At 42.6% G+C, this 97,662-nt stretch carries 79 protein-coding genes and 10 pseudogenes; 57 read left to right on the top strand and 32 right to left on the bottom strand.

Annotated elements, in window-relative coordinates:
- Window positions 1–200 precede the first annotated feature (200 nt).
- From BK127_RS30770 to BK127_RS44555, 3 genes are all read right to left on the bottom strand, one after another.
- Window positions 201–830: a transposase gene (locus BK127_RS30770; protein WP_256711521.1), complete on the bottom strand. Its 630-nt coding sequence runs from the start codon at window positions 828–830 to the stop codon at window positions 201–203.
- Window positions 758–937, bottom strand: a complete 180-nt coding sequence (locus BK127_RS45825) for a helix-turn-helix domain-containing protein (RefSeq protein WP_076235927.1) — start codon at window positions 935–937, stop codon at window positions 758–760. Before BK127_RS45825 ends, BK127_RS30770 begins: the two co-directional genes overlap by 73 nt.
- Before the next feature lie 194 nt (window positions 938–1,131).
- On the bottom strand, window positions 1,132–1,335 hold the full coding sequence (locus tag BK127_RS44555) for a hypothetical protein (protein WP_076235926.1): 204 nt from the start codon (window positions 1,333–1,335) through the stop codon (window positions 1,132–1,134).
- A 373-nt stretch (window positions 1,336–1,708) separates the two neighbouring features.
- On the opposite strand from BK127_RS44555, the gene BK127_RS30755 reads away from it, so the two are divergent.
- From BK127_RS30755 to BK127_RS30720, 8 genes are all read left to right on the top strand, one after another.
- Window positions 1,709–2,008 carry a P-loop NTPase family protein gene (locus BK127_RS30755; RefSeq protein WP_076235925.1) on the top strand — a complete coding sequence of 100 codons (300 nt, stop codon included), beginning with the start codon at window positions 1,709–1,711 and terminating at the stop codon, window positions 2,006–2,008.
- A 925-nt stretch (window positions 2,009–2,933) separates the two neighbouring features.
- Entirely contained in the window at window positions 2,934–4,778 is a 1,845-nt protein-coding gene (locus BK127_RS30750) for a sensor histidine kinase (RefSeq protein ID WP_179097664.1), read from the top strand.
- Entirely contained in the window at window positions 4,753–6,324 is a 1,572-nt protein-coding gene (locus tag BK127_RS30745) for a response regulator (RefSeq protein WP_076235923.1), read from the top strand. Before BK127_RS30750 ends, BK127_RS30745 begins: the two co-directional genes overlap by 26 nt.
- 224 nt (window positions 6,325–6,548) lie before the next feature.
- Complete coding sequence (locus BK127_RS30740) at window positions 6,549–7,514, top strand: ABC transporter permease (protein ID WP_076235922.1); 966 nt, start codon at window positions 6,549–6,551, stop codon at window positions 7,512–7,514.
- 15 nt (window positions 7,515–7,529) lie between these two features.
- The gene (locus tag BK127_RS30735) at window positions 7,530–8,399 is read left to right on the top strand and encodes a carbohydrate ABC transporter permease (RefSeq protein ID WP_076235921.1); all 870 of its coding nucleotides are present in this window, start codon (window positions 7,530–7,532) and stop codon (window positions 8,397–8,399) included.
- A gap of 42 nt (window positions 8,400–8,441) precedes the next feature.
- Complete coding sequence (locus BK127_RS30730) at window positions 8,442–10,106, top strand: extracellular solute-binding protein (RefSeq protein WP_076235920.1); 1,665 nt, start codon at window positions 8,442–8,444, stop codon at window positions 10,104–10,106.
- A gap of 63 nt (window positions 10,107–10,169) precedes the next feature.
- Window positions 10,170–12,710: a hypothetical protein gene (locus tag BK127_RS30725; protein ID WP_076235919.1), complete on the top strand. Its 2,541-nt coding sequence runs from the start codon at window positions 10,170–10,172 to the stop codon at window positions 12,708–12,710.
- 254 nt (window positions 12,711–12,964) lie between these two features.
- Window positions 12,965–13,453: an NUDIX domain-containing protein gene (locus tag BK127_RS30720; protein ID WP_076235918.1), complete on the top strand. Its 489-nt coding sequence runs from the start codon at window positions 12,965–12,967 to the stop codon at window positions 13,451–13,453.
- 66 nt (window positions 13,454–13,519) lie between these two features.
- Here the strand turns inward: BK127_RS30720 and BK127_RS30715 are convergent, their stop codons facing one another.
- Window positions 13,520–14,449, bottom strand: a complete 930-nt coding sequence (locus BK127_RS30715) for a helix-turn-helix transcriptional regulator (protein ID WP_076235917.1) — start codon at window positions 14,447–14,449, stop codon at window positions 13,520–13,522.
- Window positions 14,450–14,548: 99 nt separating this feature from the next.
- Between BK127_RS30715 and BK127_RS30710 the strand changes: the two genes are divergently transcribed.
- From BK127_RS30710 to BK127_RS45820, 4 genes and pseudogenes are all read left to right on the top strand, one after another.
- Entirely contained in the window at window positions 14,549–15,013 is a 465-nt protein-coding gene (locus BK127_RS30710) for a VOC family protein (RefSeq protein ID WP_076235916.1), read from the top strand.
- Window positions 15,014–15,063: 50 nt separating this feature from the next.
- Window positions 15,064–16,095: pseudogene (locus tag BK127_RS30705) on the top strand (MFS transporter); the annotation flags it as partial.
- Between the two features lie 57 nt (window positions 16,096–16,152).
- Window positions 16,153–16,407 (top strand): annotated as a pseudogene (locus BK127_RS45075) (DDE-type integrase/transposase/recombinase); the annotation flags it as partial.
- A 258-nt stretch (window positions 16,408–16,665) separates the two neighbouring features.
- Window positions 16,666–16,797: a hypothetical protein gene (locus BK127_RS45820; RefSeq protein ID WP_144026616.1), complete on the top strand. Its 132-nt coding sequence runs from the start codon at window positions 16,666–16,668 to the stop codon at window positions 16,795–16,797.
- A 228-nt stretch (window positions 16,798–17,025) separates the two neighbouring features.
- Here the strand turns inward: BK127_RS45820 and BK127_RS30690 are convergent, their stop codons facing one another.
- Complete coding sequence (locus tag BK127_RS30690) at window positions 17,026–17,496, bottom strand: MarR family winged helix-turn-helix transcriptional regulator (protein WP_076235935.1); 471 nt, start codon at window positions 17,494–17,496, stop codon at window positions 17,026–17,028.
- A gap of 143 nt (window positions 17,497–17,639) precedes the next feature.
- Here BK127_RS30690 and BK127_RS30685 point away from each other — a divergent pair, with 143 nt between their 5' ends.
- The 5 genes from BK127_RS30685 (at window position 17,640) to BK127_RS30665 (ending at window position 23,056) form a co-directional block, all read left to right on the top strand.
- Window positions 17,640–18,218, top strand: coding sequence for an SDR family NAD(P)-dependent oxidoreductase (locus BK127_RS30685; protein WP_076235914.1), 579 nt, complete (start codon window positions 17,640–17,642; stop codon window positions 18,216–18,218).
- Window positions 18,219–18,311: 93 nt separating this feature from the next.
- Complete coding sequence (locus tag BK127_RS30680) at window positions 18,312–19,283, top strand: aldo/keto reductase (protein WP_076235913.1); 972 nt, start codon at window positions 18,312–18,314, stop codon at window positions 19,281–19,283.
- A 90-nt stretch (window positions 19,284–19,373) separates the two neighbouring features.
- A protein-coding gene (locus BK127_RS30675) for an IS6 family transposase (RefSeq protein ID WP_256711522.1) occupies window positions 19,374–20,053 on the top strand; the annotation gives its coding sequence in 2 pieces (ribosomal slippage) (window positions 19,374–19,632 and window positions 19,632–20,053; 681 coding nt in all).
- Window positions 20,054–20,231: 178 nt separating this feature from the next.
- Entirely contained in the window at window positions 20,232–21,848 is a 1,617-nt protein-coding gene (locus BK127_RS30670) for a spore germination protein (protein WP_076235912.1), read from the top strand.
- Window positions 21,845–23,056 (top strand): Ger(x)C family spore germination protein, encoded by a 1,212-nt coding sequence (locus BK127_RS30665; protein WP_076235911.1) that lies wholly within the window; start codon window positions 21,845–21,847, stop codon window positions 23,054–23,056. The genes BK127_RS30670 and BK127_RS30665 overlap by 4 nt, the downstream gene beginning before the upstream one ends.
- A 229-nt stretch (window positions 23,057–23,285) precedes the next feature.
- Here BK127_RS30665 and BK127_RS30660 read toward each other — a convergent pair whose 3' ends face one another.
- The gene (locus tag BK127_RS30660; protein WP_076235910.1) at window positions 23,286–24,380 is read right to left on the bottom strand and encodes a GerAB/ArcD/ProY family transporter; all 1,095 of its coding nucleotides are present in this window, start codon (window positions 24,378–24,380) and stop codon (window positions 23,286–23,288) included.
- Window positions 24,381–24,699: 319 nt separating this feature from the next.
- On the opposite strand from BK127_RS30660, the gene BK127_RS30655 reads away from it, so the two are divergent.
- The 8 genes from BK127_RS30655 to BK127_RS30620 all read left to right on the top strand — a co-directional run bounded on the left by BK127_RS30655 (window position 24,700) and on the right by BK127_RS30620 (window position 33,314).
- The gene (locus tag BK127_RS30655) at window positions 24,700–26,481 is read left to right on the top strand and encodes a sensor histidine kinase (protein ID WP_076235909.1); all 1,782 of its coding nucleotides are present in this window, start codon (window positions 24,700–24,702) and stop codon (window positions 26,479–26,481) included.
- Window positions 26,459–27,649, top strand: coding sequence for a response regulator transcription factor (locus BK127_RS30650; protein ID WP_076235908.1), 1,191 nt, complete (start codon window positions 26,459–26,461; stop codon window positions 27,647–27,649). The genes BK127_RS30655 and BK127_RS30650 overlap by 23 nt, the downstream gene beginning before the upstream one ends.
- A gap of 163 nt (window positions 27,650–27,812) precedes the next feature.
- The gene (locus BK127_RS30645; protein WP_076235907.1) at window positions 27,813–29,171 is read left to right on the top strand and encodes an ABC transporter substrate-binding protein; all 1,359 of its coding nucleotides are present in this window, start codon (window positions 27,813–27,815) and stop codon (window positions 29,169–29,171) included.
- A 71-nt stretch (window positions 29,172–29,242) separates the two neighbouring features.
- The gene (locus BK127_RS30640) at window positions 29,243–30,067 is read left to right on the top strand and encodes a carbohydrate ABC transporter permease (RefSeq protein ID WP_179097663.1); all 825 of its coding nucleotides are present in this window, start codon (window positions 29,243–29,245) and stop codon (window positions 30,065–30,067) included.
- Window positions 30,068–30,087: 20 nt separating this feature from the next.
- Window positions 30,088–30,906 (top strand): carbohydrate ABC transporter permease, encoded by an 819-nt coding sequence (locus BK127_RS30635; RefSeq protein WP_076235905.1) that lies wholly within the window; start codon window positions 30,088–30,090, stop codon window positions 30,904–30,906.
- Between the two features lie 47 nt (window positions 30,907–30,953).
- Window positions 30,954–31,718 carry an HpcH/HpaI aldolase family protein gene (locus BK127_RS30630; protein ID WP_076235904.1) on the top strand — a complete coding sequence of 255 codons (765 nt, stop codon included), beginning with the start codon at window positions 30,954–30,956 and terminating at the stop codon, window positions 31,716–31,718.
- A 40-nt stretch (window positions 31,719–31,758) separates the two neighbouring features.
- The gene (locus BK127_RS30625; RefSeq protein WP_179097662.1) at window positions 31,759–31,929 is read left to right on the top strand and encodes a hypothetical protein; all 171 of its coding nucleotides are present in this window, start codon (window positions 31,759–31,761) and stop codon (window positions 31,927–31,929) included.
- Window positions 31,926–33,314 carry an amidase gene (locus tag BK127_RS30620; protein WP_076235902.1) on the top strand — a complete coding sequence of 463 codons (1,389 nt, stop codon included), beginning with the start codon at window positions 31,926–31,928 and terminating at the stop codon, window positions 33,312–33,314. Before BK127_RS30625 ends, BK127_RS30620 begins: the two co-directional genes overlap by 4 nt.
- A gap of 95 nt (window positions 33,315–33,409) precedes the next feature.
- On the opposite strand, the gene garR is transcribed toward BK127_RS30620, so the two are convergent.
- Both garR and BK127_RS30610 read right to left on the bottom strand, forming a co-directional pair.
- A complete protein-coding gene (garR, locus tag BK127_RS30615; RefSeq protein WP_076235901.1) occupies window positions 33,410–34,294 on the bottom strand; it encodes a 2-hydroxy-3-oxopropionate reductase in 885 nt (294 codons plus the stop codon).
- A gap of 49 nt (window positions 34,295–34,343) precedes the next feature.
- Window positions 34,344–35,237 carry a dihydrodipicolinate synthase family protein gene (locus BK127_RS30610; protein ID WP_076235900.1) on the bottom strand — a complete coding sequence of 298 codons (894 nt, stop codon included), beginning with the start codon at window positions 35,235–35,237 and terminating at the stop codon, window positions 34,344–34,346.
- 262 nt (window positions 35,238–35,499) lie between these two features.
- Here BK127_RS30610 and BK127_RS30605 point away from each other — a divergent pair, with 262 nt between their 5' ends.
- From BK127_RS30605 to BK127_RS30555, 11 genes are all read left to right on the top strand, one after another.
- Window positions 35,500–36,447 carry an AraC family transcriptional regulator gene (locus BK127_RS30605; protein ID WP_076235899.1) on the top strand — a complete coding sequence of 316 codons (948 nt, stop codon included), beginning with the start codon at window positions 35,500–35,502 and terminating at the stop codon, window positions 36,445–36,447.
- 860 nt (window positions 36,448–37,307) lie between these two features.
- On the top strand, window positions 37,308–37,469 hold the full coding sequence (locus BK127_RS45815) for a glycosyltransferase (protein ID WP_179097661.1): 162 nt from the start codon (window positions 37,308–37,310) through the stop codon (window positions 37,467–37,469).
- Window positions 37,470–37,951: 482 nt separating this feature from the next.
- On the top strand, window positions 37,952–39,427 hold the full coding sequence (locus BK127_RS43170; RefSeq protein WP_256711520.1) for a sugar ABC transporter ATP-binding protein: 1,476 nt from the start codon (window positions 37,952–37,954) through the stop codon (window positions 39,425–39,427).
- 30 nt (window positions 39,428–39,457) lie between these two features.
- On the top strand, window positions 39,458–40,378 hold the full coding sequence (locus BK127_RS43165; protein ID WP_144026613.1) for an ABC transporter permease: 921 nt from the start codon (window positions 39,458–39,460) through the stop codon (window positions 40,376–40,378).
- A gap of 57 nt (window positions 40,379–40,435) precedes the next feature.
- Window positions 40,436–41,395: a substrate-binding domain-containing protein gene (locus BK127_RS30585; protein ID WP_076235896.1), complete on the top strand. Its 960-nt coding sequence runs from the start codon at window positions 40,436–40,438 to the stop codon at window positions 41,393–41,395.
- Window positions 41,396–41,700: 305 nt separating this feature from the next.
- Window positions 41,701–43,488, top strand: a complete 1,788-nt coding sequence (locus tag BK127_RS30580) for a sensor histidine kinase (protein ID WP_076235895.1) — start codon at window positions 41,701–41,703, stop codon at window positions 43,486–43,488.
- Window positions 43,489–43,499: 11 nt separating this feature from the next.
- On the top strand, window positions 43,500–45,125 hold the full coding sequence (locus tag BK127_RS30575) for a response regulator (protein WP_076235894.1): 1,626 nt from the start codon (window positions 43,500–43,502) through the stop codon (window positions 45,123–45,125).
- Window positions 45,126–45,212: 87 nt separating this feature from the next.
- On the top strand, window positions 45,213–45,917 hold the full coding sequence (locus BK127_RS30570; protein ID WP_076235893.1) for a FadR/GntR family transcriptional regulator: 705 nt from the start codon (window positions 45,213–45,215) through the stop codon (window positions 45,915–45,917).
- A 108-nt stretch (window positions 45,918–46,025) separates the two neighbouring features.
- The gene (locus BK127_RS30565; RefSeq protein ID WP_076235892.1) at window positions 46,026–47,726 is read left to right on the top strand and encodes an IlvD/Edd family dehydratase; all 1,701 of its coding nucleotides are present in this window, start codon (window positions 46,026–46,028) and stop codon (window positions 47,724–47,726) included.
- A 186-nt stretch (window positions 47,727–47,912) separates the two neighbouring features.
- On the top strand, window positions 47,913–49,319 hold the full coding sequence (locus tag BK127_RS30560; protein ID WP_256711519.1) for an amidase: 1,407 nt from the start codon (window positions 47,913–47,915) through the stop codon (window positions 49,317–49,319).
- Window positions 49,312–50,250, top strand: coding sequence for a cyclase family protein (locus BK127_RS30555; protein WP_076235890.1), 939 nt, complete (start codon window positions 49,312–49,314; stop codon window positions 50,248–50,250). The genes BK127_RS30560 and BK127_RS30555 overlap by 8 nt, the downstream gene beginning before the upstream one ends.
- 19 nt (window positions 50,251–50,269) lie before the next feature.
- On the opposite strand, the gene BK127_RS44025 is transcribed toward BK127_RS30555, so the two are convergent.
- The 3 genes and pseudogenes from BK127_RS44025 to BK127_RS30545 form a co-directional block, all read right to left on the bottom strand.
- Window positions 50,270–50,446 (bottom strand): hypothetical protein, encoded by a 177-nt coding sequence (locus BK127_RS44025; RefSeq protein ID WP_179097660.1) that lies wholly within the window; start codon window positions 50,444–50,446, stop codon window positions 50,270–50,272.
- A gap of 294 nt (window positions 50,447–50,740) precedes the next feature.
- On the bottom strand, window positions 50,741–51,088 hold the full coding sequence (locus tag BK127_RS45810) for a DUF4158 domain-containing protein (RefSeq protein ID WP_083689723.1): 348 nt from the start codon (window positions 51,086–51,088) through the stop codon (window positions 50,741–50,743).
- Between the two features lie 350 nt (window positions 51,089–51,438).
- Window positions 51,439–52,113: pseudogene (locus BK127_RS30545) on the bottom strand (transposase); the annotation flags it as partial.
- 62 nt (window positions 52,114–52,175) lie between these two features.
- On the opposite strand from BK127_RS30545, the pseudogene BK127_RS45805 reads away from it, so the two are divergent.
- The 7 genes and pseudogenes from BK127_RS45805 to BK127_RS30510 all read left to right on the top strand — a co-directional run.
- Window positions 52,176–52,316 (top strand): annotated as a pseudogene (locus BK127_RS45805) (spore germination protein); the annotation flags it as partial.
- A 525-nt stretch (window positions 52,317–52,841) separates the two neighbouring features.
- On the top strand, window positions 52,842–54,470 hold the full coding sequence (locus tag BK127_RS30535; protein ID WP_076235888.1) for an extracellular solute-binding protein: 1,629 nt from the start codon (window positions 52,842–52,844) through the stop codon (window positions 54,468–54,470).
- Between the two features lie 48 nt (window positions 54,471–54,518).
- Complete coding sequence (locus tag BK127_RS30530; protein ID WP_372237386.1) at window positions 54,519–55,457, top strand: ABC transporter permease; 939 nt, start codon at window positions 54,519–54,521, stop codon at window positions 55,455–55,457.
- Between the two features lie 14 nt (window positions 55,458–55,471).
- Window positions 55,472–56,353 (top strand): carbohydrate ABC transporter permease, encoded by an 882-nt coding sequence (locus BK127_RS30525; protein ID WP_076235887.1) that lies wholly within the window; start codon window positions 55,472–55,474, stop codon window positions 56,351–56,353.
- 156 nt (window positions 56,354–56,509) lie between these two features.
- Window positions 56,510–58,828: a helix-turn-helix domain-containing protein gene (locus BK127_RS30520; protein WP_083689722.1), complete on the top strand. Its 2,319-nt coding sequence runs from the start codon at window positions 56,510–56,512 to the stop codon at window positions 58,826–58,828.
- A 648-nt stretch (window positions 58,829–59,476) separates the two neighbouring features.
- On the top strand, window positions 59,477–60,709 hold the full coding sequence (locus tag BK127_RS30515) for an MFS transporter (RefSeq protein ID WP_179097659.1): 1,233 nt from the start codon (window positions 59,477–59,479) through the stop codon (window positions 60,707–60,709).
- Between the two features lie 163 nt (window positions 60,710–60,872).
- Window positions 60,873–61,100, top strand: a pseudogene (locus BK127_RS30510) (transposase); the annotation flags it as partial.
- A 20-nt stretch (window positions 61,101–61,120) separates the two neighbouring features.
- Here BK127_RS30510 and BK127_RS44020 read toward each other — a convergent pair.
- Both BK127_RS44020 and BK127_RS30505 read right to left on the bottom strand, forming a co-directional pair.
- Window positions 61,121–61,342, bottom strand: a complete 222-nt coding sequence (locus tag BK127_RS44020) for a hypothetical protein (protein WP_179097658.1) — start codon at window positions 61,340–61,342, stop codon at window positions 61,121–61,123.
- 199 nt (window positions 61,343–61,541) lie between these two features.
- Window positions 61,542–62,435, bottom strand: a complete 894-nt coding sequence (locus BK127_RS30505) for a LysR family transcriptional regulator (RefSeq protein WP_076235884.1) — start codon at window positions 62,433–62,435, stop codon at window positions 61,542–61,544.
- 128 nt (window positions 62,436–62,563) lie between these two features.
- Here BK127_RS30505 and BK127_RS30500 point away from each other — a divergent pair, with 128 nt between their 5' ends.
- Together BK127_RS30500 and BK127_RS30495 are read left to right on the top strand one after the other, a co-directional pair.
- Window positions 62,564–63,043: a RidA family protein gene (locus BK127_RS30500; RefSeq protein ID WP_076235883.1), complete on the top strand. Its 480-nt coding sequence runs from the start codon at window positions 62,564–62,566 to the stop codon at window positions 63,041–63,043.
- Window positions 63,040–64,014 carry an aminopeptidase gene (locus BK127_RS30495; RefSeq protein ID WP_076235882.1) on the top strand — a complete coding sequence of 325 codons (975 nt, stop codon included), beginning with the start codon at window positions 63,040–63,042 and terminating at the stop codon, window positions 64,012–64,014. The genes BK127_RS30500 and BK127_RS30495 overlap by 4 nt, the downstream gene beginning before the upstream one ends.
- 407 nt (window positions 64,015–64,421) lie before the next feature.
- Here BK127_RS30495 and BK127_RS30490 read toward each other — a convergent pair.
- A pseudogene (locus tag BK127_RS30490) lies at window positions 64,422–64,766 on the bottom strand (IS6 family transposase); the annotation flags it as partial.
- 410 nt (window positions 64,767–65,176) lie between these two features.
- Between BK127_RS30490 and BK127_RS44015 the strand changes: the two are divergent.
- From BK127_RS44015 to BK127_RS45800, 3 genes and pseudogenes are all read left to right on the top strand, one after another.
- Window positions 65,177–65,347 carry a hypothetical protein gene (locus BK127_RS44015; RefSeq protein WP_179097657.1) on the top strand — a complete coding sequence of 57 codons (171 nt, stop codon included), beginning with the start codon at window positions 65,177–65,179 and terminating at the stop codon, window positions 65,345–65,347.
- A gap of 661 nt (window positions 65,348–66,008) precedes the next feature.
- A pseudogene (locus tag BK127_RS42655) lies at window positions 66,009–66,200 on the top strand (DDE-type integrase/transposase/recombinase); the annotation flags it as partial.
- A 188-nt stretch (window positions 66,201–66,388) separates the two neighbouring features.
- The gene (locus BK127_RS45800; RefSeq protein ID WP_083689729.1) at window positions 66,389–66,619 is read left to right on the top strand and encodes a helix-turn-helix domain-containing protein; all 231 of its coding nucleotides are present in this window, start codon (window positions 66,389–66,391) and stop codon (window positions 66,617–66,619) included.
- 184 nt (window positions 66,620–66,803) lie between these two features.
- Here the strand turns inward: BK127_RS45800 and BK127_RS30470 are convergent, their stop codons facing one another.
- From BK127_RS30470 to BK127_RS44010, 8 genes and pseudogenes are all read right to left on the bottom strand, one after another.
- A complete protein-coding gene (locus BK127_RS30470) occupies window positions 66,804–67,685 on the bottom strand; it encodes a carbohydrate ABC transporter permease (protein ID WP_076235879.1) in 882 nt (293 codons plus the stop codon).
- Window positions 67,686–67,697: 12 nt separating this feature from the next.
- A complete protein-coding gene (locus BK127_RS30465) occupies window positions 67,698–68,639 on the bottom strand; it encodes an ABC transporter permease (RefSeq protein WP_076235931.1) in 942 nt (313 codons plus the stop codon).
- Between the two features lie 72 nt (window positions 68,640–68,711).
- Window positions 68,712–70,394: an extracellular solute-binding protein gene (locus tag BK127_RS30460; RefSeq protein ID WP_076235878.1), complete on the bottom strand. Its 1,683-nt coding sequence runs from the start codon at window positions 70,392–70,394 to the stop codon at window positions 68,712–68,714.
- A gap of 238 nt (window positions 70,395–70,632) precedes the next feature.
- A pseudogene (locus tag BK127_RS45065) lies at window positions 70,633–70,986 on the bottom strand (Ig-like domain-containing protein); the annotation flags it as partial.
- A gap of 18 nt (window positions 70,987–71,004) precedes the next feature.
- Window positions 71,005–73,062, bottom strand: coding sequence for a carbohydrate-binding protein (locus BK127_RS45060; protein WP_256711524.1), 2,058 nt, complete (start codon window positions 73,060–73,062; stop codon window positions 71,005–71,007).
- A gap of 291 nt (window positions 73,063–73,353) precedes the next feature.
- Window positions 73,354–74,190 (bottom strand): annotated as a pseudogene (locus BK127_RS45055) (glycoside hydrolase family 43 protein); the annotation flags it as partial.
- A gap of 140 nt (window positions 74,191–74,330) precedes the next feature.
- Entirely contained in the window at window positions 74,331–77,495 is a 3,165-nt protein-coding gene (locus BK127_RS30445; protein WP_076235875.1) for a carbohydrate-binding protein, read from the bottom strand.
- Window positions 77,496–77,645: 150 nt separating this feature from the next.
- Window positions 77,646–77,837, bottom strand: a complete 192-nt coding sequence (locus BK127_RS44010; RefSeq protein ID WP_179097656.1) for a hypothetical protein — start codon at window positions 77,835–77,837, stop codon at window positions 77,646–77,648.
- Between the two features lie 208 nt (window positions 77,838–78,045).
- Between BK127_RS44010 and BK127_RS30440 the strand changes: the two genes are divergently transcribed.
- Both BK127_RS30440 and BK127_RS30435 read left to right on the top strand, forming a co-directional pair.
- On the top strand, window positions 78,046–80,337 hold the full coding sequence (locus tag BK127_RS30440; protein WP_076235874.1) for a helix-turn-helix domain-containing protein: 2,292 nt from the start codon (window positions 78,046–78,048) through the stop codon (window positions 80,335–80,337).
- A gap of 335 nt (window positions 80,338–80,672) precedes the next feature.
- On the top strand, window positions 80,673–80,864 hold the full coding sequence (locus tag BK127_RS30435; RefSeq protein ID WP_076235873.1) for a hypothetical protein: 192 nt from the start codon (window positions 80,673–80,675) through the stop codon (window positions 80,862–80,864).
- On the opposite strand, the gene BK127_RS30430 is transcribed toward BK127_RS30435, so the two are convergent.
- A complete protein-coding gene (locus tag BK127_RS30430; RefSeq protein WP_076235872.1) occupies window positions 80,832–83,150 on the bottom strand; it encodes a helix-turn-helix domain-containing protein in 2,319 nt (772 codons plus the stop codon). The genes BK127_RS30435 and BK127_RS30430 overlap by 33 nt on opposite strands.
- 293 nt (window positions 83,151–83,443) lie before the next feature.
- Between BK127_RS30430 and BK127_RS30425 the strand changes: the two genes are divergently transcribed.
- The 4 genes from BK127_RS30425 to BK127_RS30410 are packed head-to-tail and all read left to right on the top strand — an operon-like array spanning window position 83,444 to window position 87,878.
- Window positions 83,444–84,379 carry an ABC transporter permease gene (locus BK127_RS30425; RefSeq protein WP_305954336.1) on the top strand — a complete coding sequence of 312 codons (936 nt, stop codon included), beginning with the start codon at window positions 83,444–83,446 and terminating at the stop codon, window positions 84,377–84,379.
- Window positions 84,380–84,430: 51 nt separating this feature from the next.
- The gene (locus BK127_RS30420; RefSeq protein WP_076235871.1) at window positions 84,431–85,303 is read left to right on the top strand and encodes a carbohydrate ABC transporter permease; all 873 of its coding nucleotides are present in this window, start codon (window positions 84,431–84,433) and stop codon (window positions 85,301–85,303) included.
- Window positions 85,304–85,361: 58 nt separating this feature from the next.
- The gene (locus BK127_RS30415) at window positions 85,362–86,894 is read left to right on the top strand and encodes an extracellular solute-binding protein (RefSeq protein ID WP_083689719.1); all 1,533 of its coding nucleotides are present in this window, start codon (window positions 85,362–85,364) and stop codon (window positions 86,892–86,894) included.
- A 33-nt stretch (window positions 86,895–86,927) separates the two neighbouring features.
- On the top strand, window positions 86,928–87,878 hold the full coding sequence (locus BK127_RS30410) for an MTP-1 family protein (protein ID WP_076235870.1): 951 nt from the start codon (window positions 86,928–86,930) through the stop codon (window positions 87,876–87,878).
- Window positions 87,879–88,132: 254 nt separating this feature from the next.
- Here BK127_RS30410 and BK127_RS44005 read toward each other — a convergent pair whose 3' ends face one another.
- Genes BK127_RS44005 through BK127_RS45585 form a run of 3 tightly spaced genes read right to left on the bottom strand, consistent with a single transcriptional unit; the run spans window position 88,133 to window position 88,596 of the window.
- The gene (locus BK127_RS44005; RefSeq protein ID WP_179097655.1) at window positions 88,133–88,270 is read right to left on the bottom strand and encodes a hypothetical protein; all 138 of its coding nucleotides are present in this window, start codon (window positions 88,268–88,270) and stop codon (window positions 88,133–88,135) included.
- 31 nt (window positions 88,271–88,301) lie between these two features.
- On the bottom strand, window positions 88,302–88,436 hold the full coding sequence (locus tag BK127_RS45590) for a hypothetical protein (RefSeq protein WP_179097666.1): 135 nt from the start codon (window positions 88,434–88,436) through the stop codon (window positions 88,302–88,304).
- A gap of 31 nt (window positions 88,437–88,467) precedes the next feature.
- Complete coding sequence (locus tag BK127_RS45585; protein WP_305954335.1) at window positions 88,468–88,596, bottom strand: hypothetical protein; 129 nt, start codon at window positions 88,594–88,596, stop codon at window positions 88,468–88,470.
- A 183-nt stretch (window positions 88,597–88,779) separates the two neighbouring features.
- Between BK127_RS45585 and BK127_RS30400 the strand changes: the two genes are divergently transcribed.
- Together BK127_RS30400 and BK127_RS30395 are read left to right on the top strand one after the other, a co-directional pair.
- Window positions 88,780–89,109: an ArsR/SmtB family transcription factor gene (locus BK127_RS30400; protein ID WP_076235869.1), complete on the top strand. Its 330-nt coding sequence runs from the start codon at window positions 88,780–88,782 to the stop codon at window positions 89,107–89,109.
- Window positions 89,110–89,234: 125 nt separating this feature from the next.
- Window positions 89,235–89,699: a phage tail protein gene (locus BK127_RS30395; RefSeq protein ID WP_076235868.1), complete on the top strand. Its 465-nt coding sequence runs from the start codon at window positions 89,235–89,237 to the stop codon at window positions 89,697–89,699.
- 68 nt (window positions 89,700–89,767) lie between these two features.
- Here the strand turns inward: BK127_RS30395 and BK127_RS43995 are convergent, their stop codons facing one another.
- Entirely contained in the window at window positions 89,768–89,920 is a 153-nt protein-coding gene (locus BK127_RS43995; protein WP_179097654.1) for a hypothetical protein, read from the bottom strand.
- Between the two features lie 274 nt (window positions 89,921–90,194).
- Between BK127_RS43995 and BK127_RS45795 the strand changes: the two are divergent.
- Window positions 90,195–90,389: pseudogene (locus BK127_RS45795) on the top strand (IS4 family transposase); the annotation flags it as partial.
- Between the two features lie 81 nt (window positions 90,390–90,470).
- On the opposite strand, the gene BK127_RS30385 reads toward BK127_RS45795, so the two are convergent.
- The 5 genes from BK127_RS30385 to BK127_RS45045 all read right to left on the bottom strand — a co-directional run bounded on the left by BK127_RS30385 (window position 90,471) and on the right by BK127_RS45045 (window position 97,077).
- On the bottom strand, window positions 90,471–92,099 hold the full coding sequence (locus BK127_RS30385) for a type 2 periplasmic-binding domain-containing protein (RefSeq protein WP_076235928.1): 1,629 nt from the start codon (window positions 92,097–92,099) through the stop codon (window positions 90,471–90,473).
- Window positions 92,100–92,142: 43 nt separating this feature from the next.
- Complete coding sequence (locus BK127_RS30380; protein WP_076235867.1) at window positions 92,143–93,018, bottom strand: carbohydrate ABC transporter permease; 876 nt, start codon at window positions 93,016–93,018, stop codon at window positions 92,143–92,145.
- 15 nt (window positions 93,019–93,033) lie between these two features.
- Entirely contained in the window at window positions 93,034–93,966 is a 933-nt protein-coding gene (locus tag BK127_RS30375; protein ID WP_076235866.1) for an ABC transporter permease, read from the bottom strand.
- A gap of 243 nt (window positions 93,967–94,209) precedes the next feature.
- Entirely contained in the window at window positions 94,210–96,621 is a 2,412-nt protein-coding gene (locus BK127_RS30370; RefSeq protein ID WP_076235865.1) for a helix-turn-helix domain-containing protein, read from the bottom strand.
- Window positions 96,622–96,744: 123 nt separating this feature from the next.
- Complete coding sequence (locus BK127_RS45045; protein WP_256711518.1) at window positions 96,745–97,077, bottom strand: Ger(x)C family spore germination C-terminal domain-containing protein; 333 nt, start codon at window positions 97,075–97,077, stop codon at window positions 96,745–96,747.
- Window positions 97,078–97,662: the final 585 nt, after the last annotated feature.

The raw sequence follows: 97,662 nt of genomic DNA, 5'->3' as shown, positions 1-97,662 counted from the left end.
GTTCATTAGCATTAATGCAAACACAATTTTTGTTGCCAGGAAGTCTATCTGGAGGACTGAACCTTGGTTGACAATTGATTAAGCTCCCATGAAAATTAAATCTCTGTTACTGTAAAAAGACAATAGTAAAGAAGACGCCGCGCACTCATTTTTTAAAAAGGGTGCTGCGCCCGAAATGAGAAGATAGGCATTTTGAATAATTAGGAGACTTCAGTTATGGTCACAGAATAACCTAAGTTTTCTAGTCGCCGAACTGCGTACTTTACAATAGATTGTTGCTTCTGTTTGTCAAAATAATCTTCGCCCAGATCCACATACATTTCTTCACGTGTTAATAGATAGTAGGCTATTCTCAACATAGCATGGGCCACATTTATGGCAGCTCGTTTTTTGCCTTTTCGTGCAGCTGTACGTCTATACATGGCACCTAGGTAGTTTTTTGACGCTGCAACAGAATGGGCGGCTTCTACTAAGGCAGATTTCAGATATTTGTTTCCGTTTTTGGCTTTGGCTGACTTCCGTTTTCCAGCACTTTCGTTATGTCCAGGTACGAGTCCAGCCCATGAGCATAAATGCGCAGCACTAGGGAACTGTTTCTTAATATCCGTCCCAATTTCCGCTAAGATTTGTTCCGCCATTCGAGTGGCTATCCCAGGGATTGAATCTAAACGGTCGACTTCGTCATGAAAGGGAACGACACTCGTAGCGACTTCCTGATCGAGTAGGATGATCTGTTCACTTAAAAAATCAATGTGCGTTAAAATGGTTGTTTCCTTGGGTGTTTTGTGACTATTTTGCGTTGTGGCCTTAATATATCTAGCTTTTTGCACAGGTGGTATACTTTCTTTTTATTGATTTTAAGCTTATATTCTCGCCTAAGGATGACGGTTAATTTGCAGTACCCGTAGTTGTAGCCATCGCCTGATATAAGCTCCATCAGCCACTCCTGAATCTGTTCATCTGCTATTCTTTTACCGTTTTGTTGATAGGAATATCCGGGTATGGGGCGTCCCTCACTCACTGCTTTATTCGCTACTCTACCGTTCTTATAGTAGTAATAACTGGACCTTGGAATCTTCACCAATCTTAGTACAAGCGTTATGGCGTATCCCTGGTTGATGTAGCATTCGGCTACTTCAACTTTGTCAGCAAATGAGGGTTTTTCTTTTTTATTAAGTCACGTAGTATAGCGATCTCTAGCGCTTGTTCACCAAGTAGTTTCTTGAGTTGGTCTTTTTCTTTTACGAGCACCTTGGATTCTAGGGCTGTACCCGCATCCAGTGAAGTATTTCCAAATTTACCTGCTTCAACTTCTTTTGTCCAACGATGAAGCATATTAGCAGCGATCTCATGTCATACCTGTTGTTGAGTTTACGAACGAAAGCGTGGAATCTAATCCCTCTCACGAGTCATATAAAACTGATTTGGTAAAAGAGCTACAATCTATATGTGGGTCTATGGTTCGCCTGCTTAAGGTTGTTGGTTTGGATTCAACTCCCTCGACGTTTGGGTTATAGGCTTAGGCATTACGAACTACTCCGACTAAGAGTCGAGCTACTTTCCACATAACTTCATGATAGAACAAAAAACGGATATTTATTTCTGAGAAAAGAATAAGAAAATTATATAAAGTAACAAGTATAATTATTCCAATATTTGGTGATAACGAAAGCGTAATATAATGTTATCAATGGGGGAGTTAATTAATATGTTTACAGATCTCAAACAAAGTTTCGAAAAATTAATTAATCATTCGCCAGCTAATTTTATGTTTGTTGATGGTTCTACGGGTATTGGAAAAACAACTTTTGCAAGGGAACTAATAAGAGAATCTAAATATTTGAACACTGACGAAACTTCAATAATATTAACTCAAGCTCCTTATATTGATAATGAAAGGGAGTTTATTCTATCATTATTGAGAGAGGAAATGGTATTTTACAGAAATATGCCTAAAGCTGATCTGAAAACATTCCTATTAAAAAGTTATCAAATTGTAGGTGTCTAGTTATTGATGATTCACAAAACCTTTTAATTTCTTATAGGTTATTATTGAATCATTTCTTGTTTATGTCATGGCTTGTGAATGAGACTAATATCAAAGTTTTGTACTTAGGTACAGTTCCATTTGAAGGCAAACTTGAAGAATACGATACAATTCGCAGAAGAAGCGTTGTATACAATTTAAAGGCGTCTTAGGAGCATTATTGTTCAAAAAGCACGAGCCAAACTGGCAACGTGTTTTTTTGTGCAAGTAACGATCATCTTGCGACAGTTCATCTTACAATAAACATGTGAAACGACATATCATTGTACAGAAAGCGCCAAAAGCATATTACAAAAACATAAAAAATAGTGCATTAAAAACGACAAATCAAGTTACAGTTATCAGGTAGTTCCAAAAGGGATCGATGGATCTCAGCTTTCATTAAAGACGAGCATTGTGGTAGATGAGCTCACGGCTCCTTTTCATGTAGGAACAAAAACGGGGACAATTACTTATACCTACCAAATTGAGGGGATGGAAAACATCCAAGAGAATCCCGTTAACTTGGTCTCGTCGCAAGAGATGGAAAAGGCAGGGTGGTTCCGCCTGATGTTACGTTCTTTATGGGAAGGATTTCATAATATTTTTTGAGAACAAAATCGACTTGTGTCATTGATTTCGAAGGAAGGAGTGCCTGAAGGCACTCTTTTTGCGTTCAAGCACATATGTGCAAGCACTTAAAGTTATTTGACGTAAAGAGATGGTGTTGGATAAAATAGAGTTCCCTTCATTAATTTTGCATTTCCATGTAATAGATTATAGTATTTCAAATTTCAAGTGGAAGGATCAGATCCATACCTTGTTCAATAATCGCTTTTTTTCCAAAAAAAGTTTTTCCCATCGGCTAGTGTTGAATTTATCGGTTATTATTATGCTGACCTTTTGTTTGAGTGGGTATGTGTCTTATAAGATTCATCTTAAGCTGTTTACCTCAGAGCTCAGTAAGCAGTTTTATAAAGCAAACGAGCAGGCGGCGGCACGGCTTGATTTGCAGATTCGGGATATTTATCGCCTGTCTAACTACATCGTGTTCCATCCTTACGTACAGGAAGTTTTGCAGCGATCAGCTTTATCGAAGGTCCGGGAGACGTACACACAATTATCAGATCAGGATGAATTAAATCGGTTGTTGAATCAGGTGAAGAACGATGAGCCTAAGCTGTATTCGATGTATTTGTTCGATTTGCAGGATAACGGATTTTATTTCAGTGGCCCCTCCGCTGTGCTTTTGCCACTTGATAAAGAGGTATACAATTCGGTCAAACTCAAGCTGCAGAGCACGTCCGGGGATTTGGTCTGGTTCCCCATGCAATTACCAAGCTTGGTTGAAACTTCTGGTTACCGAAATATGATATTGGCGGCGCGTTATATGAAATCCAAAGATTTGGAGATTTACGGGGTTATGGTCATGTTGTTCGATCAGTCGCTATTTTCCGAAGATTTGCAAGGCTTAATTAACACCGAGAACGCCAATGTGTTTCTTTACGATAAGCAGGACCGCCTTGTTTATACCGATATTGCCAAGCCGCTGGATCTACTCCCATTATCCGCCTTGGATGCGGAAACGGTGGTTGAGGATCAAGGAGAATCCTATCTCTATGCCAAAAGCCGATCCAATCAAGTTGACTTCAAACTGGTCAGCCGCGTCTCCTTAAGTGATATTCGAGCTAAGAGCGAAATTATTTTTCAGATTGCCATTTACTTGGGTTTACTTAGTATGCTGCTGTCTGCGATTTTGGTTACGGTTGCAGGCCAAAGGCTGTTGAAGCCGCTTAAGCAGTTGATTCTGGGGATGAGGCGCGTTAAAGAGGGTGACTTTACGACGCAAATCGAGATTAAGACTGAGGATGAGCTTGCTTACATGGGCCAAGTATTTAACGGGATGGCAACGAATATTAACGCATTGATCAAAGAGGTTTACGAGCGTGAGCTTAGTGAACGGGAAGCTGAGCTAACAGCGCTTCAAGCGCAATTAAACCCGCATTTTCTGTACAACACACTGGATACGATCTATTGGAAATTGTATTTGCGGGATGACCGGGAAACAGCAGGGCTTGTAGTGTCACTGTCTGAGATGCTGCGTTATGCGCTGGAACCAGCAAGGACACAAACTACGCTAGGTGAAGAAATCCATCAGGTGCGTAACTACCTGGCCATACAGTCAGCGCGTTTCAGTGAGGATCTGGAGACAATCATCCAAATTGATAAAGAGGTGGAAACATGCCAGATCGCTCGCCTGCTGCTGCAACCCTTGGTAGAAAATGTTTTTATCCATGCTTTTGCAGACAAGCTGAATGGACGTGTGTTACTAATTAAAGCTTATAGGCGAACGGCAAATGCTTCAAGTTCGGACAGGGAAAATTTGGGAACTGATATTATGCAGCAAGCTGTGGTGCACAATCCCGATATGCTCGTTATTGAAATCATTGATAACGGATGCGGGATAGATGAGGGGCAGCTTGCCGTGATACGGGAAGCAATCGAGGTAGATTCCAAACCGGACACACAGGACCATCAGCGAGAGGATCGCCTTCAGAAGCGAAATCGTGTAGGGGTGCGCAGTGTACTGCGGCGGATCGACTTGATCTATGGTAGCCCGTATCGTGCGGAAATTCGTTCGATTATTGGTCAGGGTACTACGGTAACCTTGCTGCTGCCTTGCGATAGGCTTCAACCAACAGAGACGGCTAGAGGAGGAGAACGAGATGAAGGGAACGTTGCTGATCGTTGACGATGAGCCACTGATTCGTAAAGGTTTGCGCAAGCTGGTCGAGAGTAACGCATTACATTGGGAGATTGTCGGTGAAGCGAGTAATGGGCAGGAAGCGATCGTTAAGCTTGGCGACCATGCGCCCGATCTGGTGCTGACCGACATTCGAATGCCTGGATTGGACGGTATTCAACTGGCTGAATATATTCACCGTAATAGACCGAATACAGCAGTCATTATATTGACCGGGCACAGAGATTTTGAATATGCACAAGCTGCACTTCGGTTTGGGGTGAAAGATTTCCTGCTGAAGCCTTGTCCAGAAAAGGAAGTATGCCGTATCCTGACTGAGGTGTATGAGCAGCTTTACGCACGGTTGCGAGCAAGGGATATGCAAAACGAGGAAAGGCGCCGCATGGAGGAGAATGTACTTCGTTCACAAATGCTGCAGCTTCCTGTCCCGCCAATGGACGCGGAGCGACTAACAGAGGCATATAACGGGATGGATGCTTGGTGTGTGTGCGTCATTTCATATTTTCCCAAATCAAAAGCGTATCGACCCGAGGACTTGAAGCTTCTGCAGTTTTCGATTATGAATATTATGCAGGAATTGTTCGAGCAATCCGGGCTGCAGGGACGTATCGTATCCGTGCAAGTAAACCAGTTCGTGCTGCTATTGAACCCGTCCCAGTCAGCTCATTCCTTCTTCTCCCAGCTGGTTACGATCATAGAAGAGCTGCTGGCGATTCCTTTATTTACTCATTACTCAGGTCGCTTGGAAGGTATGGGAGCCCTGCATCAAATGTACCAGGAGGGCTTAGAGGCTTACGATAAAGCGCATCCTTCGTCTTCGCTGCAGCGTTTCACCTATAAACAGGAGGAAAGGATGAGCACTGCTGCTATAGAGGGCAACCTGGATTTAAACTACAGCAGCATCAAAACCATATTGAATGAAGTGATGTCGTTCATTCTGCTGGGCAAATCAAGCGAGCTGCAGCAGTATGCAGCTTCTCTTGTCCGTGCTTTGCAAGACAAGCCCATTGCCGAAATGAAGTTGGAGGCGCTGACGATTGCCAGCGCCTTTCAGGAAACCGAGCGAAGAGAGCTCGGTGTATCCTTGGCACAGGAAGACTTTGCGGCAAGAGTCAGCGAGTTGCACCCGCTACAGCAACCTGCTGCCATCATGGCTTGGACAGAGAAGCAAGTTGAACGCTTCTTTGCCGAGTGGAGCCGCTGGTTGATGCTTAATAACGATAACCTGATTGGGCGGGCAATCCGTTTCATTGAGCAGCATTATATGGATGAATGCACACTTGCCCAAGCTGCTGAGCATGTACATTTGAGTTTGACGTATTTCAGCAATTTGTTTAAGAAGGATACGGGTGAGAGCTTCACGAATTACGTGACGAAGGTAAGAGTCGACAAAGCCAAGATGCTGCTGCGTAATACGGGTATGAAAATTGCTGAAATCGCCGAAGCGGTCGGTTACGCAGACCCGAATTATTTTGCTGCTGTGTTTAAGCAAACGACGAAGCAATCACCCAGCGAGTTCCGTAAAGGTTTGTAGAAGTAACACTCCCTTGCACAGCATGTTTGACTAAATAACCTCTGTTCAGCTCATAGAACAGGGGTTATTTGCTTTTTACAGGATGATTATAGAGATGATTTGAAAAGATCGAAGATATTCAAAGAAACATCGTAAGTTATTCAAGGTAATACCGGCAGCCTTTTCTTATAATTAGAGCAAGCTTACGTTTTCAGTTAGCCAAAAGAAGGAAGGAACGAGCGTACATGAACCAACAACTAGATCATACAAGTAGGATTCGATCGGATCCAGCCAGGAAGTCGAGCGAAGCTATCAATCGGAGCCGCAGATGGAAGTCCAACCTTCCTTTGCTGCTGATGTTTATACCGGGAATGCTCTATTATGTCATTTTCAAGTATGTGCCGATGGGTGGTTTGATCATTGCTTTTAAGGATTACAATTTTTTTGACGGTGTATTCGGGAGCCCTTGGGTCGGTTGGAAAAATTTCGAAACCTTGTTTAGCCAAACAACAACGGTGCGAATTATTCGCAATACGTTAGTTTTGAGCAGCTTAAGCATATTTATCGGGTTCCCGTTTCCCATCCTGCTGGCAATTTTGCTGAATGAAGTAAGGAAAACCTGGTTTAAACGTGCTGTGCAAACGATTGTCTATTTACCGCATTTTTTTTCTTGGGTCATCATCGGGGGTTTTGTAGTCACCTTGTTTTCCGTAGAATCGGGGACAATTAACCATTGGATTGAAGCACGGTTCGGCAAGCCCTTTCCTTTCCTATATGATGCTACTTCATGGATTACTGTCTATGTGGGATCGGGAATATGGAAAGAGATGGGCTTCAGCGCGATTATTTACTTGGCAGCCTTGACGACGATTGACCCGGCATTGTATGAATCGGCCAGCATCGATGGAGCGAGCAAGTGGAGGCAAATCTGGCATATTACAATACCAGGTATCAGCACGACGATTGTGCTTATGTTCATTCTAGCTATGGGAAGAATTATGGAGGTCGGCTTTGATCATATTTATGTCCTCCAAAATGCTGTGGTGTCCGAAGTAGCTGATGTCATCAGCACCTATATGTACCGGGTAGGACTGCAGGGAGCGCAGTTTAGTGCGACAGCAGCAATGGGATTTTTCGAGTCGTTGATTGGATTGATTCTTGTTCTTGCGGCCAATGCGATTGCACGTAAATTCGGCAGCGGTCTTTGGTAGGGAGGGGGTACAGAGTTGAAAAGCACACGGAGTGAAAAACTGTTTTATAGTTTCAATTATATAGTACTTACGATAGTCGGACTAAGCTGTTTGTTTCCTTTACTGCATATTATCGCACTGTCATTTAGTGATATTCAGGAGATTGCGTCCGGCAGGGTGTCGATTTATCCGATAGGCTGGAATACAGATTCATTCTCTGCGCTGATGAAAGGGACAAGAGTGGTGGAGGCCTTTCAGAATAGTGTAATATTGACACTGGTCGGAGTAACGCTCAGTATGATCGCGACAATTGTTACAGCTTATCCGCTCTCACGGCGTATATTTATAGCTCGTCGGTTTTTCACACTTGCTGCTGTATTTACGATGTTGTTTACTGGGGGTTTGATTCCTACCTACCTCGTAGTGAAATCTCTTGGATTGATAAATTCTTACTGGGCGATTTGGCTGCCAGGGTTATTAAGTACGTACAATATGCTGGTCATGCGGACTTTCTTTGAGAATATTCCCGAGGAGGTAGAAGAGGCTGCAAGGATCGATGGCTGTAGTGAAATGCGCTTGCTTTTACAAATATTTTTGCCGCTTTCCATGCCTGTTATAGCTACGTTAGTATTATTTTATGGAGTTGGATACTGGAACAGCTTCATGAATGTGTTGATTTATATTAACCAGACCGATAAATACAATTTAACGGTACTTGTCCAGCAAATGATTCAGAGCCAATCGCTGCTTCAGGAACTAGTCAGTGAAGGTGAACCCGTCCAAGTTGTGCCGGAATCATTGAAGGCGGCAGGTATTCTAGTTATGGTCATTCCAATGCTGGTCGTCTATCCGTTCCTTCAAAAGTACTTTGTTAAAGGGGTTATGCTGGGTTCCGTGAAAGGCTGATACATAGATCATGAGATAACATTTTGAAAGGGGTTAACAAATATGAAAAAGAAAGAAATGTGGGTTGCTTCGATGGCAGTGGTGTTGGCGAGCGGTACGCTTCTTGCGGCGTGTTCATCGAAGGAGGGGAACGGAACCGGGCAACAAGCGGCTGAGGTGAAGAAGGATATTACAGTTTCTGTTTATGACCGGGGTAACGTGGCGCAAGATGAAGGGACGATAGAAAATAATCGTTGGACCAAATGGATTAATGAGAAAGGACCGGCTAACGTAAAATTCGTAGCCATACCTCGGACAAACTCACAGGAAAAAATCAATGTCTTGTTTGCATCGGGAAGTGCGCCCGATTTGTTGTTCGAATACGCTCCTAATATTAAGAATCCGTTGTATGACCAGAAGCAGCTGATGCCGCTGGATTCGTTGATTGAAAATTCAAGTGTTGATTATAAAAAGCTGTTGCAGGAGAATCCCGTTTTGAAAAAAGCGGGCACCAAGGCAGACGGGAAATTGTACGAATTCGGCCGTCTTAATTGGGTGGAGCCTATTCGTGGATTAATCATCCGGACGGATTGGCTTAAAAAGTTGAATTTGGAGATGCCGAAAACTACGGAGGACTTATATAAAGTTGCAAAAGCGTTTGCAGAACAAGATCCGGATGGGAACGGGAAAAAGGACTCCTATGGAATTGCGCTCAGCTCTAGCTCAGAGGCGACGATCAATCAAATATTCCAAGCTTCTCAGAAGTGGGATGTGAAGGATGGGCAATTGGGAATCAATTGGGAGCAAAGTAAAGATTTAAACGCGTTCAAGAAGAAATTGTATGATGAGGGGATTATCGATAAGGATTTTATTAACGATAAAAACGGCGCTAAAGCAAAGCAGGATTTCATTAACGGGAAAGTAGGAATTTATCCGTTCTTAGGCGTTAACTCAACAGATATGATCCTCAGTATGATCGATCCGTTAAAGAAGAATGTAGCTACAGCGACTGTTGCTTATATGCCTTATCCGAAAAGTCCTTTTGGCCAGTTTATTCCGACTCTTCAAAATCCGATTCAAATGACTGCGGTGGTCAATGCAACAGCAAAGAACCCGGATGCCGTTATGAAGTATGTCGATTTCATTAGCCGTAATGCCACACTGGATACGCTTACCAATGGAAATGAAGGGGAGCATCATAAGGTCGTGGATGGATGCTTAGAGGTCATTGATAAAGACAAAATGAAGAAGCAGGTAAGCGATATAACCGGCGATATGAGAATGCTGGAAAACAGTGGATTACGCTTTGATAAATGCTCTATTCCGATTGTGAAGTATAAGAGCGATCCAAGAAAACAGGAATACCAGGACTTTTATCAATCGCTCCGCGATACCTACTTAACCTTTGATAAACCGTATGCTGAATTGACCCATTCTGAACATATGCCTCAGCCCCCTAAGGAGCTTGCGCTTATTCAAACTAACGCGGACAAAGCGATTTCTGATATCTGGACGAAAGCGCTGGTTAGCGGAGAGAAATATACGATCGATCAAGCACTGAAGGATGCTAAGGATGCCTGGGAGAAAGCGGGAGGCAAACAGGTCGAGGATTGGTATAAAAACTGGTACATCAATGAGAAGGATAAAGCGGTTCTTGCCAAGGATATCATTGAAGTGGCCAAGAAGCAGGATGAACAATACAAGAAGCTATTGAAGGAACTGAAATAAGAATATTGGAAAAGCTTGTCTGGCTGGCACCATATTGAATGTGAAATTATAGGAGGATGCTTAATGGAATGCAGGCCCATTCGTGAGTGGTTATATGCCGGTCCGTTTGATAAAGATGTATCTCACCTGTATGAAGATAATTATATAGTACCTGTGGAGCCCTACCTTCCTATGATCGAGGAAGCTTGCCAAATCATGAATGGATTGGCGCCCGCTGAGGGGGAATCTGTGGTTTTCTTGGAGCAAGAGTCCATGTGGAGCTTCGCCAGAACAGGCCCCTCCGAGAAGAAAACGACTTGGGCGCGGTATGGTACACATGCCCGCCTGCTAGTTACATACGCATATAGCCGACTTATCGTACCGCGATCAGGTATTTACCGCTGTAGACTATGGCTTTATGGAAGCGCAGCGATGATGCTGAACGGTGAAATCATATTCACACATCAAAGCGTTGGAAGGGTGGACGAAGAGTTTATCTTAGATATCCATTTGCAGGAAGGGGATAACGAATGCTTATTGATGCTGGCCAATGTCCACCTCCATTGCACAAATTCGTTCAGCCTCACGATTGAATCCGAGGGGATACAAGCCTATGTACCACTTCTATTGGGGAATGAGGGGCGTACTGAGCTTGAAGAGGATTTAGGGGGCTTTTACTTGGCGAGCCCCGTTATCCAAGGCGAAGATTCAATAACCGTTCAATGGGACCGGCCTGTAGCAAGTAAAGGAACATTCATTTTTACGGTGCATCGTGGAAACAGTGGAGTGTCCAAGGGCGTCATTATCGAGATTGCCACAACGCTGGATGAACACCAACGATCCCTGCGACTGGCCTCATATGATGAGCTTCCCGCTGGTGGGCAATATTTGATCACGGTTGACTACCGTTCTGAGCAATCCATGCAATCCGGGCTAGTGACAGGGATTACCCTTCAAGTCATCTATGTTGATTATTTTGCTGAGTTGTTGCCCTCAGGGAATTATAAAGAGCGTCAGCGTTATTTGCTGGAGCAGACAGGTCAGCTGCAGCTTACCGAGATACTGGAACCTGCCTTGTATGGTATTTATCGGGAGCTGTCCAGGCTTGAATCAGGAATGGATAATGAAGTGGATGTGCAGGCCATACGCAAGACCCTATCGTATATCAACGAAAGGTATGATTGTGCTGACTTTGCCATGCACGGACTTCTTCGCATGTACTATAAGCACCGCACTAATCCCATCTTGCCGGATGAGTTGAAAGAGGAGATGAAAGCCTGTATTCTTGGTTTTAAATATTGGGTGGATGAGCCGGGCAAATCGCTGATGTTCACACGGTCGGAGAATCACGAAATCTTATTTTTCAGTGCCGAATATTTGGCTGGACTGCTGTTTCCAGCAGATAACTTCACAAACAGCAATCAAAATGGCTTGTTTCATGCATTAAAGGGGCGGATAAATGCCGAACGATGGATTAAGGAGAAGGGCATGTACGGATTTACTGAATGGCATTCCAATACTTATTACGAGGAAGATTTGCTGGCCATGCTCAACCTGTTCGATTTCTCCGAAGAAAACAGCCCTATACGGATTTTAGCCAAACAGCTCATAGATTTAATTCTTGCGTTCATTTCTTCCCACAGCTACCAAGGAATTATGGGTACTACGCACGGAAGATGCTACGAACAAAGCATTATATATCCTGAGTTGGAGAGTATGAGGACTATGAATTGGCTGTTATTCGGGCTTCCAAAGATAATGGTCCGAAAGCTTTCGATTGGAGCGGTCACTCTGGCTAGCAGCTGCTATGAGCCTCTTCCCGTATGGGAGCATATTGCCTCAAGCACGGAGCCCTTGCTTACTCGAACTCGGATGGGGCTGTTTCCATCCAGCGGCATGGGAGGGGTCAATACATCGACCTTCCGTACAGAGCACTATATGGTATCCGGCTTAGTGGAGTCCAAGAAAGGCGAGTTCAGTGCTCAGGCACAAGCTGGACAAATTTTACTGGACGGAGGTGTCCCCGTATTCGTCTCATGCTTCGATAACAAATCCAAGACAACGAGGCCTTCTTATTGGGGCGGGCAATACCGGATGCCGAAAACTATTGCCTATCGCAATGTCCTAGCTTACATTTACCGCATTGATTCCGTGGCAGGGTTTACACATTGTTACTTTCCCACTAAACAATTTGACCAAGTGCAGGAGCACCATGGCTGGCTGTTCGGACAAAAGGGCGATGCGTATGTAGCTGTCTATTCGTTGAAGCCTTACCACGAAGTTACTGAGGGAGAATACGGCGGCAGGGAGCTTCTTTGCCTGGACAAGCAGAACATTTGGCTGTTGGAGGCGGGGAGCGTGAAGGAATGGGGAAGCTTTGATTCGTTTACGAAATCAATAAGCGAAGCCCCAATTGAGTTGTTGGGCGAAGATATCCTATATACCTCCCCATCAATTGGCAAGGTAGAGCTCGGTTGGGAACGTATATGCACGGTGAAGGGAAGACCCGTACTCGAAGACGATTACCCGCTGATTGATAATCCTTATGCATTTGGCGAATACGGAAGCGGGATCACTAAATTGAATCTATCGGGCATAAAGAAAACGTTAAACTTTCAGTTCTAAATGAAACAAATCGGTGCCGATCTGAAGGGGATTTCGCTGATAACGTACATTAGTTCTCATTACTTGGTATTTCTCGATATGCCCGATCGCCTACTTATATAAGGCTATCGGGCATTTTGAATGATGTTGAAAAGACTGAAAAGGAAGGAATCAGATATCTTATAGAAAATACCTATAGCTATATATAATATAGATATTATTAGGAATAAGATTTCTGTGGTACCATTCCAATAAATGGTATTGGAGTGATACATATGAGAGTTGCTTGTTCGGCGGGAGGATTAATCGTTAAGGACAACAAAGTGTTGCTTGTGAAGATTACATATGGTGTAAATAAGAATTATTGGATGATACCAGGGGGATTTGTTGAAGAAGGGGAAACATTAGAAGAAGCAGCAATAAGGGAAGTAAAGGAAGAAACTGGGATTGAAGCTCGACCTAAAAGACTTATTGGTGTTAGAACGGGAACTAAAGAGATTCAAAATGGATTAGAGCTAGGTATATATTTCATCTTTGAGATGGAATTGATATCCGGTGTCTTATTTGCTGATGGATCAGAGATTTCAGAAGTTCAGTATAGATCAGTTGATGAAGTACTTAATGATTTGCATGTTGTAAATTTAACTCAGGAAATATTACGTACATACGTAAGCGCATTGCCGAACTCTGGATTAAGCAAATTTGAGAACTCTATCCAAACGAATCATAAATACATCAATTATAATGTTTACACTTTAGCCTAGCGATACGCTAAAAGTTATTGAATAGACTGACAATCAAGGGCGCTGGGCACCGCCAACATTTTGATGTTAATGGGAGCCTTTTGAAGTATACTTCTCCATCATTTTATTTAAATAATCTCGAAAGTCTTCAACATAGGTTTTGGGCTCTACGATTTCCAAATTTGTACCGAAGCTCGCTAAAAATTGAAATCCATTACTGTTTTGCGGAATATGGATTGTTGCTAATAAATAATCAGAGCTATAGTTTTCAATGCTCTTTCGACCGTACCTTTCAATGAATTGATCTTTTATGCCAGGCGAAATCAACACCTTGACTGCGACTAGTTCCGGTTGATAACTTGCTTCCTGTTCTTGTTCCAATAAATCATCTCTTGGGCTAAACGTTTGTTCATTCATATTAAGTTGATCGATCCGAAATAATTTGAACGTTCTATTTCTCATGCGATGTAAACAGAATCCCTTCAGATACCAACTCGTTTCGCTAAAATGAAGCTGATAGGGCTCGACAGTTCTTTTTGTCGCAGTGCCATTTTTATCTATATAATCAAATGAAACTAAGTTTTTCTTTAATATGGCTTCCTGACATGTCTTCAAGGTTTGACGAATCTCAGACCGACCCTCCCAATCGTAAAAAGACAGTTGAATTGAACCTTTCGGAGCCAGTGGGCTAACCATGGCTTCTATTTTTTTGATCGTCATTTCAACTCCTTCGCTAATTAGAATTTGTTCCAATCCGCCGAGCGCAGTCAATATATTCTCTAAGTCGGAGTTGCTTAAAAGACGTTTATCAACCTTGTATTCATCCATAATGCCGTAACCGCCATGAACTCCATTGACCGAATAGATCGGGATGTTTGATAAACTCAAGGTTTCCATATCGCGAAGAATCGTTCTTTTGGAAACGTTAAATAATTGCGCGAATTCTTTGGTGGTCACGACGACATTTTTTTTCAGCAAGATCATGATGATAGAGATAAGTCTCTCAACCTTTTCCATCCGTTTCCCTCTTTTTTTAATTTAGTATGAAACAGTGACATACAGCTGTCACCTATTATATATTATACTACATTTATAAAAAGAAGGAGGTTATGTTTTATGTCAGCTATTGCATATTTAAACTTTGATGGAATTGCAGAACAAGTGATTGAATTTTATTCGGTGGCTTTGAACGCAATTGAAGTAAAAAAAGCGAAATTCGGGGATATCCCGCAAGATCCAAACTATCCAATGCCGGAAAATGAGTTAAATATGATCATGGAGTCTTCCATAGAATTCGCAGGCGGGAAAATCATGATGTCAGACATTTTGCCTTCAATGAAGGCAGTAACAGGTGAGCTGGTGAAAGGGAATAATATTCTGATTAGTCTAGTCATCGATGATAAGCAAAAACTTGAAGAATACTTTAGTCATTTGTCCCTTGGCGGCCATGTCATCATGCCGTTATCCAATACGCCTTGGTCTTCGTGCTTTGGAATGCTAGTTGATAAGTTTGGGATCAGCTGGAAATTTAATAGCGACGCAGATCAGTTTCTTGATAACGTAATAGCCAACAAACAGTAACTCATTCTGAAAAATGGTCTTGCAACTGAAGGCCATTTTTTTATGCACCGATGGAGGCACGATTGATGAAAAATAGCTATTCTTCGCTTATCTTTTTTTTGGCTTTAGGTATATTTGGCATCATAACAACTGAAATGGGCATGATCGGAGTTCTTCCCCAAGTCACTCAAAAGTTTCACATAGCGCCCTCGGAGGCCGGGTACCTTGTGAGTGCATTTGCTTTAATCGTTGCCATTTCTGGCCCATTCCTAACATTACTTGCTTCCGGCATGAATCGAAAAGCGATCTTACTATCCTCTATCCTGATGTTTGCCATCTCTAATTTGGTGTATGCTTATACTACCAGGTTCGAAGTTATGCTGGCTTTCCGGATTGTTCCTGCGTTTTTTCATCCTGTCTTTTTTTCGATTGCGCTTGCGACCGCTGCCAGCCTTGTTCCTCCCGAAAAGATCAGCAAAGCGGTCACCCAGGTTATGGCCGGAGTAACCGTTGGATTCGCTTTTGGCGTGCCGATTACATCCTATCTCTCCACAAAAATTTCGCTGGAAGCTGCTTTCCTGTTTGGAGCTATTGTGAGCGTCATTGCCTTTATAGGCGTACTGGTCAGGCTTCCTTCAATGCCTGTTAAGGAAAGAATGTCTTTCGGCAAGCAGCTCGGCATATTGCGCAAACCTCAATTGTGGTTAACGATCTTGATAGTGGTGATGATCTTTACAGCGATGAGTTCGGTTTATAGCTACTTTGCCGAATATCTCGGAGAAGTCACCCATATGAACGGTACCTGGATCAGCTGGATGTTGATGGTCTTTGGCGTCACCATGATTGCAGGGAACTTCTTGTTTGGGTTCTTACTGAACAAAAGCATGACAAAAACGGTTATCCTGTTTCCTCTCGTATATGCGGTCATTTACTTATTTACTTATTATTGGGGTTCTCATTTTTGGCCGATGACGGTCATCGTGTTTGTGTGGGGAGCTGTACATTCAGGGGGGCTTATTCTAAGTCAAGCCATGTTGATGACTGATGCGAAAGAAGCTCCCGAATTCGGTAACAGCTTATTTGTTTCCTTTTCTAATGTTGGCATTACGGTAGGAACATGGATCGGCGGCTTGTTTATTTCCCAGTTGGGTGCGCATCCGCCGCGCGTGATCACCGTCGATAAAAACCCAGCTTACCCTACCGCAGTCCAGCAATTAAAGGACGAGAAGGTGATGAAACAAGAAACATTACTACGACAACAGATATATCTGAACAATATAATTGAACAAGATCATCGAACAAGATCAGGAATCGAAGTCATGCATATGATAAAGAAAGGGCAGGTCGAATGCAATCATTCGTCTGTCCTTTTTGCAATAGACTTAATCAATAAAATGTTTGGTTTGATTGCATAGTCAAACAACAATATGGCGACTATCTTTAATCTGTTTTAATAGTTGCACCAAAACCACATTTTTGATGTTATCGTAACTCAAGAAGATAATCTCCTGCACAAGCCTCACTCTGCACCCTTAATTCTTGCGGCAAGACTCCTTTACTCTCCCCCTGAGAATTGCATTTACATACTACATAAGGTTGCCATGGATCGCATTATCAAAAGGAGGTTTAGTCTTGGTGTTACAACAAACAAGTGAGATTGACTTGTTTGGAATATTGGAGACCAATCTTCAGACATAAGTGCAGCTAGTGCTGCAGGAATGAGGGGAATTGCGGCACTTTGGGGAGACGGAAAAATTGACCGGTTTGAGCAGGTTTCTCCAAATATGTTGGCATATACTCCGTAGAAAGGCCGTAGAAAGGCCCTTTGCCGGCATGGACTTGGGAGGACCGCGTTCGTCGGGAAAGTCGGTAGAAATAGGCTGCAGCGCGTTTCGGGTCACAGAACGATTGAGGTGCCTATAGGGGCTCTTGCTGGTAGAAAGGAAATGCCCCCTCCGCTATGTTGGCGGAAGGGGCTAGTTCCTTGTCAATTGTAGTATTTTTATACCTTGTGCTTAACATCAAAACAGCGATCAAGGGGACGGGTCTTTACAAGACATTGAGGTATCTTTTTTTGTTCTTTCCGCTAGTTTAGTAATCGACTCGATGTCTTGATCGGTTAATAGATCTAGAAAATGCTTGCGTATTGCCTTTGAGACTATGGGATGGGCACCATCCAAGGCTGACTTTCCGGCGGAAGTAATGATGACTTGCACACCGCGATCTGTGTCTAGTGGTTTCCTCAGAACAAGACCGCGTTTTTCCATCCGCGTTAGATGATGTGATAGTCGGCTCTTATCCCAGTCCATCGATTCAGCTAATTCCTGTTGGCGAAGCTTGCCATTCCCGAATTGGACTAACCGGTCTAATACTCCAAAATCACCCTCGGATAGTCCTGTGTATTCAGACATTTCTTTTACAACGCTACCAAAGATTCGTTTAAAAGAGCCTTTCCACATATTCCATATTTGCATTTCGACTTCGTTTAGTTCGTTCATATCCATAAGAACATAATAACATGGTTGACGTATCAACTGCAAGGTGCTACAATGCATTTAGGTTGACACGTCAACCAAAAGATTGACATATCAATTTTGGGTTGTATTACAAAGATCTCACAGTCGATTCTAGAAAGGGAGTTATTACTATGCAGGAAAACCCCGTCGCCTTGGTCACCGGGGCCAATAAAGGAATCGGTCTTCAAATCGCGAAGGATCTTGCAGCCCACGGCTTTACCGTGCTCATCGGATCGCGCAATCTCGAGAAAGGGGAGACGGCTGCGAAGAGCGTCGAAGCGGATGCCCGTGCCATCCAGCTCGATGTCACGAATCAGGATTCCATCTCCGCCGCTGCAGCGCGTATTCGCAACGAACTCATCCGTCTCGACGTGCTCGTCAACAACGCGGGAATATCGCACGCCGGTCAGCCGGGCAGGCTGCTCGAGGAGGTTGGGAAATCGTGTCGACCAAGCGTCGCTTATCTCGACGAAGTACGTGCGGTGTTCGAAACGCTCTCAATGCGATTATGCTCGCCTTTGCCATTGAACTCATGTCAACAGGCTAAGGTCAATGCGGTATCTCCGGGCTTTACTGCAACAGATCTCAACAACTTCGGGGGAACGGGCACTGTCCAACAAGCTGCTCGTCATCCCGTACGCCTTGCGCACATTGGCGAGGACGGTCCGACGGGAACGTTCTCAAGTGAGAGACTCGAGCTCCCATGGTGAAGTAGTCTCTAGCACTGGATCAACATTGAGATATGTATAGACAACCTGAAGGTGTGGTTACCTTCCAAATATACTTAAGGAGTGTGTTATCAAATGGAATATGTAAAACTTGGACGCAGCGGCTTGGATGTTTCACGGTTAAGCCTCGGAACCATGAGCTTTGGGGTACCTGAACGCGGCAATGCCCCATGGTCATTGAATGAAGAGCAAAGCAGACCGATCATTAAAAAAGCATTAGAATTGGGCATTAATTTCTTCAGTACCGCCAATATGTATTCCGACGGAACAAGCGAAGAAATTCTCGGACGTGCATTAAAGGACTTCGCTCGTCGTGACGAAGTCGTCATTGCCACAAAGGTCTTTGTTCCGATGCGCAAAGGTCCGAATGCTATGGGGCTTTCCCGTAAAACCATCATGACCGAAATGGATAACAGTCTAAGACGACTCGGAACGGACTACGTTGATCTGTACCAGATCCATCGATGGGATCCTAATACGCCGATTGAAGAGACAATGGATACTCTCCACGATTTAGTTAAGGCGGGCAAGGTAAGATACATCGGAGCATCCTCCATGTTGGCATGGCAGTTTGCGAAAGCTCAGCATGTCGCGGAGCGCAATGGTTGGACACGGTTCGTTTCCATGGAAAATAGACTTAACTTGCTTTATCGGGAAGAAGAAAGAGAAATGCTCCCCCTTTGCAAAGATGAGAGAATTGGCGTCACCCCATACCTGCCTTTGGCTGCAGGTCGGTTAACTCGGGATTGGAATGAGCAGACCTCGCGATCCGAGAATGACCAGGTAGCAAAGGGATTATTTGTTAAAACGGAAGAGGCTGATCGTAAAGTTGCGGAAAGAGTTGCGGAAGTTGCCGCTGACCGGGGAATTCCACGTGCACAAATTGCACTTGCATGGTTGCTGCAAAAGGAAGAGGTCACAGCTCCAATTATCGGCTCAACCAAGATTAGTCATCTCGAAGACGCGGTTTCGGCGTTGTCGGTTAAATTGACACCCGAAGAAATTACGAGTTTAGAAGAACTTTATATACCGCATCCATTAGTATAATTGGACACATACACACAACGACTCTTGGGGCGAACACTTCTACGGTGTTCGCCCTCTTATATGGTTGTTCATGAGAGTGGGACATTTACTTTGGAAACGGAATTAGATTTATTTAAGTGGAAGCAGTATGAATCAGAGGTTATCTTGCTAACAGTACGATGGTATTTGAAATATAGCCTAAGTTATTTTGATTTAGTAGAAATCATGGAAGAACGGGGCTTACATATCGCTCATACAACGATCATGCGATGGGTTCATGAGTTTGGACCGGAACTAGACAAGCGAATTCGTCCCTATTTGAAGCCGACTAATGATTCCCTTCGGACGGATGAGACCTACATTAAAGTCAAGGACAATGGAAATATCTTTACAGAGCCGTAGATTCAATTGGGAATACGATTGATTTCATGTTATCTGAAAATCGAGATGCTCCCGCGGCTAAACGATTTTTTAAGAAAGCGTTGACTTCATCTCACAATCAATCGCCACGCGTAATTACTGTCGATAAAAACCCAGCGTACCCTGTCGCAGTCCAGCAATTGAAGGACGAGAAAGTTATGAATCAAGAAACATTACTCCGACAACAGAAATATCTCAACAATATTATTGAACAAGATCATCGATTCGTAAAGAAAATTATAAAACCACTGTTGGGATTCAAGTCTTTCAAAAATGCCGAGAAAACAATAGCGGGAATCGAAGTCATGCACATGATAAGGAAAAGACAGGTTGAATGCAAGCATTGGTCTGTCCTCTCTGCAGTTGAATGAATCCAAAAATTATTTGGTATGATAGCGTAGTCAACCAACAGTAAGGCGGGTATCTTTGATTAGTTTCAATAGTTGCACCAAAACCGTTTCATAGCTGATACTGAATATATTTATTTCCTCTGGATAAAACCTTGCAACTCTAACTATACTATGAAAAACAATTGTTGGAGGTGTGGCCTTGTTTGAAAAACAAAAAAACTTCTTCAAATTATTAAAAATTGCAAAATCACGACAACATTCGACCGCCCAACAATCAAATGTTGAAGATGATCTAAAATATACAATCGATGTAAAACTGGACCATAACCTTTCAGTGCTAAAAGGCTTCTTGAGCAAAGGCGAAGATGTCATATTCAGGGAATTCCGACTTGGCGACAAAAACAAAACAAAAGCATTTATCTGCTGGATAGACGGTTTGGCGGATCAAGAGTATATTAACACAAGTATTATCAAACCTTTGATGAGGAATATACAAATCGTGGAAAAACAGGAAGGGGAGATTCAAACTGCGAATTTGTTGAAGGTAGTGCAAGAGCAAATTATTAGTGCTTCCAGTTTAAAGGAAATCACTTCGATGGATGAGGTTCTCGGTGCTGTATTATCAGGGCAAACCGTTTTATTTATTGACGGATTTTCTACCGTATTGAACATAGCTTCGGTGGGCTTTATTTCCAGAGCTGTAACCGAGCCCGAAACGGAAACGGTCGTTCGCGGTCCCAAGGAAGGGTTTACGGAATCCATTCTCACCAATACATCGTTAATTCGCAGAAAGATCAAGAATCCGAAGCTGGTCTTTAAATCCTATATTCTGGGAAAACAAACCCATACGACGGTTTGTATTAGTTATATTGATGGAATCGCCAATCCAAAAGTTGTGGAAGAAGTAATCAGCAGGCTAAAACGTATTGAAACGGATGCCATTTTAGAATCAGGATACATTGAACAGTATATCGAAGACCATCCTCTCTCGCTATTCTCAACGATTGGAAACAGTGAAAAAGTGGATGCAGTGGCTGGAAAAATGTTGGAAGGAAGAGTGGCTATCCTTTGTGATGGGACTCCATTTGTGTTGACCGTTCCGCGTTTATTTATCGAAAACTTCCAAATCAGCGAAGATTATTATACACGACCCTTTGCCGCTACATTTTTAAGATGGATCAGGATGCTTTCGTTTCCTTTTTCATTAATTACCCCGGCTGCTTATGTGGCGGTAGAAACCTATCATCAAGAAATGCTTCCCACCATTCTCCTGACTTCGATGGCTGCGTCTCGCGAAGGAATCCCTTTTCCGGCTGTTATTGAATCCCTGATGATGGTGATCGTCTTTGAAATCTTAAGGGAATCGGGGGTCAGGCTTCCTCGGGCTGTAGGTCAAGCGGTAAGCATCGTAGGGGCATTAGTGATCGGACAAGCTGCGGTTCAAGCGGGGCTTGTTAGTGCTCCGATGGTAATTGTTGTAGCTCTTACAGGAATTACAAGTTTTATTGTTTCAGCTTTATATGACTTCATTATTATTGCAAGATTGGCCCTTATCATATTAAGTAGCATTTTGGGATTTTATGGGGTCGGTGTTGGTTTAATGTTTATGATTGCGCATCTGTGCTCTTTAAGCTCTTTCGGAACGCCCTTTCTTGCTCCCTTTGCACCATTAATATGGAGTGACCTGAAAGATACCTTTATCAGACTGCCTTTATGGTTAATGAGAACTCGGCCTGCATCCATTGGATCAGGAAATAGAACAAGATACATTGCCCCGGACATGCCTAAACCGGAAAATGAAGGTGAGCAGAAATGAAATGGAAAGTACCTTTTATCGCCATAATGGTTTCACTCCTTGTTTCCGGATGTTGGGATCGCAGAGAATTGGATGACATAGGCATAGTTGTTGCAGTAGGGCTTGATAAAGATTCAAGAACCAATGAATATATGGTTACATTACAAATTGTGCGTACAAGCGTTCTTCAAACTATGGGTGGAGTGAAAAATGAAGATCCTATTGAAATCTTCTCCGTAAAAGATAAAACATTACTTTCAGCTATAAGACTTGCATCAAAACAGTTTGACCGAAAACCGTTCTTCGCCCACAATAATGTGATTGTGATTAGCGAAGAACTAGCCAAAGAAGACATTATCCCGCTAATTGATGTTTTCCGAAGAGGGAGCGAATCACGGGATTTGACGTGGATTTATATAGCTAAGGGGACAACAGCCAAAGAAATATTAGGGGTAAAGACAGGAGTTGAAACGCTTCAAGGGACGTATTTGAATAAGATCATAAGAAATGTACGTCGGATATCCGCCGACGCAAGTGCCGTCAATCAATTGGAGTTGACGAAAAAATTGTTGGTTTCGGGCATCCAGCCAGTTCTAGGTGCAATGGAAATTATCGAAGAGGAAAAACCGCAAGTCGAAATGCAGAAAAAAACGAAAACTTCAAAAGGTGTAAAAATTACAAGTACGGCCGTTTTTAAGAAAAATAAATTAATAGGGTATTTAAACATTAAAGAAACAAGAGGATTGAACTGGGTAACTCAAAATGCGCAAGGAATAATCCAGGTACCTTCCACTCTTCAAAAAGACAAACTGGTTTCGATTGAAATTAAACGTACACACGGTCAGATCATACCCCAAATCATCAACGGCAAAATCCATTTTTTGATTAAAATCAAGCAGAAATCCTCTATGGAAGAGTCTGCAAGCCAAGGTATTGAGTTGAAAAATGATATAGAACGAAAACTCCTTGGTTTCGCAAAGGTCATAGAAAATGAACAAGAAGTGGTTATTGAAGAGGAAATTAAAAAAGCGGTCCGACAAGCACAAAGAATGAAATCGGATATATTTGGGTTCGGTCAGGCTTTGCATAATAAATATCCAAAGGAGTGGAAAAAGGTTGAAAAAGATTGGAATGATAAGATTTTTCCGGAAGTTGAGTTTGAAGTTCATGTGCAAGCCACTATCCGCAGAATAGGACTCATTGACATGCCGATTGTGCCGAAAGAGTAAGGGAATTGAATAACACATATGCATCCGAATCCCTTACTTTTTGCCTGGGAAATAGGTTATAGCGATTAAACAAAGACGATATAGTACAACTAAAGGCAGTATCATAATAAAGAGCTTGCTTCCAAAAAGTATGCAGCATACATAGAGTCCGTAGGAATTTAACGATTCCTTGATAAATACCGGATCAAATAAGATAAACGGATTATAGATATCCATTTTCGACTGTTCCTCACGTTTGATAGTTTTTTTGGTGCCATTTTTTCAACCATAAGATGAGCAAGATCATGGTGGGTAAAGTCCATCCGAAAATAGGGCTCATATTCCTTACAAAGGCAGTAAATCCTACAAAGCGGTGATATTCCATGCTTGGAAAGTAGAATAAACTATAAATAAAATTAAATATTCCGATTCCCCAAATCACCGGGTGTTCATTTTGTATTTTAAAGATCGTACATATCGTACGAACCCCTGCATAAATAAAGATCATCATTTTAAATAAGGTACCCCAAAAAATGATGATGGTTCCAAATAAGTCCAAATGGGTAATGATATTGCCCACATTGATAAGTCGAATTAAACTGACGAGGGGTACTTTCATATTGGCGGCATATTCAGCTCCAAGAACACTGATAATCGAAAAGACGGATAAGGTAATTACCAATCCCGATACTCCTACAGCCCAAAAGGATGCTTTTCGAATGGATTCTTTGGGGTGAACATACTTCCAGTACATCAGCAAGACACAGGATTCTCCGAACGGAAATCCTATAATTGGATGTGCTGCTTTTAGCACGGGAACCGGCCCCTCTCCCATGATGGGAAGCAATTGATTAAAATGCATTTCACCCGATATAAAGATCAGAAGATATGAGGTGAAGAGCATAATTAACATAAAGGGAAGTATAAATTCACACGTCCGACCGAATACATTAAGTCCAAGTATTAAAATATAGGAGGAAACCAAAACAAATGGTACGAATATTACAGACTTCGGTGTATTGGTAAGAAAGGTCAACGTCATAAGATCTCCGAATTCGCTCAAATTAAAGCAGGCAATATGATTCCAATACAACATATACATGATCACTAGAGGTATTCCGAGCCATTTGCCTAATACCTCATTCAGGATTTCGACCCAATTTTTATCAGGGTAATTTTTTTGAATTTCCAACCATATCCACAACATGGCGAGTGCACCAAGCGTACTAATCATCACGGCGATCCAGGCGTCTTGCTTTGCACTGATTCCAAATGCAAATAAGGTAGTCGTGCCGATTTCAAACAGCATGATTATAGAAATAAGTTGTTTAGGGTTAAGTCGCATTCTCAGCATCCTTTTCTAAATAAGGTATGATAATCTAGTTTGTCCATGTTTTTATCAAAGATACTGACTGAAATTATATTCGTCGACCTGTACTCGTGTGCACAAAAGTCCTGTACTTCATCACGATCAATTCGTTTGTATATTTATTAAGCTATCCATGTTTTCCATTTGCGTTGTATAATTGGGTTGTCTAATGCAATTGATTGGAGGATTTAATTTCGATATATTGACTGTCGTTTTTTGTTCTTTTATTTTTGACAGTAAGCGCTTTCGAATATATATTATTTCTTCGATGACGTTATAGGAAGGGTGATTGTTTATGGGTTTTCGCACGATTCAAGGAAAAATTTTCGTCTCCATGTTCTTCTTTCTGATCATTCCCTTTTGTCTAACCTTTTTCTATTTGGATAAACCATTAGAGAAAACGATTGAAAGCAAAATAGGGACCTCGATCCAGGATGCTCTGAACTTGGTCAGTTTAAATATAGATAATACATTGGAACAGATGTTGAATTCTATTACGGCCATTTCGTTGGATCAAAATATACTTTCTATGTTAAAAAAACCGAGCCAATATACCGATTATGAGAAATTTCGTATTTCGAACAATATGATGAAAACTTTGCATAATTCTTACTTGATTAATACAGAAAATTATCTTACTTTCATGGATTTTTCAGGAGGATTGTATACATCGTGGTATGCAATGCCCGGCAAATATGAACAATTGAAAAGTACTTCGTGGTATCCGGACATCCTAAATTCTAAAGATAGGTTCCTATGGATATACCAACCTGACAACTACACATTCACGGATAAACGTCCGCTTATTTCGGTGGCAAAATTAATTAGGGACACCAGTTCTAATGATAATATTGGAATAGTTATGATAAGTATTGTCGAAAGTGACATACGAAAAATTTTGATGCAGCTTGAAGGTGAAGTTTTCTTGATCGACAAGAATGGGATTGTTCTCTCCCACGCGGAACCCTCTTTTTTTCGGAAAGACTTGTCGGGGGAACCCTATATCCAAAAAGTGATCAAAACGGAAAAGGGTCAAATGATCGATGAAATTAACAATAAAAAGATGATCGTTAGCTATAGGACTATTCATAAAACAGATTGGAAGATTGTTCAACTTATCCCCTATGATACGGTATTTAAGGAAATTTTCAATATAAGAAAAGCGAATATTTTTATTGTCGGAGTTATTTTTTTAGTGTTCCTCCTGATTTCGATTTCGATTTCATTTCGAATTTCGAAGCCTTTAAAATTGCTAAAGAAGAAAATGGCCGACATTGATAACCAAGACTCAAGCGATATGATTGATGTCAAGGGAACAGATGAAATCGCCAGTTTGATTCATACCTATAATAAGATGATAATACGGATTAAAGATTTGTTGGATCGATTGAAAATGGAATATAAGCAAAAGGAAGATATGAGGTTTAGGGCGCTGCAATCACAGATTAATCCTCACTTCATTCTTAACACACTTAATAATATAAAATGGATGGCGTATATTAGAAAGGACCACGAAGTAGCGGAGATGTTATCCTGTATGGCAGTCATTTTGGAAGGAAGTATTGGTAGAGATGAGGATATCATTACACTTAAACAGGAAATAGCATACATTCATAATTATGTTATTCTTCAGAAGATCAAGTACAATGAATTGCTTTCCATCATCTACGATATTCCTGAGGATCTGCTTCAGTGTGAAGTAATTAAATTTATTCTGCAGCCTATCGTCGAAAATTCTATCTATCATGGTATAGATCAAATGAAGGGTAAAGGTGTCATTCATATTGCAGCTACCCGGCTGGATCATCAATTGGTTATTCAAATCAAAGATAATGGGCTGGGTATTGATCCGGTTAAGTTAGAAGAAATTAGGTATTCTTTTACATCTAAGCAGGATGTAAGGAAAATAAATAGAGTTGGTATCAGGAATGTTCATGATAGAATTCAATTGCAATACGGTAAAAAATATGGAATTACTATTCATAGTGAGAGGTTTGCGGGTACAATCGTTGAAATTGTGCTTCCAGCAGACGTCCGGAAAGAGGAGAAAGCCTATGTTGAAGATATTGATCGTTGATGATGAAATTTTAGTCAGGATTGGAATCAAGTCGTCGATTGACTGGGACGAACAAGGCTTTCAATATGTCGGGGATGCTGCGGATGGGGAGAAAGCCTTCGAATTGATCAAACGAACCGTGCCGGATATCGTTTTGACTGACATTTTGATGCCCAATATGAATGGTTTGGAGCTTATCGAGAAAATAAAGCAATGCTATCCATTGATTAAAATCATAGTTTTGAGCAGCCACAATGACTATGAATATGTAAGAAATGCAATGAAGCTTGGTGTAGAGGACTATATACTCAAAACCTCTATGAAGCCTTCGGAATTGTTAACTATACTTAAAGAAACAGCGAAGAAGATTGCATTGAGTCGTGAAGGATTGATAAATAAATATGCAGAGCCTGTACAGGATGATTCACGAAAAGCAGCCTTGATAAGACTGTTGTTGGAAGAGCCCCTCAATGATCATCGTTTGAAGCAAGTTGCGGATAGCTTACAATGGAAGAATCGGAACCACCATTATCTTCTATTGCTGAAAATTCATCATTATGATGTTGATAAAATGGATCAAGCAAGTGAATATACTTTCATGAATTTGGCTATCGGGTATATGAATAAATGGATGGATGGACACATTCTTCGATATAAAGAAAATGAGTATATGGTGATTATGTCCTCCGGAGACGAAGATGTCAATAAGACAGAAAATGAATTATTCATATTGGGAGAAGATACGATCGTGGCTGTAAAACGTTTTTTGAACCTTTCGATCAGCATTGGCTTCAGTAATTCCTTTGGCCATTTAAGCGGGATGAAAACCGCCTATGAACAAGCAGAGGGTTCTTTAAGACGAGGATCGTACAGGAATGAAGTGCAGAAGTTAATTGATTATATGCAGATTCATTATAATGAAAATATCTCTCTTAAGAGGGCTGCGGAATATGTGAACATGAGTGAAGGATACTTAAGCTATGTATTTAAGAAGGAGACCAAAAAAAATTTCATAGAATTTATTACCCAAATTAGGATCGACAAGGCTGTTGAATATTTGCGAAATACCGACCTTCCAAGCTATATCATTGCAGAAAAGGTGGGATATGTGAATATCAATTACTTTGGCCGGATTTTTAAAAAAGTAATGGGAATGAACCCTAGTCAATATAGACAACAATTTAAGTGAATTTATGAAAAAAGTGAACATCCCTCTTCTAAAAGTGAACATGGCACGCAATAATCTGAATAAATGACAGAAAGCTATATAAATCGTTCATTTAGTATGTTGCTAGATCTGGGTATAATCACTTTGTAAGCGCTTTACAATAAAAAATAGAAGGGTGTGCACTATGCATAAATCAATGTTAAAAGGTGTAGTTATGCTACTAATTCTGTCCATGTTCGCAATGGGATGTGTAGCGAAAGAAGATTCCAAGAAAACGGATGACGCTTCAATGAATGGAGAAGGCGGCAAGCCGATTACGATTACATTTTGGGCAGGGACCGCTTTCAAAAATGTTGATGGCTACAATAGTCCAAACTTTGGAGATTGGGAAAAAGCAAAAGCTGAAGAATTCAAGAAAATTCATCCTAATGTAACTGTAAATGTCGAAGTCGTTCCGTTTAAAGATATTGAACAAAAAGTAAACGTTGCGGTAGCAGGAAATAATCCACCCGATATTTTACTTGATAACACCCCTCTTCGCATGATAAGACATGCCAAAAACGGCATATTAGAACCTTTGGATGAAATCATAAAAGAGGATAAAGCCGACTGGAAACAATCTTACTTGGATTTGGGTACTTACAATAACAAGTTATATGCCCTAACCCTATTCAGCTGTCCCGGAATGATGTTTGTCAACAAAGCAATCTTTGATAAAAAAAATCTGACGCATTTATTGCCTAAAGACAGAAAGTGGACATGGACGCAATGGAAAGATGCCATGAAGATGGTTGCAGATGACAACACTTATGGGACCGCATTTTTTGCAAAAAGTGAGCAGCAAGACCAATTAATGCAATCTCTTATTATGAGCAGCGGAGCCAAATGGGCAAATGAAGACTTTTCCAAGTATTTATTGAACGGCCCAGAGGGAGTGGAAGCCCTAACGTTCATGTTAAAGCTGGTGGAAGAAGGATTGGTTGCCCCAGGTACTGCAAATATGGAAGCTATCGATACCATCCAATTATTCGAACAAGGAAAATTAGCAACCATGTATCAGCAGATCAATGTATATATGGACATAGCTGCAGACATTAAGAAGGGATCAGCCAATTCCTCCAATGTTGAACCTTATGGAATTATTCCTGTATACAAAGAGGGTGTTACCCCAAAATTAGTGATTAACTCTGAAAATGGACTCGCTCTATTTAAACAGAAGGACCCGGAAAAAAGAAAAGCTGCCCTGGAATTTATTAAATTTTTGGCGAAGCCCGAAAATGTCAGTGCTATAAGTAAAGCTGCAGTATCTGATCCAGCTCGCATCTCATCCAAATACGCAGCGCCGAATAAGGACTATGCTGAACTGATTACCGAGATGAATAAACTGGAAACATTAGATTTGGGTAGAGGTGTAACTTGGTATTCTAAGCTCAGACAAAGTTTCTATCCAGAAATGCAAGCTGCTTTCCTGAAAGCCAAAACACCACAGCAAGCTTTAAATGATTTTGTAAATAGTGCAAATAATTTGGCTTCTAAAAAATAACGATAACTATTTCACTGAGGTGTATATGACTGATGAGATTTCGCGATGGAGCTTGGGGTTATTTTTTCATATTGCCTAACTTATTTTTTCTTGCTTTGTTTTTAATCTATCCTTTGCTTCGTACTTTCTATCTTAGCTTGTTCGAAGCAGATATTTATTTAAAAACCTTTGTAGGATTTAATAATTATATTTCTTTGTTTCATGAAGAGCGGTTTGTAAAATCGTTTGTAAACACGTTCTACTTTGTAATCATCATAGTTCCGATTACGGTCGGCATTTCCTTGATTTTTGCTGCAATGATGCAGGGATTTCATAAACATGCCAAAAGTTTCTTTCGTCTTGTTTTTTATTTGCCGGTTGTGAGTACGCCTGTTGTGCTCTCCTTGGTTTGGGCTTGGATTTATAACCCTAGTTTTGGCATATTTAATTATTTTTTACGGGAATTTGGATTCCAGCCTATCGATGTGTTTTCCAATCAACTTACAGCTATTCTTGCCTTAGCAGCAGTGGTTATTACTTGGATGATCGGTCAACCTATTATTTTGTATTTATCGTCAATGGACGGAATATCAAAAGACCTGTTTGAATCTGCTGAAATGGATGGAGCTAATTCGATTCAAACCTTTATTAAGATCACATTGCCTTTGATTGCTAACACGACTATATTAATCGTGATTACTTCAACGATCAGTGTATTCCAAATATTCACAGTCGTCTATTTGTTGACCAAGGGTGGCCCGTTCCACGGTACAGAATCTCTTGTATATACCATATATCAAACCGCTTTTATAGATTTGGAATTTGGCAAAGCTTCAGCTCAAAGTGTTGTATTATTCTTTATTATTATGCTGATTGCAGTTTTACAGTTTAGAATCTTAAGATCTAAAGGCGAGTAAGAAAAGGAGACTCTTTGCTGATGAAAATTAATGTCATCTCCAGGTATTTATTATTAATTATTGCGGCAATCATTTTTATTTTCCCATTGTATTGGTTGATTACCGGCTCTTTTAAATCACAAGTAGAGATATGGGCAGTGCCCCCGGATTGGTTTCCAAACAAATTCAGCCTTGATAATTATATCCTTCTATTTAAAACAAAGCCGATAGTGACATGGGTATTCAATAGTGTAATTACTTGCCTGGTCACCGTTATATTTGTTTTGATATTTTCTGCGATGGCTGGATATGCGTATGCCAAAAAAAAGTTTCCCGGAAACAAAATATTGTTTGCCTGTGTGATCGTTACGATGATGATGCCGCATCAGGTGACTTTGGTTCCGCTTTACATTTTGTGTCGTGATCTAGGGCTTATCGATAACTATTTAGGGTTGATATTACCTGCCATTGCATATCCATTTGGAGTCTTTTTGATTCGCCAGTTTGCCAAATCGATTCCGGATGAAATTATTGAGGCCGCTACTCTTGATGGAGCCGGCGAATTGAGAACATTTGCGACAATCATCTTACCGCTGCTTTTACCGGCACTTGGAGCCCTGGCCATATTTACATTTATGTATACTTGGAACGACTATTTATGGCAACTTATTATTTTGCAATCCAAAGCCATGTTAACTCTACCACTAGGCATATCTACTGCTGCATATGATGAAAATAGAATTGATTTTGGAATTGCCCTGACCGGGGCATCCATAGCTGCAGTTCCTATGATACTATTCTTTGTTTTGCTTCAAAGAAGCTTCGTTCAGGGGATTACATTGGGTTCTGTCAAGGGATAAATGAAGGCACAAGGTTCGTGACATTGTTAATAGAAGGAGAATATGAAATGCATAAATTAAAAGAAGTGCTAGCTGGCGGTCAAACCGCTTACGGTATTTTTTCCGCTCTGAAGGATCCTGCTGTTATCGAAATTTTGGGTTATGTCGGTTATGACTATGTTGTGATTGATCTTGAACATACCGCATTGGATTTGCAAATGATGGAGCATATGATTCGTGCGGCACAAATTGCCAATATTTCATCCATAGTCCGAACACCGCAGGATGATTACGGAACTATACTCAGAGCAGTAGAGTCAGGAGCTGACGCTGTTATGATTCCTCATCTCGTATCCAAACAGCAGGGAGAAAAAATCGTCGGAATGGCCAAATACCAACCCATAGGACATCGAGGCATTGATGGTTCGACCCGAGTGGCCAGATATGGTGGAGTGCTCATTACAGAACATATGAAACAGGAAAATGAACGGGTATTGGTCATCGGAATGATTGAAGATGTGGAAGCCGTGGAAAACATCGACGAAATTATTACGGTTCAAGGATTGGATCTGTTATTTATAGGTCCTTCCGATTTGGCCGGTTCATTCGGTCTTCCCGGACAAGTAACGCATCCGAAGGTGCGGCAAGCTATTCAAGTTGTGATGGACAAGTCGAACAAAGCGGGGATCAAGGTGGGAATTCCGGCATTTAGACCTAGTGAATTAAAAGAAGTCATCGGCATGGGCGCAAGCTTTGTAACGACGCCTGCGGTGGATGCTTCGCATTTAACCCAATCTCTAAAAGCCCATCTTGAGTCCGTTAAAAATATGTAGGAAGGAAGTGAAAGGTATGGATTTTCGAAACTATGTTACGATGAAGCTTGAAAAGAATGGTATTGATTCCCGTTATTTCAATTTACAATCCCTTTATTTAGAAGCCGAAACCATAAAGATGAAAATTGAATCAGTTAGTTCCAGTGATCATTTGATTGATCCTGACCCTATTTTTTCTCATGTTCAGAAAAGGGGTGGAACGAACCAATGAGCATATCGAATCATTTTTTAGAATGGAGTATAGCTGAGCTAAGCCAAAGTATCAAGGATAGAGCCATTTCTCCTGTGGAAGTAACAGCAGCCAGTCTGGGCTTCATCGCCCAAAAAGATAAAGAGCTTAATTCATTCATTACGGTCTTGGAGGAACAATCGTTAAACGCCGCCAAAAAGGCAGAACAGGAAATTATCAATGGAAATTATAAAGGTCATCTCCATGGCATTCCTATTGGATTAAAGGATTTAATCTATACTAAGGGCATAAAAACAACATTTGGCTCTGAAATTTATCAAGACTTTGTCCCTGATTATGATGCGGAAATTGTGACCCAGCTAGAGAATGCAGGAGCCATTATGATTGGTAAGCTAAATATGCATGGGTTTGCATACGGTACAACAGGGGACCGCTCCTTTTTCGGACCTGTAAAAAATCCGTATGATCCATCCAAAATCACAGGGGGATCAAGCTCAGGTTCGGCCGCTGCCGTAGCAGCCTTTCTATGCTATGGCGCAATTGGTTCAGATACGGGAGGGTCCATCAGAATGCCTGCCTCTTGTTGCGGCATCGTAGGAATGAAACCGACGTTTGGATTGGTAAGCAAATATGGTGCCATACCATTATGTCAGACTCTGGACCATTTGGGCCCCATGACCCGAACCGTCGCTGATAATGCTATAATGTTAAACGTCCTGGCAGGTTATGATAAAAAAGATATATATTCTGTTTATTCTGTGAAGGAAGATTATACTCAAGCGATAGATCAGGGGATTAAAGGTAAAAAGATCGGGATTCCATCTTCTTTTTATTTTGATATTATTCATCCGGAAGTGCAGCGCATATTCGACTTAACGGTGGAAAAACTTAAACAACTTGGAGCCGAAATTGAATATATTGATCTTCCTGGAATGAATGATCTTTTAGCAGCTCAGCAGATACTTTTAGCTTCTGAGGCTTACACGTCGTTAGAAAAACTTTTAAGGGAAGTTCCCGATCGGATTGAAGAAGAAGTAAGAGGACGGGCCATAGTAGGGATGTTCATTCAAGCAAGCGAGTATATAAATATGTTGAAAATTAAACATAAGGCTATCAGCATGCACTACGAGGCACTATCCAAGGTAAATGTGATTATGACCCCTACTTTATGTACGCTGCCAACTGATATTGGACAGAGAGAAATAGATATTAATGGGACGAAGGAACATACTCGTATTCTTGCACGCTTAACAGGCCCAAGCAATACAACCGGTTTTCCCGCAATTTCTGTTTCTGGCGGCATGTCGAAAAGTGGTTTGCCAGTCGGAATACAATTTATAGGCAAACCTTTTGATGAAGGACAATTATACCAATTTGCCTTTGCTCTGGAACAATCCAATCTCTAGGAAACTGTTGATAAGACTTATAAGGAATCGCATATAATGAGGAAAGGACAGGCCGAATGTAATCATTCGTCTGTCCTTTCCTCATTTACATTCTTTTATTTCCTGTTCACTTCAACTTTTGCCATTTTTTCATAGTATCTTATCAAGCTACCATGATCATCTTCACCCATTCCATCTGTCTTCAGAGATTGCATCATTTCCATGACCGCAGTTGTAAGTGGCAGAGGCACTCCTATTTCATGGGACGTTTCCAGTACGTTGCTTAAATCCTTAATATGAAGGTTGATGCGGAATCCAGGATCGAATTTACGATCCATCACCAGTAACGCCTTCGCATCAAGAACGGTACTACCGGCCAAGCCACCACGGATAGCTTGATATACCAATTCCGGTTCAACACCGGCTTTGCTTGCCAGAACTAGGGCTTCAGACATGGCGGCAATATTAATTGCAACAATAATCTGGTTAGCAAGTTTGGTGACATTGCCTGCTCCAATCTTACCCGTGTGCACAACAGAGGCAGCCATCGCCTTCATAATTAGATAACATTTATCAAATATTTCTTTTTTGCCGCCCACCATTACTGATAGGGTCCCCTCAATCGCCTTAGGCTCACCGCCACTTACAGGAGCATCAAGCATTTCTATCCCTTTTTCCGCCAACTTCTCAGCAATTTCTTGACTTACGAGCGGTGCAATAGAACTCATGTCAATGAGTATAGTGCCTTGTTTGGCACCCTCGATCACGCCATCTTTGCCCAAAACTACTTCTTTCACCTGAGGATAATTGGGTAACATGGTAATTATAATATCCACTTGCTCTGCTAGCGACTTAGGACTCGATGCAACCTCAGCCCCGGCAGCAACAAGCTCTTCGGCGCTTTTATTTCTCTCAAGAACGACAAGCTTGTATCCAGCCTGTAATAAATGCTTGCTCATGGGCTTGCCCATGATTCCCAAACCAATAAATCCAATTTTCATCAATTAACAGCCTCCTGATTATCAACCCATCCTTGGGGAATTTGAAAGTTTAATAAAGTACACCCATATCTTTCAGTATGTCCTTGAGTTTATCCAAATGGGTCTCCGAACAAGTGGTATTCGGTTTGATCGAATTTCCTACCTCAAGTCCAATTAGATTCGCGGCATCCTTAGTCGCAACGGGAAAGCTTCCTAGATTAAATGCCATACGAAGCGGAGCGAGTTTAAATTGGGCTTCCAAAGCACCTTGCAGATCGCCTGCCTTAAATTTCTCATAAATCTCCACGACCAAGGCTGGGACAATATTAGCAGTCGAGGCAACGCAACCGACAGCTCCATAAGCTAAGGAGCCAAGAATCATGACATCCCTGCCGGCCATGACTTTAAATCCCTTGTCTCTTGTTCTTCGGATATATTCCGCGGTCAAGGTTAAATCTCCGCTGCTATCTTTAACTCCAACGATATTGGGAATGTCGGTCAGCCGTTCTAATAAGTTTGCTGAGATATTGTTGCCGACACGATCAGGGTTGTTGTAAAGAAGAACCGGCAAAGAGGTCGATTCGGAAATCTTAAGGAAATGCTGGTACAGCTCGTCTTCATTGAGACTAAGGAACATGGGCGGCAGGATAGTGATAGCCTGTGCTTTTAGATTTTCCGCAAGTCTGGCCAATTTGACGCATTCTTTGGTGGTAATGGCTCCAATTCCCATATAGACGGGAACTCGTCCTTTGACCTGATCGATTATAATAGTGACGGCCCGCTGCTGTTCTTCATGATCTAACCCAAAAAACTCCCCATTGCTTCCAAGCGCGAGAACGCCGTGTACCCCTCCTTCAATAACATGCTCAACAACTCGTCGCAAGCCCTGTTCTTCCACGCACTCATTGGCATCGACAGGTGTAATAACCGGGGGAACCACTCCGTGAATAAAACTTGTATCCATATTTTTATCTCCTTTTATGCCCTCTTTTTCCAGCGGATGGCGAACTATTCTTCCGACCGGTAATCCGCCTCCTTCGCAGCTTTATTCGGAAGTACACGCTTTCATCCCTGTGATTCCATTGTACCCAAACGCATGGTGATGGTCTTTATAAATAACCGTCATGTTTTTACAATATTCCGTAGGGTCTTTCTAGGTTATAATGAGGTCAGGTCCTAAGAGAGTGGTTGAAAGGAAAGAAGTTCGCTAAAGAGGTGGGAAGCCAGTGCAACTGACACCGCAGATTTGTCAAAAAAGCAGCATGTATCTTAATCAGCATGTGACAAAGCTACATGCTGATTCCGCTTCATTTTATGTCCACTATTGGGGAGGGAAACCCCAGCATCACGGCAATGTTATGCATTCGCACCCTTTTTTCGAGATTTGTTATGTGGCAGAAGGGGAAGGCCACTATACGAATAAAGGGGTGACTTATTCGCTGCAACGAGGTACCTTGTATTGCTCTAAGCCTGGCGGTATGCATCAACTGCAAAGTGAGACAGGGATGCTGGTGTTGTTTGTTGCTTTTGAAATAATAGAAGCGGATCCGCGCGGTGAAGTCTTTCAACTGTTAGACAAGCTGACGAATTATCATCATTTGTTTATTCCAGATGCCGAACAAACACCACCAGTACTACTCTGGAAATCTCTGGTGCTTCAAGCTGCGGAAAGGTTGATTCCATTTCCGCAATTGATATTCGGTTTATCCCATGCCCTCCTACTCTCGTTGATTTCCTTCTTTTCCCAACATAGCGGAATTATTACAACGTCACCAGAACCGGAAACAGGTTTTATTTCCAGTCCGGTAAAAAACGCAAAAGCTTATATAGTAGCTCATCTTTCCGATAAGCTGACCTTAAAAGAAGTAGGGCAGGCGATTCATTTATCGGAACGACAGCTTTCCAGGCTTCTGTCGGCAGAGCTGGGGCAAAGCTTTCCTTCCTTGGTTCGTTCGGAGCGAATCAAACGGGCGGCCTATCTGCTGGCTTTTACAGATATGACGTTGCTGGATGTGGCGCAGGCGTCCGGATACGAAACGGTGCATTATTTCAGTAAGGTATTCGTTGAAGTTCTAGGAATCACACCTGGCAAATTTCGCAAAAGGGTAGTTGGAAATAAATTGGAAGCAGCGACTATACATCAATATTTATGGCTGACAAACGGAAGGAATTAAGCTGGGCATTTTGCGCTTTAGTTTGTATAACAATTTGTGGAGGATGATTACTGCGGTTTCTACACTTTGTTAGAGCCTGGGAAATACTGACCTTAGTGAGACCGAATGGTTCTGGTGCAAAAAAATTAAGACCCACAATATGTAGTATTCAAATGAAATTTTAAAGCGAAATTTCATACTATATTTGGTATGTAAAAATATTTTTGCAACAGAGCCATATGAAGGGAGTCAATTAACTACGTGAAGAAAGGATTCATTACATCAAGTTATAGACGCTATCTCAATTGCCGATTCTTTAAACCTCTCACCCATGGGCCTCCTGATTGTTGCTGATTAGTCTAGCCATTTTTTATCGGTCCGTGGGTCACTTTCGTATTGTCTTTTTCCAATCCATGAATACTGGCAGACTGTTTGTGTATCCTCTCTCTTGAAAGCCCCCTCATTTTAGTCGAAAAAGGCAATCCACCATATAAATAAAACTCAACGTGTAAATGAAAGTTCTTACCTTTGCTCTCACGCAGATGGAAATTGACCCCCTGTATTAAAACGTGCCTCGAAGTCTTCCCTTGAATCTTTTATGCCCTGTGTTGAAAATAGCCATAAAAGTATAACCTAAAGCTCAAGACATCATATCTAGTGCAATTGCAGTTGGGTTTTTACCCTTATCTGATAAAAAGCGACCGAGGTATAGGTATATTTTTGAATCAAGGGCTTCTTGGTCATAATTTTCAAGTTGTATTTTTATTTTATCTGATACATAACATATCATTAGGTGGGGTTAAATTAACAATGGAGAGAGGTTCCTTTGAATCCATATACTATAGCTTTCCGGAAAAGTAGATGTGTTAATAAGTGTAATTATGCCGCTGTATAATTCAGCTGATTATATAAAGAAAGCTATTGATAGTGTTCTTAAACAATCACTAAAAAACATTGAAGTATTACTTGTTAATGACGGTTCGATGGATTCTAGAGGACGGATCGCCGACGAATACGCAAATGCGGAACCCAGAGTGCAATAAGAGAGATGAAGAAAAAGCTCCTTATTGTAAAAGCGTCTAGATAATACTTATAACGGCTTTAACATGAATACGGTGTATTTTGGTCATAATAAAGCTGATCAGAACTATCCGTGATTTTGTTGTTAGATTATGCTCTCATCGAGGCATGCATATGATTAGGAACGTCAGGCTGAAAATAATTCGTCTGTCCTCTTTGGTGTTGAACCCCCGACCTCAATTGCTCCGCTCCTGCGAGATTCGGTCGGCTCTGTTGCAAAAATATTTTTACATACCAAATATAGTATGAAATTTCGCTTTAAAATTTCATTTGAATACTACATATTGTGGGTCTTAATTTTTAGCACCAGAACCGTTAATATCCGAAATAATTCATAGTATTTCCGAATAAGATCCATGTCTCTATATGATCTTACCCACTATAATCAGAAATATAGTTGATGAAGGGAGATAATCCAATGTTGAATCAGCCCTACATTCTACAAATGAAAAACATCAGTAAAACGTTTTCAGGGGTGAGGGCATTGAACGACGTTTCCTTGAATGTAAAAAAAGGAGAAGTTCATGCGCTTATGGGGGAAAATGGAGCGGGGAAGTCTACGCTGATGAAAATATTGACAGGTATTTATCAACCGGACGATGGAGAAATCGTGTTAAAAGGTCAGAATGTCCGGTTTGCACAGCCGCTCGACGCTATTAATTCCGGCATCAGCATCGTGCATCAGGAACTGAACTCTATCCTTGACATGACCATTGCCGAAAATATATTCATTGGTCGTGAACCCAGCAAGAGGTTAGGCATCGCCAATAAGAAAGAAATGCGAAGCAAGACCATCGAATTGTTCAAAATGGTAGATATGGTGATCAATCCGGATAGAAAACTATATGAGCTTAGTGTTGCGGAAATGCAAATGGTCGAAATCGTAAAAGCGATCTCGTACAATGCGGATATTATTGTCATGGACGAGCCTACTTCGGCAATTACAGATCGGGAAGTCGCGAAATTATTCGAGATTATTCGAAAACTAATTTTGCAAGGTAAGGCGATTATTTATATCTCACACAAAATGGACGAGATTTATACAATCTGTGATACGATCACCGTCCTGCGCGACGGTAGTTATATCGATACGAAGTCGGCCCAACAACTAGACCAGCAGCAATTGATTTCTCTTATGGTCGGGCGTAATTTGGAGGATATGTTTGTCAAGCAACCTTCTCCAATTGGGGAACGGTTTCTTGAAGTAAAAAACTTATCACTGAATGGGAAATTCACAAATATTAATCTACAGGTAAGAAAAGGAGAAATATTAGGAATTGCCGGGCTAATGGGAGCTGGACGAACCGAGCTTGTTGAAGCAATTTTTGGTGTCAGAAAAATCGATAGCGGCGAAATCTACATCCAAAATCAGAAGGTCGTGATTGATTCGCCGCAAAAGGCGATTAAGCATAAATTATCGCTTGTAACGGAGGATAGGAAGCTATTTGGGCTCAATTTGAATTTCACGGTCAAGGAAAATATAACGTTGGTTAACCTAAAACGATATGTCCGTTTAGGGCAAATCATTAAATTTAAGGAAGAGCGTGAAGTTACGGATCGGCAAATGAAATTTTTAAATGTGAATGCCTCCAGTAGAAATACCATGGTTGAAACATTAAGTGGAGGGAATCAGCAAAAAGTGGTGCTAGCGAAGTGGCTGTTGTGTGACCCAGACCTTCTGATTCTGGATGAACCCACAAGAGGCATTGATATCGGAGCAAAATCTGAAATTTATAAAATTATTAACAAGTTGGCCAATGACGGTAAGGCGATTATTATGGTTTCTTCCGAAATGCCAGAGCTCATGGGAATGAGCGACCGTATCATTGTACTCCATGAAGGAACGATCACTGGGCAATTCAATCGAGACGAGTTTAACCAAGAGAGCATTATGATGTGTGCGACGGGAATAAAAAAATAAATAATTTCCGGGGAAAGGGGGAAACAAAAGATGAGTAGATATTTAGCTAAGTATGGGATTTTCATTGCGTTTGGAATTTTGCTGATTGTGTTGTCGCTTAGTTCTGAATCTTTTTTGACGGTAACTAATCTCTTGAATATTCTTCGTCAGTCTTCGATCAGCGGCATTATCGCGATCGGTATGACCTTTGTCATTATACGAGGAGGGATTGATTTATCCGTTGGTTCAATTCTCGCCTTTTCCGCGATTGTCGCTTCAAGCTTTGCACATCCGGACACTTATCCGACGTTTGTGCCTATCGCTCTTGGCTTGCTTGTCGGTTTAGGATTGGGACTTATAAATGGCATTATCATTTCCCGTTGGAAAGTAGCATCTTTTATCGTCACCTTGGGAATGATGACAGCTGCAAGAGGGTTAACATTAGTCTACACAGACGGTCGACCTATTATTAACTTGAGCTCGGAATACAACTTTATCGGCGGCGGCTATATTGCCGGTATCCCACTGCCGGTTCTGGTCTTTGTAGGTGTGATCGCATTAGGATTCTTTGTGCTCCATATTACAAAATTCGGTCGACATGTGTTTGCTTCGGGAGGAAACGAAAAGGCGGCTCAATTGTCTGGTGTCAAAGTAGGCAGAGTTGAGATTGCAGTTTATGCAATTTCAGGTTTGGCGGCAGGACTTGCCGGAATCCTCCTATCATCAAGAGTGATGACTGGATCTCCTGTTCTCGGCACTGGGTATGAATTAGATGCAATCGCCGCTGTCGTTATAGGTGGTACAAGCCTAACGGGCGGTAGGGGGAGAATTATAGGAACGGTTGTTGGGGTATTGATTATCGGAATTATGAACAACGGACTGGATCTTCTGAATGTATCCTCTTACTATCAGCAAATTGTAAAAGGCGCGATCATTGTGTTAGCTGTTCTTTTGGATAAAAAGAATCAATAACTATATAATCGCTTCAAATGGCGTTATATATATAAAAAAACTAAGGGGGAATTCCTAATGAAGAAAATAAAAGCATTAGTTGTTGTAACACTGTTGACGTTCGTTCTTACGGCGTGTGGAGGTAATAACAATGATCCAAACGCTGCTAACAATGGGATAGGAAATGCTAAAAAAACTTTGAAAGTAGGTGTCTCATACTCCAATTTGCAAAATGAATTTTTCATTGCCACACAAAACGCTATTCGCGACAAGGCGAAAGAATTGGGTGTTAAACTGATCGAGACTGACGGGCAAGGTAAAGCAGAAAATCAAATTACGCAAGTCGAGAACTTTATTACACAAAAAGTGGACGCCATTATCGTCAGTCCCTCTGATAAAAATGGAGTGGCTCCTGCCGTTGATCTCGCGGTTAATGCCCATATTCCGATTGTTATTCTCACGAACGATGTATCCAATTCTGATAAAGCTACAGCCTTTGTAGGGGCGGACAATGTAGTAGGGGGCAAGATGGAAGCAGAATTTGTAATAAAAAAATTAGGTGGAAAAGGAAATATTGTAATAATTAATGGTCCCAATGGCAATGCCGCAGCGGTCTACCGAACTGATGGCATAAAACAGGTACTGCCTAACTATCCGGATGTCAAAGTCCTGGCAGAGCAAACGGCAAACTGGGATCGTGCGCAAGCGTTGTCATTGATGGAAAACTGGTTGCAATCCTATCCAAACATCGATGCAGTTATCGCTGAGAATGATGAAATGGCACTAGGTGCGTATAATGCTATAAAGGCAGCAAATAAGCAAGATAAAATCTTTGTGGTCGGAATCGATGCCATCCCGGATGCTTTGAAATCCATAAAAGAAGGACACTTGACGGCTACTATTTTTCAGGATGCACTTAAACAGGGAAATAGAGCTATCGAAATCGCAGTGAAAGCAGCAAATGGTGAGAGCGTTGAGCATACGAACTATATTCCGCTCCAATTCATTACGAAAGAAAACATTGCTGATTTTAAATAGTTTTTTGCAAAATGATAACCCCTCTTAAGTGTAATAACAGCCTGTTTTGGGTGGGGGTACCCGCTGCGGTCGCTCTTGAAACTCGAAAATTGGAATGATAATATGCGGTATTTTCCCGGTTTCAAAGGTTCCCTTCGCTGGACACTCCCACCCCTTCAGCTGATTTCGGAACTGTCGGGGTTCTCGACAATCTGTCAACTAGGACAAAATCCTGGTTGACTTTTTGACATATGTCAACCTTGGTAAATTCCAATCATTCGCTTATAATGAAGCAACTTGATGGTTAGTGGAGGGCGGTTACGACAATGTTATATAAGTTAATGGATAGGATTTTTAACAAGAGAAGTATGCAATATCAATTAATTTTAACCTATGTCTTACTTAATCTGATCCCCCTTATTATTGTCGGATCGTTATCTTACCGGGAAGCGGCTAATTTGATTACTAGTGAAGTAATGGGAAGCAATGATTTGCTCCTGCAAAGTGTTAATCGGAATGTAGATTCCTATTTAAAGGAAATATATTATCAATCCGAAATATTCTCGGCATTTATTTTGAGAAGCCCCCACACTGATTTATCAAATCCAGAAATTCGCGTGAATATGGATACCTATGTCTCGAATCTTCTCGATAAAAGTGATGAGTATATTAGTGTACGCGTTTTTTCTGACGATGGGCGGATGATAAGCCTTTCAACTACAAACGATTATAAACATATGTATGATTCTCAAGAAGAACTCGAATGGCAAAAAAAAATGAAAAACAACGATGGAAATGATTTGATTTTTGACATTCATCCTCTTGAATATAATGGTATTTATAGTTTTACAGCTTCACGGGCTATTTTTGATAAGAAGAGTGGGAAAAGAGTTGGCTATATTAGCTATGATAAATCGCTTTCCTCTTTTTTCTCTTATTTTAGAGTGATCGAGTTTCGCAGCGGTGGCATCATGCAGATTATCTGGAACAATGATACTTATCTTTATCATTCCAATCATGCACTTATAGGAAAAAAGATCGAGGGCAATACCCGCTCCCATCTGGAAACGATTCGTGCGGATTCCTATGTATCCAAATTTAACGGCAAAGAAATGATTGTTTCTTACAATACGCTCATGGAGAGAGGGCTGACTGTTGTTGGCTCCATTCCATTATCCGAATTAACGACAGAATTACAAGGATTGCGTGAAATTACATGGGTAGTATGCGGCCTTTCGCTTCTTCTTGTATTCATACTTTCTTATTATTTTTCGATTTATATGACTAGACCGATCCAGAGATTGAATAATCTTATGTCTAAAGTGGAGCGTGGCGATTTTGGCATCGGTAATGAAAAAATAGGCAACACAACCATGGAAATCCACCAATTAAACCATCGATTTCATTCCATGGTTAACACGATCAATCAGTTAATTAAAACCCAATATGAGACGGAGCTTCGCAAAAAAGATGCCGAGCTTAAGGCGCTTCTTATGCAAATAAATCCACACTTTCTCTACAACACACTAGAAGTCATCAATGGGATTGCTGATAATGAAGGCATAGAGCAAATTTCCGAGATTACCCTATCCTTAAGTAAAATGCTTCGATACAATATCGATATGTCAAAGGATCAAGTAACACTGGCGGAAGAGATGGAGAACTGTCGTAATTACGTGTTAATTCTAAAGAGTAGGTTCGGAAATCAATTAGGCGTGCAATGGGAAATAGATGAACAAACAAACGAATGCATGATGGTGAAAATGGTTATGCAACCTTTGATTGAAAACTCCATCAGGCATGGGGTTGAAAAAAAGTTAGGCAAAGGGCTGATTCACATATCCACAAAAAAACTTGGAGAAAGAGTCGAAATTCGAATTTCTGATAACGGAGTAGGGTTTAGCGTGAAAAAATTAAATGATTTTGAGCAGTACAAACAGATGGCAACCCATTCTTATTTTGATGTTGTTTCTTCAAGTAATCTGGGGCTAAAAAATGTTTACACACGGTTGCGTATTGTGTTTGGCGAGCAACTTATTTTCGATATCGACAGTGAGCATAATAAAGGTACAACGATCATCATTAATTTCCCTTATATTAAAGTAGCAAAGTGAGGAATATAAGCATGGCATCTAGCAGACAAAAATTTAACGTTTTTTTGGTGGAAGACGAAATTGGAGTGAGGCGCAGTTTAATCGGTAAAATAAATTGGGATGGACTGAATTTACAATTGATGGGTCAAGCGCAAAATGCCGAAGAAGCGTATGAAGCCTTCCAAGTTTCTTCGCCTGATATCGTTTTATTAGACATGCGGATGCCAGGAATGGGGGGAATGGTTTTTTTGGAAATTTTAAATAAACAGTTTCCCTCGATCAAGATCATCGTGCTTAGCGGCTATTCGAACTTCGAGTATGCCAAACAAGCTATTGTTTGCGGCGCATCGAATTATTTATTGAAGCCGATCATCAAGGAAGATTTGGCAGAAGCACTAAAGAAAGTTGTTCATGAACTGGAGCAAACCATAAAGGAAAAAGAGTCGAAGATCGAGCAGCAAATCTTACTGAATCAAAGTAAACCATTATTAAAGCGCGCGATGCTTAACAAGCTGCTGCAGGGTGTCCATATGAATACAAACAACATCCTTGATAAAATCGAAATGTTGGGCATCAACCTCAATACTGAGCATTATGTTCTAACGATTTTGAATGTGATCGATTTTGAACATTTGAAATTGTTTTATGGGAAAAATATGGAGCTCATTTATTTTGCTATAGAAAATGTGATGGAGGAATCGATTTCAGATTCGATTCACTTTGTTGGTTTCAAAAGTGAATTTAGGGAGAATGAATATATTTGTCTTCATGGTTTTAATCATAAGCTTCATATTCGTGAAACCTTACAAAATCTATATCGGAATGCAGTCACTAATATTGAGACATTCAATAAAATTAAAGTAAATATATCTATAAGTAGGATCTTTCAGGATATAACGGAAACCCACAAATACTACATGGAAACATCCTATTTATGGAACGATAACAAGGAATTTAATATTAGATTTTATGATGATATTCACTCTGGAGAATCCGAGATGCTCCACATTTGGAATCCCGATAAAAGTCATGTATTGATAGAACGAATAAAGCAAGATGATAAGAAAGGGATTGTTACGGTCATTCAAGAACTTTTTACCGATGCCGAAAAACAATTTGGGGAAGCTACAGCCAAATACAAAGATTTAGTCGCACAAATCTTTCGTGTGATTGAAGAGAACATCACACAGATAAAATTTTCATTAAGGGAGCCCCTAGACTATGACCTTCCTTTATTTCAGGAGTGGGTATCTTCTTTTGACTCGAAAGAAGATTTGAAATATGGCCTTATTCAACTTTTGGATGAAATATCCGTGATGTTCAATACATCCAATCATAAAACTAAACATATTATCCAACAGGCTCGGGAATACATCGATTGCTGTTTTTATGAAAATTTAACGTTGGAAATGATGGCACAAAAATACCATATGAACCGAACATATTTTAGCGATTTGTTCAAGCAGGAAATCGGTTGTTCATTTAAAAAGTATTTGATTCAAACTCGAATTGAAGTGGCTAAGGAATTGCTTGCAAAGAAAGATATGAAGGCAGTTAATGTCGCATTAATTGTCGGTTTTAACGATCCCAACTATTTCTCAAATGTGTTCAAAAAATATACAGGCCGTTCGATTACAGAATTCAAAAATAGTCTTTGATCCAGAAGGAGGGCTTGTGTTAAATATCATACAAGGTTATATTAAAATGTAGAAATTCAACGAATGAGTTGGAGGGAAACTATAGATATGGCTTTTGAACCCTTAAACAAAAAAAGAGCGGCTCACCTTATTTGTGAGAAAATTATTGAAGCAATCGAGAACAATGAGTATAAACCGGGAGATCAATTGCCTTCCGAGAGAGCGTTGTCCCAATCGTTTCAAGTAGCAAGAAATGTAGTGAGAGAAGCAATCGGTATTTTGGAAACAATCGGTTTTGTTGAAGTGATTCAAGGAAAAGGGATGTATTTAAAATCAGTCCATCTCGAGCCGCTTATAGATCAATTTAAAAATCTGATTCATGACAAGAATCATCAATTATACGAAATGTTGGAGCTAAGACGAGGACTTGAGCGGGAAATTGTGATTCTTGCAGTTGAACGAGCGTTGGAAGAAGATTTACAAAACATAGAGTCAGCCTACCAGGCTATGGAATTGAAAATGTTACAAAATGAGGTAGCATTTGAGGAAGACTATTACTTTCATAAAACGATTGCTGTTGCAGCTCACAATGATTTGATTTTAAAAGTATTTAATTTTTTATTCGACCAATATCAAATGGGATTTGAAGCTGCGCGAAAAAAATCGATTCATGATCCTGCCGAAAATAAGTGGGTACTAAACTCACACAAGAAATTATATATGGCGATCAAACAAAGGAATATGACAGAAGCAGTGGAAACATTCGAGAAGCATCTAGAACATGTTTATCAAAAGCTGAATAAGAATGGTTGACAGAAAAAAAATAATAGATTAAATTAATCTTACTGGTCTAACCACTAGACCACATATTCTATGTAAGCTTAGAAAATACTGTTAATATCATTTCAAGGGGGGACGTTGATGAAGACGACATCGTACGGTGATCCGGGTTTTTCTCAATTTGTTCGTAAAGCATTCTCAAGAAATCTCGGTTATAGCTCAGAAGATCTCAGAAAACCAATTATTGGTATTTGTAATACGGAAAGTGAAGTGAATCGTTGTCATGCGCATTTTGGTCCTCTTGTTGAGGCAGTAAAACGCGGCGTTCTTATGGCGGGCGGAATCCCTATGGAGTTCCCTACGATTTCTTTAGGCGAGCTTTATTTAAGTCCAACGTCAATGTTATTTAGAAACTTGGCTGCTATGGACACTGAAGAGATGATCGCTGCTCAGCCGCTTGATGGTGTAGTATTGCTTTGCGGTTGTGATAAAACGACACCAGCACAATTGATGGGAGCGGCAAGTGCGAATATTCCATCCATTATGGTTACCGGTGGTCCGATGTTGAATGGGGAGTATGAAGGACGCACTTTAGGTGCTTGTACGGATTGTCGTTTCTTTTGGCAAGAACATCGCGCGGGCGAAGTAGATGAACATGAATTAGACCAAATTAATCAACGGCTTGCTCCTAGCGATGGACACTGCATGGTCATGGGAAGCGCCAGCACGATGGCTTCATGTGCAGAGGCATTAGGAATGATGTTGCCTGGCGGGGCTGCGATACCGGCAACACATAATTTGCGGAAACAATTGGCGGAGGAATCGGGCAAAAAAATTGTGGAATTGGTGAAGCATAACGTGACGCCATCGCAGATTATGACATACGAAGCGTTTGAGAATGCGATTCGCGTTCTGATGGCCATCGGCGGCTCTACGAATGCGGTAATTCATTTAATCGCTATCGCAGGGCGCCTGGGAATCGATATTCCGCTTCATTTGTACGATAAATTAAGCAAAGAAACACCGTTTCTGGCCAATCTTCGCCCAAGCGGAAAATATCAAATGGAAGACTTTTTTAAGGCAGGCGGAGTTGCTGTAGTGATGAAAGAGTTGGAAAGCTTGTTGCATACCGAGTGTTTGACCGTCACAGGTAAAATGTTGAAAGATAATTTGGCTGTCGTTAAAAAGCAAAGAATTCCCGCTTATGAGGATATTATTCGTACGATTGAGAAACCATTGCATGCGGAAGGCGGAATTGCTGTTCTTTACGGCAATCTTACGCCGAACGGCGCCGTAATCAAACCGAAGGCAGCTACGGAACGTATGTTGACTCATGAAGGACGGGCTGTCGTATTTAATTCCATTGAAGATTTGGAACAAAGAATCGATCAAGAAGATCTGGATATCAACGCCGATGACGTTCTCGTATTGCGAAATGCTGGTCCGATTGGCGGACCTGGAATGCCTGAAGCGGGCATGCTGCCCATACCAAAGAAGCTGCTTGCTCAAGGTGTACGTGACATGGTGCGGATTTCCGATTGTAGAATGAGCGGAACAGCAGGTGGGACAGTTGTCCTGCATATTACGCCTGAAGCTGCGGTAGGTGGACCTCTCTCGCTGGTTCAATCAGGAGATCGGATTCGCTTGGATGTTCCCAATCGCTCACTGGAGTTATTAGTTTCCGATGAAGTGCTTGATAAACGGCGAGAGTCGCTTCAAATCACGATTGAACGTTCGTACCCTCGGGGCTACGGATGGCTATTCCAGCAACATGTGATGCAAGCGGATAAAGGCTGTGACTTCGACTTCTTGCAAGCCAACTTTCAATCGGAGAAAAAATAGCCGTAATTGAATAACTAAAACGGTAGAGTTGGGGCAAATACAGCTAGTCTCTATTGGAGGCTAGCTGTATTTCCGAAATAATTCACTGGATTTCCGAATAAGACCCATGTCTCTATATTTTTTGGCGGGCTATAATCAGAGATAATTAATGAAATTTGCAACCTTATTATGGAGGGGGGTCACAGGGTGTCTAAGGAAATTAGCGGTAATTTTCTGGATTGGGATTTAATCACATTATCTGATGCGATAAGGAACAAACAAATTTCGCCTGTAGAAGTTACTCGTAAAATGCTGGAGCGTATAGCAGCAGAGAACGACCAATTAAACGCCTATATTACCGTGACGGATAACGAAGCGTTGGCTCAAGCCGCTAAAGCGGAAAAAGAAATCAATGCTGGAAATATGAAGGGATACTTGCATGGGATTCCGATTGCATTAAAGGACTTAATTTACACCAAGGATATAACTACTACAATGGGTTCGGAAATTTATAGTGAATACATTCCTGATTACGATGCCGCTGTAGTGGAAAAATTAAAAGAAGCTGGCGCTGTTATTATAGGAAAACTAAATACTCATCAATTTGCTTATGGAGCCACAGGGGACCGTTCTTTTTTTGGACCTGTTAGAAATCCATATGATACTTCGAAAGTTTCCGGCGGATCGAGCAGTGGTTCTGGAGCGGCAGTTGCGGCGTCATTATGTTACGCATCCCTAGGTACTGATACTGGCGGATCCATTCGGATCCCTTCTTCCTTCGGAGGCATTGTCGGAATGAGACCGACATTCGGGCAAGTAAGCACATATGGGGTGTTTCCACTCTGCAAGACATTGGATACGATAGGGCCGATGACAAAGACGGTAAAGGATAATGCTGTTTTATTGTCCTTGTTGGCTGGATTTGATGAAAGAGATCTGCACTCAATCCAAAAAGATCCGGAAGACTTTACACGATACCTGGACAAAGGTGTTGAAGGAACAGTTATCGGTGTCCCTCCCTCCAACTTTTTTGACCATGTAAACGAAGAAATTACGAGGGATGTTCACCAAGCGATTGAAACTTTTAGATCTCTGGGCGCAGAAATAAGAACTGTAGAAATCCCAGACCTAGAACAAACATTAGCAGCGTTTCGGGTGACATTAAAGAGTGAGGCTTATTCAGGTCATGTCGAAAGATTGCAAGAGTATCCAGCGTCACAATGGGATGAAGAAGTGAGAGAGCGTCTCTTAACTGGTTCAACCATTACGGCCCATGAGTATATTCAAGCTCAGCAGGTCAAACAATGGGCTATTCGTGAATACAACAAGATGTTTTCAGAAGTAGATGTTCTTGTCATACCTGCCTTACCTATTTTGCCATTCGATATTAATCAACGCGATATCAAAATAAACGATTCAATGGAACCGGTTAGCTTGCAGCTTAATCGGTTTACAGGATCGATAAGTCTGATTGGCTTTCCAAGTTTGACCGTACCTTGTGGAATGTCTAATGCAGGACTTCCGATCGGACTTCAATTAGTAGGAAAACCATTCGATGAAGCCAATCTTTATCGTTTTGGATCAGCTCTCGTAGGAGGAATGAACAATGTGTGATTACGTACATCCACGTCAATTAAAACCAAGCAAGAGTCCTTGGGGACCGAATGATCAAATCGGGAGATTAAATTTAATTAATGCAGAGTCACGTAATAAAGTGTTTTCATTCATTGATACATCTAGAGAATTCGATTTATCCGTTAATTATTTTGTGGGTATGCCCTCATGGACTGCTGCTGGGGACCCCCCGTTTCAAATTTGGATGACCCATACTCCAAGCGGGAATATCGTCGAAAACCCGATGAATATCGATCGCGAAACGAACGAATTAACTAGTTACTCCGGGGATGCTTTTTCTATGTATACCCATTGTGGCACCCATATTGATACGTTTAACCACTTTGGATACCATGGTGAAATATGGAATGGTTTTAATGAAAAAGAGCATTTGGGAAGCCGTCATTGGACGAAATGCGGTCCGGAAAATTTCCCGCCCATTATTGCTCGAGCTGTAATGATTGACGTCGCGGCTGCAAAGGGCGTAGAAATGTTGCCTGATTCGTATGGAATTGGCAAAGTTGATTTGGAGGAAGCTCTTGCTCGTCAAGGTGTTGAAATTCAAGAGGGCGATATCGTCATGATCAGAACTGGAAGAATGACGGTATGGCCGGATCAAAATAAGTTTGTTAATAACTCTCCTGGAATTAACGTTGAAGGTGCGGAGTTTTTGGCTAGTAAAGGTGTGATGATTATAGGAGCCGACAATATTGCGCTCGAAAATTTACCATCTCCGGAATCGGGCAACTGGCAGCCGGTTCATACGTATCTTTTTTCTGAGGTAGGTATTCCGATTCTCGAACTTTTGTGGCTGGAAGAGCTTTCAAAAGAAAAAGTTTATGAAGTAGGGTTTTTCGGCACCTGTATGCCGCTTGTTGGAGCAACGGGAGCTCCGATCCGGCCTGCAGTTTATCCTTATAAACAAAATTAGGAGGAAATACGTATGAGACTTAGATTCCCTCTGGATGCTCGATGGCCGTCTGAGCCATGTTAAATAAAATACCGTACTTGTTGCTGACTCGTCGTAGATCGTTAAGAATTTCCTTTTCGATCTTTCGTTCGGCGCGAACTCCGATACGGTGAATAATTTGCATAAGCAGATCGACCAGATTGTCCGATATATCCATGCAGCGTATATCGAATCGGATCGGGATGTCGGCGCAGTTCGCGCAGATCCTCAGTAGAAACGCGCTGCCGGTACTTTTTTAAAACCTTATGGGGAATGTCTCGAAATAGTCATTCGGAACCTTCAAATTGTGAATTGTCCGCAATTTGTTAACCTCCTTCAGCACGCTATCCCCCCAGCACGACCAGGATCTGCCTTTAACTCATTAAATGATATTTGCATGCCGCCCTCACTGGCGGCTTCATCTTTGTCAATCTCTAAATACGAAATGCTATCAATCAAGGAGTCCAACGGGCTAAGACGTGGAAGGCAGCTTTTGATATGTCGCTTGGAAGAAGGATTCTTCATATGTGTAAATGGCAGAACGGATCAAACGTTCAATGCGTTCCGGAGTTGGAGGCACAATTTTTAATTCATGGAATCGACGGTAGACACGTTCTTTTAAATGCTCAAATTCATGATCGTGATGCAGAACATGTTGGCACAGCCATTCTGTTGTTTCTTGAGCATCCTCTATCGTATCCTCGCGTAACCCGAAGAACTCCCGGATCTGTGTTAGATGGTACGTGATCGAACGACCGGTCCAATCATACTGAGCATATAATTCCGGCTCAGAGAAGATTTGCTTTGCAATGTACGCGATAACCGCTTTGGAACTTCGTACTTATGAGTTGGAAAACGGGCTTCGTTTTGAAAAAACTTGAGTAGCACAGGGAATCCATTCCTAGTTTCCCCGGTCTTGTTCTCGATCAACCTCATCTCGTTCGGTAGGGTCGTAAAATGTTCGATTAATTCGTCCAGTTCCCAATTTCGCTTTATAGTAGCCCCTCCAAAGTAAAGTTCCTATTACAGTGAGTATCGGAACATTACGATTGGAGTCAGTATATCGAAGCTGTATATTTTAGACAATATGAGTCTCATAAATCCTGATGTTCCTTATACAAAAACGAATTCGGAATTATTTTAAAAGGGATACTGCCAACAAAAGCAATTCTAAGTGTGGTCTTTATAGCCTTGAATTTTACGCATATCCGACTTGTGACCTGTTCTTGCTTCTGGATCCACTACGCTGATAAGACGATCTGTTGCATGTTCATTTCGATCAGCTATTACTTTCTCCAACATAGCTAGTACTGGATTTTCCGCAACATCTGTGTTTAACAATGGCTTAGCAATCTCAACAAGTTCTCTGGGTAGCTCCAACACAAAAGGGAGCTTCACATCACGGGTTTTACCGCGGAGTTCGGTCCAAAGGGTGTCTAATTTTTGTTGGTATTGTTCTGCTTTAGCAGCATCCACCATAAAGAGTTCACGAAGCACTCGTTCATAAGCTTGTCTTACGAGGGAAAGCCATGTAGGAATAGCAACATCGGCAATGACATGGGTAGAATCGATAATTGCACGTTGTAGTTGTTTAGCGATTAGGCCTTGTTCGATGCATTGATCCACCAAACGTTGAAATATTTCTTTATACTTCTCCAAACCAACACAATTCACACGGAAATAACTGATCGTAGAATCATCCGGCAGATCATCATCAATGTTTAGCCCTAAAAACCAACGATAGGCTAAATTGACACGAATATGTTCAATGACTTGAACATCAGAAAGATCGTAAAGATACTCCAATAGACAGATTTTAAACATAAATTCCGGCTCCTCAGCTGGACGACCGCGATCTAACGATTAGCGTTCTGCTAGCATTTCACGAATAAAAGACAAGACTACGGTTTCAGTGGGAATTGATTCCTACCGTTCTTTTACTTGCCATCATGAATGCGCGTGAGGGAATTCCTTTACCTGCATTTTATGAAGGCTCGATCATGGAATTTTTCTTTGAACTTCTTCGGGAAGCCGGAGCGCGATTGCCAATTCAACCTAATCAATTAATGGATACACTCATTCGCGACCCGTATAAAATTTTACTGCGTTCACCGCGCAACAAGCAGATATTCGGATCTAAAAAAATTATCCTGCTTCCATATGGAATACAACAAAGGGTACTGTAATCCCGATGACTTAAAAGCGTATAGAACGACGACATTCAAAGCATTTACGTATCTGTCGCTACAATGTTCAAATAAATGATAGATAAAAGGCATCTTTTTGGCAAGATTATGTTCAATCAATGAACCATCGCTTTCAATCACATCCCCATCTGCCAAAAAGCAGATTGCTAGATTGCCTACTCATTCAAGCATAACGCGTTTACTAAAAAGTATTATTGGCAGTTTTGTATACGGAGAAGCGGTTTTATCGATGGGATTGGCACTTTTGTCGATGGATTGGCACTTTTTTAGATATACCTTTTTGTAAGCGCTATCCTATAATATAGCCACGGGATTCCTTTCATGCGAATCTTGCACAATCCGAAATAATAAGGAGGGTTTTCATTCATGTTAAAAAAAAACAAAAAGCTTGTCTCCGCAATTGGAGCCACGATAGTGATGAGCATGCTATTAATGGCCTGTTCATCAACTATGGTTCCAAAAACTGCCACCGGTATCAGTGAATCCGAAACTTCGGGAGCAGCAGCAACATATCCGATAAAAACGGATAAAACATTGACTTACTGGGCAGAAATCACGCAAAATCTTATCGGCGTCGTTTCCAGTCTCGACGATGTGCCCTTATTTCAGGAATGGCAAAAGCGAACTGGTGTACCATTAAAGTTCAGTTCGCCTACGGCTAACCGGGGTACAGAGTCTTTAAATGTGATGCTGGCCTCCGGAGACTTGCCGGATATGATTGAATACAACTGGTTGACTTTCCCAGGAGGTCCTGAGAAAGCGATTAAGGACGGCTACATTCTTAGGTTGAATGATATTATCGATAAAAATGCACCAAATTTAAAGGCTTATTTGAAAGATCACCCGGACATCGACAAGATGGTCAAAACCGATAACGGCAGCTACTATGCATTCCCATTCATCCGCGGCGACGAATACTTAGCGACCTTCCAAGGACCGATCATCCGAAAAGATTGGCTGGATGAGCTGGGGTTGTCGGTACCGACGACGATTGACGAATGGACCGCCACGCTGCGTGCGTTTAAAGAAAAGAAAGGCGCCACTGCCCCATTATCCGTATTCAGTAAACCGCGTGTGTTGAACGACTTCGTAAACGGAGCGTTTGCAGGTGCCTACGGCGTTAAGCGTGATTTCTATATGGAGAACGGGCAGATCAAATACGGACCCATGGAGAAGGGGTTTAGAGATTTCCTCGCTTTGTTCCGCAGTTGGTACGCAGAGGGATTGCTTGATAAAAATATTGCTACGGCGGACGGCAAAATGCTGGATGCCAACATCGCGAGCGGAGCGACCGGAGCGACCGTGTATAGTGCCGGCGGAGGTATCGGCAAATGGCAGCCAATCCTTGAGGCAAAAGATAAGAATGCGTTACTTGTCGGAGCCCCTTATCCGGTTCTGAAGAAGGGAGAGACTCCGAAATTCGGACAAAAGGACTATCTTGCCCTTATGAGAGGCAGTGTAGGGGTCTCGGCAAACTCCAAAAATGCGGAGCTTGCGGCGAAGCTGCTTGACTACGGCTACAGCGAAGAAGGAAGAATGCTCTTCAATTTCGGCATTGAAGGCGTCAGCTATACGATGCAAAACGGCTATCCGAAATATACGGATTTGATCATGAAAAACCCGAAGATGGCTCCAGCCCAGGTCATGTCGCAGTACAACCGTGCAACCTACTATGGACCGTTTATTCATGACAAAAGATATTTGGAACAGTATTATGAATTACCTACGCAGCTTGAAGCAAAAGCCAAATGGGAGAATACGGACGAGAGGAAATACCAACTGCCGGCGGTTACGCCAACGCCGGAGGAAAGCGCCGAGTTCGCAAAAATTATGGCGGACATCGATACCCTCGTGGACGAAATGACATTAAAAATTATTTTGGGTGCAGAGCCGCTGGACAGCTTCGAAAAATACATCGATAAAATGAAATCACTGAAAATCGGTCGAGTGCTGGAAATCCAAAAAATGGCCTTGGAACGCTACAACAAACGCTAAACCGTGCAAGAGGAGGACATCCCATCCTCCTCTTGCCAACAAAATCAAATGACGCCAACAAAGAAAGGACAGAGAGCTAACTTTATGGAAAATCTCGCCAAAGACTTTGCGCGCAATAAATATTTATACTTGATGATGGTTCCCGTGATTGTTTATTATGCTATTTTTCATTACGCACCCATGTATGGAGCCATCATTGCCTTTAAGGACTACACACCTATGAAAGGAATCACGGGCAGTGAATGGGTCGGGCTTTCCCATTTTAAGGACTTTTTCAGCAGCTATTACTTTTGGCGTATTTTGAAAAATACAGTCGTAATCAGCTTGTATACGTTGTGCTTTGAATTTCCTGCACCTATCATTTTGGCGATCCTCATTAATGAAGTCCGGCACCATATATTTAAGCGCTTCGTACAATCGGTGACGTACATGCCTTATTTCATATCGCTCATCGTCATCTGTGGGATGATCAACGATTTTACCAACAGCGACGGGATTATAAATAAGCTGTTCATGTATTTCGGCTATGACGGCCAGGCGATGCTGCAAAAGCCGGAGATGTTCCGTTCAATCTATGTAATTTCTGAAATTTGGCAAAAAATCGGTTGGGAGTCCATCATCTATATTGCCGCACTTACAGGGATCGATCAAGAGCAGTACGAAGCAGCCCATATGGATGGAGCCAGCCGTTGGAAGCAGATTCTCCACATCACCCTGCCCGGTATTATGCCCACCATCGCTATTATGTTTATTTTGCGGATGGGAAACATGCTGAATGTCGGTTTTGAAAAAATCCTTCTTCTCTATAACCCGGTCACTTACGATACCGCCGATGTTATTTCCTCCTTCGTTTATCGAAAGGGTCTTCTGGAGTTCGGCTGGAGCTATAGTACAGCTGTAGGTCTTTTCAATTCGGTCATTAACTTGATTCTGTTATTTTCCGCAAATTATATCAGCCGCAAAGTCAACAAAAGTAGCTTATGGTGAAGGGGATATCGAAAATGAAGAAATACACAAGTGTTTCCGACAAGTTGTTTGACGCGGGGACCCACACGTTTCTGCTTCTCTTAGTGATGGTCACGCTGTATCCGCTGCTGTATGTGGCGTTCGCTTCCTTCAGCGATCCGAACCAGCTGATCAGCCATAAAGGGCTTTTGTTTAAATCGCTCGGCTTCAGTATCCAAGCATACAAGAACGTGTTAGCCAATCCGGCTATTTTGACGGGCTATCGCAACACTCTTTTTATCCTAGCGTTTGGTGTGACTATGAATGTCTTGATGACCTCGTTGGGCGCTTACGTGCTGTCTCGGAGCAACGTGATGTGGAACAAAGCGTTTATTTTGATCATAGTGTTCACGATGTTTTTCCAAGGCGGCCTCATTCCTTTTTATCTGGTTGTCAAAAACGTCGGTCTGATTGATTCGTTGTGGGCTACCATCTTTCCGTTTGCCATCAGTACGTTTAATTTAATCATTATGCGGACCGCCTTTATGGGGGTGCCGGAGAGCCTCGAAGAATCAGCCAAAATAGATGGAGCTAATCACTTCACTATTTTGTTCAAGATCATCCTCCCTCTTTCTATGCCGGTGATCGCGGTTATGATTCTGTACTATGCTGTCGATAAATGGAACGGGTGGTTTTATTCTTCGTTATTTCTCAAGGATCACAACCTATTTCCCCTGCAGCTCATACTACGCGAAATTCTGATAGCGAATTCGACGGATAGCATGGCCGCAGGAGCCGCTGCAGCCGACCAGTACCAAATTGGGGAAACGATCAAGTACGCAACCATTATGGTCGCTGCGGTACCGATTCTGTGCGTCTATCCGTTGGTTCAAAAATATTTCGTAAAGGGCGTTATGGTCGGTGCATTAAAGGGATAAAATCAGTGACAACAGGGATCTGTAATTCCGAATTATAATTATACTTCTCCTTAAAGAAAATATAAAATAGATATCAGATAGGAGGCGATTTTACTGATCAAGCGCATCATATCGATCAACCGTCGCAGCATTGTATTGACATGGTTTTTTTCTTACATGGCCATTCTTCTTCTGCCTGTCATGATCAGTATCTTCGTGTATATCAACTCCAAAACGACGCTGGAGAGTGAAATTCATAAAGCGAACAACTCTTTATTGAAGCAGGTCCGCGAGATCATGGATAACTACTTTCAATCAATGGAGCGCTTAAATTTTGAGATGACCTGGAATTTACAGGTGCAGGAACTTCTGTACTCGAACAAATACACTTCTTTTCCTAACGACTATACGTATGATCTTTATCGGGTGAGCGAGAACTTTAATCTATATAATAGTACGTACTTATTTGTTGATCTTTTCTACATGTACATGGCGGATACGAATACGGTGGTTCTGCCAGGTTTCATACGAAGCGCATCCTATACCTATCAGACACAGCATTCCAATCCATTCTTTTCTTACGAGCAATGGAGGTCTATCGTGAGACATAAGGATTTTAAAGGCTTTCTGCCTATGATGAGAATTGATGTAAATGGCAAGATTATCAAAACTGCTGCCTACATCAGCACCTTCCGCTCGGATAAAGATGCGCCGTTGGCAACTAATGTCATCATGATCGATCAATCCCGGATTTTAGGAGCGATTCAGAACGTAGAGCTATTCAATAAAGGCCGCGTCCTAATTGTAAACCGGGACAACGAGGTACTGATTTCCAATTCCGCGGAGGGCCTTCCCTCCGACTTCCCTTATGAGCAATTGGCGAGCGGCTCCAACTTCTTTTACTACAAGAAGGGCGGAGAAAGGTATGAGGTTCAATCGATCCAGTCGGACCGTTCCGGTCTTAAGTATGTCTCTATGATTCCCAGCAGCTTGTATTGGCAAAAAGCGGAACATGTGCGGCGCCTTACTTATGTAAGCATTCTGATCAGCTTGTTGGGTGGCGGTTTACTGACCTACATCTTTTTACAAAAAAATTACACTCCCGTTCGGCGCTTGGTTCAAGCCTTTTCCGGAAAAGCGAATATGAGTTACGGCGGGGAACATAACGAATTTCATTTTATTGAACAAGCGATCGGCAGTACGCTGAATGAAATGAAACAAATGATGGATCAAATGAAAAGTCAGCATCAGATTCTGCGCTCGAACTTTATCGTCCGCCTCCTGAAAGGACGGGTTGATGGCCGGCTTCCAGTCGACGAATCCATGACCACCTTTAATATCACGCTGCTGTCGGACAATTTTGCCGTCATGTTGCTTTATGTGGAAGCAAGCGCTCCTTTCCACGACCGTATTGAAGGAATCGATGAAAGCGAGAAGCTGAAGCTGCTGCAGTTTATTGTCGGCAATGTGGTGGAAGAGCTTGCCGATCAGCACCATCACGGCTATGTGACGGAGGTGGATCAGGCACTGGTCTGTCTGACTAATTTCAGCCATAAGGACGCGGAAGAGCTTAAGGAGGATCTGTTGCGGATAGCAAGGGAAGCTCAAACGTTCTTAAACACACACTACCATATTCATCTGACGCTCTCCTTGAGTTCGATTCATAGCGGAATCAACGGAATCTCCAAAGCGTATGTGGAAGCGCTCGATGCCATGGAATATAAGCTGGTCATGGGCAGCAAAGAAATTTTGTCATATGCGGAACTTCATAAGGCCGACCTGGAGGATGCTGAAAATGCTTATTATTTCCCGCTTCAGGTGGAACAGCAACTGATTAATTATGTAAAAGCAGGCGATTTTGTCAGGTCCCGTGAGACACTTGACGAGATTATTCGCCGAAACCTGAATCGCACGCCCATCTCGGTCGCCGTCGCCCGTTGTCTGATGTTGGATTTGGTCAGCACGATGCTGAAAACTATAAGTGAAATCGGAGCTGGGCAGGAGAACTTTTTATTCCAAAATCCGAAGCAAATCGAGCGGCTTACATCCTGCGAAACGATTCAGGATATGCAGCAGCAGCTGACAGAGTTGCTCATGAACGTATGTGAGTATACATCTGCCAAAAGCCAACAAAGCATTCAGCAGTCGCGACAGCAATCGTTGAAAAAGCTAATGGATCGTGTTACCGCTTTTATTAATGAGAATTTTCATGACCCTAGATTGAATATTTCGATGATCGGTAATCACTTCGATATGAAACCCGCTTATTTATCCAAACTTTTTAAGGATCATACGGGAGAAGGGCTGCTCAATTTCATCAACAAAGCGCGGGTGGAGCGGGCCAAGCATTTGATTGCCGACCGTACCAAAAGCTTGGCGGATGTATCCCGTTGTGCAGGTTTCAATGAACTGAATACATTCATCCGAATATTTAGGAAATACGAAGGCATCACACCTGGAAGGTACAAGGAAATGATGGAGGAGAAATCTGAATGAAATTAAAAAAGACAGTACCTTTCCCTAATGGACAGGATATTTCACCTATGGAGCAATTATCTTAGAACCGGTTCTGTGGAGGGGTTCACTATGCAGAAAAATATAGTTGATCCATATGAAATCGAATATCGATTCCGGACCTTGAGCTAGGTTGCTCGCAAATTAGCAAATTATCCTCGGGACATCTCTTTTTACGCCGGAGCGCAAAGATGATGTTTTTAAAATGTTGGTCACGTATGTAGAGCATGGCGGCAACACGTTGAACGGCGAAAGTTTACAGTCTAGGCAATAGTCGAGCAAGTTTTGGCCATGTGGATGAACGAAAGACGAGCCCGAAGACATATGATCGTCATTAATAAGGGGCAGGACTTGCCCACTTAATGGAACATTCCAAGATTATGATATTTCTTACTTTATGATTACCAATATTGGATTTAAAATCCAACTGCAAGAGAATTTTTCTTGCTATGAGTTATTTAGAAAATACTATGCTCAGACTAAGAATGCAAAGTGTGTCATTTTTACTGGACAACTACAAGATTAAAAATTTACGAGATTGCATCAAAACTCGGTTATCAAACCACTCATCATTTTATTAGGAAGCCGGTAAGCTATCGGAGGTGTAGTCACTAATCCTTTAAAAAGGGCGTGAGCTGTATTTTGCTTCAATCAACGGATTCCATACTAAGGCAGCCGTCTTTCGCGAAATTTTGGTCCTCGGGAATTTTATCCTCATCATCCTTCCAGATGCTCTCGGTTGCGATCGGATGGCAGATGTACGACTTAACTCATGACGCTTTCAGTCTAGGTCTCGTAGGCCTAGCGCAGTTTACCCCAATGGTGCTGCTTACTTTAGTTGTCGGTCATGTCGCGGACCGCTTTGACCGCCGAAGAATTGTGTTCTTGTGTCAAATCCTTGAAGGCGTAGTCGCTGCACTTCTGCTATTAGGAAATATTGCGGGCTGGCTTGGCCGTGAACAAATTTTGCTGGCCGCAGCTATTCTCGGCGCTTGCCGTGCCTTCGAAGGCCCATCGTATTCTGCGCTGTTACCACAGTTGGTGCCTAAGGCAATCCTTCAGCAAGCCATATCATGGAGCACCTCTGCCGGGCAAACAGCCCAAATCATAGGTCCTTCTCTTGGTGGTTTGCTCTTCTCACTAGGAGTCGGCTTCGTATATAGTACAGCAACCATAGCGCTGCTAGTCGCTGCAATACTCACTTTTTTGATCCGTATGGAGCAAAGCATTCGAAGGTTGGAACCCGTATCCTTGCGCTCCCTCTTCTCAGGCATGGTATTCGTCTATCGCAATAAAGTGATTTTGGGGACCATATCGCTTGATCTCTTCGCTGTCCTCCTTGGCGGTGCGACAGCGCTTTTACCGATATTTGCTCAGGATATTCTGCATACAGGTCCGTGGGGATTGGGACTGATGCGGACGGCCCCGGCGGTTGGTGCACTATTAATGTCGATTATTTTCGCCTATTTTCCGCTTAAAAAAGCCTTTGGACCTACGCTGTTCGGGGCACTCGCTGTTTTTGGAATCACTACTATGATATTTGCCCTTTCAACAAACCTGTTTGTCTCGTTGTTTGCCTTGTTTCTCGTCGGAGCTTCAGACGTGGTCAGCGTCGTGATTAGGACTACACTTGTACAGTTGCAAACTCCAGATGATATGCGGGGCCGAGTAAACGCTGTGAACTCGCTTTTTATCGGGACTTCCAATCAACTAGGGGAGTTCGAGTCGGGCATGCTGGCCGGGTTTGTTGGAGCTGTTCCCGCCGCCTTCATCGGAGGCCTTGGAACCGTAGCAGTTGCTGGCCTGTGGATGTATCTATTCCCATCGCTCAGACGGTTGCGGTCTCTATCGGAAAGTAAATAAATCAGGATACCCATAAAACAGGGTATCCTGATAGTCTGTTGATAAAGGTCAACAGGCTTTTTTAAGTAAAATAGCTTTAACAAATCACCGCGTTAATATAGCTAATAAATCTGGGTGGTGATCTTATGTTACGCTCCGAAAAAGATGTTCAAAAGCATATGAATTGGCTGGTATCGAAGAACTTGTCCCAAAAGACCACCTGCTAAGAATCATCCAAAAATATAATGACTTTTCTTTCATACTTGAAAAAGTGAAGCCTTTTTACAGCGAGGATAACGGCCGACCCTCCACTGACCCCATTCGTCTCTTTAAAATGATGCTGATTGGCTATCTATTTGGCATTCGTTCTGAACGTCAGCTTGAGAAAGAAGTTCGTGTAAATATAGCTCACTGATTAACCAGATGGCTCTCTCACACCGACTTATTCACGATCCCGCCTCCATGTTCAGTTCTCTCCTTCTCTTCATCATGACCAATCTTCGCTCCCAGTGAAGGAAACGTAAGTCCAAACCCAAGAAAGGGAAAGAACGTTCCAACAAGCGAGAGAAGGTGGACTACCGTCTCGAATCCGATCGGCATCGTTCTACCATGATGTGGTACATCCGCATCTATGCCACGATGATAGGCCAGCACATGGACGCTTGGTATGTGCATCTAACAAATGATTGGAAAACGGTGAGGACAAAGATAGAGCAATTCATAGTTGCCTAAAAAAATGAGGTGTTTCTATATTTGGTTCGGTCTGCACATTTTTGAATATGGTTTTCAATACCATGTTTTCCAGCTCGTATTCCCCTCATTTCTTCCACTAACCCCATTCAACTTGGAGAGGCTATTGTGAATAATTGGCATACTTCATTATGAAATTATAATAAACTTCAACACATGGAATCCTAGGGTGAATTTTTGAAGTAGCCAGATAAATGTTTCTATATGCCTTTGGATGATTAATGGGAATTTTCTTTATTGAGAAATTTTCTAAGACATCCAAATCAGGAACGATGGCAATACAATTGTTATGATTACTGGAAACCAGCCCAGCCATCGTGATTTCCTCCGCCATCGTACAAAAGTAAGTAGGATTTTGGGAACAGCTCGAAAAGAGTCGATCAATAAAACTTTGAATTTCGCCTGCTGTTTCAGTGTAGCTTATCATCGGATAGGGTAGTAATTGTTCCAAAGATAATGAAGCATGATTTGCGAGTGGATGATTTTCAGACGTGATGCAAACTAACTTTTGTTTTAAAATCGGAGTGAATTCTATATTGGGTTCATTAGTCATGTAGGTACATAAGCCAAGATCTACCGAACCGTCTTTAATTTTCATGATACTCGTCACGGTATTGCATTGATGGAAATTAATTGTAATATTTTTGTGTTCAGTTTGAAAGTTTTTAATGAGTGTGGGTACAAAATGATAGCCGAGAACAAATAAGAAGCTAAAGTCAATGATGCCGGAATCCTTTTTACTGAATTGATTCAGTAAGCTATAACCCAGTTCAATTTCTTGGAATCCTTTCGAAACATTGGAATTTAATAGTCTTCCATATTTCGTTAATCGAACGTTACGTCCGTCTTTTTCAAACAACGGAACCCCAAGATCTTTTTGCAGCAATGCCATGGCACGGCTTAAACTTGGCTGCGTAATACAAAGAAACTGAGCTGCTTGCGTATAATTCTGAAATTCCGCCATTACCTTAAAATAATAGAGACTATTTAGGTTCATGATCGTCTGCCTCCTTCTCGTTATTGTATCAATAAACATAGCTTCAAGCTATAGATTCTTGCATAAATAAGTATTGGTGGTTATGGGATGATTCGGAGTATGATAAAAACAGAAGGAGGGGTGTGAATATGAGCTACGAAGAAAGTTTGGAAAAATCAGGGTATAAGCTTCCGACTCTAGTCAATAAGCGTATATTTGAAGCGGGAGTTAAAACTGGCAATTTGATTTTTGTATCTGGAAATGCTGCTAAGGTAGATGGCATCTTGAAGTATAAGGGAATTGTAGGCGATACCATTACTATGGATCAAGCGCAAGATGCCGCCAAAATCGCTTTCGTCAATTGTTTAGCAACCGTACGAAACATGATGGGAAGTCTTGATTGCATTAAGAAAATTGTAAATATAAAAGGTTATGTAGCCAGCACATCAGATTTTATTGAACAGCCGGAAGTGATGAATGAAGTCTCTGCCTTAGCAAATGAAGTGTTTGGCGAAGCGGGAAAACACAGCAGGATTGCAGTCGGGGCTGCTTCTTTGCCAGGCGGAACACCAGTAGAAGTTGAGATTGTAGTAGAAGTATTATCAATAGAGAGGGGAAAGGATTTATGAAAGAAATGCCAAAAGATATGCCACTAGGGATTAAACAATTATTTACGAGTATTACACATTTAAAGGAAGGAGAAAAGGTACTAATCATCACGGATGATAATAAAAGGGAAATTGGTGAATTCGTTTACAAATATGCAAAAGAGCTTTTTGATACTACGATGATCGTTATGTCACCAAGAGAAGGCCACGGCGCAGAACCGCCAGAAACGGTGAAAGCCGCATTAAATCAATGCGATGTAGCCTTTGGTGCGACTACGATGTCCATGTTCCATTCAAAAGCACGTTTGGAAACAAGTAAAAATGGAAGATTACGCTGGGTTGGACTTCAAGACTATGCTCTCCATATGTTTGAGAAAGGCGGTTTAACAGCAGATTTTGACGAAGTGAAACAAGTCATCGATCGAGTTTCTAAATATTATCAAGGGAAAAGGTTTACACTTACCACTCCCGGAGGAACGAATATGGTTTGCAGTATAGAAGGTCGTGAACCTGTTTTCGATTATGGAACTTCCACAGTGCCTGGTTCCGCTTCATTTCCACCAAATTCTGAAGTAGCGCTTGGACCAGTTGAAGGGACTGCGAACGGTGTAATAGTATTTGACGGAAGCATTCCTCATCCTTTATTGAACTTAATTGAGGAACCGATTACATGTACTGTGAAGAATGGTTATATTACGGAAATTACAGGGGGACGTGAGGCAGACATTTTACGGAAAATGCTGGCTGACTTCAACGATCCAACGGTGTATAATATTGCAGAACTTGGTCTTGGGTTAAATAAGGAGAACTTTCTATGCGGCCATATGGCACCGGATGAAGGGTCCTTTGGAAATATCCACATTGGTATAGGAAAAAATTTAACTTTTGGCGGTCATGTAGATTCACCATTGCATATGGATTTGGTTATGAAAACGGTAACAGTAGTAATTGACGACTGCACTATCATGAAAGACGGGGACTTGCTTGTATAAATCTCTATTCCTTAAGTCGTCACCGGTGGAAAGGGAGCATAAAACGATTACGCTCCCTACCTCTATATTGAACTACTCTCCTTTGCAATCAAGCTGTTAAACCTGTACGGAATTTGATTAGAGGTAAGCGTAAAATACTACCCACCTGTTATCCCAATTTTGCCTATGAGATAATCTTCCTCAGAATGAAGCGAGGAGGATTTTTTTATGTCACAGTCAGAAGTTAGACAAGAATGGGAAATTCGCATAGCCGTATATCGGGCTAGCGAGCAGAGCGCAGCGGAATGGTGTGCCGCTCACGGAACGGGCTAATCCACGAGTATGAGGCTAACACTACTTTTGAAATTAATCGATACATCTTACTTTTACCGATGCAGGCAAGCACATTTCGATTATGGTGCAAGAATGTTTAAATACTTGGTCTGTCTAATCAAGGTTTCTTTTGTTAACGCATTTTCATTGATTAATTCTTGTATGGCTGGTGGATATGCCGGGTTTTTATCCAAAGTGATCACACGTGGGTTTTGATGATGTGGAGAGGACAAAGCCTTTGTAAAGAAGCGCTTAGCAGCTGGCATATCACGGTTTTCAGATATCATGAAATCAATCGTTTTTCCCATCGAATCAACTGCCCGATATAAATACTTCCATTGTCCTTTGACTTTGATATAGGTTTCGTCAGTGCGCCATGAATCGTTTGAGGGTTTCAAATAGGTACGGATTCGTTTGTCTATTTCGGGTCCAAACTCATAGAATCTCATGGTTACATCATATTTGCGGCTCTTGAAGGTAGTTGTGGTCTGGATAAATCAATCATGATTTCAGAGAAATTGTTAGATGAATGGTCTTACGACCAACTTGATGGTAAGAAGCAACAGTGGGCAGGCGGTTGGTCGTGAGTAAATAGTACTGTGACAATTATGATTAAGGCTGCATGTGAAAGTGGGTTGAGAAGGTGAGTGGGGAGTAGGGGATATTGCGTTTATCTATCTCCATATAATGATAATAGTAGAGATTTTTTCATCTCTAACTTGAATTCAAGGAGACTGACGAAATTAAAATCGAACATCATGCTATCCTGTCCATCGTGACTACCGAGACCACTCTTAGAAGAGAGAAGCTTCAACGGCTCTACCAAACTATCGGTTGGGAGGATTATATCATGGCAGTCCATGGGCTGAAGAAGCATTATCTAGTCGATGCTAATATAATCGAAAGTGGTGATAAGCCAGAGCAAGATAGGATTGGACTCTTCGATGTTAAGCCAACTGCTTTGAGCTGGATAGCTTTAAGGCAAGTAGAGAATCAGTCAGGGTTTTCTTATTTATCTTAATACCGTTAATTTTCTAACTTTAAATTGGAATCTATCTTTCAAATAATATTCTCCATTAATTAATACACAGTCATACGTTTGCCTCTGAATGATACCACTAATGTCTATGATCTCATTCTCGTGATAAATGGCAACAGGTAAGGCAAGGAACTTAGCGTTGTCAAAGTCGAAAGGGGATTTGAATTGTTGATGAATATGAAACATACTGCTCAACTACTTTCCAGGTTATTCTGGAATTCAAAATTGATTTTGCACAGGTTAAGATTTCGTAAATGATACTAAATATCCATTGATGCCTTCCTTCTATTATCATATAATAATCATATGGAGGGGAACGTATGAGCGTATTTCAGATAAATAAAGAGAATCACTTACAACTGGTATATAAGATAATGTAGTTATTGCTAGAGATGGAGATAAACTAATCGTTGTACATAGTAAGCGTAGTATAAAGCCCCAACTCCCATTTGAAATTACTCAGCAGGTGTATGAACACTGGAGGAAAAGAGACAGTAGAATGGATTTTACAGATACACCATATAATCAATTGTTTGCATCTAATGTAATAGCACAAACAGAATTAGAATGTGTGGTCGATTTTAATAAGATTGAGTTTATTGAAAATGAATGAAGAAACATTACTCCGACAACAGAAATATCTAAACAAGAGCATCGATTTATAAAGAAAGTCATTAAACCCATGCTTGGATTCAAATCATTCAGTACTGCAGAGAAAACAATTGCCGGAATCGAAGTCATGCATATGATAAAGAAAGGACAGATCGATTGCTATCATTCGTCTGTCCTTTCTACAGTTAAATTTATCAATAAATTGTTTGGTTTGACAGCATAACAAAACCAAAATCGCGAATATCTTTGATCAGTTGCAATTGTTGCACCAAAACCCGAAATAGTTCAGCGAAGTCTTTTTTTACTCAAACAAGAGGGTTTTGGTCACGCTATGTTGTTCGCATACCTTGAGAATACAACTGCAATTCAGTATTGGAAAAAGAATGGGTGGGTAGCTTTGCCTAACGTCCTATATCATTACAAGCACTTATAAAGAGGGCTTATTATATTGCAGCAAACTATACCCGAAAGTTAACCCTAAATGAGCTGGCCGACAGTATACATATCAGCCCCTCCCATCTAGGGCATATTTTCAAGGAAACAACAGGAGAAACTCCCTTTGAGTTTATTATCAAATATCGGATCGCCCGCGCAAAAGAATTTCTGGAAATCGGCTGCTCCATAACGATACTGCAAGATTAGTTGGTTTTGGCGACATGTTTTATTTCAGTAAGTACTTTAAGAAAATAGAGGAGATCTCCCCGACTAAATATACGGGGTTGTAGTGGAGTCATCGTCCTTCACACAGGTGCCCGGCAGCAAAAGCCCTTCCCACGACAAACGCGAAAAGGGCTTTTGCTGTTCGGGTTCGCTATAATTGTCAAGTTTAACCTTTGAGCGCTCCGACCATTACTCCCTTCACAAAATACTTCTGCAAGAATGGATATGCTGCCAAGATAGGAAGTGTAGCAACCATAATTGTTGCATATTTTATCGTTTCTCCAATTGCTGCTCTGTCCTGAGCTACTGTTCCGGACATCATTTCATCCGTACTGTTGGAAATCAGGATTTCTCTCAGCGCCAGCTGCAACGGCCATAATTCTCTATTTCTTAAGTAAATCATGGCGCCAAACCACGCATTCCAGTGGCCTACCCCATAATACAGCACCATAACGGCAATGGTTGGCAAAGCCAGTGGCAAAATGATTTTAAATAGTATGATGAAATCATGTGCACCATCTATATGGGCAGATTCTACCAAACTGTCCGGAATTCCCTGGAACGCTGTTCTCATGATAATCAGATTCCAGGTTCCGATTGCTCCGGGAATGATCAAAGCCCATAATGAATCCATTAAACCGAGATTCTTGACTAACAAGAAATTGGGAATCAGCCCGCCACCGAAAAACATGGTGAACACAATCATGATGGTAATCGGCTTTCTCCAGAAGAAATCTTTCCTGGAGAGAACAAAAGCTCCCATGGATGTCATAATAATATTGTAGGCCGTACCCACTACTACAATAAAGAGCGTATTCATATACCCGGAATAAATGATTGGGTTTTTTAACACAGCTTTATAAGCCGCTAGGCTCAAATTTAATGGCTTTAGGAGTAAGCCGCTATGGGCTGTAAGCTCATCTGCACTGCTCAAAGATGCAAAAATAACATAAACAAACGGATAGGCCGTTATCACAGCCAGTGCTGCTAATATAATAATATTCACCGAATCGAAAATGTAATCCCCAACTGTCTTTTTGACAACCATACCTTCCACTCCTTACCAAAGACTGGTTTCATTAACCTTCCGGCTAACATAGTTTGCTGTTACGATTAAAATCAGATTCACTATAGAGTTAAATAGTCCCACTGCTGCACTGAAGCTGTAATTTGCCTCCACCAATCCACGCCGGTACACAAAGGATGAAATGATATCCGCTGTTTCATAAGTGCTAGGATTATAAAGCAATATGACTTTTTCATATCCTTCACTCATCATATGGCCAATATTCATAATTAATAGGATCACAATTGTGGGAGCAATTCCCGGTAGAGTGATATGAACAAACTGTTTCCACCTTCCGGCTCCGTCGATGGTTACCGCCTCATATAGCTCTGTGTCAATAGCGGTCAGGGCAGCGAGATAGATAATCGACCCCCAACCTACGCCCTGCCAGATACCTGTACCTACATAAAGTGTCCTAAACCATCCTGCTTCCACAAGGAAGATGGTTCGGGAGCCTCCAAAATAAGCAATAATATCATTAATCAGGCCATTTTTTGCGAAAAAATCGATAATCATGCCACAGATAACCACCGTTGAAACAAAGTGTGGTAAATAGGTAACGGTTTGAATCGTCTTTTTAAAATATTTACTTTTGATTTCATTAAGCAATAACGCCAGAATAATGGGTGCCGGAAAAGCAAAGATAAGCTGATAGAAATTGATTAATAAGGTATTTCGGATGACTCTCCATGCGGAGATACTGTTAAAGAAATCATGAAAATGTTTTAGTCCTACCCAAGTACTGTCCCAGATTCCTTTTACGGGGCTAAATTGTTTAAACGCGATGATGACCCCATACATTGGAACGTAGTGAAACAAGATATACCAGGCTACTACGGGCAGGGCCATCAATATCAACCATTTATTTTTTTTATAATCTTTTTTTATTGCCTGAATGAGGCTTGGCTTTTTGTATATCAAATGTTGCGGCTGCATCTTTACTCCTGGCACTATTGGAACCTCCCTGTATTGTGAAATGGGGGAATTTCTTCCCCCATTTCAATCATGCTATTTATCAAAGATGTCGCTGATATTAAACGATTGCGGATTTAATGCCTGCGGGAATTTTTTAGTGAACCGATCATAGGCACCCTGTCTAACTTTGTTGATATCCTCAATACCCAGCTTTTTGATTTGCTCCACATATTTATCCCAAGTAGCATCCACATCCTCTTTTCCCATAAGCCACTTCAGGAACATTTCATCCTTATACGTGTTAATTTCATTTTGTTGGGTAGTGGTTTGAGAAACTTCATCCGGTGTCAATGTTCCTCTATAGCTCTTATTAGCTTTAGTAACCTGCTTTGCATATTTTGTCCAGGTTTTTAGTGACTCTTGTTGCTGGGGTAACGCCATGTACTGCTCAAAATACCTTCGATCCTGTACAAAGGGTCCGTCTTTAAAGGCGCGGGCGTAAAACTGTCCCATGGTTGCGATAGGCTGTCCGTTGGGATTATTCGTAACCAGCTCCGTATATTTGGGATATCCGTTTTCCATCTTATAGCTCACGCCCTCTATACCGAAGTTATAGAGCATGGAGCCTTCCTTCGTATAGCCATAATTCAGGAATGCGAGCGCTTCCTTCAGATTCTTCTTAGCTGCGCTGGTAACGTTCCAGGCGCCACCGCCAGTGGTAGGTCCATCCTTCGCCATAAAGGGATTGGAGTCGCCCTTGTTAAGGACGAGATACGGCATGGCGACCAAGTCAAATTTGGAGCCCTTGTTCTTCATCAGCGGCAAGTATTTGCCAAGACCTGAACCGGTGTTTCCCACGGTTGCGCCGGCTTGATTTCCGGTAATTTTGGCATCGATGGTTTTGGAATTATTCGTAGCCAATTCGGGGTCTAAGATACCCTCCTTATACCATTTCACCATGGTCTTGGCATATTCTTTAAACCTTGGGTCAATAGCTCCGTATACGACCTTACCATTCTCAATGAAGTGATCCTGGTTAATCCCCCATGCTCCGGTAAAGTAGATTCCTTTAATATTTCCGACATTTCCGGTAAAAGGTACCGTTGCACCCTTCTTTTCTTTGAAGGCTTTCAATACCGTATACAATTCGTCAATAGTTTCCGGCACTTGTAGTCCCAGATCGTCCAACCAGTCCTTACGCAAATAGCCTCCAAAGTAAGTGTATACACTCTCGTGACCTTTGAGGAAAGGGAAGTAAAACTGCTTTCCATCCTCTGTTTCTACATCCATTAATAAATCAGGATAGGCTTCATAGATTTTGGCAAGATCCGGTGCATACTTGGGGATTTCTTTCTTTATGTCAACCAGTATTCCATCTTCAAAGGCTTTTACACTTCCTCCCGGATAGTCTCCAAAGGTGCCCACAATAAAATCGGGTATGTCGCCGGACGCAAGCATAAGATTAAACTGCTCCTTCGCCGAGCCTTCTGTAGGATGAATATACTCAAGCGTAACATTCAGTCTCTTCTGCAGCTCTTTATTCAGTTCTGACTCGGCATAATTCTTCATAACAGCAAGAGCAGTGCTCGGCAGGGGCTCCCAGACGCGGAATTTTACCGGTTTCTCAAAAGGTAATTTTATTGCGGTATCCGTCGGAGTCGAATTAGTTGGTTCAGCCCCTTTTTCCTCTCCACATCCTGTCATCACCGCAGATGACAAAAGTGCTATCAAGAAGGAACCGGTAGTAATCTTGGTAAAACCCTTTTTACTTAACATTTTTTTCTCCCCTTAAGTTTCATGTTATTGCTAGGGCAAGTGTAGTATTTCTATCAACCGTAAATCAATCTCCATCCAACAGAATGCGTATTCAAAATCCCCAAAGTCAATATTAAATATGGGAAAATCATCATCAAAAAACAAAAATCGTTGCAAAATCGATGACGGAACTCGATGATATCCTCCGGTAGGAGTTTTTCTCTTTCTATCTGATCAAACCCTTAGTTGTTGCACCAAGCTATAAAGCGCGCGAGTATGGCGGATACTTTGGCCCGGGAGAAGCGGTTGGAACGGAGGCATTGCTGCCGCCAATCTGGTTGTCTTCGTCGATGTCGTCATGTACATAAACATTTACGGTCACTGTGCAAGTATCAGAGAAGCCGCCGTCTTCAGTGGCCACCTTAATCACAGCTGTGCCGGCGGTATGGACCGTCACCAGACCGTCCTCATCCACAGTAGCTACAGCAGGGTTGGACGAGCTCCATGTCACAGCCTTGTTATCCGCGTTAGCGGGCTCCACTTTTGCAGTAAGCTGGACTGTTAAACTCCCAGAGTTGGTATACAGTAGGGCACTGGTCTGATTCAGGCTTACGCTGGTGACAGCTTTCGGTTACTTGTAGGCCACAATAGTCAACTCCACATGGGGACTGGCTTTATGGGTATCGGTCTCACGGTATCGAATCCAATAAGTCCCGGGCGATAGATTCGGGATGGTATCACCTGTTACACTCGACCAGGCGCTCCCATTGTCGGCGGACCATTCCATGGATGCGTTGACGCCGGTAATGCGTCCATCATTGGCGTTAACCCCTGTTTCATTGATAGGTCCAAGTTTTTCGGGCGCAACCTTCGCTCCTCCCGCAACCATAACTTTGAAATCATCGAAGTCGATGGAGGCATTGGCGAATTTGTCGACGCCCAACACCTGGCCAATCAGCTTGGTGCCGCCTGTATGGCGGAAGTTATAGTCAGTGGCCACCTCAACATCATCAATATAGACGGTATAGGTCTTGGCCCCCCAGTTGACCACCATCTTGATTTTATACCATGTATTCAGTGAAGCGGGTTGGACTGGAACCTTATTAGTAGGCCCCTTCTGCACTAAAATGGTACCCTTATCAAACGCCGTGACCACGGAATAATTGCTCGTACCGCTGTCATTTCTCACCATGGCGCCATTGAAGTACCCGGTTCCGGCGTTTAATCTGGCGCGGTATTCGATAACGATGCGCTGATCCGCTTCAGCCTTCGCCTCGCCTGCAAACGGCAGGAACAGGTTTGCCTTGGGTTCCGTAGTAGCGGGTGTGGCCAGCCGCAGAAATTTATTCCCGTTCTCTTCCTGCACAGTGGCGGTAGAGCCTTTGGTCAGGGCTTCGATCGTAATCCCGAACGGGTACTTGCCCGTCTTATCGTCGGAGAAATCCCGGTAAGCGTTATAGAACACGCCATTCTGTGTACCGTTGAACGAACCTAACAGATCTGCTTCCGCTTGAGCAAGGGCGCTCTGTGCCTGGTTAAGCTGCTCTTCTGTCAGGTTGGCGTCTGCGGATAGTTCCTCCGCATGGTTCAACTGAGCCAGGAGGGCGTTATACGCCGCTTGACTATAGCTTCCCAAACCTTTGTCCAGAGGGTATGAGGAATTGTCTATCCTGCTCTTAACTTGATTCACGATTTCATCAAGCCCCGATCCCAGGACAACCTCCACGGAAACGGCAGTAGGAATCTTCTCCCCATTCAGTGTCAGTATGGCAGGCACCAGCACAGTGCCCAGTGAGCTGAAGTTCATTCCATCCAATTTCCAATTAACCGTGGCAGTGCCCTTCACTCCCTTGTAGATGACCTCCACAGCGGCGGGCAGTCTGGGTGTCACTCCGGAGGGAGTCTTGATTGGAGTAAGAATCTGCGGTAGCAGAGACGGATCAGGAGTTATCATCAAGTTAAAGCGCGCTTCCTTGCCGCCGTATGTGGCTTGAATCACCGTATACCCCGGTTCAGTGTCATATACATGACCGGTGACCGAAACTTTAGCTACGTCGGGGTTACTGCTGGAGTACGTGGTGCCAACGCCAGCCGTCACATCCCGAGCTTCATAGGTGTTGTAGCTTGCTGCTACCCGCAGCTGCCCTGTCTGCCCGCTGGTCAGGACGTTGTTCAATCCGCTAATGGCAATGGACTGCATAGATCTGGGTTCAGCGGCAACAGTAACCGCGGTCGTGGCCGTTTTCCCATCATATGTTGCGGTGATCGTGGCGCTGCCCGCCCCGACCCCCTTGACCATATCCCCATCAATAGCAACGACCGCTGTATTGGAAGAAGAGAAGGATACTCCGCTCTCCACAGGGGAATAGGTAGTGCCTGTTACCGTATACACAGGCAAACTGCGACTTTCATCCAACCCCAGCGTATACCCTGGAGATTCGAATAAAATTGTCGGCGCGGTATCAAGCCCGAATACATCCATACTGTCAATTTCGGCAAGGTTGGTGTCTGCCGAGAAGCGGACGGTATTGTCGCCTTGCTTGAGGAGGACTTTCGCTGTGGAGATTCCCCAACGATTCCAGCCGGAATGGATGATGTTCAATTTGATGCCGGAGCTCCCGTTGACCGACAATATCTGGGTTGCCGCTGTACCGCTCAATGAGCCGTTGGCATTGCGCACAGACAGCATATAAAACCCCGTCCCCGGCACGTCGACTGTAAACTGGGCATAATCATTGGTGTTCGAGATGTTGACGATCTTCATTCCGCCGGAAGCGGTGATCTCCGGCCGGACAGCGGGGCCGCTTCTGCCACTGGGGTCTTTCACCAAGAGGGCGGCTTCCGCCTCATAGCGCTTTCGCACCGGCTCACCTGAAGGGATGGCAATCGGTTTATTCGGCTCGACGGGCTCTCCCAGGCTCGGTGTTCCATCCTCGTTCCAAGTGAACTTCTGTGTGCGGATACTGCGGTTCCAGCCTGCGCCATCCCAGCGGGCGCCGTGGTAGACAATCCAGTCCTCAGTGCCGTCGGGAGAAGTGGTGAGGCTGTGATGACCCGGGCCGACAACGCCGTTGGCGCTGGAGAAGATTGGCTTGTCCCGTTTCGTCCAAGAGTTGAGATCCATCAAGTCAGTGCCAATCTTGGCCGTGATCAGTCCGAGGCAATAGTAGTCTGTCCAGCTACCGTTTGCGGAGTAGACCAGGTTGATGGTATCGCCCTTTATCGTGATTTGGGGACCCTCATTGATCTTGCCCGGGGTATTCTCCCAAGCATACTCAGGCGTTGAAAGCTGCAGCCGTTCCGAGCTGATGGTTTTGGGATCGCTCATTTTGGCAATGTATAAGTTCTGGCCTTGCCCCGACTGATCACTTGCCCAGCCAGACCAGATGAAATATTGTTGATCATGTACCGTCAGCACCGTGCCGTCGATCGCCCAGCGGTCGGTGGAATCGGTAATCTTCCCTATAAATTTCCATTCTCCGCTCATCGGATCAGCATTGGTGTTCTCCAGCACGTACATGCGGTGATTCTTTCCTTCTCCGTTGTCGGGTGAGAAGTAAATATACCATTTGTACTGGCCATCTGCATCTTGGAGATAGTGAATTTCCGGTGCCCACACATTGGAACTGTACATGGTACCCGGAACCGCTCTCCAGACAACTACCTTATCGCCTGCATCAATACCGGTGAGCGTCTTCGATCTCCAGAGTGTGACATTCCCGCCGGTTGTATGGGTGTAGTAGTAATAGCCGTCCGTGTGCTTGTAAGCATAAGGATCGGCACCGTTCTGAAGGATAGTATTGTAGAAATTGGACACTTCTGATCCCCCCGTTGTCGAAGCTGATATCGAATCTGTCGTATCTGGCGTCGGCTCTGCAGCCGCAGCTGCTCCAGACCATTGCGGCAGCATCAGCAGCACTGCGAGATAAAGCAGCAGATGCCTGAATCTTTTCCTGATCATGCGCAATCCTCCCTGGAATCATATAGTCTCTCGGCTTTCACCGAGGTAGATGGGACAACGGGTGCCTTCAAAGTTACCGTATGGGTGCTGTCTAGAATACTAACCGCTACAACACTGGAGGCAGTCAGTCCCCCGATCGTTTCAGAGATTTGATATGCCGTAGGGGATACAGTCTCCGGAGTGAGTTCGATGATGCCCAAATCCACACCATGTCCGTTCACATCAACGGTCGTTGTGTACGGCTTATAGACGGCTTTTTGGACGGTTAAGTCGTATGAACCGTTCGCCAGGCTTGCAGCGAATTTTCCTTGTCCATTCGTATAATAAGTGCTTCCTCCAATGGTTACCCGGGCCTCGTCAATCGGAATGGTTGAGTCTTTAGCGTATACGGCTCCTGTCACTGTGTGGGTGGGAGAACCCGAAAAAGGCGCTATCAGGGTTAATGTAAACTTATCAAATGCAAGGCTATAGCTTGAGCTCAAATCATCTTTACCCGTGATCCTGAAATCCAGCGTTTGGTCGCCTGCTTGAGAGAAAGTCACGTCTCCATAATCTACATCCGTGTAGAGGAATGGTCCGTATTCATCGACTGTATTGCCCGTTGCCGCTCCATTCACATAAAGCTGAGATATACCTTTGTCATCGTCCTTTTTGAGCAATGCCTTTAAGTTATATGTTCCTGCCGACGGTACATGGATTGTGTACTTTACCCAGTCGCCTACAGCATTGGCTTCATATACCGCTGCAGATCCTCCTGATGCCGGAGTTTCTGAAACTGTACGGTAGTTGGCTCCCGAATTCGTTTGGGAAAGGGATTCCGCCTGGTACTCATAGGTAGTACCGGGAGTTACTTTCACGATATATGCCGTATCGGTTCCCATCGTTGGTAAAGCGATAGTTAGGGCATTATCGGTAACTGCATAATTGCCTTCCAGTTCAATTTTTGTTCCCTGCTGTTCTTTACCATTTTTTGTTTTTGTATTCTCTACAGATTCAACTCTGATATGAACCTTTCCGGCATTCCGCAGGTAAGCCGGGATATCCTTCAGGTTTAACGGTGTATCGTAACGAATCGTATTATCGGGATTTCCCAGAAGGATAATGGATCGTTTCGCTTCGCTGTCGCTGGTCGCGAAGGCCTCCACCTGTTCTTTGTTCTGGATGGTTTTTACCTTTCTGCCCGTAGCATGGCCATACCAGTAATACAGATACCAGCGGCTTGTAGGCTCGGACAGTGTGGCGGAATCCGCCAATTCGTCCAAACCTGCTCTGAAGTCAGGATTATCACCTTGCCATTGAGTATTTCCCTTCAGGGCATAAAGCAGACCGTTCTGCTCTGATCTCTCCAGCCTGGCGATGTAGTTGACTGACAATCCGGGATCATAACCCTGGTTGATGTCACTAAGCTCCCATGGCCCTTGATATTCGGTAATTGCCAATGGCATTGGAGTGATCCCGTTTTCAAGCATCCAATTCTTTATCTCCAGTGTATGTCCTTCAATGTCTAACGGAGCACCGGACAATTCGTGCCAGCTCAATATATCCGGCAAGGCATTATTCTCTTTGCAATATAGTAGGAATTCCTTCAGACCCTGGAAATTATATCCAAGATATTCCGGCGCCTGAACTTTGTTATGTGGGTCCCAATTCTTGATGACGTTATAAGCCCTTTTGTGTGTCTCATTGTAGTACTCCATACGGTCTTTCCATTGAATATTAGGCTCATTCCATGTGATCCATGAATGTATATCATAATTCTTTTCTTTAGCTTCATCCAGAAGCTTCCGTACATAGTCTTCCCATTCCTCATAGGTCGTGAAAGGTCTGTCATTTACGGGTCTTCCGGGCCACTTTGTTTTACCGTCATCAAATTGAAAACCATGATACGCATTGATCATGATTTTTGCTCCAGTAGCCTTGACACGGTTATAGGTAGCAGGGTCAAACAGGCTCGGCAGCCGCTCATGGTAGGTAGCACCCCTGACCGTCCTCACGGCTAACGGATCAATTAACTTCTGGGCCGGATCAATCTTCCCAATCCCATGCAGGAAACCGCTTGCCAATTGAGAGGCTTCTCCCCAGTCTTCGGAATAATCAATGGTTACAGCCGTTGCCCTCATAGCATCTGTACCTTGATAAAGTCTCAAATTATCAAGATTAGGGCCTTCATTGACGGTGGTCGTCAGTTTTATGGTATTATTGCCGGCCTGAAGAGTAGCCGTTCTATGAACCCTTTTCCACGTTTTCCAATTAGCGGTTGCAGGGAAGGGAAGAGGGTCTATGTCCGGGATACCATTAACTTCCACTATAAGAGGTCTCTCGCTCTTAGTATTTTTGTCGTTGGAGTATCTGATTTCTAATAAGTAGGTTCCTGCGACAGGTACATTCACTGTCCATGTTATAGAACCGCCGGGCTTGGCATGGAAATCTACAAATCCGCTGCCTTGAAAATCTCCATTGTTCTTGTTGCTATCGACCTTCGCATTAACCAATTCAGCGTCTTCAGCTTCGTATACCGGAATTGAAGGGGGGGCTACAACAGCGTTATCAAACTTTGCAGATTGATTGAATGTAGCAAATCCGACTTTGCCCGTTGTAAAGGATTCATCGGACACGGAAAGCTTTCGTTCACCGTTTACGAATCCTTCTATCGTACTGCCGTTAACATGGATTTTCAGATTATACTCTGTATCATATATCAGTGGATTGGATATGGATTGCAGCACGATCCATGTACCGGCTTCTTTCTTTCTCAGAGCGAATGTTTGGTCAGAAGAAGTATATGCGAGCTCATAATAGTTATCATGATCGATAAACCTTGCCATGAGATGTACCGAATTGGTTGTATAGCTGTCCAATGCCTCTACATTTACATCGGCACTAAATGAATAGTTTGTCCAAGAGGGTTCTCCTACTACGCTTTGAGCAGAGCCTGACAGACTGCTTTGCCTGTAAGCCCCGTTTCCTGCATTCAAATAGGTCCCCCAGGTTCCGCCCTCAACAGCCCAATTTGCTGTTGAAGCGTTTTCAAAATTGTCAGATAAGAGATACACAGGTACCATAGACTGGGTGGCAGCGAATGAAGCTGCAGGCATCAAACTGAACAGCAAGGATAAAACCAATAAAAGGGACACAAACAACGTTTTCTTACTTTTATCCATGTGTCACTACTCCATTTCATGATTTATTTTAAATCCTAATAAAATTCCAGCAAATCCTCCTTTTCCATATTTTCTGAAGCTTCCGGGAAACGTGGTATGGCTCCGCCATTGTCACAAACATCAACAATTGCTAGAGCCAGTGTAGTATTTCTATCCGCAATAAATCAATCTCAAACCAATAGAATGCGTATTCAAAATACCCAAAACCAATATCAAATATGAGCAAATCATCATCAAAAACAAAAAACGGTGCAACGCCTGACGATGACTGCTTCCCGCGGCACTGCAGGAGTGCCGCCGGTCCGGCAGCACAGGACGGGCATGCTCCAAGTTGTAGGACATAGATGGTCTTATAAAGCCTTCAGGGAAATTGTGGAATTTCATTTGTAGTGTATTGTAGTATAATATTTAGGAACGTAGGCTCTCCAAGACCGTCCCTTCTAGCGGAGCGTGGAGACGAACCTTCGAATGCGGCTGAAGATCCGGGTACCCTCCTCCGTGCGAAATTTTGTTACCCGAACTCACTAATCATAATAATGAGGGGGATCTCATGAACGTAAAGAGAGTTTTGAACACTAGAAATAGTATCATTTTCACCCAAATTTTATCTTATATATTGATTCTGTTAATTCCTATCATTTTCACTGGAATCGTTTATTTTGTTACTGTAAAGACTATTGAGCAAGAAACAAACAGGGCAAATCTTGCTATGCTGAAACTAGTTCAGCTGAATATGGACAACATCTTAAAGGATGCCGAGCGCTTAAGTTTTGATATTGCCTTTAACCCGGATATTCAATTGCTGGCCACTTCGCAGGAAACGAACTGGAATAACAAACAGTATGAAGTTTCTCAGATAGTAAAAGATTTCAAAAGGATGAATATAACGAATGGCTACATAGATAATTTTTATGTGTACTTTAAAAACTTGGATGCTGTGATTTCTTCAACAACAGCTTCAAGGAGTAATTATATGTACTCTAATCTTGTCAATAATGACCTAAGGTATGAACAATGGATAGATACTCTTCAAAATGCGTACAGCGGCAGATATATCTCAATAGGCAATAAGACAAACCCAAATGAGGATTCCGGAGCGCTCGCTTACATGCGTTCAATCCCAATATCAAATTGGGAGAAGTCTCTTGCCACAATCGTCATCCTGTTAAATAAAGAACGATTTACTGAAATGATTCAAAATATACAATCGGCGCAGTATGGAAGTATCTTTATTTTAGACCAGGATAACAACATTCTTGCGTCGACTGCTTCTTTTCATTTATCGGATATCTTACAGGTGGATGAGCTTAAGCGTAGCGATAATATGCTGGTGAAAGGACAAGGAAAGGATTCATTAATCATATCCTATACGAAATCCGATGTATCCAAGCTAAAGTATGTTTCCATTGTTCGGCGAGAGATTGTGATGGAAAAAAGTGAGTTTACAGAAAAATTAATGATTGCAAGCATTATACTATGTTTAATTTTTGGAGGAGCAGTATCGGTTTTACTTACATGGCGTAATTATAATCCGGTTCGTAATCTCATCCGTATCGTCCAAAATGGGAAAATAAAGAACCCTTATGACAGATCCAGTAATGAATATCAGTTTATTTATGAGGCCATCCAGGATGCTCTTCAAGAAAAGGAAAAAATAAACCTGAAACTTATACAGCAAAGCAGTGTTGTGAGAGCGGATTTTCTGCAAAAGCTTTTAAAAGGGAAGTTTGGCAATATATCTGTGCATCACAATGCATTTTACGCTCTTGACATGCAGTTTATATCCGGTGATTTTATAGTAGTGCTCCTATCCATAGAAGATAAGGGCAAGCTTATTTCCTTAGGGATTGGAGATGATTTTGAAGCGAAGTCAAAGCTCCCCAGCTTTGTGATCACCAATGTTTTTGAGGAGCTCTTGGGACAAAGGTATAAGAATTTTGTTACAGAGATTGATGAGAAAATAGTATTCCTAGTGAACCTGCAGGATCCTGAAGCGGTAGATCATGTGCAGGAATTGGTAAACATTACAGAAGAGCTGCAAAGTTTTTTTGGAAAATATTACAATATGATCCTTACAGTTTCCATCAGCGATGCCCACACGGGTATCCATGGCATGCAGGAAGCATATCAGGAAGCCGTAGAAGCCCTGGAATACAAATTGATTGCCGGTAACGGAAAGATCATCAGCTTCCAAAGTCTGAAATATAATGTCAGAGATTATTTCTACCCTCTTGAAAAAGAGCAAAAACTAGTGAATTGCATCAAATCCGGAGAGTTTGAAAAAGGAAAACAATTACTTGATGACATTATTCGCTCCAACTTTATTGACGGCACTCCCACTGCTGAAATGACAAGGTATTTTATGTTTGACCTAGCAAGTACAGTCGTAAAAACAGTAAAAGAAATATCTGCTGCTGAGCCGGTGGAAAAATTGTTTGAATGTGAAACCGTAGCTGAACTGCAGGCGGAAATTACTAATACATTATCATCAGTATGTAAACACATACAGTCAAAAACCGGTAATCGTTCTTACGAATTGAGCAGGAGTATCATCGAGTTTGTTAACAGCCGTTATGGAGAAGTTACCTTAAATATAGCAATGATTGCAGAAAATCTGGGAATTACTCCAAGCTATATGTCCAAGCTCTTCAAAGAACAAACCGGAGAAACCTTGCCGGATTATATCAATAAGGTAAGGCTGGAAAAAGCGAAAGTATTATTAAGGGAAGAAAAACTCAATATCTCCGACGCCGCTGTCAAAGTAGGGTATTTAAACAGCAATGCGTTGATACGCAGTTTTAAAAAGTATGAGGGAGTTACTCCGGGAAAATATAAAGAGTGATGATCCTTCTATTCCAGCAGACTCGGAAGGGTCTGTTTTTATGAGGATATGAATTATTGGATATGGGTTCTATAAACAATGTGCATGTCAAAAGATAATAACGGAACTCAGCGATGCTTAAAGAGCCACCGGTAAAGGATTTTTTTGCTTCCTCAATACTTCTTCACAAAATAAGATCTTTGATAAAGATGTATTGGCCGTTAAGCAATCAGGCAGTAAAATTACAAATATAGGACATACATCGTTCGGGACGAATATTATTTGAAATAAGCGTAATTTTAAAAGCTTGGTCAACTATCGGAGAACAGGTCGGTACAGAGAAGATGAACAGGGTCTTGAAGACATATGAAGCAGATCCTTTCCGTGTTGTATATGCGTACTATAAAGAAACCAAGGATGCAGCTGCCGCAGCAATTATTGGCTTAAAGCTAGATCCAGAACAAAAAGATGCATTAATCCTACATATCGCTGTAGATCATAGCGCTTTGTTGCAGTTAATCATTTACCATCTTCTTTTTCTTTATTGATTCCTGCTCGCGGAAAGCCGAAGGAGACAGGCCGTACTTTTTCTTAAATAACGTGGAAAAGTAGGTTGCATTATATATACCGACCGATTCGCTGATATTTGCGGCGGTCTCATTGGTCGACGTGAGCAGTTCCTTGGCCTTTTCCAGTCGGATATGATTCAGATATTCACTGAACGATTGCCGGATTGCTACTTTGAACAGCTTTCCCAGATAACTTGGAGACAAACTGGCAATATTGGACACTAGCTCAAGGGATAAATTCGGTTCGGCATAATGCTCCTGGATATAGTTTTGAACCTTTTCAATGACAACGTTGTGCTTTTGAGCGTTTATCCAACGGTTTTTCTCCTCGATCAGGGTGCATATGTTGGTGCAATATCGGATGAAAATGTTCTTGACTTCCGTTAAGTTCTCGGCAGCCTCGATATCGGTAACCACATCCAAATATTCATTGAAATTAGAGTCTGAAAGATGCTGCAGATAATCAAAATGCTTGAGCAGGGAGAGCATTAATTGAATGCTGTATGTAATCACTTGGTTCACTGAACCGGATGAGATTTGCTCGATAAACTGTTCGGTGGCATCCCGAACGGAATCCGGTTTGCCGGATTGAACGGCTTCAATCAGCCTCTTCTCACAATCGATAGGGTAATTTACGGTGGTCATAATATGCGATCGGGTTGTCTGGGCATCCAGAATCGATTCTTTTCCATAAATCAATCGATACTTCACATACTGCTGTGCCGAGGTATAGGAGAACGAGATATTTTTTCTACCATAGCTCATGTCTCCTACCCCGATAGAGACCGCCAGTTTGAAGTATCGATTTAGGAAACCCTGTACGTTGCGCAAGGCAGGTTTCAACTCATCAGGCCGCTCGTTCTTCGTATACTGGCAGATGGCTACCGCTTCATTTTCCCCTGTAATCAAATAATCACATGCCCCGAGAGGCTCCAGCATCTCCTTTGCAATATTGCCTAGGGCGAAGCGCAACAGCGGCTTCTGTCCGCCTTCCGTTCCCCCTTTCGCTGGCTCCAGATCATGGATTTTGAACACGATCACGCAGAAATAAGGCCCTGAAAGCTCCTCATCGATGTCCCGAATGAGTTCTCCAGGTACGGAGGTATCGAGCGAATTGTTTCTGATCAGTGAATGCAGATAATGCTCCCGAATCGTTCGGGATGAGCGGTTGATAACGAATTGCATCGACTTTTCCCTTTCCTCTAGCGTTGTGAACATTTCAGCCATGACCTGATATTCATCGATGAACGGCGACTTTAGAGTAGCTGAATTCTGTATGATCTTCTCAAACAAAGTCGAAAGCGGCCTATAAATGTTTTTACTCAGATAAATTGAAACAAGCAGGCCGATCAGCACGATCCCTCCCGTCACAAGCATTGTAACATTGCGAAGATGGTCAATATTGGAGATCAGACTGGAGTATGGGGTAACGCTTACAAAATACCAGTCCATTTCCTCGGACTTCACATAAGTAATCAGATGCTTCTCATTTTGAATATTTGCCGTAAAGCTGCTCTCCGTCTCATCCTGACTCAAAATCTGCTGCACATACGGTGTGCCGGACAAATCTTCCAGAAACAGATTCGAATCCGTATGAGACAGCACCTTGCCCTCTTTGTTGATGACGAACACGTTATTGGCTGAATCCGCTTTGCCGATTTTGCGGATCGTCGTCAGGATGGACTGTTCCTCAATATTGATGTAGATGAGCGGATTATTCGTGGTTCGCAGTGAATAGTTCGGGTACAGCAGAAAGGTCAGGAACTGCAGCGGCGTATCGTTATTTCGGTTAGGAACGGTCAGACTCCGCGGGTAAAACTCCATATATTGCTCAGCGCTGATGGCGTAGAGCGAGGAATCAAACGGCAGCCCGGCCGTATCGACTGCAGTTTTCGTGGATGGTCGATAGATCCCGATACTGTATATGTACGGATACGCGCTTTGAATCTGGGACAATTGTTGAAAGACATGGTAATTCCTTGTCTTATCCTCCTCCGTATCATTCAGGAATGAAGTAATCTCCGGCTGGGTAAGCAGGGAATTACCGATCGTCATGGCTTGGTTATAGATGACATCGGATGCGTAGCTGATTTGGGATAGCATGGCTTTGGAATTGCGATCTATTTCTTTGACTGCGCTCATGGAGAAAAAATAAAAGAGATAGGTGGACAGCAGACTCACCGTGAGAAGAATGAGCAGAAAATATGAAATGGTGAGTTTCTGGAATGCCTTATATCGAACAAGCCGATCCATGGTGATTCGCATAAAGATTCCTCCGTTGCAGCTAGTATAATTTCTTCAATATAAAATAAAGCAGGTTAAAAAGATACTCCATTCTTAAAAAATGAAAATCAGTTCGGATATTTGAAAGCCCTTTATTCGAATCGTGAAAGCGAAATCCGGTATTTAAAATTGGCAACACCTACCCGCTGATATAGAGTTATAGCAAGCGACAACGTAGCCAAGAAATGTTCACTAAGCCTATGCTTCCGAAGTGAGTTTTGTACGAAACCGATTCAGGAAGCAACGCTCATAAAACTTTTTAGGAGGATAAGAAATTGGAAAAGAGACAGCGACTGGCATTCGGCATGTTTTCTGATATCCATAAGAACGGAACGTCTTACCTGCTGGTTCTTCCGGCGATGGTGTATACTTTTATCTTCGGGTATATGACCTATCCATATATGATCATTGCTTTTCAACGATTCAATTATACGAAGGGGATATTCAATAGCGAATGGGTGGGGTTGGAAAACTTCGAGTTTTTTTTTCGCTCCTACAAGGCTTTAACCGTCACCTTTAATACCATTTTCCTGAATTTACTCTTTATTGTCTTTGGTACGCTGATGGCTCTTGTGATTTCACTCGTGTTGAACGAATTACGCAAGAAGCTCTTTGTTAAAATCAGCCAATCGGTAATGCTGTTCCCGCATTTCATTTCCTGGATCGTGGTCAGTTATGTGCTGTATGCTTTCTTCTCCATGGATATGGGACTTGTAAACCAAATGCTGAATAAGCTCGGAATCGCCTCTGTCAACTGGTACACGGAGCCGGAGGTGTGGCCCGCCATCCTCACTGTGATGCATGTATGGAAGGGAGCGGGGATGAGCGCCGTGATTTATCTGGCTACCATTACCGGCATCGATGAAACCTTGTATGAAGCGGCCGAAATCGATGGGGCCAACCGATGGCAGATGTGCATGCGCATCACCCTTCCTCTAATGATGCCTACGGTCGTCATTCTGACGTTGCTCTCGATCGGCAAAATTATGTATGGGGATTTCGGCATGATCTATGCCTTGGTCGGCGACAACGGCACCTTGTATTCGACCACGGACATCATCGATACGTACGTATTCCGCTCTTTGCGTCAGATCGGCGACCCTTCCGAAGCGATGGCCGTCGGGTTGTTTCAGTCCGTGGTCGGGTTCATTCTCGTCTTCGGTACGAATGCGATTACCCGCAAATTTTTCAAAGAAGGCGCTTTGTATTAAATTCCCGAGCCGGCAAAAGCCTGCCGAAGTAAGGTTTTAGGAGGAATAGTAATGAAGAAGTTTTCCCTCAGCAAGACGGTCATGTATACCCTGATCTCGATGTATTCGGCGATTTGCCTTCTTCCGATGCTGCTGGTGCTGATGATCTCGGTCACGGATGAGGATGCCGTATTGAAGAACGGCTACAGTCTTTTCCCCGAGAAATTTTCCTTGTATGCCTATAAACTGATTTTTACGGGCGGCTCCCAGGTGATGCAGAGCTACACCATCTCCATCTTCGTCACGATTGTCGGCACGCTTCTTGCGGTTTTGGTGACATCCATGGCTGGTTATACGCTGGCGAACAAAAATGTGAAATACCGTAATCTGCTGGCGCTCTATTTTTTCATCACCATGATTTTTTCCGCCGGGATTGTGCCTTGGTATTTGATGAACCGCTTGCTCGGTTTGACCAACAATATTCTGGCATTAATTATTCCGTCACTTCTGTTCAGCCCGTTCAACCTTTTTCTGGTACGTAACTTCATGAACGGCGTACCCGATTCGCTGAGAGAGTCGGCGACCATTGATGGGGCAAACGACATTACGATTGCGTTCCGGATCTATCTTCCGCTGTGCATGCCCGTTCTGGCGACGATTGCGCTTTTCTACGGACTGGATTACTGGAACAACTGGTGGAATGCGATCATGCTGATCGACAGCAAGGATTTATACCCGCTGCAGTTTATGCTTCTGCAGCTGCAATCGGAAATCAGCATGCTGAACGAGATGACGATGTTGGCCGGAACAAGCGATATGACACTTCCTTCGGAATCGGTCAAGATGGCGACGGCGATCGTGACGATCGGACCGATCGTCTTGCTCTATCCGTATTTGCAGAAGTACTTCGTGAAAGGCATGGTTATCGGTTCGGTCAAAGGCTGATATATTCCCTTCGGGGTTAACATAAATAAAGCACTATATAAGGAGGTCAATATTTTTTATGAAAAAGCGTAACGCATTTCTATTAGCTGCGGTGCTTGTCCTTTCGACCTTGATGGGATGCAGCAAGGATTCTAATTCAGCCAACACTGGGGATAAGGGAGACAAGCCTGCTGAGGCGGTCAAAATCAAATATTTGGTTCCCGGCACGGAGCCGAAAGACTACAAGGAAGTGTTCCAAAAGGTCAATGGGAAGCTGGCTGCGGACGGTATCGGCGTTGAGGTCGAGAAAATCTATATTCCGTGGGATGCGTGGGATCAGAAGCTGAACTTGATGCTGTCTACTGGCGAAGATTTCGACCTGTTCCACGTCATGCAGGACCGCACGCCTTTCTCCAGCTACTATAATCGCGGTGCATTGGCGAATATCTCGGATGCGATCGAAAAGTATGGAAAAAATCTGAAAAAGTCTATTCCGCATGATATCTTCGACGGGGCTAAAATCGATGGCAAGTATTATGCTGTTCCATCTTATTGGGTTGAAATGGCGAGTGAAGGCCAATTCAATATTCGTCGCGACATTCTCCGTGCGAACAATCTCAAAGAGCCGACTACCCCAGCTGAATTGATCAGCGCTTGGGAGATTGTCATGAAGAACTGGAAGGGAAGCAACAAGCCCTATCTGGGCACTCGGTCGGACTTTGATCCGATCTACCTGCATACGTCCATCCTACACCGGACTTATGACACCTTCCCGTTTACGGTGAAGGATAAGTTCTTCTATGTGAATCAAAGCGGCGAGGTCAAGTCTTGGATTGAGACCGAGGAGTTCAAGAAGGATGCGTCCTTCATGCGCGAGCTGTACACAAAAGGAATTACCAATCCTGATATCTTGGTCATGAAGCAGGAGCAGGTAGATGCGCAACTCGACAGCGGTGAATGGTTCGTCCGTCTGGGAACCGGCGGAAGTCTGAACGGGCTCAAGAAGTACAATCCAAAAGCCACTGTAGACGATATCGGTGTTGTATGGTTTAATCCGGAGAAAGAATATCTGCGTCCGCTCACCTTCAAGAACGGGAATGCCGTGCCGGTGAACAGCAAGCATCCGGAAGCGGCCGTCAAATTCATGGATTGGATGCTGGCAAGTCAAGAGAATTATGATCTGGTTCAATATGGCATCGAGGGTAAGCATTACACCAAGGACGGCGAGAAGGGCTTTAAGCCGATCAAAGATCCGGAAAACAATAACAATTCGAGATATAGAGGATCGGATTCACAGAACGGCAACGTAAACTTCATGCGTTTTGACTTGGAGAATAGCATTCCCGACAACAACAAAGTCTTGTTTGAGCCAAATCCGAAAGCGATCAACAGTATCGCGGCGAATTTTGTTTTTGACCCGACGAAAGTAAGGACCGAGTACACCAACATTTTGTCGGAAGCTTCGGCGAGCATCACCCCGATTTATATGGGCGTTCAAGAATACGGCAAGGCCTTCCCGGCAGCATTGGAAAAAATGAGGAAAGCCGGTCTGGATAAGGTAGCTGCGGAATACCAGAAACAATTCAAGGAATATCAGGCTTCTCAAAAATAAACGAGTCGAAACAAAAGGAAGGTGTGGAGAAATTTGACCCTGCAGACGCAAAGAATTGAATTTGAAGCGACAAAAAAGATCTATGAGAGTGCGACCTTGGTATTTCATGGCGTGGACGGTTTTGATGTCTACAATATTTCGATTCCGTTCATACGGGACGGGAAGCGCTATTTGTTCGGGCGGGTAGAACGTCGCGAGGAATGGGCCCGCTCTTGGGTCCGCCTGTTCGGGGAGACGGGACAGGATGCATGGACCGTGGTGGAAGATAGCATGATCTATACTCTGGAGGACCCTTACATCAGTGAGATCGGTGATGAGCTTGTATTGGGCGGGACTCATGTGCAATATCAGAGTGGAAGATACAGCACATTTTTCGGCTATTTCTTCCGGGGCATCGACCTCCACAATTTGTACTACTTCACTACCGGACCTAACAAAATGAAGGATATTCGCCTTGTTCCGTTGCCGGACGGCAAGATCGGCGTCTTCTCGCGTCCGCGCGGCGCGAAGACGAGGAGCAAATACGGGAGCGAATCCATGATCGGCTTCACTATCGTTGACAGACTGGAAGAGTTGACTGCGGACGTCATCGAGAACGCACCCTACATTTACGGCATCTTCGGGGAAGGCGAATGGGGAGGCGTGAATCAGGCTTATCTGCTCGACAGCGGCAAAATCGGCGTCATCGGCCACATTTGCTACCGGGGTAAGGATGAGAACGGAGGGGAAGTGAAGGTGTACCTGAACATGGCCTTCGTCTTCGATCCAGCCACCCGAGAGTCCTCGGACCTTCAGCTGATCGGAAGTCGTTCCTGCTACCCGCCGGGACCTGCCAAGGCACCGGATTTGGTCGACTGTGTCTTTACCTCGGGCATTGTGATGCGTCCGGACGGCAAGGCCGATCTGTACAGCGGCATTGGCGATTGCCAGGCGGGGCGTATTACGATCGACTATCCGTTCGCAGGACATGGGTGTCTTGTCTAGAAAGATAGCCTCTTAGAAGACCATTTTGAAGGCAATCATGAAAGATTATCTCGATTTAAACAACGGTTAAACCTCAGTTCTATTAACACAAGCTCGTTTTATCGATAATGAAAGAGAGTTCATAATTTGAAGGTATTTTAGGTTAATTGTTTCGATTCGCTTATCATGAACATCCTTCCGATCATATTGATGTAAATAAAACCGGCTGCAAACAGCATGCAGCCGGTTTTGATTTTTTCGTAATAAACAGGTGATTATTGTTCCAACACCTTTTCAAGCTTGCCGCACCAGTTCGTCCATATTGCGCCCTTGTGCACTGCTGCATTTAAAGACTGAATTGCCTTCATTGCATCGGATATGCTCTTTGCAGGGTTTTTCATACGTGCTTGCATGACAACATCTCCTTATTATTTCATCACCTCCTTAAAGCTTGCGGCTCTTCGGACGTAGCGCCCACGAGGCGAGAGCTAGGATTGCAAGACCAAGAGTGCTCCAAATATGGTACGCATAAGCCCCGTAGTCCCCCACGAATGCATGTGATGCAGCTGCACCCGTCATTCCAAAGAATATGCCTGCATACGCCCATTCCTTAAGCCTCAATTCCTCCGCTCCCCTCAACGAATGCAAGCAGCACCGTTATAACCCAATAAGTGACAATTACTCCCCTGGGTTGGGTTTCTTCTTTTGAGGTTGTTACCGCATCGACAATCTTGCTCATTTGTTTCCTCCTCCAAACCTAGTTGACACTATTTACTGTCTTGTCAATAGTGTTATTCATTTTCACATGATACAGTTGATTTTCTTTGGATATAAGGTGGACCTATTGACTAGACACTATTTACTGTCCTATAATCAAAGCACTAATCTTTTTAATTTCATTTCATGCGAGGGAGTGGTGATAATGAGCGCAGTTGCACAGACACGGGATGTCTATTATGCCCTGGCCGATCCGACCCGGCGCGAAATTATTCGACTGCTGGCGGATGCGGATGAATTGCCTCTCCATCGGTTGACTCCACATTTTGCGATGGGCCGCAACGCAGTCTCCGGGCATTTGACGATTTTGAAGGAAGTCGGCCTTGTGACCGAGCGTAAAGTCGGCCGTGAGACGCGAAACCGTCTCAATCCCGCACCGCTGAAGGAACTCCAGGACTGGTTGTCGTACTACGAGAAATTTTGGAAACAAAATATGGTTCGTCTGGATCAGCTTCTTAAGGAGGAACAGGACTAAAGCAAGATTTATCGCTCCCTGGGCCAGCCGCGGAGAAAACACGACGCATCTTAATCAAACCGGCTTCAACAAAGACCATGCGCTCGGATGGCGCATAATAAAATGATAATACGAGGAGGATGGATATGTCCCATATCGTTGATTTTAAAACTGTGTCTACGGTTGGTTTAGAGTCTTCACCTGTAGTAGATGCGCTTGCTGGTTTACGTGCTAATGAAGCCCGTTACTTCATGAACAAATATAAGCATGAATTTACGGTAGTACCAGCTAGCGAGAGCCAGGAGACCATCGATTATGTGAACCGAATTTTGAAAGAAGTACGTGATATTGAGTTTGCGGCCAAACCTTTAGAAACGTCGCGTTTTCAAGTGGAAAATATCAAATGGGCCTTCGTCTTTTATGAGGATGGTCTAGAGGTCAACGTCATGTATACGGTTGATGACCCTAAGAAGCGGGCCGTTGGTTTTAAGCTATCTGAGGGGATGGAGGTACCAAAGGAGTTAGCAGAGAAGTTTAAGTTTGCTAGACAGAAGTCTAAACTAGCTGGAACAATTCGAGGTTCGTTTTTTGTGATTAAAGGAGAATATTAAAAGCAAAAGCGCAAGCAGAGCGGTGGATCCGATCCATCGCTATTTCGTTTGCAACACTACGCTGCACCTCACTGCGCTAACGGAGACGTTAGTTCAATGAATTGAAACGGGAACTGCTTCTGCGGATCCCGTTTTAATTGTGATTTTGGAAGCATTTCTTTGCCGCAGGTGCTTTGAAGCATATCCTTGCCGTTGCGGCAAAGATATGCTTCAAGCCTCATTCAGCGTTTTTCCATGGCGGCCTCGTGAGAAAGAGAACGCTAAAAACTAATTTTTCACCACACTTTTAGACGATATCGAATAATCTAATAAACGTATTCGTCTAACAAATTCAATCGCTTAAAACTCAACCATCATTTTTGAGCATATTCAGCCATGTGCGCCGATTTCCCTTCCGTGGAACAATGGCAAAAAAACGGCTCTGTTCGCATCGTTTGCGAAGGGGCCGGTTTTCGTTTTTCTCCAGATTGCTCGAAATTGCTACCCGATTTACTAAAAAAGTTATGCGATGAGGTTAGCACCTTGGATTGGAGGGTAGCCTTGCAACAACTTGTCGATTTGATTCAAGAAGTTGCAACAATGGCAAGCAAAAAAATCTCGAAATGGATAAAATGTCAACTCCAACAATGGATCGCCGGTTTGCGCAGTTATCTCAAGGCTTACCTGCCTATTTCAAGCTGCGAAGTTTGAGTTACTAAACCTTTATCATTTAAATTGATGTAAGTCAAAGGGCCCTCGTTGTCTTCATCGAAGGCCCTTTGTTTAACCATTTTATTCGAATTTTAGCTTGTACAGATCCTTGGAGCTAATAATTTTATCTTTGTTTTCGGAATACCACTTCGCATAAAATTCGTCGATTTGCTTGCCGCCGGTTTTCTCCCACAATGATTGAGCTTCTTTCAGTGCTTGCTCCGGCGTATATTTGTCTCCGCTGACAATTGATTTTTTCCACATTTCTTCCATAGTTTCCGTATTTTTCAAGTTAACCTGCATTTCATTTGGTAGCACTGGAAGGATGGCACCGTCGAACTCTCTGGCAAATGCACGCTCCGGATTGAGGTAAGCTTTCTCCGATTGCTTTATGATATTGAAATATTCCTTTTCCTGAGGAACGTCCAGGTTCATTTTCACTTCGTAAATCTCGCATTTACCCATTAAGGCAAAGGAGCTTAACATGGCCAAGTCATTGGTCTGAGGCATTTCCCTCTTGATTTTTTCCTTGTCTGTCGGTTCAGGACAGCCGGATAAATCCATCTTGAAATGTTCGCCTTCAATTCCGTTTTTAAATGCTTGCATAGTAGGTTGAGTGACTAGAAAGTCTACATATTTCATAACCGAAATTGGATCTTTGGCGCTTACATTAATCGCCGCTGTCATTTGTACTGGGAACTTGTAGCCCGGGTTGAATTGGCCATAGGGACCCTTCGGCAGCTCTATGGGAGCGATTTGCGCATCAGGGAAATTCTTTTTCAGAGCTTGATACGTCTGGAATTGCATCGGTTGGTCGACTCCGCTGCTTGTAGCAAAGATTCCGAGCTTGCCGGTGATCCAATCCTGTTTTGCCTTTTCACCGTTCTTGTCCGTTAAATAATCTTTATCGACGATGCCCGCTTCAAACAATTTCTTTTTGAAAGTGGTTGCTTCCTTTGCTTGCTCCCATGCTCTAACCATGTTGCCGTCTTGTACAAAGTATCCTGTATTTTGGAACATGGAATTAATTATGCCATCCGCTGTGAAACTTAAATTGATACCATAAGTGTCCTGCATTCCGTTACCGTCAGGGTCTTGTTCTCTGAATGCTTTGGCTACCTTAAACAAATCGTCCGTTGTGGCAGGGACTTGAAGATTCAGCTTTTTCAGCCAATCCATCCGGATGAACAGGAGATCACTGGTCTTCAGTCCCTGCAGCCGGCCGAACAGATAGTTTTTACCGTCCGCTTTTTGGCCGAGCTGCTTTAAGACTGGGTACTGAGTGATCAATTTCTTGTACTCTGTACTATGTTTCTCAATAAGATCATCAAGCGGCATAAGCGACTTCTGGGTATACAGCTGGTTCAGATACGCAGTGTCGTATTCGAACATAATATCAGGAGCGCCGCCGGAAGCAAACAATGTATTGTATTTTTGCTTCGATTCCCAACGGGGGATGCTGATAAATTTCACATCGACCGGTCCCTTTTCATTGATCCAACGGGTCCAACGGTTGTTGTCAATCGTTCCTTCTTCCGGCGGCAGGTTGCCGCGATCATAAATTGAGGAAGTGATAGCCCCCCGTTTTTCTTTCTTTAGATTTGCCTCCCCTTGCTTAGGTTCGTTTGCACATGCTGTTATTAGAGTGCCGAGAGCCAATACGCAAGAGAGTAATGCAACATATGATTTCGTAGATCGGTTCGTTTTCATGTTGATTTGCTCCTTTTCTTTTTTTATTAGCGATAAATATCCATCAGCCTTTAATGGCTCCAAGCATGACACCTTTGACAAAGTACTTTTGCAGGAAAGGATACACAATGAGCATCGGTACCATCATGACAATGATCCCCGAAGCTTTTATCGACTCCGGTGCCATCTGCTGAATATCATCTGGCTGCAAATTGTTGATTTCCTGCATCAACGATTGGCTTTGAATCATTTGCTGCACCATCACGGCCAAATTTACCTTATTCGAATCCTGGATGTAGATCAGCAGGCTGAAAAACGAATTCCAGTAGCCGACACCGTAAAATAGAGTAAGCGTTGCGAGAACTGGCAAAGACAGAGGAAGAATGATTTGAATCAGCAGTCTCGCTTCACCGCAGCCATCCATTTTCGCGGCTTCCATTAACTCCTCCGGGATGTTTTCGAAGAAGCTTTTCATGATCAGCATGTTGAATGTACTAATCAGTCCGGGAAGCCATAACGAACCATAGGTATTAACCAGCCCTAACGACTTGACTAAAAGGAAGGTGGGAATCAGCCCTCCGCTGAAAAGCATCGTAAACACGATGGCTAATGTAAAAAATCTCCTGGCGTTAAAATCTTTCCGAGAAAGTGGATAAGCAGCCATAATGGTAAATGCCATACTTAGCACAATGCCTATCACAGTGATTTCAATGCTGTTTTGGAACGCTCTAACAATTTGTGTGCCTTTAAACAATGCGCTGTAAGATTCCAACGACCAACCGACGGGCCATAAGGTGACGTAGCCTGACATGATGGCGTGCGAGTCGCTTAAGGACAATGAAATGATATGAATCAACGGGATCAGGCAGCTGAGTCCTGCCAAGGAGAGAATGACATAATTGATACCGTAAAAAATCTTTTCTCCTGCGGTTGCTTTCAATGGGAACACCTCCTTCTACCATAATCCCTGGTTAAATTTGCGTGCTACCGCGTTGGTGAGCACAACGAGAATTAAGCCAACGACTGATTCAAACAGTCCCATTGCGGATGTGAGGCTGAATTGCGCGCCCTGCACACCGACCCGGTAAATATAGGTGCTGATGACTTCCGAAATGTTGAAAACACTCGGGTTTTTGAGCATATAAATTTGGTCGAACCCTACTTCCATCACTCGTCCCATCGATAGGATCAAGATGAGTACGATAGTGGAGCTTAAGCCCGGCAGTGTGATATGCCATATTTGGCGGAATTTATTCGCACCGTCCATACCGGCCGCTTCATAAAGTGACGGATCGATATTCGTAAGGGCAGCCAGAAATATAATGGTGCTGAATCCGGCTTCTTTCCAAATGCCTGATCCTAAAAATATGGCGACCCATGCTGTCTCATCATATAGGAAAGGGAACGTTTCACCGCCGATCCGCTTCAGCAAATGATTAACCACGCCGGATTGTTCGGCGAATAACGTAACGACAAGACCGCCGACGATAACCCAGGAGAAGAAATGCGGCAAATAAATTAACGTTTGGATTGATTTTTTAAACCATAGTTTACGTGCCTCGTTGAGTAATATCGCCATCAGAATTGGAAACGGAAAGCCGACAATGATACTAAGCAAACTCAGGACAAGGGTGTTGCGGATAATGCCGACCGTCTGAGGGTTGTTGAACAAGGTTTCGAAATTTCTAAGACCAATCCACGGACTATCCAGAATACCTTCAAAGAACGTGTATTCCTTAAAGGCTATTACCGTACCAAGCATCGGTACATATTTGAAAACGATATAAAATGCGATGACCGGCAAAAACAACGTCCATAAAAAACGATTCGGCTTCCGTCTTTGTTTCACGCTTACAACTGCTTGAACCGATGTGCGAACTGCATTCATGAGGAAACTCCTTTCTGCTTATGTTTTCGAGACCCAAATATAACCCTTCTGTACAGATCACGACAATAGTAATGTTTCGGGCAATTGACGATTTTCAGATTTCTGTTCGATTTGTGGGATTTACATTTTTCCGAAGTAGCCGAATTTCTGTTTTTTGCAGTTATTAGCAAGCAAAAACAGCACCCGCTGCTTGATTACATATCGTAATCAAACGCAAGTGCTGCACATGCTGGGGCAACGGGCTCAATGAACTTTACGATAATCGCCGGGGGTCATACTGATCCGTTTTTTGAAAACTCGGATGAATGTCATGGAGGTCGTATACCCGATTTGATTTGCAATGTCTTGAATCGGCAAACTTGTTTCCATTAAAAGCGCTTTGGCGCGTTCGATACGAACCTGTGCTACATAATCAACAAACTTCTCTCCGAATTCTTCCTTGAACAATTGACTCAAATATTTTCCGTTGACTCCGAAAGCTTCTTCCAAGTGAGCAAGCGACAAATCCGGATTAGCGTAATGTGTTTTAATATAGGTTCTGACCTCTTGAATGAGGTGGTGGTTCGTTCGTTTTTCCCGCAGTAAAATCACTTTTTGTTCGACCGCGATTAAAACACTGGTTACTTTCTTTTCCAATTCATCAATCGTATCAAAGCTTTCCGCTAATTCATTCAGTTTGGGCATTCCTTCCGATTTCCAAATCTCTTGAATCTCCGGTTGTAAATCCAACATTTCCCGGTGCAGGTGATAGACCATGTAATTCATCATACTGAGAATTTCAGCCCGCGAATACAATCGATCTTGGATTTCAGCAAAGAAGGAGCCCATTTCTCCGTTCCAACGCTCGTCGTTCAAACGGAACATTTGAGCCAATGAACGTAGATGGTGCAAGCTTTTATAAACATCGCCTTGATTATGCGATTCGATGTCCTTGCAATGGATGACCCGATTCATCCCCAGTACGGATTTGTATTTTAATGCTTCCAAGGAGGAGTCATAAGTCTCCACGACACCTTTCGTGTCACTCACGCATTGTCCGATGCCAATCGTCACAGTAAATCCCAGATTGGCTTGTACCCAATGGAGCAGTTGTTGGCAAATGTCACTCACCATGGTTTCGGGATTACTCTCCTTTGCCATGAGTTGCAATAAAACACACATTTGATTGTTGGTAAGCCACTCGGACCAGGCTGCGCAGGGCAGCGGTTCGGTCATTTCATTGACCACGCTGCTGAGCACAAACTTCAGCAAATATTGATCCCGGTGTGAATACTGGTTTGAAAAATCAGAATACTTATCGATTTCGATTATTACGATACAGAGCTGATCGAATTCATTAGACAGTCCGATGCCTTCCATTTCCCGGTTCCACTCCTCCTTGCTCAGAGAGCGGCTGCCTTCGACCAATTCCGCCAGTACATGCCGGCGTTTCAATATGAGATTTTCTTCATACTCTTTTTGATACTGATTCGTTTGCTCTATGAGTGTATCTATTGCATTCTCGATAAATTTCAGCTCATCTTTGCCGTTTTCGTTAAATAAAGATTGATTTTTTTTCTTTGAATAGCTGTGAATTCGCCCTACAATCGATTCAATCGGTTTGTAGTTATGCCGCGTGATGTACACGATCCACAGGACGCCGATGAGGATCGACAACACAACGACGAAGATATAGACATAGGAGATGGTCGAGCCTATCTCGATGAGCTTCCCGTTTTTCAATCCCGAATGCAGTTCCCATTGCGTGTAGTCGGACTTAATCTGTACGAGCTCCCTTTGATTGTTGTCTGTAGGCGGATCGAATAAAAACTGGCCGTCTCTGTCAACGAATGTGGCATAGCTTACATTTGCGCTTGACATCTCTTGAACAATTTGGCGTAACGTACTCGTCTTCACATTCACCACAATAATTCCTTGATTTCCAAGCGGTGGAGGCACTTTTTTGACTAGAGATACTACGGTTGTCGCATGCTCCGAATCAAGAAACTCCTTGTATAATCTTACGCCCGTCCAATTAGGTATTAAAGCTGTATTCTCGGTACTTGTCAGCTGTAGAATAAAAGCCTGATCCACAAACCGGTTCAAAGGTAAAAAAGAGCTTTCCGTTAAAATTTTCAGATCATCAGACCGGAATAAATAAATGGAATCAATGAGCGGATTAGCAACTTTCAAATTTTTGACTTTGGTCGACATTTCATACATGGAAAAATAATCTTTATTGTCCGCAGCTCCATTAAAAAAGAACATAAACCTGTCATTGTTCAAAATTTCATTGACGATTAGCTGCTCGACCCCTTGAAGCTGATAATCAATAGATTGGAAAACATGTTTGGCGAAAACTTCGTTTGCATCGACCGTAGCCTTTTCGGAAAGGTTCGTAATGGATAAAAACATCGATACAATCAGAACGATAGAAATGACGAAAAATACAGGTAGATAAGAAAACATTTGCCTGTAAAACCAATGCTTGCTCATACATTCCTCCGAGAACGAATAGTTGATGATATCTAGTGCAAGTTTTGCTTTGGGGGTATAGACGATCTGAATCCGGTGGGTCTGATCGGAAAGAAAGGCTGCACGTGTAGCCTTGGATTTCAGAATACCTGAATGACCTTTCTTCCCAAGGGTTGTAGCGTCGATCTCAAGCCCTTCCAATTCACCGATTGCATGAGGGGCATGATCGTCGTTCCTTCCTTTGTTAAGGCATTTACTTCTACCCTATTAAAAAGAAACATCGTTGTCCAGTATTATTTTGCACCGCTCCATCAATCTGTCCTTTTATTTCCGACAGTGACTTAAGATTGCCTTCATTTTGAATGACTGTATGAAAGTGAATATCCATCTGCAAATGAGGATAGTAAACGGATCTCCAATGCTCCAGATCTTCTCTAGTAGTTGGTTCCTATAATATTGACCGAGCCCCAGAATATCCGCTTCTTTTGCCTGAATTTTAGTAAAGAAGTGGGTAAACCGTTCGGTAAGAAGTGTTTCCAGCTCTTTTTTGATTAACTGGTTGGAGGTACCGTCCTTTACTTCCAATAGAGACACCTTCAGGTTGATATGGCTGGCCATATACGGCTTCTTATCCACGAGCTTACTTTCAAGCTTCATGCTGTTACTGAGTATCAAGACACTGGTGTGATCCATCACTTCAATTTTACCCGATAAACCTGCCAAACCCGTGTCAGCGCAATTTGTGGATTCCAGCTACTAATGCTTTGGGAGAAACATCCCGGGATCTCATGAAGCCGGATATGGTATCGGTGACCCCCTGCTTGGAAATGCCCATGACAACCGGCAGTACGCGATGGTTAATATCCTTGTTATCCCAACAGCCGCTTAGTGTAAACAGTAGACAGAAACGGCGGCCTTTTTTGTTACATATTTTGGTTAATCAACAGGCGTGATGTTAAAGAACAGTATGAGAGTATCGGCAGAAATGAATTAATGAAAAAAAACGGGATTTTGAAAGATTAGCAGTTCTAAAATACGCTGAACAATGTGTATATGTATCAAAGGTTTAATGGGGTAATAAGACAGGGGGGAAACGATATATCCGACATTGAAACTTACTTTTTGTCAAGAACATTGTCCGAATGAAGTCCGCGTAAACGGCTGAAAGAATGTCAGGAAAACACAAGGGACAAATCATGCTTTCGAAACGGGGAGATGCTACGCTACGCAAATATATGTATC

The sequence above is a fragment of the Paenibacillus sp. FSL H7-0331 genome (assembly GCF_001956045.1).
The sequence above is the reverse complement of the archived record's forward strand: the minus strand, read 5'-3'. Positions and strand labels throughout refer to the sequence as shown.

What these genes read in the sequence shown, in the direction of transcription:
- BK127_RS45825 (WP_076235927.1), bottom strand. Translation starts at nt 937, where the DNA reads ATGGAGCTTATATCAGGCGATGGCTACAACTACGGGTACTGCAAATTA.
- BK127_RS44555 (WP_076235926.1), bottom strand. Translation starts at nt 1,335, where the DNA reads ATGCTTCATCGTTGGACAAAAGAAGTTGAAGCAGGTAAATTTGGAAAT.
- BK127_RS30755 (WP_076235925.1), top strand. Translation starts at nt 1,709, where the DNA reads ATGTTTACAGATCTCAAACAAAGTTTCGAAAAATTAATTAATCATTCG.
- BK127_RS30745 (WP_076235923.1), top strand. Translation starts at nt 4,753, where the DNA reads ATGAAGGGAACGTTGCTGATCGTTGACGATGAGCCACTGATTCGTAAA.
- BK127_RS30740 (WP_076235922.1), top strand. Translation starts at nt 6,549, where the DNA reads ATGAACCAACAACTAGATCATACAAGTAGGATTCGATCGGATCCAGCC.
- BK127_RS30730 (WP_076235920.1), top strand. Translation starts at nt 8,442, where the DNA reads ATGAAAAAGAAAGAAATGTGGGTTGCTTCGATGGCAGTGGTGTTGGCG.
- BK127_RS30725 (WP_076235919.1), top strand. Translation starts at nt 10,170, where the DNA reads ATGGAATGCAGGCCCATTCGTGAGTGGTTATATGCCGGTCCGTTTGAT.
- BK127_RS30720 (WP_076235918.1), top strand. Translation starts at nt 12,965, where the DNA reads ATGAGAGTTGCTTGTTCGGCGGGAGGATTAATCGTTAAGGACAACAAA.
- BK127_RS30715 (WP_076235917.1), bottom strand. Translation starts at nt 14,449, where the DNA reads ATGGAAAAGGTTGAGAGACTTATCTCTATCATCATGATCTTGCTGAAA.
- BK127_RS30710 (WP_076235916.1), top strand. Translation starts at nt 14,549, where the DNA reads ATGTCAGCTATTGCATATTTAAACTTTGATGGAATTGCAGAACAAGTG.
- BK127_RS30690 (WP_076235935.1), bottom strand. Translation starts at nt 17,496, where the DNA reads ATGGATATGAACGAACTAAACGAAGTCGAAATGCAAATATGGAATATG.
- BK127_RS30685 (WP_076235914.1), top strand. Translation starts at nt 17,640, where the DNA reads ATGCAGGAAAACCCCGTCGCCTTGGTCACCGGGGCCAATAAAGGAATC.
- BK127_RS30680 (WP_076235913.1), top strand. Translation starts at nt 18,312, where the DNA reads ATGGAATATGTAAAACTTGGACGCAGCGGCTTGGATGTTTCACGGTTA.
- BK127_RS30665 (WP_076235911.1), top strand. Translation starts at nt 21,845, where the DNA reads ATGAAATGGAAAGTACCTTTTATCGCCATAATGGTTTCACTCCTTGTT.
- BK127_RS30660 (WP_076235910.1), bottom strand. Translation starts at nt 24,380, where the DNA reads ATGCGACTTAACCCTAAACAACTTATTTCTATAATCATGCTGTTTGAA.
- BK127_RS30655 (WP_076235909.1), top strand. Translation starts at nt 24,700, where the DNA reads ATGGGTTTTCGCACGATTCAAGGAAAAATTTTCGTCTCCATGTTCTTC.
- BK127_RS30650 (WP_076235908.1), top strand. Translation starts at nt 26,459, where the DNA reads ATGTTGAAGATATTGATCGTTGATGATGAAATTTTAGTCAGGATTGGA.
- BK127_RS30645 (WP_076235907.1), top strand. Translation starts at nt 27,813, where the DNA reads ATGCATAAATCAATGTTAAAAGGTGTAGTTATGCTACTAATTCTGTCC.
- BK127_RS30635 (WP_076235905.1), top strand. Translation starts at nt 30,088, where the DNA reads ATGAAAATTAATGTCATCTCCAGGTATTTATTATTAATTATTGCGGCA.
- BK127_RS30630 (WP_076235904.1), top strand. Translation starts at nt 30,954, where the DNA reads ATGCATAAATTAAAAGAAGTGCTAGCTGGCGGTCAAACCGCTTACGGT.
- BK127_RS30625 (WP_179097662.1), top strand. Translation starts at nt 31,759, where the DNA reads ATGAAGCTTGAAAAGAATGGTATTGATTCCCGTTATTTCAATTTACAA.
- BK127_RS30620 (WP_076235902.1), top strand. Translation starts at nt 31,926, where the DNA reads ATGAGCATATCGAATCATTTTTTAGAATGGAGTATAGCTGAGCTAAGC.
- garR (WP_076235901.1), bottom strand. Translation starts at nt 34,294, where the DNA reads ATGAAAATTGGATTTATTGGTTTGGGAATCATGGGCAAGCCCATGAGC.
- BK127_RS30610 (WP_076235900.1), bottom strand. Translation starts at nt 35,237, where the DNA reads ATGGATACAAGTTTTATTCACGGAGTGGTTCCCCCGGTTATTACACCT.
- BK127_RS45815 (WP_179097661.1), top strand. Translation starts at nt 37,308, where the DNA reads ATGCCGCTGTATAATTCAGCTGATTATATAAAGAAAGCTATTGATAGT.
- BK127_RS43170 (WP_256711520.1), top strand. Translation starts at nt 37,952, where the DNA reads ATGAAAAACATCAGTAAAACGTTTTCAGGGGTGAGGGCATTGAACGAC.
- BK127_RS43165 (WP_144026613.1), top strand. Translation starts at nt 39,458, where the DNA reads ATGAGTAGATATTTAGCTAAGTATGGGATTTTCATTGCGTTTGGAATT.
- BK127_RS30585 (WP_076235896.1), top strand. Translation starts at nt 40,436, where the DNA reads ATGAAGAAAATAAAAGCATTAGTTGTTGTAACACTGTTGACGTTCGTT.
- BK127_RS30580 (WP_076235895.1), top strand. Translation starts at nt 41,701, where the DNA reads ATGTTATATAAGTTAATGGATAGGATTTTTAACAAGAGAAGTATGCAA.
- BK127_RS30575 (WP_076235894.1), top strand. Translation starts at nt 43,500, where the DNA reads ATGGCATCTAGCAGACAAAAATTTAACGTTTTTTTGGTGGAAGACGAA.
- BK127_RS30570 (WP_076235893.1), top strand. Translation starts at nt 45,213, where the DNA reads ATGGCTTTTGAACCCTTAAACAAAAAAAGAGCGGCTCACCTTATTTGT.
- BK127_RS30565 (WP_076235892.1), top strand. Translation starts at nt 46,026, where the DNA reads ATGAAGACGACATCGTACGGTGATCCGGGTTTTTCTCAATTTGTTCGT.
- BK127_RS30555 (WP_076235890.1), top strand. Translation starts at nt 49,312, where the DNA reads ATGTGTGATTACGTACATCCACGTCAATTAAAACCAAGCAAGAGTCCT.
- BK127_RS44025 (WP_179097660.1), bottom strand. Translation starts at nt 50,446, where the DNA reads ATGGATATATCGGACAATCTGGTCGATCTGCTTATGCAAATTATTCAC.
- BK127_RS30535 (WP_076235888.1), top strand. Translation starts at nt 52,842, where the DNA reads ATGTTAAAAAAAAACAAAAAGCTTGTCTCCGCAATTGGAGCCACGATA.
- BK127_RS30530 (WP_372237386.1), top strand. Translation starts at nt 54,519, where the DNA reads ATGACGCCAACAAAGAAAGGACAGAGAGCTAACTTTATGGAAAATCTC.
- BK127_RS30525 (WP_076235887.1), top strand. Translation starts at nt 55,472, where the DNA reads ATGAAGAAATACACAAGTGTTTCCGACAAGTTGTTTGACGCGGGGACC.
- BK127_RS30520 (WP_083689722.1), top strand. Translation starts at nt 56,510, where the DNA reads ATGGCCATTCTTCTTCTGCCTGTCATGATCAGTATCTTCGTGTATATC.
- BK127_RS30505 (WP_076235884.1), bottom strand. Translation starts at nt 62,435, where the DNA reads ATGAACCTAAATAGTCTCTATTATTTTAAGGTAATGGCGGAATTTCAG.
- BK127_RS30500 (WP_076235883.1), top strand. Translation starts at nt 62,564, where the DNA reads ATGAGCTACGAAGAAAGTTTGGAAAAATCAGGGTATAAGCTTCCGACT.
- BK127_RS30495 (WP_076235882.1), top strand. Translation starts at nt 63,040, where the DNA reads ATGAAAGAAATGCCAAAAGATATGCCACTAGGGATTAAACAATTATTT.
- BK127_RS44015 (WP_179097657.1), top strand. Translation starts at nt 65,177, where the DNA reads ATGGCAGTCCATGGGCTGAAGAAGCATTATCTAGTCGATGCTAATATA.
- BK127_RS30470 (WP_076235879.1), bottom strand. Translation starts at nt 67,685, where the DNA reads ATGGTTGTCAAAAAGACAGTTGGGGATTACATTTTCGATTCGGTGAAT.
- BK127_RS30465 (WP_076235931.1), bottom strand. Translation starts at nt 68,639, where the DNA reads ATGCAGCCGCAACATTTGATATACAAAAAGCCAAGCCTCATTCAGGCA.
- BK127_RS30460 (WP_076235878.1), bottom strand. Translation starts at nt 70,394, where the DNA reads ATGTTAAGTAAAAAGGGTTTTACCAAGATTACTACCGGTTCCTTCTTG.
- BK127_RS45060 (WP_256711524.1), bottom strand. Translation starts at nt 73,062, where the DNA reads ATGCTGTCTGTGCGCAATGCCAACGGCTCATTGAGCGGTACAGCGGCA.
- BK127_RS30445 (WP_076235875.1), bottom strand. Translation starts at nt 77,495, where the DNA reads ATGGATAAAAGTAAGAAAACGTTGTTTGTGTCCCTTTTATTGGTTTTA.
- BK127_RS44010 (WP_179097656.1), bottom strand. Translation starts at nt 77,837, where the DNA reads ATGTCCTACAACTTGGAGCATGCCCGTCCTGTGCTGCCGGACCGGCGG.
- BK127_RS30440 (WP_076235874.1), top strand. Translation starts at nt 78,046, where the DNA reads ATGAACGTAAAGAGAGTTTTGAACACTAGAAATAGTATCATTTTCACC.
- BK127_RS30430 (WP_076235872.1), bottom strand. Translation starts at nt 83,150, where the DNA reads ATGCGAATCACCATGGATCGGCTTGTTCGATATAAGGCATTCCAGAAA.
- BK127_RS30420 (WP_076235871.1), top strand. Translation starts at nt 84,431, where the DNA reads ATGAAGAAGTTTTCCCTCAGCAAGACGGTCATGTATACCCTGATCTCG.
- BK127_RS30415 (WP_083689719.1), top strand. Translation starts at nt 85,362, where the DNA reads ATGAAAAAGCGTAACGCATTTCTATTAGCTGCGGTGCTTGTCCTTTCG.
- BK127_RS44005 (WP_179097655.1), bottom strand. Translation starts at nt 88,270, where the DNA reads ATGCAAGCACGTATGAAAAACCCTGCAAAGAGCATATCCGATGCAATG.
- BK127_RS45590 (WP_179097666.1), bottom strand. Translation starts at nt 88,436, where the DNA reads ATGACGGGTGCAGCTGCATCACATGCATTCGTGGGGGACTACGGGGCT.
- BK127_RS45585 (WP_305954335.1), bottom strand. Translation starts at nt 88,596, where the DNA reads ATGAGCAAGATTGTCGATGCGGTAACAACCTCAAAAGAAGAAACCCAA.
- BK127_RS30400 (WP_076235869.1), top strand. Translation starts at nt 88,780, where the DNA reads ATGAGCGCAGTTGCACAGACACGGGATGTCTATTATGCCCTGGCCGAT.
- BK127_RS30395 (WP_076235868.1), top strand. Translation starts at nt 89,235, where the DNA reads ATGTCCCATATCGTTGATTTTAAAACTGTGTCTACGGTTGGTTTAGAG.
- BK127_RS43995 (WP_179097654.1), bottom strand. Translation starts at nt 89,920, where the DNA reads ATGAGGCTTGAAGCATATCTTTGCCGCAACGGCAAGGATATGCTTCAA.
- BK127_RS30385 (WP_076235928.1), bottom strand. Translation starts at nt 92,099, where the DNA reads ATGAAAACGAACCGATCTACGAAATCATATGTTGCATTACTCTCTTGC.
- BK127_RS30375 (WP_076235866.1), bottom strand. Translation starts at nt 93,966, where the DNA reads ATGAATGCAGTTCGCACATCGGTTCAAGCAGTTGTAAGCGTGAAACAA.
- BK127_RS45045 (WP_256711518.1), bottom strand. Translation starts at nt 97,077, where the DNA reads ATGAAGCTTGAAAGTAAGCTCGTGGATAAGAAGCCGTATATGGCCAGC.